The following is a 115343-nucleotide window of genomic DNA, read 5'->3' as shown; positions in this document are numbered from 1 at the left end:
GCAAACGGCTCATCAGGCGTAAGTCGTGAGAATTTTGGTTCATCGAATCAAATGATCGCTCTGCCCTCCGCGCGGAAGGCGTCTGAGGTTCGGAATCCTTAATCCTGCGGTGGTTTGTCTTCATCTTCGGGCTTGTCGGAATCGTCTTCTTCCTTGCGTGGTTCTAGCAAGGGTGGTGCGCTTTCAGGTGGAGGTGCGCTAGGGTGCGGCGATTCAAGCGACGGTGTCGTTCCTTGTTGACCATGGCCACCTTGTCGGCGTTGTTCCAATTGACGGACGGCACCTTTCAACGATTCGAGCAAGCGTGGGATTTGACCCGCGGCAACAAAGACGCGTGCACTGACAGCCGACTGTGGGAAAAAACTCGTTAAAAAATCGAGCCCAAATTCGCTCGCTCCGTGCCCGATCATGACTCCGTTGGCGTACACGCCGCTAAGCACATCGTCGGGCAACTTAAGATCGTCATAGATTTCTTGCGGCGTTGGGCGACGTTGTTCATTTCCCGGTTGCGGGACAGGCGGCGAAGGCGGATCGCCAAATCGATTTCGGTACAGTTCCAAGTTCGTTTGTAACGCGTCAATGAACTGGGGCATGACCGGATGAGGAATGACGACTCGCGATGCGACCTTGTGAGGTCTACCAATCGTTTGCAGAAAGTCGACAATGTATTCGCTTGGACCCGTCATCACGATCGCGCCCGTGCTGAAGCATCCATCGGCAACATGATCGGGAACCCGTGCCCGGAGAGCCGGATTATTTTCAGCCGGATCAGGCCGATCGGGCGAAGCATCAGAGTCAAAAGTCATCGGTTTTCGGTTTCTTTGTCAGTTGGCCGTAAATTGTGGAACCCATGCACTATAACGAATGCCAGTGAAGCCGTCATCGGCAAGCGAAACCGATAGCCGTAAACCAAAAATTCCAATCCAATATGAATTCCATTGAATTGCCCTCGATCATCCAAGGCGATGACGCGACCAAACGATGCTGGTGGTGCGGCGACGATCCCTTGTACATCGAATATCACGATACCGAATGGGGATTTCCCGTCTCGGACGACCAACGATTGTTTGAAAAGATTTGTCTCGAGGGATTTCAAGCCGGTTTAAGCTGGATCACGATTCTTAAAAAACGCGAAGCGTTTCGCGAGGCGTTTTGTGATTTTGAATTTGACCGCGTTGCCAAATTCAAACGTACAGACGTAACACGTCTGCTCGGAAACCAAGCCATCGTTCGACACCGAGGCAAAATCGAATCGGTAATCCGTAACGCTCGGATCGCCCAAGAGTTGACGGACGAATTCGGATCATTGGCGAGTTTTTTTTGGCGATATCAAACAAAGGAGAGGGTTGTCCGAAAATCTCGTAGTGAGATCGTCGCAATCTCTCCCGAATCAACCGCGATGAGCAACGATTTGAAAAAGCGAGGCTGGACCTTCGTCGGCCCCACGATCTGTTTCGCGTTCATGCAGGCCATGGGAATCGTAAACGATCACTTAAAAGATTGCCACTTGCACAAGAAAGTAGAGCAGGCTCAAAAGGAATTTCGGGTTCCCTGAAGCCTGTTTCGTTCTCTCTATCGGCTCTCTGCCCAAGGACGAGGCAAAAAAAAATCAGGCCATGAGTTGCTCCGGTGGTGACTAATTTGAAAAATTCTCGGGATTTTGCTTGCTTTTCCGAACTGTCAAGCGATATCCTACGATTCAACCCGTTTACAAGGTGACGCGGAGATCCCTTAGCGATACAGAACGATGCTTCGATTCGCCTTATAGTCATTTAGTGAGTTGCGCCATTGATTGACTACTGCCTAGGTTGAGGGTCGTGTCATGAAGCGTCAGCAAGGTTCTAGGATCGAAGAGCTCGTTTCCAGACGAGCGGATAAGAAGCGTTCCAACGATCGTGGGGGGAGGAATCGGCGGCGTCGGCTACGGGCACAATTGCTCGAACCGCGATACATGCTTGCTGGTGATGTGAGTATTTTGCCGCCTGTCGATGCAACACTGGTTGCCTCGGATACCACCGCGGTAACACTCGATTTGCCATCGGCCGACGCCGATTTTTTCCTTGCGAAACCACTTGCCAGCAACATGCTGACGGTTTTGCCGACGCAGACATCACCCATTGCTGCCGTGGAAGCAACCACCAGCGCGACGGAGTTTGCTCGAGACGGCCAATTCACCGTGACTCTTTCTGAACCGGTAACGACTCAAACGCGAATCGGTTATTCGGTAGCAGGCACGGCAATGAGCGGCACAGATTATGTCGCCCTCTCGGGGGAAGTCCTTTTTAACGCAGGTCAAAGCTCTGCGATCATTCCTGTTTCGATCATCGACGACAACGTTGTCGAAGCTGCCGAAACCGTCATTGTTACACTTGGCGGTTCGACCTCGGGTACTCCCGTTGTGGTTGACCCAGCACAAGCCAGTGCGACAGTTGTGACGATGGACAACGATTCGACCCGTATCGGCGTCGTCCCAGTGCGTTTAGCCAAGGAAGAAGGCGTTCAAAGCGGTGTGGTCGAACTACGGATGACCAACCCATCATCCGTCGATACCACCGTGGTCGTCAGTTATACAGGCACGCATAGTGAATTGGATCTCGTTTCACGACCCGCCACCGTCACGATCCCTGCTGGTCAGACGACACAGCAGGTGATGATGGCGCCCGTCGATGACACCATCGTCGAGGGTTCTGAAACGATCGGTATCGTTTTAAGGAGTATTCAATCAAGTATTGGGGATACAAAATTGATCATTCCGCTTTGGGGACGAAATGCCACAATTCCGATCCACGATAACGATTTTCATACATTGTCCGTCGCATCCGGGGCCAACGCTGCAGAAGAAGACACCGACGCCGGTTCCTTCACGTTGACTCTGTCTCAAAGTCTGCCAACCGATACCGTGGTCGCCTACACGATCAGCGGATCGGCCACTGCCGGGACCGATTTCACCGGCTCCCCCATGGGCTCGATCACGATCCCCGCCGGTCAAACCACTGCCAATATCACGATCGCGCCGATCGACGATGCTGAAGTCGAAGCCAATGAAACGATCACGCTAAACCTGACCTCGATCACCGCCGGTTCGTCGCTACTTCGGATCAACGATGCTGCAAACGCCGCGACCATTCAAATCGCCGACAATGATGCCTGGGTCGTGAGCGTTGAGGCAACCGATGCAATCGCGACCGAAATGGACCAGACGACCGGTACGTACACGTTCACTCGCTCTGGACAGAGTGACCTGTCGCACAACCTACAATTCTATGTTGCCCTGTCCGGCTCAGCGACCATTGGCAGGGACTACGCCAGCTTGACGAACAAGGTCTATGACGCTGAGAACGAACGGTACATCTATCCGATCTGGATTAGTCCCGGTCAGACTCAGACGAGTCTGACAATCACACCGGTCAACGATGCGATCCTCGAATCGGACGAGGAAGTTATCGTAGAGATCGTCCCGCTTGGGGGAACGACCTACACCATCGGTTCCCAGTCAAACGCGACGATTGAGATCATCGACAACGACGCCTGGGAGGTAAGCGTTGAGGCAACCGATGCGATCGCGACCGAAGCGGGGCCCACGACTGGAACTTTTACTTTCACCCGCTCTGGCCAAAGCGATCGGACTTATGCTCTCGACGTCTACTTTTCGATTGTTGGATCCGCAACGGAGGTTGAAGACTACGACCGCATCCCCATTCAACGTATCGGTGGCTCCACGTCAAATGAGTTCGTTCTGAGCATCCCAGCAGGTGAGTTCACTAGCGAGTTGACGCTAACTCCAGTGGATGACCGTCTGTACGAGCCTGATAAAACGATCGAAGTTGAGCTTCTGGAACAGGACACACGCTACTTAATCTCAGACGTCGATGCTCATGCCATCATCACTATCGTTGACAACGCCGCATGGCAGATTTTTCCGTCAGGACCGTTCGTAGTCGAAGCTACCGACGAGTCGATACGACTTCAGTGGCAAATCGTGGATGAACCCATTCCGTTGGTGCTGCAACGCCGTGATGCGGTTGGCCAGTGGTTGGACATCGCAACGTTCGAAGACGACACAAACACATTCACCGACACCGAGCTAGAGGAGGTACAGCCCTATTACTACCGACTGCTCGCAACGAACACCATCGGAGACCAAATTGCAAGTACATCGGTGAATCAGTGGACGCTCCCCAAGTCAGCCGATGGTTTGACCGCGACATTTGTAGGAGCGACGCAGATCGACTTGAGCTGGAATGATCGATCGACAAAAGAATCGAATTACACGGTTGAGCAGTCGTCTGACGGTGGTGAAAGCTGGACGCCGATCGCGTCGAACCTTGCTGCTGATACGGAAAGCTACTCGGCCACGGGTCCGTTCCAAGGGAACACGACTTACAGCTTCCGAGTCGGACCGTATGCGGTCGACAATTTGCCGAACTATTCTCCAGAAGTATCGGTGACAATCGCCGCTTGGCCCGAGGCTCCCAGTGAACTGAACGCCACGGCCATTTCCGATAATCAGATTGACTTGACTTGGATCGACAACGCCAACAACGAGACAGCCTTCAACATTGAGTGGAGTACGAACGGCAGCACGTGGGCACCGCTCACGACCGTCGACGCCAATGTGACGACGTATAGCGATGCAAGTCTTACGGAAGGCACCCTGCGACATTACCGTGTCCAGGCCACCAACACGTATGGCGATTCGGATCATACCAACAGCCGTTCCGCCACAACCCTGCCCATGGCCCCAACGAATTTGGCCTTGACGTCCATCAACGGCCTCGATGCCGTGCTGACTTGGCAAGACAATTCCGCCATCGAATCCAACTACTACGTCGAGACACTTGTCGACGGAAGTTGGGTGCCGCGTTCGTTTGCAGCCAACTCAACAACTTCTACGGTCCAACGCGAATTCGAGCCTTCCACCAACTACAGCTTCCGCGTTCGCGCCTATGCCGGTTGGCCGAACTATCTCTCTTCGGACTACTCGAATGTAGTCAACGTATCAACGGTCGCCTGGCCCCCGGCGCCCAGTGGCCTGACCGCCACGGCCATTTCCGATAATCAGATTGACTTGACTTGGATCGATAACTCGACCGACGAGACAACCTTCAACATTGAGTGGAGTACGAACGGCAGCACGTGGGCACCGCTCACGACCGTCGACGCCGATGTGACGACGTATAGCGATGCAAGTCTCACGGAAGGCACCCTGCGGCACTACCGTGTCCAGGCCACCAACACGTATGGCGATTCGGATTATACCAATATTAGTTCTGCCAGAACCCTGCCCATGGCCCCAACGAACTTGGCCTTGACGTCCATCAACGGCCTCGATGCCGTGCTGACTTGGCAAGACAATTCCGCCATCGAATCCAACTACTACGTCGAGACACTTGTCGACGGAAGTTGGATGCCGCGTTCGTTTGCAGCCAACTCAACAACTTCTACGGTCCAACGCGAATTCGAGCCTTCCACCAATTACAGCTTCCGCGTTCGCGTCTATGCCGGTTGGCCGAACTATCTTTACTCGAACGACTCGAATGTGGTCGATGTGACAACGGACGCTTGGCCCGAAGCGCCCAGTGGCCTGACCGCCACGGCCATTTCCGATACCCAGATTGATTTGACTTGGACCGATAACTCGACCGACGAAGCATCCTTCAACATTGAGTGGAGCGAGGACGGCAGCACGTGGGCACCGCTCACGACCGTCGACGCCGATGCGACGACGTATAGCGATGCAGGTCTCACGGAAGGCACCCGTCGCTACTACCGCGTCCAGGCCACCAATACGCTCGGCAATTCCTACTATTCGAGCGTTCGTTCTGCCAGAACCCTGCCCATGGCCCCAACGAACTTGGCCTTGACCTCCATCAACGGCCCTGAGGCCGTACTGACGTGGCAAGACAATTCCGCCATCGAATCCAACTACTACGTCGAGACACTGGTCGACGGAAGTTGGATTCCGCAGTCCTTCGCGGGTGATTCCACAACCGGTACGATCTATCGCGAATTCGAGCCGTCCACCAACTACAGCTTCCGCGTTCGCGCCTATGCCGGTTGGCCGAGCTATCTTTACTCGAACGACTCGAATGTGGTCGATGTGACAACGGACGCTTGGCCCGAAGCGCCCAGTGGACTGACCGCTACGGCCATTTCCGATACCCAGATTGACTTGACCTGGACCGATAACTCGACCGACGAAGCATCCTTCAACATCCAGTGGAGCACGGACGGCAGCACGTGGTCACCGCTCACGACCGTCGACGCCGATGTGACGACGTATAGAGATGCAAGTCTCACCGAAGGCACCCGTCGCTACTACCGCGTCCAGGCCACCAATACGTATGGCGATTCGCACTACTCGAGCGCTAGTTCCGCCAGAACCCTGCCCACGGCCCCAACGAACTTGGCCTTGACGTCCATCAACGGCCCCGAGGCCGTACTGACGTGGCAAGACAACTCCACCATCGAGTCCAACTACTACGTCGAGACACTTGTCGACGGGAGTTGGATACAGCAGTCCTTCGCGGGTGATTCCACAACCGGTACGATCGAGCGCGAGTTCGAACCGTCCACCAACTACAGCTTCCGCGTTCGCGCCTATGCCGGTTGGCCGAACTATCTCTCTTCGGACTACTCGAATGTAGTTGACGTATCAACGTCCGCTTGGCCCGAGACGCCCAGTGGATTGACCGCTACGGCCATTTCGGATACCCAGATTGACTTGACCTGGACCGATAACTCGATCGACGAAGCATCCTTCAACATCCAGTGGAGCACGGACGGCAGCACGTGGTCACCGCTCACGACCGTCGACGCCGATGTGACGACGTATAGAGATGCAAGTCTTACTGAAGGCACCCTGCGACATTACCGGGTCCAGGCCACCAATACGTATGGCGATTCGCACTACTCGAGCGCTAGTTCCGCCAGAACCCTGCCCACGGCCCCAACAAACTTGGTCTTGACGTCCATCAACGGCCCCGAGGCCGTACTGACGTGGCAAGACAACTCCACCTTCGAGTCCAACTACTACATCGAGACACTTGTCGACGGGAGTTGGATACAGCAGTCCTTCGCGGGTGATTCCACAACCGGTACGATCGAGCGCGAGTTCGAGTCGTCCACCGACTACAGCTTCCGCGTTCGCGCCTATGCCGGTTGGCCGAACTATCTCTCTTCGGACTACTCGAATGTAGTTGACGTATCAACGGCCGCTTGGCCCGAGGCGCCCAGTGGATTGACCGCGACGGCCATTTCCGATACCCAGATTGACTTGACCTGGACCGATAACTCGTCCGACGAAGCATCCTTCAACATCCAGTGGAGTACGAACGGCAGCACGTGGTCACCGCTCACGACCGTCGATGCCGATGTGACGACGTATAGCGATGCAAGTCTTACTGAAGGCACCCTGCGACATTACCGGGTCCAGGCCACCAATACGTATGGCGATTCGCACTACTCGAGCGCTAGTTCCGCCAGAACCCTGCCCACGGCCCCAACAAACTTGGTCTTGACGTCCATCAACGGCCCCGAGGCCGTACTGACGTGGCAAGACAATTCCGCCATCGAATCCAACTACTACGTCGAGACACTTGTCGACGGGAGTTGGATACAGCAGTCCTTCGCGGGTGATTCCACAACCGGTACGATCGAGCGCGAGTTCAAGCCGTCCACCGACTACAGCTTCCGCGTTCGCGCCTATGCCGGTTGGCCGAACTATCTCGGTTCGCTCTATTCGAGCGTGGTCAACGTGACGACCGCGTGGCCCGAGAAGCCCAGTGGACTGATCGCGACGGCTATTTCCGATAGGCAGGTCGACTTGTCTTGGACCGACAATGCCACCGACGAGACGGGCTTCAAGATCGAGTGGAGCCTTGATGGAAACACATGGATCGACCTAGCAACGGTCGGAGCCGACGTGGCTAGTTATCGTCACACACCGCTGATAGACAGCACGCTTCACTACTACCGCGTCCAGGCAACGAATGTCGAAGGGGATTCCAACTACACGAATGTCAGTAGCGCCAGGACACTCGTTGCGCCCCCGACCGACCTAATACTGACATCGATTACTCCCACCGAAGTCGTCCTCGAATGGCAAGCGAACTCGGTGGGCGAAGTCGAATCCCGAGTCGAACTTCTAGTCAACTCCGATTGGAAAACAATTGGCTCGGTGCCAGGAACGCTAACGACCGCCACGATTAGTCGGGCCTTTGCGGCCTCGACTCAATACAGCTTCCGCATTCGTACATACAGCCCCTCATTGGACGAGTACTCCAATCCATCCAACCAAATCGACGTGACCACTCCATCGCCGCCAAACGCCCCTGCCGAACTCATCGCCACGCCCGTTTCGGAGAGTCAGATTGAGCTGCACTGGATCGACAACGCCAACAACGAGACCGGATACATCATCCAGCGACGCGATGACACCGCGGGTTGGGCCACGGTTGCCGCACTCGACGCCGACCAGACAACCTATAGCGATAGTGGGCTGGCTGAAGCTTCGGTCTTTTATTATCGGGTGCAGGCCACGATTGATCGTTTTGTGTCGGCCCGCAGCAATCTGACCTATACGGAAACGCTGCCAGCCGCGCCCACGAGTTTCATGATTTCCTCGTTCGACGGAAACGGGGCTGATCTGAATTGGACCGACAACTCCTCCGCTGAGCTTGGCTTTTCCATTGAACAGCTGATCGATGGAAGTTGGCAGCAGATCCTGGCCACTGCCGCGGACGCGACGAGCGAGGCGATCGCCGGATTATTCGCTCCTTCGGTCGAATATCATTTTCGAACGCGCGCGTTTTCGACCGGGCACCTCCAGGGCTATCAATATTCCCTCCCTTCCAATACGGTCACGGTCTCGGCCTCCTCAGCCGATTGGCCTGAAACGCCCAGCGATCTCACGGTTACAGCGACGTCGGATACGCAGATTGACCTGACATGGATGGACAACGCAACAAATGAAACCAGTTATCGGGTGCAGTGGAGCGAGGATGGCAGCAACTGGTCGATGCTCATAGCACTTCCAGCTAACGCCACCAGCTACAGCGACACCAGCTTGGCTGAAGGCACGCTCCGGCACTACCGCGTGATGGCTGTTAACGCGGCAGGCGACTCGGGGGCCGCTGCCGGCAGTGACCAAACGTGGCCAGCCGCCCCTTCCGCACTCTCAGCAAATTCGGTAAGCGGTGACGGACTGACCCTGCAATGGCTGGACAACTCGGCGACCGAAACTGGCTATGTGATCGAGCAACTCGTCGATGCTGAGTGGTTGGAAATCGGCACGGTCGCTGCCAACACGACGAATATGGTGATCAGCGGCGCGTATGAACCTGCAGGCGTCTACTACTTCCGAGTCAAAGCCTATCATGAGACCGCTTCGTCTTTGCCGTCCAATGAATTGACGGTCGCGACCCCAGATTGGCCCGTTGGCCCCAGCGATTTTCTTGCCGTTGCCAGCTCCGAATCGCAAATCAATCTGGCGTGGACCGATAATGCAACTGACGAACTTAGCTACCAAGTCGAGCGAAGCTTAGACGGCACCAACTGGACGGTCCAGGCGACGCTCCCCGCCGATACAACGGCTTATAGCGATACGGGGTTGATGGAAAGCGTCTTCTACTTCTATCGCATCCATGCAACAAACGCTCTCGGCGACTCGGCCAAGATCCAGAGTGGTGCCGCTACGTTGCCCACGGCACCCAGCGGACTGGCTGCAACAGCCATAAGCGGTTCTCAGATCGATCTCGAGTGGCAAGACCATTCCACTGGCGAATCGGTCTACCACATCCAGCAATGGGTCAATGGATTTTGGCAGAACGTGCTGAATGTTGATGCCGACACAACAAGTCAATCGATCCACGGCACCTTCGAACCGTCCATCGGTTACTCATTCCGAGTGCGAGCCTGGAGTCCAGGAGGTTACTCGCTCGCGTCAAACGAGGTGTCGGTCACCACGCTTGGCTGGCCAGTGACTCCCACCGGCTTTACCGCCACGGTATCCTCGGCCACTCAAGTTGATCTGGCTTGGACCGCCGCCCCCACGGCCAATGACTACTTGATCGAGTGGCGGGGCGAGGGAGCCGACACCTGGGAACTCCTCGCCACCGTTCCCGCCACTCAAACAACTTACGAGGCAACGGGGCTAGCCGGTGGAGGAACGAGCTACCAGTTCCGCGTCGCTGCTGCCAACGCCGCCGGTACCTCTCCCTATTCCAGCACAACCTTTGTCCAGACGGAAAATACCGCGCCGACGATCGTCACTGCCCCATGGGCTGCGGCAAGCAACGTCACTGGCACAAGCACAACCCTGAGTGTCGTTGCTGATGACGATGGCGGCACAAGCGAACTTGTCTATTCCTGGTACGTCGTCTCGGCCCCGGCCGATGGTGGCGTCAGCTTCAGTATTAACGAATCGACCGCCGCCTCCGCCACGACCGTAACGTTCACCGGCAAAGGCGATTATTCCTTTGGCGTTCGAATCACCGATGCCAATGGTCTGAGTGTAACCAGCGAACCGAATCCATCCGCGCAGGTACTTGGCGACATGGCCGCGCCCGCGTCTGATCCCGACGGCGGCGTGCAGTTGACGGTCGCGCAAACCCTCACCGATTTTGTGATCATCCCTCGCAAGGCTGCTGTGATGATAGGCAAGACTCGCCAGTTCACCGCTACGGGGGTCGATCAGTTCAGCAACGTGTTAGACCCGCAACCCACGATCGAATGGGAGGTTTGGGGCAATACTTGCGGAGAAGTCTCATCCGATGGTTTATACTCCGCACCCAACGATGGCGGAGAAAGGACATGCAGAGTTGCCGTCACCTCTAGTGGCATCTATCGAAACGCATCGGTTGCAATTCTCAAACACAACACCGTTTATTCGGAACCGCTCTATTCCGGAACGAATACAGTTAAGGTCGATCCCGACCACAGCTGGAGGATCGAGCTTGTCGATTTGAGTCAGTATCAGAATATCTCACGACTGGAAGTCTCGACGCCGGACTCAGCAGGGCTTCATTATGACGATTTCGACTTCGACACAGCATCGGGCAACGTTGCTATCGATTTCGGGGATCTTGCCACCGGCGACGTCGTGACCAACCAGTACCCTGAGACCATCTTCAACGGAGGTAAGGTGTCAAATGACTGGAATTTCACTCATGTGTACATGCCGCCGGGCGGATGGTCGGGACTCTTTGCCGTCGATTTCGTCGAGACCGTGAACTACCTGCAGTTCACAACAGGCTGGGTCAATGAGCTTCCGCCCAACCAGTACGCCACTGCGAGGATATTTGCTGGCCCGACGCTGCTCGACTTAACAGTCTCTCGCCACGATGAGCCGCTGAGCAGCGTAACGACCGTGGATGCCGCCATTGAGGAACTTTACGCCATTGAGAATGCCGAGGGCATCGCCTATATCGACATGGAGGCCAGGTTTGACCCAATCACGTTCGGGGCCAACGGAACGGGCAAGAACTTCCGCATGAACGTCATGCGAAGCGACGGCCATCTCGTCTACGATGGCGACTGCATGAGCGACAACACGCTCTCGAAACTCGCCCTTCAAGTTCACGATAACGGTACGCCCGATGATCGAGAAGATGATTTTCGAGACTTCACCGTTACCGTATGGCACGACAAAGACGGTGATTCATATCTCGGTTCCGACGAGGACAGCAGGACAGTAAAAGTCCATTCGGTTTACATTGACTTGGATCTAATCGACCAAAGCGGTGCAGAAGTCCCTGACAAAGACGAACAAGACCCAGGCGGTATCGTCAACCTGAACCGAGACGATGATGATGCCGACGGCATTCTTGATTTCGAAGATCCAAATATCGCCGGAGGGGATGACGACTTTGTTCCACTCAAACTTCATGACTTGGTTCCATCGGGATTCGATCGATTCGCGGGCGGTATTCTATTAAGCTTCGACGCCACCAAGGTCCGAATTTGGAAGGATCGAAATAAAAACGAAGAGGTTGTCTCCAATGCGACCGAATTGGACGTAACGACGGAACATACGATCTATCTTGAAGGCATCGCTGCCAGCGATAGCTTCCTTGATGTCGAGATCAAAGCCAGTTACGTGCCACGCAATCTGCCATCCGGCATGACCCTGCAAGAATCCAAAGCCGAAGATACTGTAAGGGTCACCGTCGCTAGTGTTGACATCGAAATGGATGTCCTTGGTGAAATTTGGGAGGAAGATCCTGGTGCGATCATTTGGCGTAACAGCGATTTCTCCAAAAAAATTCCGCATCCCGATGACAACGGGGTTGAGCCCTCTGAGCCCGGATTGCGGCGTTATGCACCCGATTGGATGGCGTCGCAATTGGGACAAATCAACCTGCTCGATCCCGACTATTATGATGACCTTACGATTGGAGGTGTAAGACTTGAGCCTTGGATGATGGATCGCTACGAGGTGGAATTCGACTTCGATCCGAGTAAAATTCAGATATGGTCTGATGGTTTTTGGTCCGGCATGGAATCAGTGGGCCCCGACTCCGTTTGGAGCCGAATACTCCCTGGCGAAGAACATCGGCTAACCCCCTTTAGCGTCCAATACTCGCTGCCAATTTGGATCGAAGGAATCAACAACAGTTCCGGCTTTTCGATGGACAGCATCAAAGTGACCGCCGTACCAAGAACAGGAACTCCACCTGCAATTCTCCATGACGAAGCACACTACACCGTTGTTGAAACTGGAGCAGGCGTCGATGGCAATCGAGATGGTAAAATTGACACCGATAACAGCTACGACCGCCAGCTGACGTTCTGGTACAACAATGATCAGGAAGGTGTCTATGCTGAGCAAGATACCGACGTTGAACCCATTGCTCCTGACAATGCCGATACAATAATCAAGACAACTCGTGATCTTGAAGATTTTACGCCCTTCGACGTTTACATTTCGCCCCTTCTACGTCAACGGTCGAAGGCAGTCATGCCATCCTCGGATTTGATCGTGAAGTATGATGCATATTTATCAAATGCTGGAGTTACTTCACTAAATCTATTTCATCGAGCGAGCAATAGTCTGAATATGTTAGAGTTTCTTGAAAGCCGCCATTTTGCTGATCTGCAGGTTGAAGATTCAAACTGGAATTCGCGGGTTGCAGACATACGCTCCCTTCCCGTTTCCATACCGGTTGAAGATGATGGGACTAATCGCTTTTTGTTTGAAGCCCATGGAGTAGCTTTCGGAGATCAATCGACGACCAACACTCCCCAGCTAGTGTTTCGAACCACCGTGGTCTATCCCGATGGGCAAGAGATTACGCGTGAACAGATCATCGATTTAACACTACGCGATTTCCAAAGCTTTTACAGTACCTATTCGATTGATGCTGTCAGTGGTGCTACGGATCTACGCAAAAAAGTTGATATCCTGGAGTTCGCGGACGCGAACGCGGATTCGCTTTCGTCCGTTCGAGACCAACCGTTCCTGAATGGGAACGAATCCGTCGTGTTGGTTCACGGCTGGAATATGGATCCTGATGCGAAAATCTCCTTTGCTAACACCGCCTTTAAGCGGTTGTATTGGCAAGGATTCGATGGTCATGCGGTTTCATTTAGTTGGCCAAACTTTTATGATGGAGAGGGAAGTACTGAGGGTGTTCGAGATCTCACGTTCAACCCCAGCGAATTTCAAGCATGGCGTTCAGGCCGTGCGTTGCGAAACTTCATCGCTGACGAGTTAAGCGAGGGGGACACGCATTTGCTAGCGCATAGCCAAGGTAACGTCGTCGCTGCGGAAGCACTTCGTATACATGCCGTAGAATACGGAGGAGAACTGGTTACTAGTTACGTGGCAATGCAGGCCGCCGTTTCAGCGGGTATCTACGGTGAATCAAATACTGACGCACACTTATTAGCCTACAAAAACGACGACCTGTCGGTGGATGTAACACTGAACAACATTGCCAACCCATCCCATCAAGACTTGTATCGTTATTGGTCCGATGGTGAAGCGACTGACGACAACGCAGGTTCGTTCTACATGGCTGGTACTCACGCATCAGCCGGTAAATGGATCAATTTTTATAATCCCGATGACATAGCCACCAACCAGCTTTGGAGGCTAAACAATGTTTCAAAACAGTCGCTGGCGAAAGCAACGCCAGAGGTACCTCGTTTCGGAATTGACTCGTCTTCCTATAACGGGAAGCTCGAAGATTATGCAACAGCCATCAACTTTTTCGCAGACCCCTTCGTTGACAATACAGCGGGTTACTTATTGCCCCCTGACGATGTTTGGCGTTTTCGATACGTTGTCGAGCAGTCTCTGCTCCCAGATGGCAGCACCCGTAATCGATACTATCGCCTCATCCATACGGGCAATCCATTACTTCTTGGCGTGCCACGCGAAGAGTGGTACGAGTTGACCAACACCATGCATCCCCAAGACGATCCCACCGGAATAGGCCTGCATGCGTACGAACTAATGGCCTTCACCGCAATGGCCGATACATCAACCGTGGGGAATATATTCGTGGAATGGTTTGGTGCAGATAACGTGGACATTGTCCTCTCACGATGGGTCGATGAAGAAATCGTGACGCCAAATGACAGAACAACTCATTCCTATCAGTTTTACCATGACGTCGAAAGAACGAAAGAGTTCTATGAGGCGGTTCGGACAAAAACCGGCTTCAGTAGCACGCGAGTTGGCAATTATGAATAGATCCAACTTCATCCGGCGTCTGATTTCATTGTTTTTTGTTGCTGTGTTCATCGGAGGTTGTGGCAGTTCCACTAACGAACTAGTTAGATATGCGGACAAGAACAAGTCGCTCGAATTAGATTTGGCTAACGGAAGAATTACAGGCATTACTATTCGAAAAAATAAATCTTTGCACTATTCTTTAGACAGAATTAGTGCATTGGGCAAATGTCAGACGATCGACCTTGTAGGGCTTTCTCTCGATGCAGACGATTTCGAACCATTCAGCAAATTGCCAATATATAGTCTGCACATGACAGATTGCAGAATGACAAAAGATGCTAGGCTCCTGATCTCAAAAATGGAGAAGCTCACACGACTTGATATCCTAGTGCCGTTTGTTGGAGACCAAATATTTATAGATGCAATTAAAGAGGATCCAGATAGGATAGAAATGGAATTTAGCGACTCTGACCTCGAACAGCTTTCTCGTCTACACCGCTTGGAGCAGCTTAATTTAGGCAATCATCGCGGATTGACCGGCATTGGGTTTCGGGCATGGGACGCAAACTGCGCTTTGCGTAAAATTAATTTATATGGCTCGGGGATTACAGACGATGGAATCAAAGAAATCTCTCGCTTCTCAGAACTGCAAACGCTGACATTAAAGTACTCGCTTGTGACCTCAGATGGTCTACTAGTACTCGCAAGAATCAAGTCTCTATACGGCCCGAGTGTATGGGTTGAAGATATGGAAGACTTTGCAATTCGCTACAACGCAGCGTATAAGAAACACCATCCCGAACAATTGATCGTCCCATTTATATCGCATCTGAAGTGAGATTCTAGAAAGATGTTTCTTCAGCGATATTTAGACGTGCTTGCCGCGATTTTGCTTTTCTTGTTACTGGGAACAACTTATCGAGACATAGCTGACGGGCAGGATGATTCGCTGCTGGTTATGGCATCTCGGTTTATCGTCTTTCCCTCACTCGCCTACGGTCTGGTTCGCCGCAATGTATGGGTTGTCCGACTCGTCTACATTTTTTCAATCTTCACGATCAGTGTTTTCTTCGCCGGCAAACTGGTGCTCGGCTTTTCGATGAGCACCACGCAAGCGGCACGTACGATTGCATACCTCATGCCGTTCGCTTGCACCGTATTCATATCACGCGACAAGCTACTCCCCAAACGGCGTCCCTTCGTTGCCGTCGGCAAATCTTCAAACCCAGAAAACCCATACGTGCCTCCGTCGGGTGACTCGCGGAAAAGGTGACGGACTCGCGGAAAAGGTGACGGGGGGGAATTTGTTGGGCAGAGACGCTGATAACATGTTTCTTGTCAATTTAGTTTGATGAAAGGATTGTTCAAAATGCCACGTCAAAAACGGTCAGACGAAGCCGGCGTCATTTACCATGCACTCAATCGCGGCAACAATCGCCAACCGATCTTCAACAAACCAGCAGATTTCGAAGCATTTATTCGCATTCTTCACGAAGGTTTGCAGAAATACCCGGTAAAACTATTTGCATTTACTTTGATGACTAATCATTGGCATCTTGTCGTGCGTCCTAGTAAGGACGGTGCGATGGGGCGACTCTTGCGGTGGGTGTCAGCCACACATACGCTGCGCTACCATGGTCACTATAAGAAACATGGTTACGGGCATCTCTACCAATCTCGGTTCAAAAGCTTTCCAGTTCAAAGTGATGGACACTTTTATGCCGTATGTCGTTATGTCGAGCGGAATCCTTTGCGTGCGTCAATGGTTGCCTCCGCGGAGGATTGGCAGTTCGGCTCGCTATACCGCTGGAGGCAGTCGAGCGAACCGGAACCCTCCATTCTTTCACCTTGGCCTATTCCTCGACTTGCGAATTGGATTGATCGCGTGAATGCACCGCTGACAGGGATTGAACTTGATGTTATGCGAACGTGTGTAAATCGTGGCCGACCATTTGGAGATGAGGTATGGGTAGATGAAGTGGCCGAAAAACATGGTCTGTGGTACACGATGCGCCCCGTTGGCCGTCCACGAAAGAATGACATACCGAGGAAATAGGCTGTGCTTGGCAAAAAATCCTCCGGCAAAAAAATCCCCCCGTCACCTTTTCCCTTTCGTCACCTTTTCCCTTTCCAAACGAGGTAAGCCCGCATGGCGTGGACTGAAGAAAAACGGAGTGAGTTTCACAGTGGGGGGGTTTTTCTGCTTCCGTCCGGCTTGTCCGGGCGGAGCAACAGGTGGCAGCTACCATGAACGCAAAATTCCACGCTCGCCCCACCCCCACGAATCGCCCCGAGGCGATTCGTGGGGGTGGGGCGAATTTCTTTCGGGCATGCGGTTTGTAGCCGCCACTTGTTTGCTCCGCCGAGACAAGCTCGACGAAAGGATGTTTCACGCCCCAAAATTGCTTAAGCCCACGCCATTCGAGGTAAGCTCGGCTGACGAGCAACGTACTTAGGATAACTGGGTCAGGGCGGGAAGCATGTCTCGCTTGGTCTCGATAAAGCGGCTTGTTTTGCCGAGGTTTACTTTTGAACGTCCGATTGCCGATGCACCGAAGGCATTCCCTTTTTGCCCTGCGGTGCCTGAAAAACCTACTCTTCGGTACTTGGGATTGATGAATCAACCCATCGATTCTTCGGTGGAGCCCTTTTTTTTGCCTTTTCAAAATCGGTTCGAAGGCAACAACGCTCCTGTACCTCGTTTGACTAAAACAACCGTGAACCGGTGTCGGCGACTTCGACACCAAATTGTTTTAAATAGCGGCTGGTTTCGTTCGTGAAATTGACTTCGGCGTCGCGATTCTCAAAGCGAAACCGCTCGATCGGAGGTGGCGAGATCTCTCGTATCGCATACAGCTCGATCAGTGAAATCATTCGCTCGGTCATCTCAGGCGGTTGATCGGTTTTGGGTTCCGCGGGGTCAGCCATCGGTTGACTCCAGTATTCAAATCGTACCGGCAAGAATTTTCCAAATCCTGTTTCCTTACTACCCGTTTTAGAAATGGCAACACGAATTTTTGCTGGATAAAGAACGGGCCACTGCGTGCGTCCGCTGGTACGCATTAGTTCCTCGGTTTGCTCTTTGCTCATGGTTGCGGTGATCACCCAGACCGATTGTTCGTTCATCGTTGCACTATCGACATGCAATTGGCGGTTTTGTTCGAGGGATTCTAGCATTTCGATCCATCCACCGACGCGCAGCCGTAGCGCCAGTTCGTTTTCGCTGTCAGGCGAGTTCGACCACTCGTCAAGCCGACTTACGTCGACACGTCGCAAGCTGACTTCGCCAGCAATTTGGGTTCGTGTCCAGGCCAATCGCCCATCACTAATTTGCTCGAGTGTGTGTTTGTCATCACCATCGTGCATCGTCATTTGGAGGTGAAATTGCCCGGTCTTGTTCCCGGATTGCTCGTAGGTACCCACGCCGACGACCTCTCGACCCGTCGTCCATACACGCTCACGGACTTTTGATTCGAAGGCAGGACCAGCGGCGAGCTGAAAAACGATTCGTCGCAGTAATTTCGTCGCTGCTTGATGGGATCTCGTTGAATCTTCGGAAAAATTTTTCTGATTTTGTTTTGCACTCTGCTCCGTCGTTCCGGTGGGCGAATGCGAGCCAGGGTCGGTCGACTGGGCAAGACTAGGAACGATGGAAATGCTCAAAAACAGCGTGAAAAACGCGAAAAAAACTTTCCCAGCGGAACGCTTCCGTGTGAAACAGACTGCCGTGAAACGAGCTCGCATCATCGGAGTCGGGTGAGAAAGATTGTAGCGATCGATCTTCATAGTCGGGTTGTGCCGATTTTTCCAAAGATGTGGCGTGAATTGTGCCGATGACCCATAACGAAGAAAGGTCTGGCCGCATACCGAACGAATCGTAACGATTGTTTTGGCAGCGCGTCCACCCAGATCGATCATAGTTACTGAAACAATTTAAGAAGGTGTCGCCGCAGCTTGGCTTTCGCGTTTCGCGGGGGACAGACCACACGGTACATCACACCCAAGGAACGGGGGGAAAGATGAAACGGATCGTCACTCATTTGTCGCTATTGGCGGCCACGGCGGTGCTCGCCTCCGGGTGCGTGCCGGTTCGCCACAACTTGCCACCGGATCAGCGTTTGCTGGAACCCGGTCCAGGTGTCGGCGGTCCGGGACCAGGCGTTTTAGGACCACAACAAATGGCACCCGGCATGGGGGCCATGCCAAACATGGGCGGGGGAATGCCTATGATGGGAGCCGGTGGATTCGATAGGGGCAGTGGTCCCATGCCCGAGGGCGCGATCGGTGCTGCAGGACCCGACGTGATGCGGAGTGCTCCGCTCGGCCCCATGCCAATGGCGGCAAACGGTAACAGCAGCGACATCCAGCTAGCAAGCTGCGGTCCCGAATGTAGCGGATGCAATTCCGGTTCATGCGGCGACGGTGGTCTGCTCGGCATCGGCGGTGGCCAGTATTCGAACATTCCCGCCGGTGGCGGCGTTGCTTCGATGATGCCGATGATGCCAAGCGTCCCTTCAACGGTCCAAGTCACTCTGGGATCGCCTGATGGAATGCACGTTCGCTATGATGCGACCGGTGCAGGCATGTTCGACAGCGAACCGCTTGTCGTTCCGGCTCGCCAAAACTTCCCGCAAGGTGGTTTGTATCGCTTGAAGCTGACCAATATCCCGTCGCGTGAAGGCGTCGAACTGTACCCAACGGTAGAATTGGCGTATGCAAGTCCTCGAACCGGAGCCTACCTGGCCCACAATTCGGTTCCGCTTCAATTCACACCTGAAGATTTCGACCAAGTTTTGACTGGCAACTTTGTCACCAAAGTCATTTACCTTCCCGATCCCGATTTCCAAGGGCCTGCTTTGGCCGGTATCGACACGCTCGTTAGCACGCGTCTCGATCCAGGTATCGACCCTATCGTGGAAGCCGATCGACGTGGATCGATTCTTGCGATCATCCGCTTAGGGGACAAGGATATCGAAATGACCGGAGCCGGTGGAATTGGCGGAAACATGGGGTCGATGGGCGGCATGATGGGGGCCCCGATCGCTGGTTTGCCCGCACCGTTTGCCGCAGCAATGACCGAAGGTTGTGGTTGCCCCGATGGCAGCGGAGGCGGACAATATGCTTCGCAGCCCATGGGACTTCCTGGCATGGTCGCTGGTATGAACGCTCCTCAATACGGAATGCCGATCTCCGGCACGCCGATTGGGTTGGCGGGACCACCACACATTCCACTCGGACACCCTGCGGGTCTCAAAAAGCACGTCATTCGTAACCACACCCCGATGCACATTCCACAACCTGTGGACAAAGTCAAGATCGGCGTACGTATGCAACCTGGATACAGTTATCCGAATCCGGTTAGCCGCATCAACATCACCGAACAGAACATCAACCCTGGTGTTCCTTACGGACGCGGTATCTACCAGCACGCTTCTCAGCAGGTCGATTCGAATAGCCAACCGTAAACGTGCCAAAACGATAGATAGCGAAACGCGACGGTTGCTAATAACAAACGTCGCGTTTCTTTTGCAAATTGCTCAATTTTTGTTGACTTTTCAACCAGCGAATGCTTCCATGACACGTCGTTCAAGATCTCCGCTGCGGATTCTTGTAACCGCCATCGCTGGCGTGTTGCTGGCTATCCCTAGCTTCGCGATTTCCACCGTATCCAACGCGGCTGAACCGAGCAGCTTCTTGAGCTCGAGCGGACAGCACCGCGTCTTGACCGACGCCATGCCACCCGGCATTGTCGGACAATCACGACTATTGGGGCCGGGCGCGGTTCAGGGATACTTTCAACCCGTTGCCTTTTCTGGACCTAAGGGCGTCGGATTTTCGATGCCCGAAAGTGTCAACCTGTTTGGTCAACCTGACCCGTCATTGCAAGCAGGCTTGATGGTGGGTGGTGTTTATCGTTTCCGCATTACGGGGATCCCAGGTGCCGAGGGTGCGGAGTTGTATCCAACGATTGAATTGATCGATCGTATCTATCCACCACCCGGACTTGCGACTTCCTTTCCGATTCCAGTCAATTTGGATCAAGACGATTTCGAAGCGGCACTCGATGGGCAGCTCGTTACGCGTGTGATCTATTTGGAAGACCCCGATACTGCCGCGCCAATTGCCGAAACACCGACGACCTCACGAACCATTGATCTGGCCGAATACCAAGATGCACTGGAGGTTGGCGATCGATTTGGACGTCCGGTTGCGATCGTGCGAATCGGGTCGGTTGCCCCACCAACCGCTGACGCATTGATGCCTCAGTTCTTCTTCGGCTACCCCCTTTGGGCTCCAATCTACCATCCCGTAGCGGTGCAATGATGACGATCACTCAAATGAAGATTACTCTAGCCGCTTGTTTTTTGCTCGTGATGGCTACTGGCTGTCAAATGCCTATGCAAAAGACGCAGCCGGTGGCTAGCAATTATCGTGAGCCGACGGCGCTGGCCGCGGGTTCCGAGAATACCGATCAGCAGACAATGGCACCCGAGGCTAGCGCCTACGGCTCAGGAAGCGAAGCTGTTTCATCAAGCGATCCCATCGCTCAAGTCGGTTGCATCGAGCCAGTCGACGAAACGACGGTTGGCTACTCGGCGTCATGCGGTGACATCAGCAGTACCGGTGGTGATGTTGGCTGTGAATCCGAAACGTTTTCGGTTGGTGATGGCTGTGGTCCCCCTTGTGAGGCATGCAGCCAAACCGCTTGCCCAACCACTCCGCACGGCTATGCCGCCCCCCTTCCAGTCAACCCTAACGTTTATGGGATCGACCCCAACGAATTTATTTGCAACGGGGGCGACCAAGCTCCCCAAGTTTTTTTGAAACGCAATGAGCGTTTGGCGGGATTAAATCTGCAAGACACCGTCGTCCATTACACGACCGAAGCAGGCGATATTGACATTCAAGAAAGCAATCCAACTTGTCTTTATGCACCACGATTCGCTTCGGTTCGAAAAATCACAGGCGCACGATCGGGAGGCCGCACCATCGGTTTGGCCGGAGTCGATCGGCCCGTCGGCCCGAATCGGGTTCAGTACGAGCAACCGAATTTGACCGTCAGTGACACAACCGAATTGGCTCGTGCGGAAGTGGCTCACCGCGTCGACGCCATGCGGGATCGTAACCGTGGTGTCCGCGTCGAGAATGTACTCCAGCCGGTCGTTGCCGAGGACGTTTTGGCGGTCTTGGTTGGTCTGTCGGCGCTTGAGCTTAACCAGCTCCAAGAGAACCAATTGGCGTTGCTTCAAGAAGCGGCGTCCGCAGCGGTTTCGTGGACAATCGATGAATCGGTCGAGGTGGCGATCGAAGACCTGAAAGCTCCCACTTTGACACGTGATCAACGGGTTGAAGAGCTAACGGTTTACGATTTTCCCGACGCAGGACGTTTGCAGATCGTCAAGCTGGCCGATCGAAAACATGCACAACCGGGCGAGCGGGTCACATTTGCCATTCGAGTTGAAAATATCGGCGATTCCGCGGTCCATGACGTGACGCTTACGGATAACCTGACGACCCGACTCGAATACATCGATGGAAGTCAAACCTGCAGCGGCGGAGCCATATTCGCGTCCGAGTCGAACGATGGCGATTCGTTGACGTTGCAGTGGAAGCTTACCGACGAATTGAAAGTCGGCGAAAGTGTGACGATTCGCTTTCAGTGCAGAGTCAGATAGCGGGTACCCCCCTTTCGTACTTACGAAGACTGAATCAAACTGCTCCTTTTCGAAATCGAGTACCCTGAACTTCTTCCTAAGTCTGATTCGCTATGAAATATGTCATCGTCATCCCCGACGGTTGTGCCGACGAGCCGATTGAAGCTCTTGGTGGTCGCACGCCGCTTGAAGTCGCCAATGTTCCGGCGATGGACGAATTGGCGAAAAATGGCAAATTAGGGCTCGCAAACAACACTCCAGACCACCTTCCCGCTGGCAGCGAAGTTGCGAATCTATGCTTGCTCGGATACGACCCGGACCGCTACTTTACCGGACGAGCACCCTTGGAAGCCGCTGCACAGGGTATCACGCTCGAGCCTGGTGATTGGGCCGTTCGCTGTAACCTCGTCACGATCGAAGAGCAAACGATGGTTGACTTCACCGCCGATCATGTGACGACCGAAGAAGCAACCGAGCTACTCGAATCGCTGCAAGCAGAACTCCGCAGCGAAGATCCAATCGAATCGAGATTGAACTTTGTTCCTGGGGTCAGTTATCGAAACCTTCTTATTTTTCGCGGTAGCGAATCGATTGCAGCTCCGTTTTCCAAGGACACTCGCAGCACGGCTCCACACGACCTAACCGATCTGCCAGTCAGCAACGATTTCCCGCGAGGTCCTGGCAGTGATTGGCTGGTCCGTTTGATGAACCGTTCCGCAGACGTTTTTGCTGACCATCCGGTTAACAAACGACGTGTGGCGGCCGGCAAACGACCGGTCACGAGCGTTTGGCTATGGGGACTGGGGGATGCACCAAAACTGCCCTCCTTTGAATCGCTGCATGGCGTCAGAGGCGTCATGATTACGGCGGTCGATTTACTGCGAGGCATCGCGGCGCTCGTTGGTTGGCCACGCATCGATGTCGAAGGAGCGACCGGGTATCTCGATACCGATTACGCCGCCAAGGGGCGTGCGGCGATCAAAGCGTTGCAAACTTATGATTTGGTGTGCGTCCATGTTGAAGCCCCCGACGAAGCGTCACATGAAGGACGTCACGATGCGAAGATTGAAGCGATCGAGCAAATTGACAAACAAATTGTCGACCCGCTCATCAAAGCGTTGTCCGCAAAAGGGGACTATCGTATCTTGATCACGCCCGATCATCCAACCTATTGTCGTACCAAGAAACACACGCACGCCATGGTCCCATGGTTAATCTCAGGGACGGGAATCGATCCTGATTCAGAAACTAGCTATGATGAAAAAGCGGCGGAAAACTCCGGCCTCAACTTCGCTAACGGCTGGGATTTGATCGGTCATTTTATTGAATCAGAACATTAAATTTCAAAACCACTCAACTCTTTATCCAATCCCGTCTTTCCAATGTCTTTAATCGTACAAAAATTTGGCGGCACCAGCGTAGCGGATGTCGAGAAGATTCGTGCAGCGGCCCGCAAGGCGATTCGCGCTCAGAAGCAAGGTCACCGTGTCGTGATGGTCGTCAGTGCGATGGGCAAGAATACCGACTTGTTGTTGAAGCTAGCGGGCGACATCAGCGAGAATCCGCCGGCACGCGAAATGGATATGCTGCTTAGCACTGGCGAACAGGTCAGTGTCGCGCTTGTCGCTATGGCAATCGAAGATCTTGGCTCGAAGGCGATCAGCTTGACGGGCGGTCAAATCGGGATGAAGACCGACGACAGCTTCAGCAAGGCTCGGATTCAATCGATCTCGACCGAGCGAATTGAGCGTTTGCTCGATGAAGGCAATATCGTTGTCGCGGCTGGGTTTCAAGGCATTGACGATGATTTGAACATTACCACGCTGGGTCGCGGTGGCAGCGATACCACCGCCGTCGCACTTGCATCCGTTTTGGGTGCCGATGCGTGTGAGATCTATACCGATGTCGATGGAGTCTATACGACCGACCCTCGCCTGCTTCCCGAAGCACGACGTGTGGAGGTGATTAGCTACGACGAAATGCTCGAACTCGCTAGTCTCGGCTCGGGCGTGATGCACAACCGAAGTATCGAATTCGCGAAGAAGTTCAACGTGCCCATTCATGTCCGCAGTAGTTTCTCCGATACCGAAGGGACCATGATTGTCGCGGAGACGGAATCACAAACGGCACCCGTGTGCGGGGCAGCGATGACGCCAAGCGAATCGCGAGTCACGGTCTTGGGCGTTCCCGATGTGCCGGGGAAAAGTTTGCAAATCTTCTCAGCGATCGCCGACAAGAAGATTGCTGTCGACATGGTCGTTCAAAACGTCGGTGACCAAGGAAAAGCGGATGTCTCTTTCACCGTTCGACATGATGATTTAAAGGCGACCATCAAAGCGATCGAGAATATTTTGCCGCTCATCGGTGCCCATGCGGTCACCTTCGATGACGACGTCTCGAAGGTTTCCGTTGTCGGCGTCAATATGGCCCAGCAAACCAATGTCGCGTCAACCATGTTTCGGGCTCTCGCCGATGCAAACGTCAACATCCAAATGATCACGACTAGCGAGATCAAAATCTCCACGATCGTGCCACGATCCCAGGCATCCGATGCACTCCGAGCCGTCCATGAAGTGTTTAAGCTCCACGAAAAACCTACGGATGCGAAATCGTGGAACGAAATTCGTGAAGCGCGAACCGAGAACGCAGATATCGAAACGCTGGTTAGCCGTTTGCAGGACGATGCACTCGAGGCACTAACCTTGACGGGTATTTCGCTAACGAAAAAGCAGGCGCGGGTCACTCTTCGCGGTGTTCCCGATAAACCAGGAATCGCGGCCGATGTGTTCGAAACAATCGGCAAGGCGGAGATCTTTGTCGATATGATCGTGCAAGGCTATGACGGAGTCGATGGATCGACGAGCGTCAGTTTTACCGTGAACGAATCGGATCTGGGCAAAAGTATCGAAACGGCGACTGCCATTTGTAAAAAACATGGGATGCGAGATGTCCAGCAAGGCAAAGGGATTTCGAAAATCACAGTTAGCGGCATCGGTCTTAGAAGTCATACCCATGTGGCTACCGTTTTGTTCAAGCAATTAACCGATCTAGGGATCAATGTGGAAATGATTGGAACGAGTGAATTGCAAGTCAATGCGGTGGTCCAATCAGACAAATCCGATTCCGCACTGGACAATCTGAAAATTGCCTTCCAAAATTCCTTAGCCTAGACATTTTGTCTCGTCAAAAACGGTTTCCTTTTCGGATCAGAATACAGGTGAAGGTACCCTTCGCCGGGGGCAGCGACGGTCTTACTTTTGGTCAATACGGATTCGGAAAAAGATGTCTGAATTCCTTTGTGAAGAGCCAGCGTGATCCGGTGCAGTGATCCGGTGGCACTCCCCAAACCCGTAATAGTTTAGTCCATTTTGGATTGCTATAGGTCGAAATTGGGCGACGGGGTAGAATTTTCATCATCACGGATTGGTGCTTACGTTCTCCTTCTATCCCAAACACGAATTTGCTTGCCCAGGAGGAGGATCAAATGGGACGGGGGTAGTTCCTGAAGGAAACGACTAACTGCACCGGAGCGAAGCGACATTGAAACGGTAGCCAAAGGGCTGCCGTTTTTCGTTGGTGGGCAGGATGCCCACCACAAGCTTTCGGCCGGATGCCGTGACCATGCATCTTCGAGCCGACAAGCGAGCTTGAGCGCAAGCGAATAGCGAACAAGCGTAAGCGAAGTGAGAGTTCTTCCGTGCAGCTTAGTAAACACGATTCGCCGAAGGCACGGAGGATAGGATGTCCGCCGATGATGGAAGATGCGGCAACAGGAGCTTGCACGGCGGAGGACGATACGAAGCGAGGAACGATCGGTGTCGTCCGTAGCCCGGTCGTAGCGGCGAGCATGGAGTCCGCAGCGGAGTGCCCGAGCGGAGACCGGGCGTCCGGCAGCGGAGCCGAGAAGACGGATCGTGATAGCCACCAACCCAACGAAACTCTGTTATACTCAGCTTTTTGTTTTAGCCCCACGGTGACGGATGCCTCTAAGAATTAAGCCCACCGTTGACTTTGCCTTCAAGAAAATCTTTGGATCTCCGGAGAACGACATCGCGTTGATTGGATTGCTCAATGCGATCTTGGATTTTGAGCGACCAATTGAAGCGGTGGAGATTCTGAATCCATTCAGTTATCAAGAATTTTCCGACAGCAAGCTCGTGGTTCTCGATGTGCGGTGCCGTGACTCGGCGGGCAAATGGCTTAACGTCGAAATGCAGGTTTCCGTTTATGCGGGACTGATTGAGCGACTTGTCCATTACGCTTGTAGAATGTACGTCGATCAGTTGACGGTGGGAGGCAACTATGCTCTCTCGAATCGATCGATATCGATTTGTCTGCTAAATCGTGTTCTTTTCCGCGACATTGTGCAAGCTCACCACCGTTTTCAAATGCTTGATAAGGAAAGCGGCCGAGAGCTTGACAATGCGATCGAAGTTCACACGGTCGAGATGACCAAGTATAATTTAGACGAGAAGACGATCTCAAAAGCGAGCAAACTGGAGCAATGGGCTTTCTTGCTGTCAAAGGCTCAAGATTACGAGGCTGAAGAATTAAAACAACTTCTTGCAGGCATCGAATTTAACACGGCGATCACAACGATCGAAACCATTTCCGCCAAAACGAGGGATAAGAGTATGTACGATCAAAGAGAAAAAGCCCAGCGGGACTACGAATGGGCGATCTCAGGTGCGAGAGAAGAGGGCCGCGAAGAGGGGTTAGAGCAAGGGATTGAGCAAGGGATTGAGCAAGGAATGGAGCAGGGAATGGAGCAGGGAAAGCTTGCTGGCACGATTCAGACGCTTGAATTGCTGCTGGGGGACGCGGTCAGTACTGATGAGGAGCTAACCAAGTGTGAGACAATTGCACTTACGACGCGGATAGCCCAGTTGCAGCAACGTCTACGTGACCGTCAATCGTGAAGAGATTGCCTCTACGATGATATCGTTTACACCTACGCTTTCTCCAAAACAGTCTTGCTCCAGAGACCCCATCGGGTATGAGGGTGGCAGCAATAACATTTACGAATACGTTGGTTCGCAACCGGTGAAGTGGATTGACCCTCACGGTCTTGAGTGGAATCTAGGCAGAAATCCGCCGCCTGGTTACGGTTCGCCGCACGATGATGGCGATTTGCCATCTAACCAGGATAAGTTCGATGATTGGGTTAAGGACGAGAGCTTACGCGGTGATTGGTGGATAGGGCTTCCCAAATGCCCAAGCAAAATTTGTGTTCTAACTTTGAAGACAAATAGCCGTCTTCCACGAGAGTTCTTTGCAAATCCGGACCCAACGGATTGGCACTCCCCAGGTCCAATGGGTAGCAATGAAGGTCGCTATCACCCAAATGGTGTTTATTCGATGCGATCACGATCAAGAAATGATGCATCGAACCAATGTGTATATGATGCAAATGGTTCGTTGATTTCGGGTGCGCCAACGCATGGCACTGTCGATTCAAGTGCTCCTGGATCCTTCCCTCTCGCCCATTATTTGGACGATGTTGCAGCCGTCGAACTGGCTGCGAGTCTTGATGGCTGCTGGGACGACGGAGGGTTCTTTGGTGCTGGTCATATAATTGAAGGTTGTTCCGGTGAGAACATGCAGAAATACTTTGACCTGCGACCAACGTGGGGAGAGTCGGACCCACCGGACGAAGACCCATGCGACCCTTGTAAGTTTCCGACTTTGGTACCGGGTACTTACAGTGGTCCTTCGCCTCGGAGGTAACAATTGGACACTGTCAAGCCGACCAAGCGCAGAAGAGCAATTGTGTTATGCGCGGGATTGCTGGTTTTTTGGTTTCTGACACTCGGTCTATTTGTCGAGGGTCAAGTAAAATCCACTGGTCGTCAAAGCAATGAACAGGAAGAATCCTTTCTTGCGGATGATACACCAGTCTTCTTTCATGCATTTGTTACCGGGAATGAGCGTGTTATATACGGTGTGCCGTACGTTCTGTCGTTTAGCGAGCCATTACCGCCATTTGGACTGAACGTTGTTTTAAGTTCGCTTCCCAAGAACAGTGAGCGCGATCCAGTCGCTCACATAACTCACGTTGTAGTACGATATGAAGATGGAACTACCATCGATGTCGTGAGTGACGAAACTGAAATCAAGAAGGAATTAAGTCTTCGAAAGCTGTTCGGCCGTGAAGTGTTAGGCTGTAACCTTGTGCTGCAGGACGCTCTTCCCGAAACCGGGAATATCGTTGTAATGGTCAAGGGTGTATTCGGGGGGACGAAATTTGATGAGGCGGTGACTATTAATGTAGCTGTCGTTCGGCGGGTGTATCCTGGATGGCTGAAGGTTTTGTTTTTGGATGGTCTTTGAATGTTACCGCGTCCTGTCAAAAATCTCTGAGAGCGATCAAAGGTGTCGGACACCGAAATGGCTGAATAGGTAGTTTCCCACACCGTCCGGTCAAAAAACTCCGACGACTCGGCGGAACGGTCATTCGCGATGGAATCTTGTTCAATTCGGCCGATATCTCAGAGGAGGTATTCGAGAGGATTCGCGATGGCATCGTGAAAAGCCGCGAATAACTGGCTTTGGCGCAGCGGCAAATCAATGGCTTGATCTTTGACAAACGGGTGGTAGATATTTGCGACGAATTATTCGCTATGCGACAGTTCTGCGCCGATACGACTTGAGCAGCCCACCGAGTCGCTTCGTGACTTCAAGCTCGCCTTTAGGATCAGGTGGCTTCTCAAACGGAAGGATCAACTCGTTGTCCAAACCTTGATGGGGACGTTCCTCGTGGTAGTGCGCCAAGTATTCCTTCGTTGCATGATCGAGCATTTGCTTGCCAAAGAAGATCATTCGGTTGGCCATCTCCGATTTATAGCTCAAGATAAACCGCTCTTGAAAAGCGTTCATGTTCGGTGCTCGGACCGCAGTCAGGACCGGTTTCACGCCGTTGTCTCGGAGCTTCTCTTTAAATTTTGCCGTGAACTTTGAATCGTTGTCCATGATCAATAGTGTCGAATGACCTTCGCCGCCGAGGAGACCGTCTTTTTTCGTGGTTCGCTCAACTGCTTCGAGCATCCACTTTTCATTCGGATGTTCGGTGCTACCGACAAACTGGACGCAGCGTGATTTGAGTTCAATCACAAATAACAGGTAGATCGTTTTGAGACCACTGGGTGTCCAAACATCGACGGTCGTAAAATCAGTCGCTGCTAAGCATTCCCAGTGAGCTTGCAAAAACTCGGACCAGGTCGTGCCGTGGTTTTCACGATGGGGTGATGGATCGAGTCCGTGCTCATGCAAGATGTTTGCGACCGAAGTGTCACTGACGGTGTGTCCGAGTTTCTTCAATTCCCCTTGGATCCGATCGTAGCCCCAAGAAGGATTCTGCTTGGCGATCATCACGACCAAGCCAATGATCTCTTCACTGAGCTTAGGTCGCCCAGGAGAGCCAGTGGAATACGTGTGATGGTTTGCAATCAATTCGCGATACCAGCGAAGAATGGTGTCCGGCGTAAAAAGGCTGCAGAATTCCCCGATTTTCTTACGCCCCAGCTCCTTTCCTGCTTCTGCCAGCCGAACTCGCTGCCGGTCACTCAGGATGATTCGTTTGTCTCTGCCGATGATTTCACGCAAAACATCAATTTGAATTTGCTGAAAACGGATGATCCCCCGACTCTCTTCGCTCGCCAGTCCAGCCAAGCACCAGAGAACGATCAGCCAAGGCTTTAGGACAAACGGTCTTGATCTTGCCTCACCTATTTGGTCCGTTTTTGTCATCATCTCAAACACCGCCTTCAACGTCAGCGGTTCTGACACGCCAAGGTCGCGTCGGTATTGTTCCAGCCAACCTTCCAAGATCTGGACGGTCTGAACGAAGAGGATTTTTTTCGTTGTTGGTGTAAGTGTGAAGTGTCCACGCTACCGCAGCGACCAAGTATTCTTTGTTGGGCAATCGCCGCAACGATTCGTTGACTACCGATTTGCCGCTCCTCGAGTCTTCCGACGACCAGGCAGAGGCCGCCTGGTCGGCTGCGCACGCGAAGTGTATCGTGGGTCTTTTGTTGATGCGATAGAAGTTGGATGTCGCCCAGGGCGAGCGGGTCTTGGCTAAGACCGAAGTAGGAACGAATCATAGGATGTTTGAATGGTGTCAAATGACAAATGAAGATCGCCCCTATTGCCACCTGCTCTGCGCGCAGCCTCGATAGAAAGGAGCGGGGTAAAATCAGAGCGGGGGCGGTAACAATCAGCCACGTCCGCCAAAGTGGCTGAATTATAAACCGCCATCAACTGGAAAGTTTCGCTTCCGCGAACTCCCCCTTCAATCTCCTTGCTCCATTACTTGGGTTCCCTAATTCTTTTCTGACTTCTTGTCTGATTCACTGCAAACTACCTGCTGGTGCTTGCCCGCTTCCTGTGGTGAAGACGGCTTGTCCTTGTCCTTGTCCTTGTCCTTGTCCTTGGTATGGCTCATTCCGTTCGTCATCATCTATACCTCTTCAAAAAAGGAACGAAAAACAGAATAGTCGCACTTGGACTATTCCTAGTCCGACTATACGCTTGCCGACTTTTCACGGCAAGGAACTGATGGAAAAGTCAATTACTACAACTGAGTACCGGGCGCTCGTTTCCTACCTCCGTCAAAGACGCGAGGCGTCCGGCGTTACCCAGGTGGAACTCGCCCAAAGAATCGATGAGTCTCAATCGCTAGTCAGCAAGATGGAACGCTGCGAAATCCGGATAGACGTGATTCAGCTTCGGACCATCTGCGAAGCAATGGGAACGGATTTGATTAGTTTTTTACGAGGTTTTGAACGTCAACTCTCTCGGAAGAGTTAGTTTTTGGTAAGTTTCAACTGAGTACCTCGCGACACCTGACTTGGTATTTGTTAAAGGAATCTCTGGCTCCGAAAAGCAAGATGATCAAAACGACGCCAGCGCCTAAGAACTCACTGGCATCGACCGTTTCGTTATTCCAACGAAGCAGAAGCGCGACCGGCAACGAGACACTTAGGTTTGCATGGAATTGGTAGTAGCGATAGTGGCTGTCGATCAAGGCCCTTACTGCGTCAAAAGATTCATTAAGGCGATTGAAGACCAGTTTCTCTTGACTCACGCCCAACAGATACATGAGCGGGTCGATCAGCATCCAGCGAATGGTGCTGATAAAAACTCCGAGACCAATCGACGCGAGCGTTGCAAAGAGGAACCCGGCAACCGTTGGGCTCGTTTTTACTGAGACGCTCGTCCAAGCGGATGCTGTGATGGAAGAGTAACTGGCCCCCATCAACAAAACCCACCCTGGAATTATATAAGCGATCAAAATGCCAAAGGTCCGTTCATTGATATTCATAACCTTCCGTATCTATCAGAACATTTGCTTAGATGCAACGAAAATCAGCATCCCTCAAAACAATGAACGCGAGGTGGATCGCCTTTAAATCGGCGATCAAGCAATCTATTGACTGGATCAAGAAGCAGCACAATATGCAGGAATACCGCCGACTTGTTCGATCGTTTTGTACTCCCTATTCCGACGTCCCTTTAACGGTGAAGAGATGCAGAGCGCCGTTGCTAAACGCGATTATCTTCCCCGTGACTCGCTGCCATCGGTTCGTTTTAAGTGTCTAAGACGGAAATTAATATGGTCGAATATCTCAGAATCTGCGCAGCGTTTCCCTCCCAAATCGTGTGGCCTTTTGTCGCACCTCTCCCTTTTCCTTGCAAATTCCTCAGGGCCACCCCTTTGCCCGTTGCCCGGCAATCGTCAACGACTAGATTGAGCATTCCAGACCCCCCTCCTTCCTGCACTGTGAACGCTCCGAAATGACATCCATTCCCTCTCGATCCAATCGGTCAAGAAACAATAAACGCGGGCACAGCAGAGTTCGTAATCGCAAGCTAAATCACCGACTACGATTCGAAACCTTAGAGAAGCGTCATTTATTAGCCGGCGATTTGGTGGTTGATACAACGATCGATGAACTCGATAGCGATTTCGGGCCTGGCGACTTCAGCCTTCGCGAAGCGATCGCGCAAGCCAACGCGACCGAGGGGCACGATACGATCACGTTTGCCGAATCGATGTTCGGACGCGATTTGTACGCCAATATTCGCTTGGCCGAATCTCTCGGCCAAATGAAAATTACCGATAGTGTATCAATCTTGATTCCCAACGCTGATTGGGGCCTTGTCATCCAAGCTAACAATTTGACCGGCGTCGATGCCCGTGTTTTTGACATTGCGGAAACTGCAGATGAAGTCAACCTAACGGGATTTGAATTGCATGGCGGAACCGCACTCCAAGGTGGAGCGATACGAAGCCTGACCAATGGTGAGTTGATATTAAACGGAGTTTGGTTTAACGGAAACAACAGCCAATCGTTGGGCGGATCACTCTTTTTTCGAAATAGCACCGTTCGCATTTCCGAGGGTAGCTTCTACGCAGGAAGTGCTCTGCAGGGTGGTGCCATCTACGGCAGTGGCGGAAGCCTGTTTATCAACAATAGTGAGCTGAGCTACAACGATGCAACCGGAACGAGTGGAGGTGGCGGAGCGATCTATGGTTTGGGCACGGACATTGTCATCTCCAATTCGACGATAAGCGGCGGCGTATCCGAAACAGTCGGAGGTGGCATCGCAGCTTATGGTGGCTCGTTGACGATTAACAACAGTACGGTTGCGTTCAACTCAGCGGCACAGTCGGGTGGTGGTGTTTGGGTCGATGAATTGGCGACCCTCAATGCGACCAGCAGCCTGTTTGCAAGTAACACAGCGTCATCGGCTGCGGACGTTTTTGGCACGTTTGCTTCCGCAAGTCATACTTTGGTTCAAGATGCGAACGGGGCGGTGGGGATCGCCAATGGTGACTCAGGAAACAACCTCGTTGGTCAAGATCCACTATTGGGCGACCGCGTCGGATACAACGGTTGGCAAGAATCGTCATATCCACTGATGCCTGGCAGTCCTGCGATCAATGCGGGCTTGAATCCTGACAATCTACCGTTTGATCAGCGAGGCAGTGGTTTCGCCAGGGTATTTGGATCTGCGGCGGATATTGGTGCTTTTGAAGTCCATCCACTAACGCTCAATAGCATTACCTTCGCTGGTGAGTCCTTGCCGCAGAACCAGCGACTCGAGCCGGTCAGTCAACAACCACTCGTGTTTGTCGCCGAGTTCCAGGGGGCCCTTGAAACCGGCGGAGCGTGGAATGCAGGCGATTTTGTCAGTAACGCTGTCCAACTCATAAACCTAGCGTCGTCCGAGATTTTTCCGCTCACGTCTAAAGGGCATTCCACTCGCGATGGTGTTAGTCGAATAACTCTCTCAAGCGAGCAAACCCTAACCGACGGCGATTATCGGCTGTCCTTTATCTCATCGGCCGCTGGTACACAGACGATCGCAGGCGTACTTCTTGATGGCGAACCACTTGGCAGTGACACAGCCGGTACTCCCACCGGCGACGGTGTTCCCGGTGGTGATTACCATGTCGATTTCACGATCGACCACGCTCCGCTTCCGCTTGACGTCAAACGAATCGAACCAACGGGAAGTTTGCTGTTTCATGCTGACGCCGAAAGCTGGTTACACGGTGCCGACGATACTGATCAGTACACGTTTGGTGCCAGTGCTGGTCAATACTTAGCATTGAGTGTCGCACCACCGGCCAATGAAACGATCACAGCTAGGTTGACCGGGCCAGACGGGTTTGTTGTTAACGCAGCCGTTGGAGATAACGGTGCGGTCATGATACAGTCGAGCCGCTTACCTGCGGATGGCACTTACACGATTGAAGTGACGGGGGCCGGTCCGACATTGTACGCCATCGAACTCGCTCTTGGCGGAACCAGCGAATCGTTAATGGTTGGCGATAGCAGCGAATCCGCTCCATTTAGGATCGATCGAGAAATCGGCAGCGGCGCTTCGCATCCGTGGACCGTCTTAGGTCATAGTAACGCTGGCGTAAGTGGCATTGCCTACACCAAAACAAACGCACCGCAGCGATTCGTCGATATTTCGGATACGGGAACGCTATTGGATTTTACAAGTAGCGTCAAAACCCCTTTTACCTCCACGGTTGGCAATACGCTGTTTCCGGCTGGCGATTTATTCATCCATGAGACGGGTGGCATTTCAAAAGGTGACGAAACATTTTATCGGTTCAATTACCCACTTCCAGTCAGCGAGGATTATGAATCCGCCTTGCTGCCTTTTTGGGGTGTTACTGGTGATGAAGCTGGAAGCGTTTTCGTTCAAGAAACTTTGGTCGATGGCTTCCAGACTCTCATTGTCCAGTGGAACGAGGTCTCGTACTACAACGACAGCGGGTCGGGAAACTTCCAGTTACAGCTTTTTGCACCCGATGCACCGATACTCGCTCGCTTTGTTTACCCAGATGTCGATTTTGAGAACGAGTGGAATGATGGTGGAAAATCGGCAACGATCGGTGTCCAGGCTCGACCTGATATTTTCGCACAGGTCGGTTACGACGAAGCAACGGTCCAAAACGGCGACGTGATCGAGTTTAGCGCTGACCCACCACAAACGACGTCTGATGTGGATGCTTATACATTCGACTGGAGTGCAACCGATTCGGATCACGTGGATATTGTATTTTCAGCACTCGGTTATCTCGATCCTTCCCGAACGAAAATCGAACTGCTAAACACGGATGGACAAACGGTTCTTGCGACCGCTACGAATAAGTTCGACAATCGTCCGGTCGAGAATGCGGACCTTGGAATCTATGATTTCGCGTTGACTCAGCATGGCACTTACACCATCCGCGTGACCTCCGACACGCCTGGCAACTACAGCTTAGCCGTCTTCGATTCATCCTCCCTTGAGCTTGAGCCAAATGACGCCGCTGACGGTTTTGTGAACCAACTCAGCTCTGACTCTCCTCATCAAGGCTTCTTGAGCGGGATAGCTTTTGCGGCCGATTTCTCTGACGGCGATGAGCCATCGCTTGATGGCTTTACCATTGACTCTGAGTCGCCGGGACTGTGGCACGTCTCGAGCCGGCGCGGCAGCGATGCGGGACACTCCAGCCCGCATAGTTTGTTCTTCGGCATGGAGGAAACCGACGAAGGGGGCGGCAACGACCGCGAAGCCCGAGTCTTATCGTCGCCAATCGATCTGCGGAGTTTTGACTCCGCGTCGTTATCTTTCCGTTATTGGCATGACCTCGGATTAGGTAGCAATGTTGATCTCAATATTTCAACCGATGGTGGTCTGACTTATCAATATTTGGGATGGGTGTCCAACACCGACGGATTATTCAAAGATAAACAGATTGACCTGACTTCTTACGCTGGCTCCATCGTTCAGTTAGGCGTCACTTACGAACGCTACTCAGACACACCTGAGAGTGGTGAAGGTTTTTACATGGACGATATCGTTGTCAGCGGAAGCGATACGTCGGATCGCTATCAATTGTCATTGGAGGCTAGCGACCCAGTTACCCTGACGGTCGAGACACCGTTCAACTCGCCACTGGCTTCAATGCCGAACACGTTGGTTCCAGCCATCGAAGTATTGAAGCCAGACGGAACGGCTCTCGAAGTGGACCGCGTTGCCTTCGACGGCAAGCAATCGACCGTTTCTTTCACCGCACCTATCGGCGGCGAATACACGGTCATCGTACGAGCCGAATCAGGGGCGGGCGAGTACATCCTCGAAAATAGTGTCAGTCGCGATGCGGTCATCATCATGCCATCGGCGGGCGAATTGCGACTGGAAATGATTGACAACCAAGTCGCTGCTGCAATGGGGGAAACCATCCTTTTCCGTACCGACGGCAATTCGTTGCATCATGTCATCATTCAAGGCACCACCGGCTCCGATCGGCTTGTCGTCAACTCGGATGTCATCAATCGCTTGTTGCCCGAAGCGAAAATGATCCAGTTCATCGGCAACGGTGCAGACGACGAGTTCGAATTCACCGATACCGGTTGGTCGATGGGTGCTAACGTGATGGTGGGCGAGCGGTCGATGCGGCAAGCCGTCCATTCGTCGGGCGCGACAATCCAACTCGATACGTCACGAGCATGGCGGAACGTCGTCGAGGCACTCGATGTGAACAATCAAGGTGGCATCACCGCATCGGATGCATTAGCGGTGATCAACGAATTGACTGAGCGACTTTATTCGGCTAGCGATGGACTGCTCACCAGCGACGGATCGGCGGCCAGTCCCAGTGCCCCCGGTGCATTGGCTCGCTACTTAGATGTCAATGGTGACGGAAAGGTGAGCCCTTCCGATGCATTGCAAGTCATTAACGCTCTAGCAGAAATGCTACCTGGAAACCAAAGCGGTGAATCGGGAGAACTCGTTGCATCTGATTTACTGTTAACGCAAAATGCGGAAGTTGAGCGTCTCGTTCGTGATCAGACTTGGATTCCGGAATTCGAATCAAAGCAGGCGGTTCACGCACCGGCGATGCAGACCCCAAAAGCGGTTTTGTTACCGCAGATTGAGTCTGAAAGCGAGGAGGGAAACAGTGAGGAGAGTGATCCTCTTGACGTTGACTTAGTCGACCAACTGTTTGCCTTATTTCCGTAAGACGGCCTCGCCGCAATCCCACTTCCGCTACTGTCCCAACAAGTGATTAAAGAAGAACTGAAACGCACCGTCGTATTGTCGGTCGCTGCCGCCGCCCAATTGCGTGGCGTAACCAGCGGTAAGTTGTGTTCGTTTACCGAACTCCAAAGTCGTACCCGCCACCATGCTGGTGATGCTCGTGCTACCACCAAAGTCGCCAACTTGGAATGGTCCCGATGAGATCACGTTGCCGTCGGTCGTGGAGTTCGTTTGGTGAACTTCCAAAGTCGGAACAATCCCTGTCAATCCAGACGAACGGTCGTTGCGGTACAGCCAATAGCCGACACTCGCATCGAAGAAGATGTTATCGGCATCGCTCAACTTGCCAGCGTCTTGCAGTCCCGTACCACTGGAATTGATCGCGACCGAATTGCCCGATGCGGTGGCATCGTATTGCAGGAAGCTTTGTGCAAAAAACCGGTCGTCGGGCGTGTACAGCATTCCCAGGAAGGGTTGCAAGTGGACTGACTCGTTTTCGACTCGCAGTAGTGATGTTCCATCTGCATAATTGACGCGGGTATCACCAGCCGTCGGCAGCACGATCCCCAACCCTCCCGTGAACGCAATACGGTCCGTACGATGCAACAGAACCTTGGCATACATCGTCAAATTGCCGAAGCGAGAGTCCTTGCCGTTGGTAACAGTGTCACCGTCGAGCGTTGAGGTTGCCAACGCATCGGTGGCGAACGGAGCACGTAATTCAAACGAAGTCATACCGTCAAAGAACGTTCGTTCAAAGCCAGGGACGAACCGGTTCAAGCTGGTTCGGCGACCGCCCATCAGTGCATTGTGGATCGTGCTGTAACGAAAGAAAATCCGATCGGTTGGCAGCACCGAACCACCTTCCGCAATCTTTAGACGCCCCACCCCACCGCTACTGGCATCTGCCAACGCCATGTTAAAACGGACGACGTAGTCATAAAAGTAGTACGCATCAAGGTCTTCGCCGCCCGCAAGCGTATCGGCCCCCGCCTGAATCAACGCTCCCGATGCATTGGCATTGTACTCGGTTGATCCAGGAACCCCGTTCCTCGACTGAAACAACCCATCAATTGCTGCCGAGTAGGCACCCGGGGGCGGTTGCAGCGCGATCACATCATACGGAAGTGCTGTCGATGCTAACTGAGCTTGGATCTGTGAGATCGTTTGCGAGGTCGTCAGCGTTGCGTCTTCGTTGATCACTCCAGCCAACGTCGCAGCAGGTAACGGAGTCCCACTACGCAGTAGTGCCTGAATCTGCTCCGCCGATGTTAGTGATGAACTGTACGCACCGATGGGGCCTGATTCCGTTATTGTCAATGGCGATCCAACCGGCGGCAGTACGCCGGGCACATCCAGATCATCCGAGAGTACCATCAACCGGTCCACTACTGCATTGGCGCGAAACCCAACCGTGGAGCCACTGAAAAAGTCGCCGATCATCGCAGGAGTACGAAACGCCGAATCGGAATCGTTCCAGCACTCTCCCGCTTCACTGGCAAACAGTCTTCCGAACACAAAAGGTGCCTCATCGCAACTGTAGTCGGCACAGTCGTCGGTATTATACGCATCACAGGCTAACGCATCGCAGCTTCGATTCCCAGAATAATTCTCTGCAGCCAATGGCGATGTCACCGATAACAGGGCGGCGACCACGAGGAACCTATTTAGTTTGCTTGCCATCTTAAAACTCAACTCATTCAGTAAATCGATAGAACGACGCTATTTCAATCGTCAATAACCACCACGATGCCGAACGGATTTTAGCGATTCTGCTGAAAATACACGTGGGTCGAGTCCGGATAATCGGCAAATGTTGCCCAGGTTAAGAATATCGCGAGCACTATATTTCGAAATTTCCGCGCAGCAATACAGCCATTAATGCGTAGCAGCATTTGCCCGCTAGTGAGACCAATCGAAACCGTTGACGCTTCAGCTCATTTCTATTGCGACCCTGCAAGAAAAAGCTGATCGCCAAAGATGAAACACGGGATCAATGGGCGATATCAATTACGCCCGGGCGTTTCGCCCCACACTAGGAAAATCCGATGCAACATGATGCAACGGACGTTTGAAGTCACTCGGTTGAATCGTGGCCGTTCATGGCCCTTGACTCTCACTCTACTCAAGGCCGAACGGTAGGGGGATTTAGCCACGGATACTCACGGATCAAAACGGATGGCGAGGAATAACTGTCGATCCGTGCAAATCGGTGTCGATCCGTGGCTAATTCACAGTCTGGTCCGCCTGTCGGTAACAGGTGAGGTTTGACAGGAAAATCAGGGGCAGAAATATTTAGAAATCTGAACCCACGCCATCGAGCTTCCTGCTCGAAATCGTCCTGCCATCTTTCGACTCACCGCCGAAAAGCAGGCTAGGATGTCGAATGAATCCGCCCAACTAAGATTGCGAAGACCGCATCCCGGACTGCTTGTTCACACGCAGCACTGAACGTTTTAAACGGACAACAAAGCTCGTCGCCATCCGCCATGTAATCATTCACATAGACGTTCCCTGCCTTCAGTATTCCTCCTGTCGTCGAAGCACGATACTCTCCAAGTACGGTTCCGAAACGAAGCACGATTTGGTACCCAGCCGTGGGTACGGGGTCGCCGCCATCACGCAAATTGAACTTGCTGTTCGTCCAAATCACGGGTATCGATGACTCAATCACAATTTCACTTGCGTCGGGCATCGCTGTGAATCCGTCTGAGAACCTTCGCACCGCCTCGCTGACCGCCTCGTCCATCGCTTCTGACAACGGGGCGTCGACCGGCGGCTGAGTCACTTGCGGCGTCTGCTGCAACTCGTTGATCACCATCAACGCATCGCCAGCCGTCACTTTGTTGTCATGGTTCACATCAAGTAATGCGTCATAGGCCACCTGTTTTGTGCCTAGCCTGTTGATAATCAATAATGCGTCGGCCGCTGTCACATTGCCGTCGTGGTTACAATCGAAAACGTCAAACGTATCGGGACGGCTATTATCCCAGTCATCGTCTAGAACATCCAATTTAATATTCTCGGAATCTACAACAACACGCCCTAGATCGGTTTGTCGCTGGCCCGCTGCATCGCTTGCCACGATGGTGTAGGTTCCTTTGGGGATGCGTAGTGCGTAGCCACCCGCGTCCCCGGTCGAAGTCCAGTAAGTCTTTCCGACGTCATCGGTCGCTTCGATCCGAATTTGCGACTGCCCTTCGCCGATCGAATAGAAGTCGTCATCGATGACCGAATCACTGTAGACCACTCCCGTGATCGCAGGCGTCGGTCCAGTCGAACCAAACATTTGGGTTGACAATACAGACGCAAAGCCAGGAAAACCAGGATCCTCATTCGGGTTTTGTTCGATTCCAATGCCCACTTCCGCCGCTCGGTCGAGCATCAAATTGACGCGATGCCCGGCGCTACGAAATAGAATGTCGTGCGCTTCTTGAACAACAAGTCCAAAGTCGCCGCCCGTGGTCCAGTTGAATGCGATGTTCTCACCCGTGGGCCGCGTGTAACCTTGATTCGCAGCGCGAGTCCAAGGCGAAACACCCTCTGGTGTGTCATGGGCAAAATAGTCACGCAAGATCATGTCGAGCGAATGCAGTTCCGCAGCACGCGAGAGCGAGGCGTCCGGCGCAAGCGGCTGTTTAGGAGTCGTCGAAATCTTTCCTGCGTCGAGATCATCATTCAACCCAATCCCCAACCGACTTGCTTCACCGCTCGGATTGGCCCGCGCCCAATTGATGCGTTCAACCATCAATTGTTCAGCCGATGAAACATCGATCATTGGCTGTTCGAACCCATACTCCGCCGCCAACATGCAACGCTGCTCCAGCGATTCGACACGCAATGTTCGCCGTCTTTGGCCAAACCAAGACTTGGAAACCGTGATTGTGAACATTGGCTCGCTCGCGACGAAAGAAACTTGATGAATTGTCTTATCCGTAATATTTTAACCAGTGCAGGTGCCAGCCGTCACTCGTCTATCCACACAACAACAGGTCATGCGACAAATTGTCAACCAAAGCGGCGACGACTCCACTGCAGCTTCTCTCGCTCTTTTTTCGAGAAGGCCAAGCGAACATGCCCGATCCAGTTTGATCCCCGCAAAGCGACCCCCAAAAATGAAGCATATAAAATAATGTTTGGCTGGGGGAATAGCCGTCCACCGGGGCTTGCAGCGACGCGCAAGCTTTCGACAGGAAAATTGAACGACAGGAAGATAATGGTGTGAGGCAAACCGCGTGCAGATTTTTCTTTCGTCCAATCTTCCTGTCTACACTTGGTCCTGGATCGGTTCTGCCTCAACCGGTTTTGATTGGTGTCAATTAGCGATCGATTAGTGTTCCCGAAGCTTTTCAAATTCCATTCAAACGAAGACAACGCAGCGAAGCATGCCCGAATAGAGGTTTTATCGCAGAGACACAGAGTTTTTTCTGAACGGCTTTCTCTCTGCGTCCTCTGCGACTCTGCGTTTCAAAAACCATACGATCCCAATCCTCTGCTGCCACGAAAACCGAAGATCAAGGCTGACACCCGTGAAGCGATCATCAAAGGTCACGTTGTTTGCTGCCACGAAAACCGGTGTCCAGGACTGCACTCCTACAAAGCGATTCCAACTCCGTAGATTACGTGAAGGTCCACTTCATAAAACCTCATGCGGAAAAAGCTCAAATAGTTGCTCTGCTTGGCGGATTTTCAATCGTCGTTCATGGTTCAGGTTAAGCCTGCCGAGCGTTGCCCGGCCAATGTCCGACCTAGCAACAAGAACGAAGTCCTCCCATTGGAAATGGTCGGACCAGCGATCTCGACGTGGATTGTAAAGTGTAATTTGGCCAATCATCCCCACCAATTCAACGGCAATACAACCCGCTTTGTGAAGGTTGCAACTCGGACAAGCCCATGCGAGGTTTCCAATGTCGTCAGAGCCACCAGCCGAGCGGGGCACGATATGCTCAACATGAAAAGTGGCACCCTGCATACTCTGATGCATCTGACAGTACTCACAACGGTTGCCGGCGCGCAGCATGACTTGCTGTTGAATGTCGTTTGAAACCAAGAGATCTTCCTATGGCTTACGACCAAGCAGGTGCAGAGCTTCGGCGCGTACAAGCGAGAGCTGTTCGCTCAATTCCGCGAGTGCCGCGAGATCTTCACGCTCTCGGTCAGTCAGTGTCCCTTCGTTGTTCCGATCCATTAGGCATTGAAGTCGCAAGTCAGCCTGCTCAGGCAGCCGAAGCATCGTAATACTCTCGACCCACTCAAGAGGCGCATCAATCGTAGTATTCAAATCGTTTCTCCTTAACCGGAAATCTAATGGCTCCATTGTAACCTACTCGTCCTCAGCAATCGTACTCGCTGTTGAAAAATCTCTCTAAAGACGAACAATGTCCCCGTTTTGGACTTCCGGCCCGCTAAACTTTGCCGGCTTTTCAAACTACATCGGAACCAAACCAGTCAGCCAATCATGAAATCTGAAAAAAGCGAATTTGCCCGCGAATCACGCTAATCGACGCGAATACATCATCACTTCAGTATGTGCATCGCGTAGTTCAGATTTGTATCGACTAGATGTAATTCAAGCGTGCGATCCGTTGCATTTCCGGTCATCCAACCAGCTTGGCCATCCAATACGAAAGCGTCATCCCCGCGATGTAAGTGGTGGTCTTGCGAAATCAGTGTCGCTGATTCTATGATCTCTCCTTTGTCATCAATGACCATGCCGTAGACACCGCGAAATGTTTCACTCGAATCAGCAACTTCCCACTCTTCCCATAAGACGATATTCCGATCGTCACCCACACGCACCATTTTCGGCCGCTCTGCATGTAAACCAGAATCAGTAGCATAGGTGGTGAGCCAGCGAAGCCGATTCTCGTAAATTTTGCCGCTCGAAGTTACCGTCAATTGATCGGGAAGGCTTGGGTCAATACCCCCATCGTCTCCATTGAATCGGACGATGGCCAAGTTTCGCGACCCGCTAATCAGTCCCCCTTGGCCCGACAGTGCATCGGTTCGGCTGGTACTCTCGGTCGAAAACAGCACCATGTGACTGTAGTTAGAATCCGCAATCGGTACGATGTCCCCAAGCCTTGTCCGCGTGTTGTTTTCTCCCAGGCTCCCTTTGATTTGAAAGAGTGGAAACGATTCGCTTTGGATTCCTGCCCACTCCGATTCGTAATCGTGGGAGATGACGATTGAGCGAGGAAACGCGTCGCCAAGATGCATCTCAATCATTTCCTCGCTATCATGAATTAAACGTTGATCCAAGGAGTGACTGACCCAAATCGTACCGGTGCGCGTCACATCACCACTGTCCGCATCAAGCCGTGTGGACCTAGCCATCTGATGACGAACGCCAGAAATGTTCGGATCGGGATCACCGTTGGTGCTATGCAGCAGAGCGACTTCTCCGCCACCGACGGCGAGTCGTGAACTCGCGAAAGTCATCGGGTTGACGATCATCAGAGCATTCTCATCGGCCTGATGGCGAGCGGTGTCCAAATCAATGTTGAACAGAATCTTGCCGTTGCCGTCCAACTTGACGACTCGCACGATGTCATTTCGGAACGTATCCAACGGCGGATAATCCGGATCGACCAACTCGCCTTCGTCGACGCCAGTGGCATAGTAGCGATTCCCGGCCTCGTCGGTTGCCAACCCCATGATCCGGTCGAGCATCGGCAGATCAGCGTGGATTTGACTCACCGCATAGCCGGTCGAAGTGGGCGTGACGCGGAACAGAACCGCTTTCCAAGGTGTTTCAGGATCGTAGTCCTGGGCCAGTACATCCAGAACGTTGCCGTTGGACGAAACGACGATCTCGGGGGTCTTGCCGTATTGGCTTGCCCAACTGGTCGGGCCATTAAGGTCTTGTTCGTTTGCATCGAACGGAGTGAGTACATCCGAAACCAAAAGTTTCTGATCGTAGAGGTAATTGATCACACTCAGAGCGTCTGAGGCAGAAACAACCTCATCGCCGTTGACGTCGTAATACGGCGGAGGAATGTTCGAGATGTTTTGCACTGGACCTGACCCGACGTCAGACAGGTAGTTGATGACTTCCAGAGCATCGGATGCAGAGACAAGGCCATCGTTATTGACGTCTGCCGCAGTGACAGGGTTTTGCCAAGACAACATTCGGCGATCTTCCAAGGCTTCGACGCCAGTCAAACGGCGACGGTATCTCGCGACAGCAGATCGTTGCTTTCGTTTACGCCAATTTTGCATCACCATTATCCCTTTCCTTTCTTCGCCGTTCAACGTAGCCGAAAATCGAGGATCAACGTGACCTCCGCAAAGCGATTCTCTAGTAGTTTCGCCGTAAAATTGCCAAGAAAGTACGAGCACCATTAATAAAGCCGCCGCCAGAAGTTGGAGCCTGTTCTTTAAAGCGACTAGGTCCACCAATCGCACCATATGCATCCTTTGCCGCCCCGTAAGTCTCGGCTAACGCAGAAATCGTAGCGTTCCCCTCCAACTTTAGGTATTTCAACGCAAGTCCTGCGCCACCTGGATTAATTCCGTCAATGTATGCTCCCGTCTTTCCGAGCGGTCCGGTCGGGATATTCAAAAGGCTTCCTGCTGTGTCGATCGTACTTAGCGCCCAGTGGAAAGTAAGCAGAACGGAAAGCTCGTTCATCAAACGATCTGCCGCCTCCGACATGCTGTTGGTTGCTAAGAAATTTCCAACAAAGGAGAACGTCGAGTAGTTGAATCCAGCAATAAAACCAAGCCCGGCCATCGTTCCGTCGTTCATGCTCACATTGGTCAATATCGCGTAGGATGACATCGCAAAGTTGCCAGTTGGATCAACGAATTGATTTGGTGAGTTGAACACGTAGCGATATAGGTTGGAGTCGGATGAATTGAATCCGATCCCGTCCATCGACGTGAACACACCCGACGAAGGATCGTAGTTCCTCGATCGGTTGTAATACTGATCAAGTTCAAAATCATATTCACGACCTGCAAACCCATAGCGGTTCCACGAAGCACCAATTTGGTCAGAACCGATCGTGCCGAAAACTCCATAGATAATCGGTGGGCTGATCTCACCACTGCTTTGCATTAGATCTCGCACCGTCCCTATTTTGTCCGAGTAGTACCAGGTAAGACCTTCACTTGGTCGACTCGCAGCTACAATCTGATCCACGACGTCGGTAAACAAATAGCGGGTCTCAGCATCTCCGTTGGCGTCATAGTCACCCCAGGTTTGAGCACCATCATGAACAATTCGTAGAACGGCGATGCCGTCAACAAGTTTTGTAACTCGTTGGTCGAACGAATCGTATTCAAATTCAATCGACCTAAGATCAACACCCTCGGAAGTCCGCTCTTCAACCTTCACCAACCGGTTGCGATGATCCCAGAAATATTCAGTCACTTGGCCATCGCTAAGCCTAGTTTTCAACTTCTGATTTCCTTCGCCGTCATATTCGTATTCGAAAACACCATCAGAACTCAATTCATTTGCGGTCACACTACTTGACAGTGTCTCACTTTCACCAGTGACTGCGCGAAGTCGGTTTCCGTTTAAATCGTAGTCAAACTGCTCGTCATGTTGACCACTGAAAACGGCATCGACTAGTTGCCCGCTAAGGTCATATTCGTAGTTAATCGCCTGATCACTCTGGTCAAGTTGATGACTCCGAGTTTCAGTACTCAATAGTCCAGCAAAGTCATATTCGTAGTCATAGTTGGAAATGAGTTTGTCTAAAGCGTCTTTGTGACCGAGAGTTGTCGTTCGACCTACCGAGTCATAGAAATAGTCGGTAACACCGACTTTCGTGATCGCCGACAAATCAGAGTACCTAACCATCTGCTTTTCCCGCCCCGTGGCGGTGTAAAGAAGATCGATTCTCGCGTTCTCGGTGTCGGCGGCCTCTCCGTTTGAAATGTCGGCATCATACCATTGCCGCGACTTCAGCAAATTTCGGTCATTGTAAGTCGACTCAACAGTAACACCGTCGCTATCATGAGTCTTGATGATATTGCCTTCCGAATCGTACTCGTAGTACAGGACAACGTGAGGCGTGTTAGGATTGTTATCTTCGTTGTCATCGGATGTTACTTGATTAAGCGTGTCGTAGGTATAAACATGTTTTGTTGTACCATTTGAGGTTGATATTAAATTGCCGATGGTATCGTAGGCAAACGCAATCGTCTCGACCAATGGGCCGTCATTTTCAGCATACCAGCGTTCTTCAAGTAGTCGGCCTGAGCGGTCGTAGTCGAATTCTCGCCGCCGGTTATTTCGATCGATCACTTCAGTCTGATTGCCTTCTGGATCATACCCGAAAGCACGAACGTGAGCGGCACCTTGGTTTGTCGCAAGCGATGCACCACTAGGCTTTTGGTTGGCAACGAGAATTTGATCCAAATACGTAGCTCCAGTCTTTCCGTCGAACTCTCCTGCATTTGCAGCAACGTATTCAACCCAATAGAATGGATCTCGCTCTTCCGTGACACGATTCAACGCATCGTAGGTCCAAGTTGTGATGTTTCCGACAGGATCTTGTAACAGGACTCGATTTCCTTCCGCGTCATAGCGAAAATTGATCGCACCTCCCATCGCATCAATGCGGCGAATCAGGCGACCTCCCGAGTCATATACATAGTCGGTGATCAAACTCTTTCGGTCGTCAATCGGCGTCGACGGATCTTCGAGAAGGTTACCTGATGCATCCAATGACTCTGGGCTGACAACGATTTCCCAATCGAGCAAGTTTCCCTCATAGAACATTCGCACTTCGGTGGCAGGGCTCTGCGGATCGTTTTCGTCGCCGATCAGATCTCGAATCGCACGCCCTGACTTGTCGTAGAACGTTTGTGACTTCGCAACTAATGTTCCATCTGCTTCGAAGGTTTGAGTCGTCGTTGGAAGTCCAAATTGGTTGTACTCAAAGGTTTGGTAAGTGCCGTCGGCGTTGATCACCTTCGAGGGCGAAATCGACGACTGGTACTCGAACTGCGTCGTGTTCCCGTTGAAGTCAGTGTAAGCAACTTGTCGTCCTTGGTCGTCAAAAGTAAAGCCCGAAAAATCACCGATCGCGTTTATGATCTTTGTGACATTACCCGTATCACTTACTTCAAATGACGTGGTAACCCCCGCTGCATTCGTAATACTGGTTACTTCGCCACGCGAGTTGTACGTTATCTTAGTAACAACCGGCTCTGCGAGTGGATTGTCCTTGTTGCCTCGCTCGATGATTTCGGTGACGTTGCCTTGGGCGTCGTAGACTCGGTCGGTGACCATGCCTCGGCGGTCGATGATTCGGGTTTCTAAATCGGGGTTTTGGGGGTCGTTGTACTCGCGGTACGTGGTATTGCCCAGCGGGTCGGTCTCTTCCAAAACGTTGCCGCGAGGGTCGTACTTTAACGTCGTCGCGTTGCCGTTGGCGTCGCGGATGATCCCCTGGTTGTTCGTCGTGTCAATCTGTTGCTTGCCGATCTCGTTGCCCAAAGCATCAAACACGCCGACGTACTTGTTGTTCTCGTAACGAACCTCGATCGTTTTGCGGTCCAACGAATCGTAGACCTTGTCTAAGAAATGGCTCAGGCTGAGCAGGTATTCGTAACGGGTCGCTAAATCGCTCTGGTTGACGAAACGCCGCAAGTCGCCCGCTGTGTCGTACTCGTAACGAAGTTCTAATGCTTCCTGGGTGCCCGTTGCCGGGACGACAATTTCCGTGATCCGGTTGCGATTGTCGCGGACGAAGTCGATCTTTGCGCCCGACGAATGCTCGATGCCGGTGTCGCTGAACGTGACGGTGTTGCCGTTTAGGTCAGTGATCTTTTCCAGTCCAGTGAATTGATCGTAGCGGTACTGAGTACCGTCTTTCGTCGTCAGCGTGTATTGGTCGGGGTTGATGCCCGTGGAAAACGCGCCGAGGATGCCGCCCCGTGAGACGCTGGTCTCGTCAATCGTCAGCGTGTCGTAGACGCCGGGATCGGGAATGAACGAAGGTGTGTTGATCATGCCAAAGGCACATCCGATGAACGGCGAACAACCACCCTGATATTCCTCGTGATACGTGAACCCGACTCGTTTGCCGTCGGGGTTGGTCAGGTAAACCTTGGTCTTGTCAGGAACAAATTGACCATTGCCGCCGTCGTTGATTCCGCCCGTACCGATCGCTCCAATCTCGACGATTCGTGCGTCTTGAACGCCCAGACTCCATCCGTAGCCGAAATCGCCTTCGTCCTTGGCACTGAGCGTGTCGTAGACGCGGCTGATCGTGATCGGGATACCGGCCAGCGGCAGCGTCAAGTCGGTGAACTCCAGATGAAAGTTGCCGAGTTGCAATCCGCCTTCGACTCCTACCGACGTCGCGTCAATGTAGCCTTGCCCGTTGTTGTCAAAGCCGACCAGGGCGATGATGTAGCCGTCGCGGGCCAGTGACGTGGGATCGAATTTGCCTAACTCGCCATCGACCACTTCACTGGTCGATTGTGTGATGATCTGCCAATCGGGATCGGACAAGTCGAACGTGCTGGTGGAAACCAAATCGGCGCGAGCATACTGCAGTCGCCAATACCACAAACGATCCTCAGGATCATCGACGGTGCCTGTGACCGCGATCACGTTCGTCACGCTACTGCCAATCTCAGGTGTCAAGATTTTTACCAGCGGCGGATTCACGTCTGTCGGATTGGTTCCACCCGTGCGTGGCGGTAGCGTCGTATCGGCGGGATTGTAATTGTTCGACGCGGGATCGACGACGCTAACGGTTGCATTGGCCGAACCCATGTTGTTGGCGGCGTCCGTGGCGGTGGCGACCAATTCGACGCTGCCCAGTTCCGCGGCACTCAATTCGACTCGCCCCGATGCACTAAGCGGTTTGTCCTGTCCGTCCACTTTCAACGAAAGTTTCTCGACGCCGACGTTATCGGTCGCGGTGACTTGAACCACGTAGCTACTATTCAAATCGACCGTCGGTCCACTCAGCAGCCGGATCGAAACCTTCGGTGCTTCGCTATCGGCGACCACGTTGACGGTGACCTCTTGAGTCGCACTTTGCCCAAAGTCGTCGGTGACTCGAACGGTAAACGTCTTGGTCCCCAATTCCGACGCACTGGTTTGCCAGCGGATCAGTCCGACGCGATCGATCGTCATTCCGGCGGGCGCGTTTTCGAGCGAGTAGACCAGCGGATCGTTCTCGGCGTCGACCGCTTTCACGGCATAGCGATAGACAGCACCGCCCGCGACCGACGCAGGTGGCGTCGACGTGATTTGCGGCGGCGTGTTGACCGCGACCGCCAACACGTAGGTCTGTGTCGAAATCGCACCGACGGCATCGGTCGCCACGACGGTGATCGGGAAAGTGCCCGTCGTCGTGCCACTCGGCGTCCAGCGGATCACGCCCGACGCATCCATCGTCATGCCCGCTGGCGGGCCGGTCAGACTCAATGTCACCGCATCGCCATCCAAATCGGTGGCGGTGACAGGGTACTGGTAAAGAGCACCGGCGACGGCGGTGAAATCGGGTGTCGACGTGATCAACGGTGGACGATTGCCGAGTTTCGGACCATCGGGCTTGGTCGGATCAACCGGTTCTTCAGCCGAAGCGACGACGACCGTGTAAGTCTGCTTGCCGATCGCACCGAGCGGGTCAACGGCCTCGACCGTCACGGCATGTTCGCCAATTTGAGCCACGGCCGGTTGCCAGCGGATCACGCCCGTCGTCGGGTTGATCGTCATCCCGTCGGGCTGCGCCACTAGCCGGAACGTCAACGTATCGCGTTCGTGATCGTCGGCACGCACCGGGTACAAATAAGTCCGCTCGGTGAGTGCTCGCGTCGGCGGCACACTCACAATGGCCGGAGCAAGATTGCCACAGCGAACATCGACGGAATAGTTTTGCACGGTCGAGCCGCCCAGAGAATCGGTGACGCGAACGACCACCCGATTCTCACCGAACTGCTGGGCATCGGGTTGCCAGCGAATCATGCCGGCTGCCGGATCGATCGACATGCCTCGCGGGGCAACGTCAAGCGAATAGCGAAGCAAATCATGATCCGCATCCGTCGCCACGACATCGTAGCGGTATCCCGAATCACGCGACGCCGCGATCGGCGGATTGGACGTGATCATGGGCAGCGAGTTTTCAAGCTGCGTACCAATGGATAGCGTGAATTGCTGAGTCGCCGTACCACCGTGGCTGTCGCTTGCAACCAGCGTCACTGGATGCTCGCCAACTTGATTCCCAGCGGGCGTCCAAGCGATCACGCCTGTTGCCGGATCGATCGTCATGCCAGTCGGCTTGGTCGTCAAGGACCAAGTCAACGCATCCCCATCGGCATCGTTTGCGACAGGCAGATAGCCAAACGCCCCGCCAACGATGCTGCTGGTGCGAGGCAACGAATCGATTGTGGGAGCACGATTGGCGACCGATGCGGCAACGGTCAACTCAAAGACTTGCGTCTCTTCCCCGCCACGTCCATCTCGCACCACGATTTCGACGTTGTGACTACCAACCTGGTCCGCCGTCGGCGTCCACGTTAGCGAGTGCTTGTACCCCGTCACCACCCCGCTCGGGTTCGTGATATCCGATTGCACAACCGTCATTCCATCCGGCCCTTCGACCAGCGAGAACGTCAAGCGATCGCCATCCGCATCTTGAGCCGTCAAAGCGGCCTGATACCCACGCCCCACCACGGCATTGACCACGCCAGAGGACGTAATGGTCGGCGGATGATTCATCGCTCCAACGGTCACCTCAAACGCTTGGGAAGCCACATTCCCATTCGCATCCATCGCCTGGACGACAACGGAATGCGTCCCAACCTGTTCGTGACCTGGAGTCCAAGCAACAACGCCCAAGCGAGGATGCACCGTCATCCCGTCGGGACCTAAAGGCAGAGAATAAGTAATCGGATCACTTTCAGGGTCCGTCGCCACGACCGAATACAAATAAGTATCCTGAGCCGTCGCCGTCTTGACTGACTGCGAAGTAATCACCGGCGATTGATTGCCAGAGGCCGCGTCAACTTGCACGTTTCCGAAGTTACGGTCGGAAACAATGGTCGCTTCATTCAAATTGACAACATAGTATCCAAGAAGTCCTATTTCTCGGACCGAGATGGAATCAATTGCTGGGCCGTGAGCACCATCGTCAAACGACTCAAATTCGATCGTGGAAACATCTGACGTTGCCGTAAACGTTAGCTCGTGCTGTTCATATTTCAGGTTTTCGCTCGTATAACGCGAGACGTCGAACTCAAACTTTTCAACAACGTCTCCCACTTTGACTTGCATGTGTTTGATCACAGGAGCACCGTTTGTATTCCCTGCCAAACCAAAAGCAACTGAATACTTGGAACCTGGGACCGTTGGGAATGACTGGGCAATCAGTCCCGCGCCCTCTCCCGTTAGGTCAATTGAATAAATTCCCGTGGACGAATTGAAGTGACTCTCATTCACTACATCGACGGACTCCTTGACGACCTCCCATCCAGGTAACTGTTGTGAACCCATGACAAGCGTTTCCCACACTGTCGTCGTGCTTCCTTGTTCGAAATCACCGTTGACGATGAGGTTCTCACCGCTGGCGGACTCGATCGGATACGTTTGAGCCCACCCCGCCTGCATCTCCTCGCGAACGTAATAGGTATCCGCAGCTAATCCAGTAAAGGCATAATCACCATTTACATCGGTCACCGTAAACCGCTCGCCAAGATCGCGAACACCGTTTTGGTTCTGGTCGAGATAGACAACCCAGTTGGCCAAACCCGGCTCTACTTCGCCGTCGACTGAAAACTCAATGTCGTCGAGCACGAAGTCGTTTCCACCGGCGGCTGCTCCATAGTTCTTAATCGCTAGGTCTACAGTCGTAGCTTCCTCGGAGAACCATTCGGCAGAAAGGTACTGCCACTCAGCAAGCGTAGACGAGAGTGGTAGATCTTCGCCGATCATCTCGCCATTGACAAAGAACTGTATTCGACTTGGTGACTCTTCAAATGTCGTTGCGGCCCAGGCCCCAAAGTTATATTTCGTATTGGCGTTGACTTTGATTTTTTGCCCCCACACCGTGTGGACCCCATTCGTAGCCCCATTGACGATCATCATCAGCCCGTCGCCAGAAGTGTGGTCACCAAAACTCGGCCAGGAATTGTGATGATCGAATGGGTCTTTCCCAATAAGGTACCGTCCTTCTCTTACTAGGCTCTCATTCGTCGCCTTTCTCAGGTCCGTGTCAAAACGAATGTCGCCAGACTCAAAATCCTGGTTTCCGGCAAGGTTGCGTCCTTCCTGAACACCGTTGCCATTTGCATCTAAGAATTTGGTTCCATGGATTTCCCCCGTTCCTTCGGCACTCGATACATGAATCGTAAACGTCTGCGTATCGACTCCCCCGCGTCCGTCATCAACCTGCACAACAACGTCGTGTTCGCCAATATCGTTACTGTCTGGAAGCCACGACACGATCCCGCTCGTCGGGTCCACGCTGAGATCTGGTGGGCCGTCAACTAGTGAATAGCGGAGTTTGTCATTGTCCGGATCGATGGCGATGGCTTTGTAGCGGTATTCTCCCTTGGCTTGTATCGAACCGATCGCACCGATCGCATCAATGTCGGCTTCACCGAACGGTGATCCACTCTCGTCGGGTAGCACGTCAGTCAAACGAACGAATCGGAATTCGTCGCCGGGTTCGATAAAGGGACCGATATCAATCCCTGTTGGCTGTCCTTTGAATGCGCCAAGATCGATCCAAGTTGCACCGTCCTGGCTGATCTCGACCTGAAAGCTCTCGACTTCGGCTCCTCTTTCAAAAATCCAAAGATCCAGGCCATCTTCGACTTCGTCCTGATCGACCAGTCGATTGTCAACGAACTCAACGACGAGGACCCCCTCTTCCCCAAGCGATGTCCAACTGTCAGCGGGGGTTCCAATTGACCGCAAAGGATCGTTGTATGGATCGCCAACATCCGTACCCGGGACGTAGGAGACCACTCGATCCGCGAAGGAAATGTCCCCGCGGGGAAACTCGACACCAAGATGGGTAGTGGGATCGGTTACCGTGCTCTCATCCGTGATCGTCACGCTAACGTTTGGTTCACTGATAAATGCTGGCGGATGATTCGTAGGATCGGGTAGGACACAGATGATAAATTCCTGCTCCGCGATCCCGCCACGACCATCGTCGACTTGGACCGTAACCGGATGCTTTCCGACTTGGTCAGCTCTAGGTTGCCAAGTGACTATTCCTGACTTTGAATCAATCCGCATCCCCTCTGGTGGTTCCGGAATAGAATAGATTAGGGAATCATTGTCGGCGTCAACAGCCTGGACCTGATATCTATATGGCTTTCCCTGAGTAGTGACGGAACCATCTGGAACAATGCCCGTAACGTCTATTTCAGCGACACGAAATCCTGCAATCGATCCATAATCCTGGACAACGAAGTCAATCGTATTTATTCCAGGAACGAACCCATCCGTAATTGTAAAGTCGTGCAAGCCGGTAAAATTGTCCGTGGTATAGACTGGGAGTGTGACGCTGGTTGGCTGGCCATTGAGAAGAATTTCCCCGATATTGTCGACTGCCCATTTACCTTGAACTGCAATGGTTTCAAACGAAAAACCTATAAGATCCAGAGTCGTTCGGAATGTTCTCGTAACCCCCGTTGGTTCTCCGTTTTCTTGTTGCCAAATCCATGCCGAGTCAGAATCATTCGGCACCCAGGTTGGATTGGCTGTTACGACCAAAGACGGCGATTCCACCTCAAGTAGTTCGTAGTTCACATCGACGCTTCCAGGAACACCAATTTCTCCCGTTGAGCTGTGCCCTGTTGGATATAACATCCGGGTTTCGCTTGAAACGCCCAAATAAGCCATTGTCACTGGCGTACTTGTAATCACCGGTGGGCGATTCGGTGGGGCGGGTTGGACTGCGATGACGTAGTCTTGTACGGCGATTCCGCCTCGTCCGTCGCTGACTACTACCGAGACAGGGACCGTGCCCAAGTTCGCTTCGGTCGGCTGCCAGGTGATGACGCCGGTGGTGCCGTCGATTGTCATGCCGCTGGGCGAAGTGCGTAGCGAGTACGTTAAAATATCCTGGTCAGGGTCGGTGGCGTTGACGTCGTAGGTATAGGCTTTGCCGGGATAGGCTTCAATCTTCGGCAGCGTTTGGATCGCCGGTGGCTGATTGGTTTGACTCAAGAAGATCAAGTCATAATCGAACTGGATTCGAGTCGGGTTGAGGAACGAAATCGATGGTGACTCACTTGACTGGTTCGGTTTCAAGCGGCCATCAGGAACTCGGTCGGTATAGTCAAAGTATGGTGTACCATCGGGCAAGAATCCATCGTAACCGACGACCGATATCGTCGGGTCGCTGATGTTCTTGACACCCACCAACAACGGCGTTTGTGCTTCAAAGACGCCGTCGTTGCGAGTGGCTAAGTCGACGAACAGTAACCGATCGTCATCGGCAAACGACGTTCGTCCGTAGACACCCGAGAACGCTTCGGTAGTGTCGGTGAAGGTGTCAAAGTCGATCCCGTTCGCAGGTGGTTCAACGCCCCATAGGGTCAGTGTGACTGGCGTGGTTTGGCCAACGGCATCGGTAGCGATGATCTCAAAATCGTTTCTTCCCGACTGGATCGCCACCAAAGATAGGAATGCACCGCCAGCGTCAAATTGGTCCACTGGATGGCCATCGACCGAGACCCAATCGATCGTATTGGCCGTTCCATCAGCACGCTTACCTTGGGCAACAGCATTGCCAGAAATCAAAACGGTTTCGCCCGAAGTGAAACGAGAGTTGGCTGCTGAGGCGGTGATCAGAGGCTTGCCGAACAGCGTTCCCGTAGGCTGCTCATTACGGCGATAGTTGTTGTAGATCTCCCAACTGTTCGCTTCATTTGTGGGGATGGAGCCATCGTCGTTGATGTTCGTGATGTGATAAGAGTGTTGGTTCCAGATCGGACGGGTTGGAACCCAGTTCTCGCTTCCCAAAACAAAAATCCCATTCTCAGAACTATATCCGCAGGAAGTGTTTGCAGCGGCAACGATTTCGGTCTTTCCATCGCCATCCACATCAACCACAACAGGATACTCAAATGTTGTGCAAGAACTCTTAGGAAGTGAGTAAACGACCTCACCGTCTGTCCCTTGATAGATCCGAAGATGCGTCTGGTCGCCATAAACGGCTTCCGCGATTCCATCACCATCGAAATCAAATACGGACGAACCCGTTGAACGTGAACTATCATCTTCAATTGGCTGCTGCCATCGAACTTGTCCGTCTGTTTCAAAAACAGTGTATCGTGACGCTCCAGCCACCCCGATCTCCGGTTCACCGTCATTATCGAAATCGGCAACCGTAGGAGCACCTCCTTCGCCACCACCTGGAATTGCGACCGGTCCCCAAATGATTCCTCCTAAGTGGTCCAGCAAGTACACGTTCCCGAGAGAGACAGCAACAATTTCAGGAAAAGCGTCTTCATTGAAGTTTCCGATCGCATTAAAGGAATCGGAAATGGATGAATTCCAAAGAAGATCACCATTCGATTTATACGCAGTGCGGCCCGCCAATACTTCTGGGACGCCGTCGCCAGTCAAATCAACGACTAGTGACAGAGAACCAAATGTATTATTCCCTGTACCTGTGGCGTCGAGATTGTGATTCCATCGCACCATTCCGTCGTGAGCAATTACAGCAGCTCCCATGATGACTTCCGCAAAGCCATCGCCATCTAAGTCAGCGATTGACGGACCACCCCATTGTTGATTCGCCTCTGTTAACGACAAGATAGGTTCAGTCGTCATCCACTTCAGGCTGCCATCGGAATTAAAGCACATTAGACGAAGCGATTCGTGTACAGCGATAATGTCAATGGATTGATCGTTGTCGATGTCACCGACCGCAATGGATGTAGCACCGACGACTGCAAGTTCTGGATCGGTGACGGACCATAACTCCGTTCCTTCAGTGCCGCTGATGGCACGCAATACCCCGTTTTGCATCCAAGTTACTCCTCCTGCAGGATAAGTACTGAAAACTATCTCGGGAGCATTGTCTCCATTTAGATCGATCACAGCAGGTGTCATCATGACCTGCGCTGATTCCGGTCGAGTGGTGAACGTACTCTTTATCCATTCCACGGACGCAGTAAACGGCTGAGCTTCTCCGCCATCGCTTGGGACAAAGATCTCGCCTGCTTTCACTGAAACAGGTCCCGTTGGCGTGAGATCCTGGATCGTGTTGACGAAGTTGCCGGTGTTGGCCGTCGATCGAAGCATTTGGGCATTGCTGACCACGCCGTGGGGAGCACCCGCTGCCAGCGTGCTGCTGACCATACTGAAGCTGGTTAGCTTGACGGTTGTTTTGGTGTCGTCGTCGTTGTTGACGAGTCTGACAATCAACTTGCCTTGAGTTCCAACGGGCAAGCCGTTCAAGCCGATGGTGATCGTGTTGCCGTCGACGACGATGCCGGCGCGATGCGCGGGGGCAACGCCTTCGGTGACGTTGAACAGTGCGTCTCGGCCAGCAATGTAGTTTTGGACCAGCGGGTTGCCGTCCTGGTCAACATAGGCGATCTCAAAAGCGTCGCGGACGAATCCGCTGCTGTCGGTGTCGAAGCTTAACGCTTCATATTGCAGTTGGATTGCGGAGGGTGTTTCGGGGACGACGACCGATCGTTCTAAGCCGACGACAAACGAATCACCTTCGCTAATGATTGCGGCACAGGCTCCGGGAACGACGTTCCCTTTGCCTGTTTCGCTGCCGCCACTTTCAAAAACCGTCCAGTCGTTTAATGAAGCATCCAGTCCAGAGTCACACCCCGTGATGCTGACGTTGAATGTCTTGGAGTCCGATAATGCCGGCGTGCCGCTATCGGTCACCGTCAGAGTGATCGGTACGGTGGAAGTAACGAACAAAGCTTCTGGGGTCCAGCGGAATTGGCCGGTCGCCGGATCGATCGTTGCTCCAGTCGGGGCGTCAGTACCGAGCGTGTAGGTTAACGTGTTCGCGGGGAGGTCCACATCGGTCGCCGTTGCCTGGAAACTGATTTCAGTACCGCGTCCGCTGACGATATCGTCTGGCTTCGCTAACACAGGTGCTGTATTGACTTCGGCCACCGTGATGACGAACGACTCGGTGTCGGATCCGCCGCTACCGTCGGACACTTTTACAGTGACGTTCGCTGTGCCAGGGCCGTCCGCTTCGGTCGGTGTCCAAGTAAAACGTCCAGTGGTGGCATCGATCTTCGCACCGGTAGGGGCGACGTCGAGCGAATAGGTCAGCGTGTTGGCTGGGACGTCAAGATCGGTTGCGGTGGCTTGGACAACCAGTTCGGTTTGCTCGTTGATAGTTTGAGCTGGGATAGCAGCTAGGACCGGCGGGCGGTTGACTTCGGCGACGGTGATCGTGAACGTTTCGCTGTCGGCCCCGCCTTTACCATCGCTGACTCGTAGCGTGACGTTGGTCGTGCCAGGACCGTCGGCTTCGGTCGGCGTCCAGCGGAATCGGCCTGTCGCGGCGTCGATCGTCGCTCCGCTGGGGCCGTTGGCGATGGCGTACGTCAGCGTGTTGACCGGGATGTCGGGGTCCGTCGCAATCGCTTGAACGATTAGCTCCGATAATTCATTGACGCTTTGCGTAGCAATCGCGGCCAAGTCGGGTGGCTGGTTGGTCTCATTGACGACGACCGTGAACCGCTCGGTATCAAATTCTCCTTCGCGATCGGTCGCACGCAGAACCACTTCAAAGCTGCCAGGACCTTGTGCTTCGGTCGGCGTCCAAGTGAAGACGCCCGTTTCGGAGTTGATGGTCGCTCCGCTGGGCGCGGTGTCCAGCGAATAGGTCAACTTGTCATCGGGCAAGTCGATGTCGGTGGCGATGGTTTGAATGCTGAGCTTGGTTAACTCGGCAATCGATTGATTGGGGATGTTGGTGATGACCGGTGCAGCGTTGGCGTCGATGGGATCGCCAATGGTGATGTCGATCATCGCATCGTCGTAGCCTCGATCGCCGACCGTCACGGCGGGCCATGACGACGAACCGAATTCTTCCCAACCAATCCGCATGCTTGAGTCACCGGTGCTGCGGACTCGCAGGTGCGATGACGCATCGCCGTTGGGATTCATTCCTTGCAGCACATACACGCCCACCATCTGGCCACCTGGGTAGACTGGCGTTTCCATCGTCTTTGCAGTGTTCAAGTGCGAGTAGACGACTCGCCGGTCCAGAGAACGAAAGACGGCGTCGGGGTAGGCGGGATCGGTTGGCAACATCCCATCAACGTGGCCTTGTTCATCATCGACGGCAAAGAAGCCCATTTCGTGCAGGCCGAAGTCGGCATTGTGGGTACTGGGGGTGAGTGAAACGATTTGCCGATCGTTGCCGGGTAATTTGCCGAACATGATACTGACGAAACCAGCCGGAGCGGACTCCGTTTCCCCTTCACCAAACTGCATCGCATAGACATCTTCGCCGTTTGCCGTGCTGGTCATCGCATTGATGACGCTCAACGCATCGGATGCCGACATCTTTCCGTCGCCGTTCACGTCATAGAACGCGCCCAAGCGGTTACTACGAAATTCGAGTGATTGGTCACCCGTTTGATTCAATTCATTGATCACCAGCAGCGCGTCCATGGGCGTCACTTTGGCGTCATTGTTGACATCCAAAGGCCGCGATGGATTGGTCCAATCGGACGCCAGCAACATGCGTGGTTCAAGCTGTTGGAACAGACTCAGACGTCGTTTTTCACGTTTGCGCTTCGTAGCCGTCTTGCCGTACAAACTCGTCGATAACCTGCCCATAACCGTCAGCTTTCTTCAAATGACAAACTGTTAAACTTGATGTTAGAATCCGCATAGATGTTAAAATAGGTTAGACGAAGCATTGTCGTATCGCAAGCGTTTGGAACATTCGGATCGTTCGATTTCAGATTGACAAACAATGTGTGGCAAACTGTCGCATGTGATCGAGTCCGAATAGCGCAGCGTGAGAAGAACGAATGAAGAAATGCGCCACTTTCTTTCTGCTTTCTGCGCAGCGACCAACGAAGCGGTTCATACGATGCTGAAAGGCACGATAGATTTTCGGTACTCGACAAAGGAGGATGTTTTTTCCTCGAGTCGCGATTGGCCCTATTTCGCTAGCGCATCTAGGCGACCGATTGATGACCTTTTCAATCCATGTCGAGCCGACAGTGCCTCGTCCGCAAGCGTTCCGTCTACGACAGAATTAAGTAGTCGATCTCTAACCAGTGCTTCCGCAATCTCCCGGGCTGATTGATCGTGGTCGATGCTACTGATCGGCACACTCGCCAAGTCTCCAGCGTGATAGGTTTTTTGCTTTGCAAGCAGCGTAGGCTTCTGGTTCGCTAGAATTGGGTCCGTTTCGGTGCGGCCTATTCGCGATTCAATTTCAATGGTGGGAAATGGGATCCAATCGCTCAGCAAGCTATCGATGAGCGTCTCACCCTCAGCCACCTCGGCGTCCGCTTTTTGGCGCTCGCTCAATTTATTGATTACGTAGAGTGCGTCAGCCGCCGAGACTACACCATCGCCGTTGGCGTCTAGGAAATCAGGGCCACGATCCTCTGCGGTCACCGGCATACTCGATTGGCCATTCGGAAACTCGGTCAGTTGATTGATGATCGCCAGAGCATCGGAGGCCAGAATGGAACCGTCACGGTTAACATCCCACGGCATCAGCGGATTCTGCAATTCGCTATTGGCAACCCGCACTGCGATCGAACGTGGATCGCTTTCGCTGCCCTGATCATTACGCATTTTCAGAACAACCGTGTACTCACCACCAGCTCCATAAACATGCTCAATGAAAAACGGTTCGGTATCGACAAGCCGAATCGTCTCTGCTTCGTCACCATCACCCCAATCGATAACACACCAGTGCGAGTCGGACTCATCCACGCTAGTGAAATTTACCTGCATCATTGAGCCTCGGCCATTGCCGCTGGCCACCGGCTGGATCTTTGAGACCGTTGGCGGATCGTTTGCGGATGGCAATTTGACCTGGAACGTTTTGGATACTGCAAGTCGGTTCGAATTGCGACCGGTATCGAAAATTTGCCCAGGCATCAGGGTGACGGTGTAGGTTCCATTATCGGAAGAATCCCAGTAACCGCCGACTGGGGTAAAGACGTAGGTAGCTGTGCGAGCGAGTCCATTGGTGCTGTTGTCGACCCCGACGAAGTCCAGGAATCTGCTGAAGCCTTTATCGTTGGTTGCCCACATGTCGCCATAGCCAATACTGGAGACATCCACATCCGTCTCATCGCTATAGGTCACACTGATTTCGTATTGTGTTCCTCCGAACGCAGCCACATCAGCTACTGTGAACGTGCCAACCGGATCACTGCTTGCAGCAACGTTGACGGTTGCTGAAACCGACACACTATCAAGCTTAGCCGCTACAGTGGACGAACCTGTACTCATGGCGAGAACTTCGCCGCTGGCTGAAACGCTGACGACGTTTGGATTGCTGCTCGTCCAGTGAACCAAGTTGGTCATCTCTCTTTCGACGCCGTTGATATCCGGCGATGTGACTAGCAATTGCTGTTTGCCACCAATTGGCAGATCAACGTCCGGAGTCCCAAGGGTGAGCGTCCGAGTGTCAAGACCTGCTTGATAGCTGGCTTGAATTTCGCTGGCGGATCTAGCACGGGTCGAGATGCGGTATTCATCGAAGGTTGCGTGAGCGTTGTTTCCACCGTAGACGCTTCCCATTAGCGAGATCGTATCGCCGGTTAGGTTGTTGATGCGGACGGTATTTACCGGACTGTAGCTCCATCCGACTGGCTTGCCATCCAGGTACAACTGGAACTCACTGGTGTCGCTGTCCCATGTCGCGGCGACATGATGCCACTGACCAGCAACCCAATCGGTGACTGAGTGATGGGTTCCGTAGACGATGTTGTTTTCGATTGCGGGCGTTTGAGTATTATCACCCGCGTAATAGAAGATCAGGTTATTCGCACCATCCACTGCGAAACGAATTTGATTGTTGAAGAATTCCCCTGAATCGAATAGTTTGTGGGTGCCTTGGTTGGTACTGCCGTTCCAATCGGGCTTGATCCACATCTCAATCGTTCCGCGGAGCGGATCGATATTGCCGGCTTCTTCAAAGCGAACGAGTCCGCCTGCGGCATTGACGCGTCCCTGTCCGTTCACGCCAGTTCCGAACGCATTTCCTTCTGTTTCGGTCGGCGTTTCGCCATCGGCACCGTTCAAGTTGCCATCGAAGTGAAGCAGCAGTGACGTGTCGGGATCTTTGACAAGCTCAACCGGGCTGGCGGCACGAACAGCAAAGCTCCCCACGATGCTCTGCGGCAGTGCTTCATCCATCGTGTTAAGCACTTGACCATCTTGTAGTTGGATCGTGTACTGACCACGATCATCGATACTCCAAGTACCGCTAGGAGCATTAATGCGATAGGTGGCGACGACGTGCGTATCATTAAAACTGTCGCTAAGTGCGACAAGCTGCGCGAGTTGGCTGAAACCACCAGGGCCATTCACGCGAATATCGCTTCCATCCAATGTCTCGATATTGACAGGAATTGCACCGGAGTACGTTACCGAAAACGTGTAAGCTGTGTCACCGACGTTGTATACGTCATTGGCAGTAGCCGAAGCTGAAAGTGGTTTGGGCTGACCATCCCGTGTGTAGTTGTTGAAGTCGTAGATATACTTCCACCAATTGTTCACCTTGCCATCGGGGTTAGTGCCGTCGGCACGCGGGATGTGAGCGAAGTACCAGTTTTGATAGCTGAGTTCGTATTCGTGGATCGGTCCCTTGGACCAAGTGTAACGATTGACCGGCATCGTGGCTCCAGTCAAATTTGGATAGTCGAGAAAATCGTCTGCCCAACTTTGCACCACACGCTCATTAAACGTGTCATAATCCGATTCTGCATTCGCGGGATAGTGCGTATTGCCGACGCCAGCAACGCCATTGGATTGCTGGTAGTTTGCGCTGAAGAGATCCCAGTTACTTGTTGGGTCCGCTAAGTTCCAACCACCATAAACTCGGTTTAAGTGATTCTCGGTGCGATGGCCCGTGTTGTGCCACATCATGTCGACGCCCCTTTCGTAACTGAAGCCCATGCACGCAAAGGCTCGACTCGTTGGTATTTCCGAATAGATTGGGCCGTTAATAAAGAATGCGTCTGGACCAGCCATCCATGATTCAGCAAGGTAAGGGAGCCCCATCATCCATACTTCGTCAACTTCACCACTGTCGATAAGCGACACGAGCGACTGTTCGGTTGCAATGCGAGGGAAATCCACTTGTCCCTCGTGCCAACCACTGTTTGTACGCCAATGCGATACATAGTCATCTCGATCGTATCGAAAACCATCCTCGAAGGCTGGCAACTCATCCAAGTCCCGCCACTGGACGATGTCAAACTCAATAGCTCCACCGGAAGCTCGTTCGACTTGCTTTTCGTACTCCTGAGCAAGTTCTCGAGGATCGTTCCACCAAGGAAACACCTCCCATAGTTTCTTATTGCCTTCCGATGGAATAGTCGCTTCGAAATTTAGAACAAGTATCTTCACATGCTTGGTCTGATTGTCCGCTGTGACGGGCATCGGGTTCAGATAGTCGATGCCGGTGACCAGGTCGAGTGAATCGGTGTAGGCACTGTTGACACCTAACCCGCCATCGATCGTGTCCAGTGTAGCGTCGCGAACTTTGAAAATGTCGTCGCCGGAACCGCCGTTGATCGTATCACTGCCAGGTCCACCATCAAGCACTGTCGGCAAGTAAACCTCCGGTGCAACGGTGATCGTGTCGTTGCCTTCGAGCGTTTCGACGGTGATCGTGCTTAGCGGTCGGCAGGAAGCGGTCTCCACTCCGTTGACCGTGATCTTCACATTGGTCTTCGAGTCCGCCACCGCCTCGACCAAGATCGTATCGTCCCCGTTCGTGCCAAGAATCGTAAACGGCTCGGCGGGACAAGCCAGCACCAAACGCGTTTCAAGCCGCTCACATCTTAAGCACCGGAAACGACTCGGCAGCGACTTCATTTGTCTTGCACGATTTGATGGTCGCATTTGCGATAAGAATTGTTTTAGGCGCATCTTGAGGTTCCCGAATTTTTTTCTAGACCGACACAGTTGCGACCCCAAATTCGCTGTCGCTTTGCCAATATTACACTGGAAAACCTAACGAGTATACCTCGAACAGTTCACTGAATCCCGAATCAATTTGGCAGTTGCCGGCGCGAACATTGAACATTGGGCCGTAGTGACAATGCCGACGGTGCCATTATGCTGCGCATAGAATCAATAAATTGGCAAAGTCTTCGGGGCTTTGTGTTACCAGTCGCTCTGTTGCATTGGCTTGGGTGCCAAATTGTCGCACGAGCTGGATTCTCGGTGATTGCCAGTGACCGTTAAGACGTCGTTTCTTGAGCTGATTCGGCGTCAAACGGTGCGGTTGTCTGAGGCAGTGGTCGGCAAAGAGGATGCCCGGCAGAGGTCGCGGCAAGGGTATCGACGGCGGACTGATGCTCTCTCAAGCGTTCGATTCGGCATCCTGTGGCGTCAATCGCGGCGACAACCGTTCCCGCACAGCCAATGCACACACGTCGGTTCTTCACTGCGTTGTCCGCTGATCGACCAAATGGCAACAGCGGTCTCAAAACGCTTGGATGCAGCATGGACGGTGTGTCGTGGCACTTACTGGTTAGTTGAGTACACAAGAGCGTCGCACCGCTGGTTAGAAGTCTGGCAACTACTTCTTCACGCGGATGCTTTGGATTCTTTCGCGTCCCCACCGACAAAACTGCAAACTCCGCTGACAATGCTTTGTCATATAACCAATCCAAATCCACTCCGCCTGCGTTTACCAAACCGCCGTGATGCGGCACTGCCAAGACATCGCACGTAAGTTTCTTGTATTGACGGCGATTGTAGATTTCTCGCCACTGCGGAATCTCGGAATCGGCGGCGAAAACGATTCGATGACCTAAATGATCGAGAACCAAAACGCAACTGGTTCCGTTCCCGATGGCTCGTAAATCGATCGATAGGTTTCTAAATGCCGCAGCGTTTCATCAAGCAAGTTGGCGAAGCCGGGATAATCCTTGCCGCCTTCCAGCAGATTGAATGCCATTCGGTCGTCACCAAGTTGAAGGACGTGTTTATTGTTCTCCGACCGCATCCGAACAAGATCGAGTTTTGTTTGGTGATTCTTAACCTCTGGCACCGAGCCATCACGACGTTCCTCCACTTCCATCTCGCTAGTAAACAGGAATTGAGCTTGAGGAAACTCTTCCATTGAAGCCTTGCGAAAACGATGCGCGTCAACTTCCCAAGAAACCTTGTCGGGTTTGGGGTTGAAGTCGAAAGCGATCCAAGCTTCGACGATTGGCGGATTTCGGAATCGGGACACGATAAAGCGGTTCTGGGAAATGCAGTGAAAGTGAAAGTAGGTCGGTTGCGCAGAAGCACCGGAAACCGACGTTTCCTCTTCCAGAGTACATTCGCGACATTGCTTCGTGCAACTACGGTTGGGGTGACTTGTCTTGTTTGGCAGTGATTGTCAGCAAAAAAAGAGCATTTTTTCTTTTCCTTCGGCTTTTCTCATTTTGCCACGGCGTCAAGGTCCGCTTGATGCCTGCGGCATCACTCTTCAATCGGCGTCCGCCGCTTTCCGAGCCGCTGCTGCTTTTTGCTGATGCAAAAAGGCTCCACCTTGACCTGCCGTGGCCCAGGTATGTGAAAGCCGACGGCACGGCTAACGAATACAAACGTAAACGAAAGCTCGATGGATGCCGGACATCGGATGCACTTCCAAGGAGGCCTATGGCTAGAACAAAACGAGAATTACAACAACCACCAGAAATCGAAGATCACTTCATTCGTGAAGTCAACGTCAATTACCGGACGACCGCAGAAACCCGCATCAAGATTACCAAGGCGGCTGACATTGCCGAATTTGTTCGTTCGGTGATGACCGATAACAGCCGCGAGCACTGTGTTGCACTTTACCTTGACGGTTCACACCACGTCGCCAGCTATTCGATCATCTCGATTGGCAGTGCCAATTCCGCACCGGTAGCACCAAGAGAAGTTTTTCAACGTGCGGTGCTAATCGGCGCGGTTAGCTTGATTCTAGCTCACAATCATCCAAGCGGCAGCCTCGACCCAAGTCCTCAAGACCACGACATCACTAAAAGACTCAAAGATGCCGGCGAGATTCTCGGGATCAGCCTGTTGGACCACGTAATCGTCACGGATCACGGCTATGTCTCTCTTAGAGAAGACTCGCTGCGTTGGTAGCGAATCAAAACAGTCCATCGAGCACTTGCGTAGTTATGGAACTGCTAAGACGAAACTTCTCTCTCGACATTCGTTATTCCTATCACGCAGTTCAAGGAACTTTTTGCAACCCGAAAGCCGAATTATTTAGACGCAGTTGATCGACAGGCCAAAACACGCGCTATTGAAATACTGGAGCTTTCTAAAATAGAAAAGACACGACGTGAACTTCAAAAGCAAATGAAAGAGCTGGAGCAACAATTGGCTAAACTAAATATCGATGCCGCTTCGATTGTCACTGTGTTTTGGTGCCTCAGCAAAACAGGGAGGGGATTTCAATTCAGATGAAGTAGCCTATTCGACGGCAAGCTTACTTGTGGCTAGCAGTGAATCGATGGTTTGATCCGTGATGCCTTTCGCCTGCAAGTGAACTTCGGTTGACAGCATGTCCGCTGGCGTAATCACCTCATCGGGCTGCCGGCCAAACGCAAGAACGGTATCTGTATGCGTGTGCAAAAAGACTCTTTGTTGACGAGGAGTCTTGACGCGAGGTTTCACCTGAAAACCAAGGGACACCAATAGCACAAACAAGTCTTGGTAAGTTGGTGTTGATGGATTCATTCAGCCTCCTCAAACTGCATTCGCAGTCAGTTTGTGTTGTCCAATGATAACTGACGAAAACGGTCGACAGATCGTAAATCCAGGCGATTCTTACTTGGGATTCGCATTACGATCGAATGTGCATCCGACTCCATCATCTTTGCTGACCGATCAATAGCTTCTTGGATGTGAAGCCAAAATGCACGATTTTTTTTCGCGTCGAATATGATAAGGATTACGGGAAAGAGTTCGAAGTACCAATAACGTAGATCTCACATCTCGACTCGTTGTGAGATCCACTTCTTATCCTTTGAGATGTGAATCTGATTGGATGCCTTGAGCTGAAAGCGAACTTCGCCATTTTCAATTTCACCACGTTCATTATGGTGAAACATAGTTGCATCAATCCCGTAATCGTTTTGTGGTGCGTCGAGCCAGTGCCCTCGTTGCAAAACCTTATGCTCCAGGAAATTATAACTAAGGTCGGCAATAATATGCTCGGTCGTGCGTACTTTTCGCTCTGGGTCGTAGGGTACTTGTTGGCCACGGTTACGCATAATGATTGCAAGGCTACAAAAAGTCGGAAGTCTGAACAATGCCAATAACTTTCTCGCTCTAACGCGGTTAGCTAGCATCGGCAGTGGTTCGCTTCGCGCCAGGTCGAATCGCTTGGACTGATTGCTCGCTAAACTGGAAAGCTGTGTGGCTTAAAATTGGACAAATTGACTCCCCACAATTTACTCCGTTGAAGTGACACCAGGAAGTAGCAACTGCTCGTATCGGGCATTGGTTCGCAATAATGGCAGCCAGTGACAGCCCCTTGCAGGACAATGCGGGGAACTTTTTTCCTTTTCCTTCGGCTTTTCTCATTTTGCCACGGCGTCAAGGTCCGCTTGATGCCTGCGGCATCACTCTTCATTCGGCGTCCGCCTCTTTCCGAGCCGCTGCTGCTTTTTGCTAAAGCGCAAAAAGGCTCCACCTTGACCTGCCGTGGCCCAGGTATGGGAAAGCCGACGGCACGGCTAACGACAATTGATAACAGACTCTCACAAGAATGCCGGCTTGGAGAAAATGAAGGAATCATAAAATGAACAAACAAGATGCAATGAACACAGTAACAAACTCACTTGACGATCTATACCAAGCACTTCGAGCGGGACGATACGAGGTGATGGATAAACAGTTGGAAGTCACGGCGAGATTCCACCGCTATTCATTTAATAACGTGATGCTGATTTACAAGCAGTGCCCTGAAGCGACATTGGTTGCGGGTTTTCACACATGGAAGAAGCAAGGGCGATGGGTTCGCTCCGGTGAATCAGGAATCGCCATACTCGCTCCGCTTACGAAACGCAAAGAGGACGACAATGAACGTGAGGAGGATTCACTGGTGATGGGGTTCCGAATCGTTTACGTCTTTGACGTTTCGCAAACGGACGGTGATGCACTGATGGAGGAAGCACCGATTCTGGGTGATCCGGGCCGCAACTTATCTGCACTGCTAAATGTTTATCGTGACCTGGAGATCAAGGTTCATTTGACCAAACTGCCGGGGACGGTTCAGGGCTACTCACTTGGTGGCGAGGTTCGCGTCAGCGATGATCTCGATGACATCAGCTTGTTCCGAGTGCTGAGTCACGAGTTGGCTCATGAATTGATGCACAAAACGATTCGCTGCACTTCGGAAAACAAACCACTGCTGGAAACAGAGGCGGAGGCAGTTGCGTTTGTTGTCGCGTCAGCTTGCGGGGTTAGGTGTCTCGATCGAAGTGCCGACTATATCGCACTTCACGAAGGCAGCCAGATTCTGCTTGAGAATTCACTGGAAGCGATTCACAAGACATCATCCAGTATCCTTGGCATGATTGAAAAACAGGTCGTGAACTTTGACAACGGCATCGCACAAGCGGCTTAGACACGCAGGATAGGTTTCTGGTCTCGTCGATCGCATAGATCGACAGGCTGGAAGCCTATCCCACATTTTGATTTGACTTTCCTTTGATAGTGTGGCATCCATCAAATTCCTTTCTGCTCTTTTCATTCCTAACTCGGTCATTCCCCTTTTCTCTCGAAACCCGTCACCGGAACGCTGATCCGATTCAGCAGTCCTCTGGCTGGTTGCGCTAACCAGGTTCTTGCTTTTCCCAGCAAGGTTCTTTTCCCAAACGAGAAAGATGGACTGATGACGAAATCCCGAAATAAACAGCTTCAACAGCACGAATTGACGGCCCAATGCGACGACGTTTGTTGCCACACATTGCATCATTGTGATCCTGATGGACGACTGTTGGGCACTTGGGCCGAAACTGCGGGTGTCTACGGGCTTCACGTTTATTGCAAGGTCTGCGGCAAACTTTATGGCTACCGACCTCGCGACGAACGCCGAACGGATGAGCAGTGGCACAAGGCCTACTTAAAACAAAAAGCGTGTAACAGTGCCGATTGCACTCTGGAGAGCCAGCATTCCTAAATTCACTCGCTGTGCCGGTTTCGCATAAAAGGTTTTGAATCCAATTCGCAACCGGCTATTTTTCTAATCGCCCCTGCTGGAACCATTCGGCCCAGCAAATGTCCTCATCCTTGGAACTGGATCGCTCATCGAAGCTTAGCCCGGACGCAAGAGCTTCCTTATAGGCACGCTCGATGGCCAACTTAGCGAGTTCGGGGATGTTATCCTCAATCTGCTCAATCTCGTCGGAACCGACCGTCTCAATGCGAACCCTTAGCTTTTGGCCAAGTTCAAGCTTCAAAGGTTGATCGGGAACGATCGCCTTGCCGTCAAAATAGCCAGTAATGTCATCGGTCATCGGGAGATTCCTCGTCATTGGTCGTTTCACTGACAGCTATTCTAGCCCAACTTGTCCACGCTGTCCTCTTTTTTATACTTGCCGTCACTTGCAGCACGCTCTCGACCTTCACGTCGGATACGTTCTCCCTCTTCGTCAATCTCCCTCATTGCCGGGCGATCATTGAACATGCCAACCGATTTTCGCCAATCTTTGGCATTCGATGGATCGGCCGCACTGGTGGCTTGCATTCTCTCCATCAAGACAGAAACCTGTTGTTCCAAATCGTCCAAACGATCTTCGACTCTTCTTTCAGACATTTTCGAATTCCAGTAGCAGAAATCAGGCACTGTCGTAATTATACGGTGTTATCGTCGTCGATGGAAACTGCGATCGGTTGAGGATCTATTCGTGAAAATATGATCGCTGAATGCTTTGCTTGGTCGGGCTTCGCTTTGAAGCTCGGACGATCTTTAAAACACGAACCACATCACCATCAATGGTGAATAAAATCCGAAGTACATCCGGTTTGCGTCCGAAAAGAAGTTGCCGGAGTTCGAAGAACACCCGTTTCGATTCACGAGCGATCGGGCAGCGATCAGGCATTCGCTCAAGCGTTTTTGTTTTTTGCAACAGTCGCTTGGCCCACTCAGTGGTTTGGTTTGGCGCGTACTTATAAACGAATCCATACAACTGCTGTAAGTCGTCGATCGCTTCACTATGCAGCACAACCTTGTGTGTAGGTGGCTTCACCTGTTGGGCTCACCTTCAACCCTGGATCGCACGAGTTCAAAGGCTTCGTCCACTGGGATGCCTTCGTCACCGCCCTGCCATTTTTTGATTGCTGATTGAACTGCCTCAACGTCCTCCTCAAAATCGTCGATACTCGACAACGCCTCACGGAGAAGCTCTGCTTCGTTTTTGTATTGCCCGGAGGCCATTTTGGCGTCGATCAACGCCTGGACATCGGGGGGAATGTGTCGAATCATCGGGAAACTCGGGAGGTGTATAGGTGAACTTTACATGCCCACGAATTATACCGTAATGGAATAGGGAAGCAAACTCCGTGGGTGGAGTCGACCGGGACGGGGCACAATTAAATAGGCGATATAGGAGATCTACTTTTTCAATTTTTCCCCACAGCTAGCTTCGCCCGTGGTTTCTGCTAAAGCCATTCACCTCGCCGGTGGAACCCTCGTCCGCTTGGACAACCGGTTCCTCGTACACCGAAACCGGAACTCGACGTAGATTCAAGACCGAATACGGCAGCGTTTCGTAGCCATGGGGCTTGCGCCGCCCGTTGACCAATCGTAGTAAATTCAATAGTTGCCTTCGGATCGGTGCATACCGTGCAAACGGCAAGCGTGTGAACTCAGCCGCCAAAGTGTCGGCGGTTCGATGAGTGGCTAAGCCTTCAAAGTGCGCCTTTAGTTGGGCGTAGGTCGGTGCGTCGATGCGGACATGAGCGTGCCACTTGGGCGGCCCACCGCCCGTTTCTGCGACTCCGCTTTTACGATACGAGATCGAATAGCCCGCGAATCGAATTGGAACGCGACGGCAATCCATGACCCGTTCCCCTTCCCCACCTTTACTTGACGGCTGCCGCAAAGCATGATGGCCCGCCGTCAGCATCAAGATGAACCAGCGACCGTGACGCAGGTATTGAGCATTGGCGACACCTTGCTTCCTTCGTTGGCTTCTCTGCCAAGTGCTGATGTCGATCCCGTACTTGTCGATTAGTTTCACGTCAATCGACTCGGGATTCTTACGCTCGGGAATCTGGCCGGTGACGTACCAGTAATAGCCATGACGCAGATAGCTGGCGGCAATCAGTTGCACCACTGCTTCGGTGGACTGGGCAACACAACGGTATTTCGATTTCGTCGGCATGGGTCTCCTTTCGCTTGGCTCCGCGTTTCGGAGCAGTAAATAAATGGGACGTTGAAAAGTAAGGCTCAACGTCCAAAGCCCAAAACCTTGATGGCAGCGACAGATTGCTAAGGCGACAAAAACAGCAGGAAACCGTACAAATGGTCTCGACTGATATTTTTTATTGCACTGCATTCCTATGTGCATTCGCGCAATCCATAGCACCTTCGCTCAAAACCTTTCGACGAACCCCACCTCAAACGCAAGACGCAAGGAGGGTGTTCGTCGTCACAACTGCTGTATCAAGTGATCGCTCCTCCCGGAACGGTCACCTAAGACCACAACTGCTGCCAACCAAGGATCAACTGCCAACGGCCTGATTACACCACAAAGATCGCAACCAAGGCCACCAGCAGCCGCACATCAAACGATTGGAGCTTTCTTTCGAAAAAAATGCTCCTCAGTCCTTTCGTCTTCACTCGCCAAGGCATCACCCTCGGGTCACCATGAACAGGTCACGACTGCCAGCCGTGCAGTGAAACATCACTGTCATACCCTTCGGCATGACCACTGCTTCCCTTCCGGGAAATTCTACTTAGACCACACTCCCTCTCTACGGCATTTGAATCACCAAGCTGACAAGGCTTGGCACCGAATCGCTACTTCCGGCAACCGCAGAGACTCCGGCGTTATCCGATAAACTTCGTCACATGGTTCACGTCGCTAGAAGGTTTTATCCCTCGAGCCTCTCTGGTATGTGCGGCCTTCCGGCACGCCATAGTTTCCGATCGAAAATCACTTCGATCGATTTCCCCCTACGAACGCAGAAGATTGGGGTACCCTTCGAGTCAGCATCCTGCTGACGCTTCCAAAGAAGCGGTGTCACAGTTCGGCACCGTCTCCCATGCAACTCACTAGCAAGCCTTTCACCACCTATTCGGTTAGGCCTTTCATGGTTGAGCTATTCACGGCCGGGTTTTTAGCCCAGTCCCCGAGAAAGTCTTACTCGGTGTGACCCATCACTAGGTTCACAGCTCCCCACGCCAGCACGGTTGAAGGAACTCGACGAAACGTCAAGCCCACATTCGGGCTTTTGGATTGCCAGTTAGCCGCAGCCGACCGCTGGGGCCACAGTCGCTTGCAACTCGCATTGCGATGCTCGACTACATCGTAACAACGAAGCCACGCCTTCGGCTTTTGGTGGATAAAGAAATCAACACACTGATTGCTGGTGCGACCACACAACACCGTGCGATGCCTCACTTAGTCGAACTTGGGAACCCCGACTGTCCTATTCGCTTGGTCCGAATTGACTTAGGCGGTGCACCAAGTCACGTCGCCAAAAAGCTAGGTGACGATGTTCGAAAACGCCAATCGCATTCTGCTTATTCCAAGCTGATTGCTAAATCGAATTTGATGTTGGTTGTCGTGACCGCAACGCCAACCAAGAAGAAGTTGATCGAGGCCGAAATTGTCAAACGGACTTGGCCCAAGGGCATTCGTTTCAGCGTCACCGTTGTTTCTTCCCTTTCCGCGTACCTTGGAGCTTTGTAACGCCATGTCTGTTGATCCCATCAAACTTGATAATCCGATTGACCACAATTCAGTGCCGAGTGAGCCAATGTCGATCGCATTTCCCGCGAATCCGGTCCCAAATCCGCCGATCGAGCAAATAGTGTTGCTCGGTATGTATATCGCCGCCGTCTCAGGTTTGGCGATGTTGGTTGTATTACTTGCCCATCACAATTCCGAGTTGGCCTTACAAATTGGAAAGTACCAACGTTTATCCGTGATCCTGTTTTTCGCGTTCCTTGTATTCAGAGGGCTGCTACGAGAAACTCCGCTGTACTCGTTTGTTCTTGGCAGTGCCATCTTTTGCGGTTCTTTGTGTGCGACCACTTTGACCATCGCTGCACCCCACGCGGAAAAGGCATTTGCAGCATTCCTGATGGGGCTGTTCGTTTGGAACGTTATCGAAATAGCGATCCACTACACGACGCTCGATGAAAAGGTCGTTCACCAAGACGCAGAACGATCTGCCAAGCAACGCGACACCGAACTGAGCAACCTATTCCTTCTTGTCACGATCAGTTCGATTGGATTTTGTTTGATGCTTTTGACCGAAGCACGATTGCCAGCGACATTTGTCCTGTCATTCCTTATCTTGGGTATCGCGTACTCGAAGGCCGCTATCCGCTCCAACCGGCCGCTCAGTTTCATCGCTGCCACGGTCAATGGATACTTCGCGTATCCCAATGCCGACGAAACCGCGCCGGGACTGATCAAAACTACGGCCCCCAATCAGTTGCTTCGCCCTATCAGTGTGGCGTTGCTGATTGTTGCTATGGCGTCCGTATCTGTCTGTCTTGGGGATCATTCAATAGAGCTGATTCGCATTCTCGCCACCGCCGCTGCATCCATATTGCTCGCAGTTGCAAGCCTAGCGGTCGCGGTCGCATTCACCGCCCGAGCGGTACACTTCCCAACTGGAAAAATACCGTATCAAGCTACCGTCGATAAGCTTCGCAGATCTGGCAATGCCAACGAAAAGGAATCCTATTTTTGGGGCGCAGTCGAAGTCGATTCTTCGCCGATCTTGATCCATCGATCGCTATTTTCGGAACACGCTCATATTCTCGGCAGTACCGGCAGTGGAAAGACGGCCCTGCGCCTCGCTCCCATTATCGAGCAAACGATCGGGTTTGGTGACATGAGCCTGTTCATCATCGACTTGAAGGCGGACAAGCTCGAACAGTTGGCCTCGTGCTATGCGACTCGAGACCGGATGAAAAGCGAAACGGGCATCGATGTGCCGATCAAGGTATTCACCACCGAACAGGGCGATCTATCTCATGTCTTCAACCCGTTGATCACTGATGGATGGAAGCGGTTTTCCATAGCAGATCGTACATCGGTGGTCTGCGAAACGCTCGGCCTGTACTACGGGGCTGATTTCGGACGCGGTCACTTTTCGGCTATTAACGCCGACGTTATCCAAGCTTGCTTTAACGCCAACCCCTCAGCTGAATCGTTCGCGGAGTTATACGAGACCCTCTGTGATCTCGCGGGAACCTCATCCAGTGCCATCGGCCAGATGCGGCGAACGGAATACACTCATGTCGCCCAACTGCTGCAAAAGCTTGCGTCTTGCAATGTCTTGAACGCAACCGCTGCCCGTGTCGCTAATAAGGCCGCGATCGAAAATCGAATCAACCTTGCCGAAGCGTTTCAAACGCCGGGCATCTACTATTTCCACTTACCGTCAACGACGTCGCCTGTACTAGCGCCAGCAATCGCACGGTTGGTGACAAAGTTCTTGCTCATCGCAGCGAAGTCCGCCAAACGGGACAAAAAGGTTCAAGTCATCATCGATGAGTTTCAGCGGATGATGTCCGAAAGTCTCGATAACACATTCCAGTTGGCTCGTAGCCACGACATTAACCTAATTATTGCCAATCAGAGCATCGGTGACCTTCGAGCCAAAGGCGATCGGCTGATTAACGCCATCGAAACGAACTGTGCCATACGCCAATGGCTCTCGGTTACTTCAGTCAACGACCTCGAAATGGTTGGTAAGCTCTTCGGGACGCATAAAGAAGTGCATAAATCGGAAACTCAATCACGCAACGGTACATCGGTTCAACGCTCGTTACGCGATGCTCCGCGGATCACCATCACCGACTTGCAGCAAATTTCGGACGATCCGTTTTTAAGCGTTACCAAAATCACCGGTGTTCGTGATGGATATTCCAAATATCGCGGCGTGCCGTTCGTGGTTCGTAACCAGTTCCATATCTCGGGAAAAGAATACGAGCGTCGCCGTGACTTTGTTTGGCCCACCGATTTACCGGGCATGATGATGGTCGAAGAACTCTCGTTACCTACGATTGCCATTAAAGCGAAGAAAGCGAAACCAGATCGCCCCATCGATAACGACACCGATGATCTGGCCGATTTATTCGTTTAATCAACCGGTTTTGAGGTATCCACCAATGACTTATTCAAATCCGCTTCAAACGACTTCCGTCAGCATCATCGCACGCCAAGTTCCAGTGCTGGCGACTGCCGACCTAGAGCGAATCCTGCGTCAAGTCGGCTACGAGTCCACTGCGATTCGGGCTGAACTCAAGCGACTTCGCCGCAACAAGCTGATGCATGTTGGCTACGCCAATCTCCCGCCACTACACGGGCGAACGATCATGATTAAATCGACTAAGCCGATCGACGAAATGGTTCAATCCATTTCATCGATTATTCGGGATAGTGGAAAACTAGCGACCCGCCCCACCGAGTATGTTTTCGCATCGCGGACCTTGTCAGGGCTAGCAGGTAAACCGTCCATCGCTTCACTTAGTGGCGAGATGCTTTATCGACAGCTTCGATTGAGTAAGGCGTTTACGAACTTTACGATCAGCCACGATCCGATGGACTGGCAAACGGCTTGGCCGACGCGGAAGCAAAAGTCGGCAGTGGCAAAGGTCGCGGGCTTCCCGGACAGTCCACGATTCTACGTCGCACCCGCCGCGATGACGACCAGCCGAGTCCTTGATTGGCTTCAGCAGATCAACCAAAAGGAGGGCAGGTACATTGTCTGCTAATTCCAAACCAATGGCCTCCCTTGGCACGATGACCGCCACTGAAAAATGGTTGCTCGATTCGATCATGGATCACGGAATCATCACCAAGGAAACTTGGGTGACACCACCACTACGGCGTAAATGGACGGCTAATGAAATGTCATCAGCGATGTGGTCATTGACTCGCCGTAAAATCGTGGTGGCCCGACCACTGCACCACGGCAAGACCTACTTTGCGTTGTCGGCCTCCACCGTTCACAAGTTGGGACTCCCCGAGAACAAGGGCAAAGAACTAGCAGAATCTGCGAAGCTTCGCGTCTATGCCCAGTTGTTGTTCTTCACGGCATACGACAAAACCGCTAAACGACTAAGGCGAGATGAACTTGCAGTTCGGATCGCGGAACCGACGCATGGTTTGCCGCAAGGCTTTTATGCGCGGGCACGGAAGAAGAACTTCCTTGGGTTCACCCGCGTTGATACTCACCTTTCCACATTGCCCATGCGTTCGGCACAGACGCTCAGGCACGATGTGTTCCGCTTCGTCTCGTTGCCGAGCGTCCGCGAACGGATCAAGAACAAAACATTTGAGTTCACTTGGATTACCGCGACCCATACCAGGGCGGATGCCGTGATGCGAATCTTTCGCGGCTACGACCGGATTGGCAAGGCTCCGATTCGAGTGATTGTCATGAATGAACTCGTTCCGCTTGTTTGCTCTGTGCAATTCGCGGACTCACTACCCTTTAACCCCGTAGAGACATAGCACTCTACAAACCTCAACCGCTCTGTGCCCAAGAGCTGAAATAAACAACCGGCAAGCGTTACGTTTTATCAACCCGCGAATAGAATTTTCCGTTCGTGTTTGGAAGGAGAGCCAAATAGTAAATCGGTAAGGAGCAAAAAAGAGAGCGAAGATTGGAAACTAGCGATTGCTGATTCCCATTGTTCGGACTCGAAGACAAATCGTTTCGATTCGTCGCTTAAACCGATTGGTTAATCGAGGTTGAATAATGTTTTACTTTGAAAATGGGTGGCTTGAAAAAATGAGTTTTCACGCTGCCACAACAATACAGCAAAAGGAGAATGATGGAAAAAAAAGACAACAAACCCGTCAAGGAATTTAGGCTGGGTGCGGTTCGCGCTTCAGTTTGGATTAATCGCAAAGAAAGCGGAGAAAATTGGTTTACCGTGAGTACTTCCCGTGGGTACAAGGATCGAGATGGAGATTGGAGCGATAGCAAGTCGTTTCGCCCTCACGACATTCCTGTGCTCGGGAACGTGCTGGAGCTTGCGCAGACTTGGATTCGGGAGCATCGAGATGCTCTTGAAAATGAAGCGGCTCCGGTGCATGCGATGGACGAAGGTAAAAGGCCAAAGAGTGGCCGGAAAAAAAGGAGGGCCAAATGAAATTAGCATTTGACCCTCAAAGAAAAGTTCCTGTCGGAATTGTCTATGCCACCGCAACGGTGGCAAGGCAATTGGACAGAATCGACGTTTTGAAAGCTTTGGATAGACATCAAGACGGCGATTGGGGACTGGTCAGTGAAAGTGACGCCACTGAAAACGAGTTTGTCTTAATCAACGGACTCAGACTGTTGTCAGTCTTTGAAGACCGTAAAGGCGTTCGCTTCTGGATCATCACTGAAGCCGACCGATCCTATACGACTGTGCTGTTCCCGAGCGACTACTAAAGTCGCTCCCGAAATCGCCAGTCGAGATACCCAAAGGTTGTCTCGCTAAGAAGTAGGTTTTTCCTAAGGTTGGCCATGTAAGGTAGGCCCCGAAGGTTTTTCTCTTAGCGAAAGGTTTTCTGGGAGGTTCTTTCACTTGTTGCATGAGGAAGGGTGACCACCATGCAGCTTGTGGAGGAGTCTACCACGGGTTTCGGGATCAGCGCAACGCTGATCTTTTTTGGGGGGACTAACCATCGAACATCATTGTTCTTGGTTGGTCTCCCCGTTTTTGACTTTTTTGGTGGGAATATTGTTGGTTCCTACCTACTGCTTTCAGAACTGCTTCATTTCGAAAAGGGATCACCCATGAGCAAAGCTCCAGTCAAAGTTATCCGAATGGGATACATCAAAGCTTCCGTATGGCGAAACTCAACCAAAGCCGGCATCCGCCATGCGGTCACTATTTGCCGTATTTTCAAGAATGGCGACTCGTGGCAGGAGTCGACCCGATTTGGTCGCGATGACTTGTTGTTAGTCGCCAAAGCCGTCGAACTTTCGCATCACTGGATTTACTTCCACAGCAAGGAAGAAGGCGAAGGTGGTAACGATGAATCGTAGTCACGTCGCTGTTTCGAATGTCGCGGGACAAGCTGAGGAAGCAAACGGTTTCGCTGCTGCTGAATTAGTCAACGCCCGCGAGTTGGCCCGGCTACTTGCCGTCTCGGAGCGAACACTCTACCGATTGAAAAGCACCGGCGAGTTACCGCAGCCCGTCATTCTTGGCGGCAGCGTCCGTTGGCGGCTGTCGGAGATCCGAAATTGGATCGCCAAAGGTTGCCCGCACCCCACCAAACCGAAATGATTGAACTACCAACCATCTTAAAACTGGAGACTTAACGAAATGGCGAGTGTTTATAAACGAACGAGCGACAAGGGAAAGCGTGGTGCCGCCTGGCATTTCAGCTACCTTGATGAAACAGGGAAGCGGCGCCAACGGAAGGGGTTCACCGACAAGGCCGCTACCGAAAAGCTGGCGTTGCAATTGGAGGAAGAATCCAAAATGGTGCGGGAGGGGTTGAAGGATTCAAAACCCGATTCAGATCAATTGGCCATTGCGATTCAGATAAAGAAGTACTTGAAACATCTTCGCCAGCGGGACGTTTCCGAAAACCAGATCGAGAATCTTCGGGGCCGCATTGAGCGAACGACTCAAGGCTGTGACTTTGTCAGTATCACGGATATCGCAGCTCAGCAGGTCGAGGACTACCTTGCTGAACGCCGTGAGAAGGGCCTCTCGAAGCAAACCAGCAATCACTACCGTCAGGCAATGCACCAGTTCTGTCGGTGGCTTCGAAAGCGAGCATTAATACCAGTCAACCCGATCGCCGACATACCTAAGTTGAACGTCGACACGGATCGCCGCCACGACCGCCGAGCTATTTCGGTTGACGAATTCCAGCGACTGATTGTTGCCGCTGAAGGCGGCAGCCGAGTTGAATCGATACCAGGGATCGATAGAGCGGTGATGTACATTCTATCGGCATGGACGGGGTACCGGCGTGGCGAAATATCCAGTTTGACGCTTGCTTCTTTCGATCTTGATGGTGCTCCACCGCGGGTCACTGTAGACGCGAGATACAGCAAAAGACGCAAAACGGATGTACAAGTTTTGCATCCCGAAGTCGTAAATAAGCTGAGGGAATGGTTGTCTGTTCGCGTACCAATCCACGACCTATTTCTATTCCCATTGACAAAAGGAACGTGTGGCACCGACCGCAAGACATCCAAAATGATGAAGCGAGACCTCGCGGTGGCCAGGAATTCGTGGATCGATGAAGCTGGCGACGATGACGAGGAACGCGAGCGACGGGAAGCGACCGACTACCTGAAGTACGAGAGCTCGTCCGGTCTCTTCGCAGACTTCCATGCAAACCGCCACACGTTCATCACGAATCTCGCCCGTGCCGGAGTCGCTCCCAAGCTCACTCAAACTCTGGCCCGGCATTCCGATATCCGGCTCACCATGAATGTCTACACACACACCGATTTGGCTGAGAAGGTTGACGCCGTTGGCAAGCTACCTAGCTTCACGGCCGCACCCATGATTATTATTGCGGAAGAGAAAGCACCCCCAGTAGAGAGCGAAGCCAAAGATACAGTGCAGCGCCACAGCAGCAACTCCGTGTCTCAAGATGGCAAAGCAGGGCAGTCTATGGCAGAAGATGAAAACGAAGCCGCTGAGGATGGTCAAAGTGGCGGCTGCCGTAAAGCCTTAAAGAGTCAAGACTTAGCAGAGCATGACAGCACGTGTCATGATAAAGAAGAAGTACACCCCAGAGGATTCGAACCTCTAACCTTCGGTTCCGTAGGCGGATATTTCACTCAAGCTTGCTGCGACTTGAAACCCAGTACTGGTAGTAGGTTACGCGTTTTTTTTCCGCTTTGCAACTCCTATTAAACCATATCATTTTTCTCGTCTTTTCACAGTAATTTTGGTGTTTCTCCGTAAATTCCGTAGGCACAAGCCCGATCTTGCGGCCGGCTTTGCGAGAGGTTGTTTTCCCAAATACTAGGCATTACAAGATCAGCATCGCGCGATACTACGGTTCTTCTACGTGGAGCGATTGGGAACGGGTCTGTCGCGTCTGGAGTTGCCTCACAGAAGAATCGCTATAGAACACAACAATATCAAATGGCACACAGGAAATGATTATTTCCTAAGATTCGCCATGCCATCACGTGCACGCCACTCAAACATCACGACACGTTGAAGACCATTCAATGGGCACTCATCGAAGGAAAACAGGTATCCGTCAAATACTACAGTCCCACAAGAAGCAATCGTTCGACTTCACGTTCCATCCCTATCGGCTTTGCCTCAGTGGTCAGGCCTGGTATTTGATCGCGGCCACAGACGGAAAGCCAGAGCCGAAACCTAAAACGTATCGAGTCATGCGGATCCAGTCAGTCCACATGTTGGACGAACCCGCAGTCGTACCCGATGACTTCGATTTGAGCAGCTACTTCGGAAACGCTTGGAACGTTTTCCGTGGCGACACAACCTACGACGTCGAAATCGAGTTCCTGCCAGAGGTAGCCGAACTTGTCACCGAGACGGTCTGGCACCAAACCCAGAAAGTTAAGCGACACCAAGACGGACGAGTCACGCTAACATTCACGATCGACGGCCTGGATGAGATTGTGTGGTGGGTACTCAGTTGGTCAGGCCGAGCCAAGGTAATCAGTCCACCAGAGTTGAGGGCCATGGTCATCGAGCAGCTAGAGCGGGCACTTGCCTTAAACAAGACTGAATGAAAGACAATCGTCGCCAGTTCTCTTTTCGTTTCGCTAGGCAGCCAATTCTAAAACAAATTTTAGACATGGATTTCTCTCTCGCCCGATTCCTGGCCGACGAATTCACAGCGATACAACTCAAATCATCAGAGCCAGGACAAATATTTTCCGATCGACAAACGGAGTGTGATAGACGACGAAGGTTCTTGTAGAACCTTCGAGATCATAATCCAGGACGTTCTATACATACCCGCGAAAAAACTACATGACAAGGCAAAGACTCTAAACGATTCCAAGTGCCTGCGGATTTACTTCATCGAATTGGGCCAATCGAGATGCGGTGGGATGCTACAATTACAAACGTCTACAAACGACCGAATTCATTGAAACTAACAGATCTGTTTCCCGGTTTCCTGTGAATATAGCCAACGACGGCTATCAAAGCAGAAGTTGCCGCCGTTGCGGATCTTGAAAACGCCACGGCCTTCGGAAATATCCATGAGCATCTCATCCTGGTCGTCAAAATAGACGCTGATGTTTCGGTTGACGACCTCGACGGCCTTTTGCTCAAAGCTGCTGACCAACACGATTTCGGTGTATCGGATTCCGAAGCTCTCAACATCCTGCTTGGCTTTCTCGGCGTCATTGCGGTAGGTAATCACGAATACGTCACCCGGCCAATGTTGTGTAAGCAGACGAAAAACTCAGGGGCTTCATCAATGCAACCATCAAGGTCGATGCCGATTGCTGGCGAGTCACTATTCATAGGGGACTCATTCTCAAATTGCTTTCACCTTTGGTGATCGTTTCCTGCTTTGCAATCATTGATTGGCGTCAGAAATCAGTTTGCAAAAACGCTGATCGCCGAAAACCCGACCGTAGACTGTTGATATTCGATCATGACCTGGGGCATTGAGCAAGGAGTTGGTGCTAGGATCGTCATTCTGCTCCCGAACCAAGTGAATTAGATAACCACGGTTGATGTCGGCTCGATTTAGGCTGTTTGAAAGCTTTGCGGCGTCCGCTTGGAGATGTGAGCAGTCGTAGTCAAGCCCTACTTCGATGCATATCGTCGGCACTATTCGCCCTTCTTTAAATTGACCCAAGCTTGCGTTCGCCACCCGTGCGGGCGACAAAATCGCTAGGTCGAAGTTCCCTCTACGGTTCGCTTTCTCTGGTCTTGGAATCGTCTCGGGCCACTCTTTGTGAATGAGCTGCGTGTGATTCCCTTCATGTAACTGGTATTCACCTTGGAAATGCCGATGGTTCGCTAACGCCGTGAAAAGCAAGCAATGTATTGAGTGCTCAACACGGTGTAGGTAAGGTGCTTCGAGAAAATCCTCCACGACTTCATTGATCGTCGCGTCACAAATCGCAACGGCCCGTTGTATCCAGGATGTCTCATCTTGTTGCGGTGGTGGAGGCTCAGGTGGTACTGGGGGTGGTATGAAAACACCGCGCGGCGGGCGAACGTCTTCCAGATCAAGCAATACAAATCCGTCCGGTTGTTTGGCAATTCGTCCCTGTTTGTAGTGAACAAGCCAGCTAACAAGATTAACGATAGTGTGGCGATTCCCACATTCAACGTCGGTCACATGGAAACCGTGCTGTAAATAGATGATAAAGTCACATTGTCCTTGTCCCTCACTAGGTCTTGCACCGGCATTGCAGATATTCACAGATTGCTGACCTGCTGTTCTCAAGTAACCGTTCCGTCCTTCCAAGACAAACACCATTGGATTTTTCTTTTTTTGTGGGGGCGTGCATTCGTTTTCTGATCAATCTAAGTGTGAGATTCCATCAGCAGGACCGCTGCTGAGCTTCTAATGCATCTATCTTTTGTAGCATGCTTGGCAACCAGTCATCGCCGTTGGGCCCTTTTCCTGACAACCAATCGGGGTAGTCATATTGTTTTCGCAACTTATCATACGATTTAATCCATTTGAGACAGTCTTCGACTTTCTTTGTCTGTCTATTACGAATCGCATCTAGGCGTGCCTGCCTCCAGTAAATCCATTTGAACCACACGATAAGGCCAAGTAGATCTGTAGCGCATTTTACAAGATGTTCTGTCATCATCTTAGACATCGTTTTTTGAGTATTTATCGAAATACTAGTTAGACTGGATCTCGTGTTGGGAGGGCAAGATGAGAGTGACTTCCAAATCATTCTCCACAGTTCTTGTTCAACCCCCAGTACGCGTTGTTCAGAGAGAACGTCGAATAAATTTGCGGTGTGCCTGCATCTTAAATTAGTCAATTCTTCGACTAGTAGCTTCGTTGACTCTTGCCATTCTGAACTGCGGTGCGGCACTTGGTTCTTCTCCAAAACAACTGCCATCCAATGGCGCCATTGATCCAGATCTGGGTCGTACGGAGAAGCAACTTTACAGTTGCGGTCAAACTCGTATTCCGCACAGAAACCTCGCAGTTGATACTTAACAACTAGCAGTCGCTCTGCAAACGCCTGCAATCCCTCTTTGTTCCGTCTAAGGTTATCGACATAATCAGAATCAACAATTTTTCTTAGATACCATTCGCGATTTTCAACTTCCAAATATACTTCTTCAAAGTTCCTTTCAATCAAAAAGCCTAACAGCCTCGCAACTTTTGAAAGTGCCTCCGAGTTACCTTCCAGCGATACTGCATAATCCCAAAGTGACGTCTTCATCGAGCTTTCCAATTTGCGGTTGTTGGGACAGTGGTACAAAGGGGGCAAGGAGAAAACCAAAGTATAAGGACGCTCTGACAGCCCTTGGGTCAGTGATCCAAAAAAATGAACGCCAAACCAAGAGCGTCCCCAGAAAGCCTCGCCAAAGGTAGGCAAGTCAGCACCTCAGCCGACGCTCCCTTGCGGGAGCGCGGCGATCAGCAATGAACCTGTCTTTCACGAGCCGTGAGGCTCAACTATGGCGATATTTTCCGGACAGCAGCCGACGCACACGCGTCGTTGGGTCTAGTAGCTGCGATTGCTCGGCTCCATGCAAAATCTTGCGTTGGAGTTTGATGGGACCGACGAAATCAAATTTACCAGATCTCAAGAGGGAGGGGCAACTTTCTGCCTGCCACAAGTGTCGATAGCGACGATCTGTCACGGAGGTTTTTCTTGCGAATTATTGGGTTTCTTGTATGCGCGAGGCGAACTGAGAAACGTACTCCACACAACTGGCTATACCGATGAATCGTACCAGCAGTCCTTCGGGCGACCGGAAAGTCCTCGCTCGTTAGCCTCCTTCACTAGACTATCAATAACAAACCGAGGTATCACTTTCGGGAAATCGTTCCATTGCCGTTTTGCTCGCAGATTTTCGGAATTGGGCTTCAGGACGAGATCCATCCTCCAATCGGTGACGCGAAAACCGGGCGTTACCGAATGAAGTTTTGGTCCGATGAGCCAGAGGATGACGAGCCGATCGGTGTCAAAACAAAAATCCGCCCGGCCACGACGGCGGGACGGATTCGTTGAAATTGTTCGCCCACGATGACGTGGTGCTTCAAGCGGGTGAAACGGTCCATTGCTTCCGGTGTTCTCAGCTCGTGACTATTTGAATGTGTGGGCATGGCTTATTGTGAGTGATCCCATTCTTTGTTTGCACGAAACTCAAACGCGTTCGCTAGTTTTGCCGTCTTGTTGTGCATGTACTCGATAAATCGTGACTGACGCTCCGACGGATGGTCTTGCATAGCACGGGCAACACCTTCCCAGTTTGCTCGTCGGAACATATCGGGCGAGGCCGCAGTTACCAGCTTAGAGAACTCGTAGTCGCTGCGTGATTCATGACTTTCGCGAACTAAGTTGACATGATAAGCCATGGTGTCTGGACTTTCCAGCTCCGCCATCCATTCTGAAAACACCATATTTCGCCATAGCTGATAATAGATGCGATTTGCTTCGCGAGCCTTCGCACGATCCAGACTCCTCAATGACGCGTCCCAGTAGATGTCTAGTAACTCATCGAACGTCAACGACTGAGCGTCCTTGCGGGGACCGCGTTCGTAGTACGGATTTGGGCTGGTGAATTTTGCTTCGATCAGCACCAGGTACTTGCCTGGCAGATGCAGCGCGATGTCCGGTTCTGTGAGTGGTCGCTCGACCGGCAGGTTGCTCTCGAATCGTTCCCGTGCCGCAATCAAGAGATCCCATGGCTCGAATGAATCGTCGCTGACACGAATACCCCACAGGTACAGATCAGGCTCCTGAGGGTGATCTTCGCCAATCATCAGTTTGGCGACATGGGCAAGCAGTCCGGCTTCTTGAAGAGACCGGAAGACGTTCCAGCTCAACGCATCCTCAGAGTTCTCCGCGCCCAGTCGGTGACTCTCGTACTTGAAGGGATGCCCGACGATCTTCTCGGCGAACAAATCAGGCGAAGCAATAATGTTTCGTCGGACGTCCGCATACGAATACGTCGAGCCGTAGCGAGAATGGTGGCAGCGGATACCGTGGTCCGGGCATATATCGCCACGCTGGTAACGTGTTGGCCGTCTGACAAAGTGCTGGCAGCCTCGCACGTAACAACGAATGAGGTCGCGATCGTCTGGGTGGACAACAACTTTGGGATCAAGGTCGTCGGTGCCGTACGGAAGCTGAGTTTGCAGGGAAGCTGATGACATGGGATTGCTTAGGCGTGAGAGGGGATTTCGGGAAAGGAAGACATCAGTGGACCATATGAATGGCCCGTACGATGTAACCGCGGTACGAGGCTTCTGCTATCCGGCGAGCTGCCAAATCGGAGTAGGCCTGGATCTGGACCGTGATCGGGGTTCCGCCACCGTGTGGCACGAGAGTGAGTTGGAAAGTGTGCATGTTGATTTCTCCATTCCGTAAGTTTCGTTTGAGGGTAAAATTGACGGTCCGGTCCCGAGAACGCTGATCTTTTCGGGCGATAACAACACCTCGTATTCGTTGGCCACGACGAAAGGCATCTGCGGCAGCGGATGTTTACTGCGGGCCCGAGGCCCGAGTGGGCCATGCTTAAGTGCAGAACCGGACGCGTGCGGGCGGCGGATCAGCCGCTTTCTCTTTAGCGGGGCCTGCGTTTCTCCGTGAACCGGACCGTCGATTCCAATAGTACGAACCTGTTTTGACAGCAGTGGGTCAACCAAGCGAAAAACCGTCCAGTTCGGTGCGGGACTCTCCATCTCACGCATTTGTCATGAGTTGTCCGTAGGCTTTTGCCTGGGGACCTCAGCGATGCGCTTTCACAAGACGCGTTCCAATGTGTATGCTGTTGCATCTGGTCATAGAAAGGGTTTTGCCCGGCCATTCAAACGTGTAGAGCCGCGTCCGTTCATTGCCTTTCATCCACGCAGTTACCGATGAGTCTATCCGGCACAATCGAGACGCTGATCGAAACTCTGCAGCAAACTAAAATGAGAAATCATGAAAAGAACCAACATGACACTTGGACTTGACCTTGACGGCTGCATCACCGAGGCACCGGAGTTTTTTTCTACATGGACACATTCCTGGCCAGGGCGAGTCATCGTGATCACTTACCGTCGGGGTCGACAGAAGGCGATAGATGACTTGGCCGAACGGAACATTCGCTACGACGAAGTTGTGTTAGTCGACCGGTTCGATGGCAAGGCAGAAGTCATCAAAGATATGGGAGTCTCGTTGTACGTTGATGACCAGCCAGAGATGCTTAAACATATTCCTGCTGGCGTGAGCATCATGCTGTTTCGCAACGAAGGAAACTACGATTTCGCTGATCGTAAATGGATGCTCAGCCAGGAAACCGGAAAGTTGGTGTAGTGAGAAGTCGCTACCCACCCGCAAACTGTCACGAAGAAATCATACGGAAACTGTTCGACAGAATTGAGGCAACTGATCCAGAAGTTGCCCCCGCAATGCCAAGAATCCTTTGACCCACTGTTGTCAAATCGGATCGTAGAATTGCTTCAGTTTCACTCACCGAGGCACAAATTGATGCAAAATCCTTCAAACGATCCAAAGGAATTTCTCCGCAGCCTGGAACAGTTGGAGAACCAATCCGTTTTCACTCCTCGCCGTTCGTATTCTCGCGATCAACTTAACGAGTGGATTCGTGCCGAGCGTTTACGCCAACGTGAGCGGGGCGAGGAATGGACGGCTTGGCGCAAATTTTACTGCGTCGAGGAAGCCACGATACCGAACCGCTGCCATTTCTGGCAACCAGACTACCGAGATCCATGCTGCACGGTATTCGCGATATGGGTTGCGTATCATACAAGGAGGCAAGAGCGTCTCTACCTCTGCAACGGGCATATGGAGCAGCGGATTCGCGACAGTAAAGAGACCGCCAGGTGACGGTTTTGCTCTCCCCGCTAGGAAATACGAGGTGCTACGATAGCACCAACCGGGCGACACGCCCCAGGATTATTTACGTTTGGTATAGTTCGTTATGGTCAAGAAAAAGACGGCTCGCACGAAAACTCCTATGAAGAATCAACGCCCCGACTCCGAGCGTCGTTTGCGTCAGGCCGCGCGGCTTGCAGATCATCTGAGGCTGCTGCAACTGCTACTGGGGCGTGGACGGTGGGACTACGACTCCTTGGCGGTACAGCTAGAATGCAGCACGAGGACGATCCGTCGTCGGTTAGATGCGTTGGAGTTGGCAGGTGTCCCTTGGTTTTACGATAGCGATGCTCGCTGTATCCGTGTGCTGCCTGGCGTCAAATTCCCGGTGCTGCAGCTCACTCGTGACGAATTGCTGGACGAGGCAACTGCGGCGACGGTCGGAAGAGCAAAGGGGCTAGATGTCGGCGCGGGCGCCGTCGCGACGGAGAAACTTGCCGCAGCGTCGAAGGACGAAGTGGCCGAAATGCTTGCCGACGCCCAGCGGATCATGGAGGCACTCGACCTAAAACTTGCCGACCACAGCAAGCACCACGAGGTACTGAGAACGATTCAGTGGGCGTTGATCGAAGGCAGGCAAATCACTGGACAATACAAAAGCCCCTATCAAGAGAAAACCATCGAGCTGCGACTTCATCCGCTGAGGATCTGCTTGACTGGGCAAGCCTGGTATTTGATCGCGAGAAAAACAGCGAGCGAGCGGCCGAAGACATACCGAGTGACGAGATTCCAGACGGTGCGGTCGCTGGATGCCAAAGCCGACGTTCCCGAGGAGTTCGATCTGGATGAATACTTCGGCAAAGCGTGGAGTGTCTTCCGCGGCGGCGAAACCTACGACATCGAACTGCTTTTCAAGGCTGACGCGGCCGAACTTGTGACGGAGACGATGTGGCATAAAACGCAGCAGGTTGCCCGGCATCCAAATGGGACCGCTACGTTGAGATTTACAGTCGACGGTCTCGACGAGATCGTTTGGTGGGTATTGGGCTGGTCGGGAAGGGTTACTGTTGTCGAGCCTGCGGAATTACGCGATTTGGTCCTCCAGAAGTTGAATGAAGCGATTGATCTGCATATCCGTCGTTAAACTGGGTCAGTTAAGCTGTAAGGAACGTTTTTTCGCAGGTTCTTTGATTGCTATCGCCTTCTACTCGTGTTGAGATCACATAATGGAGTTCCAGGTTCATGGTCGCGCTACAATAGAACGCGGCATTGTCGTTCGGTCGGCGTACGTCCTTATTTCCATCCGTGACCCCGAATCACCTGTCGTGGGATTTACGCGTCCGACCGCGTCGCGTGACGTGCTTTCGCTCGCCTTTCACGACGAGATCATCTGGTGGGTGCTTGGCTGGTGGGGTGGATAAGAGTGGAGCAACCCCGCGAAATTCGCGACCTCGTACTATTACAACCTGAGCGAGTACTGTAAATGAATACACGCGTTTCTCGTATATAATGAATTGAGTATTTCTCATTAGAAAGAACCCAAGGTTTGGAATCGGGATCGACCTCACTTCTTTAGATGATTCAACGGTTCGCTGGCTATCTTCGACACTGCGACCTTGTCCACACCGCTTGTCCATAGATTAAATTTCCCAGATGCTGCACTCACATTCCCCGTTTCGATTACTGCCATCGGATAAATCGATCCTCCGGAAAGAAGTCCGGACTCCGATCCTAACTTGTCCTAAATGACGCTTAATGTACCTTCCGATCTGATTCGTCGCTTCCCTGACTGGATCGGCGTGTTTCCGTCCGTCACCGGTCCGACGATAGTCGTAGATGATTTCGTTTAGGATTGTGTTGTAGTGCATATTTAAGAAGTTGATGATCACATGGCTATCGTAGTTCTTTTGTTTCTTGTTGTGCTCATCATTTCTCGCTGCTTTCACTGCAGTCGCAATAGCTTCTGTCCAATCTGCGTGTTCTCGAATTGGCATTGGGGTTATTCCTATTCTTGTTCTAACTCGCGTTCGATAAACCTTCCGATCTGATTCGTCGCTTCCCTGACTGGATCGGCGTGTTTCCGTCCGTCACCGGTCTGACGATAGATGTCGATTATATCATTTAGGACCGCATCTTGGTGCTTGTGAATGTCTTGGGGTTAAAAAAAACGCATCCCGCCATCCAACACCACGATTTCTGTCGTTTTGTTGGCGGCCAATGCTTGATTCTAACTCAAACTTGCGAGCAGACCGATGCAATGCGGCGAGAGTTTGGCTCGAATTCATGTCACCACGCACCAGGCTGTCGCATCACTTCATTAGTGACGACGAGAAAACACCGGATCTGTCGACGCCGTACGAGCTAAGACATTGGATCGTCCTTGCATAGAGCACTACCGAAGGAAAGCTACGACGTCGTGCTCGCCGCTACGGTGCTGCACCACATGCGTGACGACGAGGATTGGCGAGCCGCGTTTGAAAAGGTCATCTCGGTGTTGCGTCCCGGCGGATCGTTCTGGATCACCGATCTGGTCGTTCAAGAAACCGTGCCCGTCCACGAATTGATGTGGTCGCGCTACGGCGATTATCTTGAGGGACTCGGCGGCGTCGAGTACCGCCAAAAAGTCTTTGAATATATCGACCGCGAGGATTCGCCGCGACCAGTGACGTACCAGCTCGACCTGCTTCGCCGCGTTGGATTCGCCCACGTCGAACTGCTGCACAAAAACAGTCGCTTCGCTGCCTTCGGGGCTTGGAAGGAGTAGGACCATGGCGAACCGAACGTCGCTTTACTCATCCGAACCTGCCTGGGGCGAGTCACACTTGCTTTACGTCGCATGCACCCAACCAGCTTGCCTTGCTATTGGTTATCCATATCCAACAGCAAATCTTCTTTGACTGCGACAAGCGAGTCATCTTCCGGTGCGAGCCGAATTGCTTGATCAATATCATCTAGTGCCCCTTTTTTGTCGTTCAGCCCTCGTTTCGCTGCGCTTCGCACTCGCCAAGCCAGCGGGTTTTCTTGATCCATTTCAAGTGAACGGTCGCAAGCTCGAACGGCTTCCTCATAACGATTGTTCATAACGAATGAGTATGCATGCATCGCGTGTACAATAGCCATCTCTGGTGCAATGTCCAGAAGGTTTTCTGCAACTTCTAGCAGTTCGGCTTTTCTCCCGAGGGCATCGTAAATATAAAAGAGTCGGTCCCATCCTTCGATGCTCTGGGAATCGAGCCGGACCACTTCGCGAAACAATTCTTCGGCCCCCTCGTAGTTCTCCTCTTGGATAAGCAGCTCGCCACGAACGATGAATGCGTCTGGTTCTTCTGGTGCCAAATCTTCCAACCGCGACGCTGCGATCACGACGGCGTCGCGATGATTACCCGTTGCCTGATATTCATGAAACAGGTCGATGTAGCAGAGAACCGGATCGGGTTCGCCGTCCATCGCCACAGCGATTTCACTTGCTACGGGGTCCGAATCAATATCCACCTCGTACGACTCGGCTTCAAGAATCTGCCGTTGAAACGACTCAGGCATCTTAAACAGATTTAGTTTGCCCTTTAGCGGCAGTGGCTCCTTCAACAAGCGACCATTGGCCATGCGCCAACAATAGGGACCGAAGGCGAACGGATCGTCTTCGTGCTCGGGGCCATAGGATGCGATGTCTACAATGTCAGCAAGTCCGATGATGGCACCGTATGGAAACCAGTTGCGATCCACCAATTCGAGTTCGCACTCCCGAATCATCTCATTAACGTTTTGAGGACTTGTTGATGCATGAATAGCAATCGTCCCGCGGCGGTCCGTTGTCCAAGTGCGATTCTCAATCGTCTTGAGATTTGCGCAAATTGCCCAAGCATAAGGTTGCCGGATGGATAGTCCGCGTAGTTCAAACATGGATATTCTCTCTTTTCAAAAAATGTCACTTCGGAAATCACCATGGCGATGCAAATTCTCTCAGATACCTCTCGGATTTAAAGACCGTGACGAACTCACCGATGATCCGAACGTCATTGGCATTTCTTCGGTGATTTGGATTGGCTGGTAATCGCTGTTGAGTGGTTGTAGCTCGATCGTGTTGTGTTGCCAGCCGTCATCGTTCATCTATTGGTGGAGTGATAACGTTTGACGGTGTAGCATCCGCCGTCTTCGGGATCGGTGTTCGTATTGGCTTGACTAGCAGTCAACCAGAAAGTGTTAGTTTTTTAAATGGCCGCAAGCCGGATCGAGTACTGATTGTCGACGTCGAATTGACGTGTGGGGGGGGAACAAAAACGAAACTACCATCCTCGGCAACTGGAGCGTTCCAATTGCCAAACGCTTGATCGATTCCAATTCTTACGAGTATCGCTCTGATAACATGGTTCCTTACTTGAGCTGACTCCATTAATCCTATGATGTTATACTCGATTTCGCCTTGCCTAACCCAACCAGGACAAAACGAAGGCCGCTTGATCAGCATTTTCGGGTGCTTTCCAACTCGCTCGTTCCACGTCGGCTTGCCGCAGTTGGGTTAATCGCTCGAAAACGTTTTCAGTAGAGATTAGCCGATGACGTAGCAGCCAACAACAGACCGCCGTACCGGTGCGTCCCATTCCTCCGAAGCAGTGGATATAGACGGGGCGATCGGCAGCGAGAGATAGGTCGATTGCGTCGAGGATGCACCGCATACGGTCGATGGACGTTGTTCCGCCATCCGGGATCGGAAAACGCAGGTGAGCAATTTGCTCGCTACGATCGCTTGCAAGCCTTCGCAGTTCATTGTCGTAGCGAACGAACGGTTTTCCGGAATTGTTGGTTTCGTTTTCTTCTTGCAAGTTGATGAACGTCCGCATGCCGGCGTTGAAGAGCGACGCGATCCGCTGCCTATGGTCAGCTGGATCTGGCCGACCGGGATACGCCCCAGCGAGTAAAACATCGTCAATAACCCAATAGGTGCGATTGCATGGCGTCGGTTTCTCTGGATGAACAAATTTGGTTGGGATGTGCAAGCGAGGTCTCCATGGAAAACGGATATGATACCAACGTTTAGTCAACCTGGCATTGTAGGAAATGAAAGTGAGTCGGTTCGAAAAGCTTACTGAAATCGACAAAGAGTCGCCTTAGCGGGTTAGCATAGAACGAAACACTGGCTTTCAAGCCTTCTCCAAGGTAGCTGGTTGCAATCGGATCTTTAAGCAACTCGCCACACCAACTAGCTATCAACTTGTCGCAGCGGCATTTTGTCACAGCGACTTTGATTGTTCTGCCTTACGTCTCCCTCTATATTTGGCAGTTTTCACTACCCAAATAGAAAAGATGATCGATGAGCGAGTTCTTTATCAAAAGCGCATTGCCTCAGCGGATCGGATACCGAAAGATAATGGTTGCCTCAATTGAAAGATACCAGAATCGTAGGTGCCGCCATGGAAATGCATGCAAAAGCAGGGCTGATTGACTTAATTCGAACGCGATACTACGGCGCCCGAAAAAAGGACAAGTCTCGAATACTTGATGAGTTGGTCGCGATTACCGGGCACCAACGCAAGTACGCATTACGGCTGTTCGCTCACCGAGAAGCTTCGTCTCTGTCGATTGCGAAGTAGTGGGCCGAAAAATATACGACTGCGCGGTTAAAGAAGTGCTTGTTACGCTTTGGGAATCCTCGGATCGATTATGCGGAAAGCGTCTCAAAGCGATTCTGCCAGAGTTAATCAAACCAGTGGAATCACATGGCCACATGGATCTTGACGAATCCCTTAGAACACGGGTGCTGTCGGCAAGTTCCGCGACCATCGACCGACTCCTCCGACCGATACGTGAGAAGGCGACTGGAAAAAAAAATCATATTCGACCCAAGAAAAAGATCCGTGCGGCAATCGCGGTTAAGACTTTTTCTGAATGGGATGACGTCGCTCCAGGGAACCTACAGGTTGATTATGTTGCACACTGCGGAGGTAAACCGTCACAAGGAACTCAAATGTGAATTGTGTTGTGATCGCCTCAGTGACCATCGTTACAAGGCCAATCTGTTCCGCGTGATGATGCACAGCGTTGCGGCGAACTTGCTGGTGCGAATTCGGCAGATTGTCGAGATAGTGCCTGAGATTGATCAGTTCGCCAATGCTGAGATTCCTATGGAAGCTCAGTCGCCTGGGGTCAAGCGTCGTCATCACACTCGCCGCCGTCGCCGCGACCCTGTGGGAGAGGGTCACGCTTGCACGTGGCGGACTCACGTGATCAAGGTCGCGTACCGAGTGATCGTCCGCACGCGGCGAATCCGTGTGCAATTCTCGTCGAGTTGGCCGTGGGCCAATCATCTCAAGCGTGTTGCGGATCTGCTATCGGGCTACGCTCGGCCCGACCTCAACAGTGCCTAAATCTGCCAGAGGCGAGACGAAATTCTGAATGGGGGAAAGGGGGCGTTCCGCGCTGATCGAGCACCAAAGCACCTACCCCTGCGAATCTCACCCAAATTTTTTCCAGACGATCCCAAATCTAAATGCTTGTGAATAATCCGGGCTAAGGGACATCGTTATTAGAGCCCTTAGGCAGGATAGCCATGGTAACCCAGTGTCATGTATGTTCGTGGTTCCAAAAACCCTCAACTCAGAGACTTATTCGATGTGCACACAAGATTTTCGCGGTGAGATGCTTCCGCAATGGGAGACGTTACTTCGCAAACTTTTTCCAATCGCTTTACCAAATAGCGTCAGCTGGAATCGTCTGGACGATATATTTGCCATTCTGCGAGGATTGGTATCTACCGCAGACTTATGTCATATGCTTCTTCCATCGAGTGGCGGCATTGATATTCATAGAGTGGCCCGTTCCCCCGATTCTAGATGTATTGACATTATCGACCACGGCCATATCCACACAATGGTGCCCAAGTTGTTGACGTGCGAAATTTTTAAAGACAGCCTGGAACATTCCTATTTCCGCCTCGAGTGCAGCAGCCTCGCACCGGAGGGAGACACCGAATCACCGAACATTAAAGATGAAGAGCTGGTGCGGCTGCGCGACGGCACATACACTAGTCGAATTGGTTGGGACGATGGAGTGATGTACGATGAACGCGGATACGAGATTGAGTTGCCGAAAGGTGCGAAACTCGCGACGAGGTACATGGGCGGGATCTTCGTCTTCGTTTGTAAGGCATCGGAGTTTGGACAATCTGATGAAGCGTACAACGGACTTCAAAACACTATGTCAGCGGCCGAGTTCCGAGACCACATTCGGCTGCGCTGGATCCGACGGTGATGACCGCTGGCCCTGAATTTGAGTATCGCCGTAGCGAGGTGAGCGTTGTACAGCCGCGAGAATATTCCCTGACTGTTAAAAGAAGCCGAGAGTCGCTTATTGAATGGGACGCGGGGCGTGCCGAACAACTTTCGCAAGCCGGACTGACTCGGATGATTCCGTTGGCCACTGTAACTAACGTGGAACTACGCTGCATTGAACAGCTGTGTTTCGGGGACGATACCCGACCGACTGATTCACCTGTTTTGTTCAGCGTCTTACTTATTTGCTCTTTTCGGCTCGAGGGGGCCTGCGAATGTGTCGTTGGCTGAGGCGAGAAGCTCTAATTCGCTTAGTGGAGGGTTGCATTTGGTTGTTGTTTACCGGATAGGTTCGCGGCGGTGAACAATCCAATTTCTTAAAGCTGTTGATGCGTTAGAGCATGCGACACAACCTGCACGAGCGCATAAACAACTCACCAGAGACTGCCCCGGTATCTATGAACACACGTGCCTGGCCCTTTCTTAAACCAGTGTGGAGCGACACCACGAATCGATTGCGGGCATGGCGGTTTATCGACCCCAACCGAACGGCGAGATTAAATAGTTAGCGAGTCGCTACTGTGCCGATTTTGCTGTCTCGATCATCGCTCGCACTTGGTCCACAGATCGGTTTGCCCCGCCAAGGTGAATAACGGCGTGGCAGTTTGGACAGACAGGGACAAGGTCTTTGATGGGGTTGACCTCGTAAGCCGTTTTTAGCTTTGCCAACGGTTTGCGGTGATGCACATGGATGTAACCCTCTGCGTCGGTGCCGTAGGCTTCAGCAAAGGACAAATCACAAATTGCGCATCGCAGTCCATAGTGTTGAAGACAAGCGGATCGGGCCGCCGCGTTACGTTCATAGGCATTGACGACGACGGTTTTCGTTGCGCCTTCTGGGTAGGCTTGTCCAGCGATATCCACTTCATCCGGGTTCAGTTTTACCTTCAGTTTCTTACTTGGTGGGTAATAGCGTGGTGCTAACGTTGCTCTCAGAACGGAAGACCGTTTGAAGTGACCTAGTGAATTAAAGAAGATCGCGTATCGCTTTGATTTCGCTGCCTTCGGTTTTGACATCGATTCGCTGAAGAATCGTTGGCCCAGAAAGACCCTATCCAGCACACCCGATTCACTTGGTATTAACCGCTCTTCCTCAAGCGAGTACCACGAAAAGGCGATCGATCCCATTTTGCTCAATGAGGCCACAACGCATTCCTGTCCAACGGCAAGGCCAGCAGCCATTTTCTCTTGATGTCCGCTCGCACTGAAATCAAAAAAGGCTCGCTCATTTTCGTAAACTTTCGCGTGATTACGTCCCAAGCAATTGTTCAAATAAATAAGTTCAGTAGCAGTCATCGATCGCCCTCGAAGTATTTGTGCGATTGCCTTAACCGGCGGACATCACAAATCATACCGGAACGAGCGGTGCTTTGTCGCATGGGTGCGGAACAATCCTAGGTTTCGAGTGCCAGCACTCATGTGATCGAAGCGACGTGCTTATCGATTTATGATGACCGCCGGGTGTAGGCGAGGTGTCGCGAACTTGCCGTGTTCTTTGGTGCCTATTGCTGGTACTTTGGCAGGGATTTTGAAAGCTGATGACAAAACTTGAGCCATTCACCAAAGACTCGGTCGTTAGTGGTATTTTGCCTAATGGCCCAGTGACCATTATCGATGCGAATTGGCATGGCACCGAGGTTACTGGAGGTGGCTATTGAGGAGTTGTTGTCAATAGTTGTGTTCTGAGAAAATGAATGAGGCGGCAATTTCATCCTGCATAATTCCGTCTTTGAAGGACCGTCCTTCGATGACGAGTGTGATCTTTTCGTGACAGTTCAGTCGCCTCCACTTCTTCGAAGCCGACTGGGCCAACTTAAACACCATCGCCAAACTTGCACGCCGAGTGCCGCTGCAAGCTTTGAAATGGCTAGACGAAAGAACACGCTGTAATGAACCGAGAAACGGTATCACTATGGCTTGATCGATTTGAGGCAATCGAGCGCCAAGCAATCGCCAAGCACGATAAACGGCTAGTGCGGCTATACGAGTCGCTGGAAGTGTATTTAACGGCCGCAAAGCTAACCGAATGGTATCAACGCTACATCGGCGGTGACGAGTCTACTGAGGCCGTTGGCGTTGCTTTACTGGTCGATGCGTATTGGTGCCGCGATGAGGCTGAAAGCGACCACCGGCTTTTGTTCGCCAAAAGGGTTTGGAATCAAAAGCGAACACGTAAACGAATCGTCGATGCGGTGTAGCTGCTGCTTGCGTCGGAGCCTGCGAAGGGACCAACAAGCGGATACGTAACTCTACAACAGGCCGCACCGATGGCAGGGCGAACCAAGAAGACCTTGGAAAATTGGAAGCGAGAAGACCCCGATTTTCCAGCGTCCGACGTGAAGGCGAAAAAGCCGGGGCAAGCGAATGAATGGTTGTGGACCAAACACTCGATAAAACGACCCTTGCTACGATTCAATCGCCTGTCGGATCGCTTTCTCAAGCATTGATGTTGCTTTTTGCGATTTCTTCAGTCCGTCAATTTCACTGCGTGCGTCTTTGTCGGGCACAAACGCCTTGTGGTCAAACCGGATACAAACGTTATTTGGATCAGCACGACCACGGTTTTTTAGCACTTTCGCTGCGCTCACACCCGCACCGGTTAGTAAACATAATAGTTCCGTCGTCGGCCCAAGGCTTATGGTCGTCGAACCGGATTCCGTATACGATTCATAACCGCCGGCACCAAAATAGCCACCAATCGCACCGAGCGTTCCGCCGATCAACACACCGGTACCAAATGAAGCACCACCGACAAAAAGATCAATCGTCCCGCCCGCGACCGCACCGCCAGTAGCCGCTGCTGCGGTGGCCTGCCAACGCAGGCGTGAAGGCTCAAAGAAATCGATCTTCATTACCGATTCAGTCCCCTCGACATCGTTTAGCTCGTTGTTGATGTCGTCCATGCTAAAATGAAAATTCTCGACGATATGGGTTATGCAACAAGCCCGGTCATGCAGTCGTTTCGGCTTTGGTTTGCGATAACGCTTGCTGCATCGTCGAAGTTGACTCTTGCAGAGTCTCAATCGCTTGCCGGAATCGTTTCGATCTTGCCTCCAACTCTCCTCGCCGCGAACCGTACTCGATTTCGACCTCCCCTTGGACCGATTTTTCAAGCAAAGTACGGTATTCTCGAGAAAGCTCGCCTAACAGCTTTTTCTCCAAATCGTGCATCTCATTTATGACGATTGGCCAAACCGAATTGCGGACGTCTTCGCCAAACGTCTCAACATGTTGCATATAATGAGTGCTGAGCGTTTCCCGAATTTTTTTCGTCTTCTCCTCCATGTGCTCGGGTTTGATTTCTTGTCGCACGTCCTTTAGTTCGGTTGCAAACATACGTGCGGCCCCTTCGAGGCCGTCGATTATTTCGTTACCACCACCAAAGAAGGCAAAGAAACCCTTCGATTTGTAAACGAGGAGGCTATCAAGTTGGCCAGCCTTTTGTTCCACGATTCCATCAACCTTGTTCAAAACCATATCACGGCTTCCCGCGAGCACTTGCCCAAGCCCCTGAGTGACGGCAGCATCGAAGTTGACGTCGGACTTAAGTTTCTCCAGTTCATCTCGAATAACGTTCGTCAGATTCTCTAATGCGTCGCTGACATGTTGGCGTACCAATTTTTGAAATTCGGACTTCAAAACGGAATTAAGACCGTCCACTACCTTCATCTCTATTTCGAAGTAGTAAGGAAATGTTCGAAGCCGGTTGTCGGCAATGATTGACTTGTAAACCTCATACGCATCGGTCGAGTTGCCACTATCGATCTCTGCACGAAGTTGGATTGAAATGTGATCTTCGCCATCAGCGAATTGTTCGCCCCGTGACACCGCGATACCATCCCGTAGCGATTTGAAGCACTTCATCAATTCCGACTTCCGTGACTCGTATCGCATTTCGGTTCGGGTGCGAGTGTCAGCTGCCTGCTCGTTTTCGAGGGCACCATGGACCAACTGCTCGTCATGACGTTTCTTTTGTGACAGGTGATGTAAAAGCGGTTGGACCAAATTTTGCTGGGAATTGTCGACGGCTGATCGCAATGTCGTACTGCGAATACGGTTGTTTAAGTAGTCAAGAACCTCGCGTTGGAGGTCATCAATTTCACTTTCCTTAAACGCCGTTCGGTGGTCTCCACCGTACCGATGCGGCAATTCTTTTTCATATTCCTGTTGATGAGTCTTGAGCTTCGCGTCGTTGGGTTGCACCCCTCGAATAGCAAGCTGGCTTAGAAGACCATGCAACGCGTTGGTTTTTACCATTACATAGCTATCCGGGATGCTATATTCTTTCATCCGTTCTTGGAATCCGATCAGCGTTTCCGCTTGCTGCTGTTCGGATAAGGCATCCCACCGGTTGAGAACCCAAAAGGTCTTATCGGAGATCGACGATTCGCCGCTGCGTATTCGCTCGAGAATGTCCAGCTCGTCCTGGTTGAACAATTGCGTCGAACGAAGAACAAAAATGAGCGCATGGGCATCTTGTGTGACAAACCGATAAGTCAATCTTTCGTGACGGGGATTGGGAACGCTAATCCCCGGCAAATCGACGAGTTGCACATCCGATGGAATATCAGGAGCGTTAACAAAGACCTCAACGCGATCCAAAAACATGGCTTCCTTTTCGTCTCGAACGTGAATAGCCATTTCTTCGAGCGAGCAGTCCTTCGTTAAGCCACGATCAGGCAAATCGCGACGTTTCTTTTCCTCAAGAAATACCTCAAAGTACTGCAGAAGATTCTTGCCTTTGCCTTCACTTGTTTGCGGCCTGACTTGCTCCAAAAGTTCCTGCGTGGGCATGTTTGCAAGCTCAGGTTGCTTGAACTTATTTGCAAAGGACTCTCGGTAGAGCTCCTCTAGCGTTTCAACTTCGGCTTTACTGAGATAGCTTAGTCTTGCAAACTCCTTTTCACCGGTTGAACGAATGAAGGTTGGGACCGCAGTCGTGACTTCGGTAGATTCAGGTAGAAGGTAACGCCCCAAAAAGGCATTGACTAACGAAGATTTACCAGCACTAAAACCGCCAACGAATGCGACAGTCAAGTTCGGTTGGCGCAAACGGGTAATTTCACGTTCGATATGAACGAAACGACGTTGAGCTTCGGATGGAATTTCGCTAAAAAATGCCCCGTCTTTGATACGAAGATTTTGAACGACTTCGTTGGCCGACTCAATTGACTGAAGAATGGTTTCTCTTGCTGCTTTGTAACTTGTCGGATTCAATTGGAGGGTTCCTGGTTCAAATGAGTTAGACGCTAGTAACTGACTATATTTTGTACGGGTCCAGACCGGTAGTGATCGATGGCTCAATCCTTTTTTCGCCGCTTCCACTTGTCATCGTTTCGATCCTGCGGCATCGACCTTGCGCAGTTGTGCCAGGATCCACTCTAGCACTTCGTCGTTGTCTTGGTTCACTTTCAACAAACCGGTGTGGGAACGACTAAAAACTCGCTGACTATAATGATGATCGATTGCTGTCGCACTCCGCACTGTAACCGCACCGTCGCCTACGCCTTCAACAACCTCCGATGCAGACGCCAAAACACGCAGATGCGCCGCAAACTGCTCGCTGGGGTTCAGTCTTTCGATCACTCGCTCAATTAATCCTGAAAACTTCACTATTTCATCTTTTTTGATCGGTCCACCGCTGCCAGCAACCAAGTGTAATCGCACGACGGGCGGGAGCGAGCGTTTGAGCAGATCTCGTCGCTGTTGACTATCTGGCTTCAAAAGCTCGATCGCTTCACCCGAACCGTCAGCTAATGTATCGATTGCCCCCAAATCAAACGCCATCAATCGAACGGCGACATCGGCTAATTCTAAATCGGATTGAAAACGAGCCATGGAGGAACCGGCAAAGGGAGTACCGAGGGTGACGAGATCCGTCACAGGAGTAGACTTTGCACTCGCCAAAGCTTCCCAGGCAACAAGCCCGCCGAGACTATGAGCGACGATGGCCCAGCGGGTTTGCGGATAGCGGCGATGTAGTCGCTCAAGTTCCCCCTGCAAGAATTTTGCGGGCTCCTTAATACCCCCGTCGTTGGGATAGACCATCTGTAGAGGAAACCAGCCATGGGCTTCAAATGCAGGGGCAAGCTCGCGATACGTCAGCTTTCCGCCTTCGAGGCCATGGACTAGCACCACCACGCGATCTTGTCCCGTAAAATCGTCGATATTCAAGAAACTTGGCGGAAACAGAATCGGCACGATTTCGTTCACCTTGTCTTCAGCGAATTCAATCCGCAGCCGAGTGGATGAGATGTCATACTCGGTGACGACAGCCTGCGTTTTAAGCAGCATCAACGCAAACCGCGTCTTGGTCGTCAACGGATACCACACAGCCTCGCTCTCGCTCGCCCTCTCGTTTTTCGATAGCCCAGTAAACCTGCTCGCATCATAACGATCGCCTTGAATTGGCAATTCAATGACGACGGTCGCTTGCGGAACCGGCTCGTCGGCTCGCAATAGCAGCAGCGGACTCAACGCAAATAAGATGCAAACAAAAAGCGGCTTCATGATTCCGCCTTGGGCTTACTGGAAATTGCCTGCACCCACACACGCAATCGACGCACAATCACGCGAGGTGCAAAACCGCCGCTGAGAATCACGACGACGAAATGGCACAACATCGCAATCAACACCAGTCGAATCATCGCATCGCGACGCAAAACGGCATATCCGTATTTCTGCTGGTGTTCTTCGTCCTCAAGGCATTTAACGATAGGACGCAGCGAGATGTCAGCATAACGTGTCAATGTGCCGTAGGATGCTATCGTGGCGAAACGAAGCGGTGTTTTCGTGTTTTCTTCGAGTCGATAATCGATGTCTTTTTCAGACAATGGCTTTCGATTGCCTCCCGGTGCCGCACTACTACATTCTTCGCAGATCAACCCCGTCTTGGGCTCGAACCTGACTAGCGTCGATGGGCAGCCCTCAATGCCTTCACAGCGATTCTGCCACCAGAATCCCGCATAGGTTTTCTCGACATTCTGGTCACTCACTTCGGCTTGAATCACAAACGCAGAAAAGAGGATTTGAACCATCATCACCAACGGTAAAATTGAAGCAGCAACTAGCGTCCGCCATTTCGCTATGGCCGATATCATCAGCCCAAGTTGGGACGCAGCCAATCCGACAGCGATCAAAGTCGCGAACACTTGCCAATTGCCTACATCCAAATTTTTAAACGGTGTGTCGCCCAAAGAGACGGTTCCGACTCCAGGAGTGTCGTCACTGCTGCCATAAAACATTGGCTGCTGAAGCCAGCCATGACGAATGAACCAGAACACGCCAAAAAATAGACTCGTCTGAATCACCGTCACGAGAAACAGGAAAGTGGACTTGGCGGCGAGAAACGGATAGGCACGCAGCCCCTGCTGGCGTTCGTACTCGATTCGGTGCCAATTGGTCGTCAAGGCCAAGTGACTGTGACTAGCGGCCATCCAAATCACCGACAACACGCAAAGAAACCCAGCCAAATGTGGATGAAGCTTTTCCTGAGGCGTTTCCGTCGGCAAAGCCAAACCGATCGAGATGGCGAACAAAATCGGAATCACCAAACCGACAAGAATCCACTGTGGAACCGCAATACGAAGTTGCCGAATCGACTGCGGTAACCAATTCACCAATCGATCACCAAAGGGATGAAGCTCGCCAGTGAAAAACTTTCGCTGTGCGAACTGAGTCCACTCGCGACGGAAAATCTGTGCGAATTGCCTCAACCGCGAAGCCCGCTGTTGTTTTCCACTGGATGTTGTATCCGGCAGCGGGCCATCTGGTAGCGAGTCAGCAATGATTCGTCCGCGGTCGAGCGTCAGGACTCGATCAAAGTGGTCCATCCCGTGTCGATGGTGAGTAACCGTGATCACGGTTGCTCCCAACAGACTGAATGTGCGCAGCAATCGCCGGATATCGAGGGCCGTTTTGGGATCGAGGCCACTATCCGGCTCGTCGAGCAGCAACACGCCTGGGCTACGTGCAAACGCCGCCGCCAACCGTGTACGCCGCAATTGACCACCAGAAAGCTGCGATGGGTAGCGACCAGATAGATTTCGCAGCCCAACGACTCGCAAAGACTCATCGATCCGGTCGCTGCGGATTTCAGGGTTCACCAATCGCACGTAGTCAATTGTCTGTTGGCCAACCGTCAAATCCTCATGTACCACGTCTTTCTGCGGCACATAAGCGATCTTGCTCATTGCGGGATCGTCACCGTCATCGCGACTTTGTCCGTCGATCAGCACGATGCCACGGCCAACGCGAGTTTCAGCAATTTCACGGATCAAAGTCGATTTTCCCGACCCGCTCGAACCGATAATCCCCACAAATTGGCCTGAGGTGAACCGCAACGCCGGAACATTCAACCGCTGGCCCAGGGTCACCTCACGTAGTTCCACCGAAGAGCCGACAAGTGGATTACCGGCTTCTAACCCGAAACCATTGCCATACGAATAGGCATGAAAAACCCAGGGGTAGGAACCGATCGTTAAGAGGTCACCGGGCGAGAGCTTTCCAGCATGGGTTACTTCGCCACGGATCGTTATCCAGTCGTCTTCGCTATGCTCGGGTGCCAACATGCGAACATACAACGCTTGTTGATCTGGCGGACACCACAGAAACAAGCACGTATCGTCGTCCAGCACTCCGTTGTAGTTGATCTCTTTTGCACAAACCTTTTTCGACTCACCCTCACGTATGTGCAACTGCCAAGGTTGCCCAGGATGCGTGTTGAGGTAACTGGCGTGCCATGCGGAGCCAGCGCCGATGCTGCGACCCGACTCAGTGGGCCACGGCGGTAACCCAGCATCTTCGGCTTGCACTTGAGGGTACGAACATTGCAAACAATGCCCGTCCTGTACGATGCCACCACGACACATCCGGCATCGTTCGTGCGGCTTCACTGAATTCATCGTAGACAATGCTCAATCCATTCGCTTTGCTTCGTATCGCCACTCAGCGCGAACGTTTTTTGACAACTCCGCTTTGAACAGGAAATGGTCTGTGGAAAGCCGGTTGTAGCTAATGTCGCCGGTCCCATTCGCCATTAACAGCATCGCATCGCCATTGTCAACCTTCATGCCGCCTTCCATTGAATTGATTTGGTAGCGAGTCTCTTGGCCGTCGCTTTCCGTGAACACCGTCACATCGCCACTGACGATCGATAGATTGCGAACGTCCGAAGTGTCATAGCTTCCATTGCTCCCATATCGCAAGTTGATTTTGCCCATCGAGACTGCATCCCCTTGGCCTGAAAAAATCGATGCTGCTCGTGATGCATCCAACTGCCACTTGTCACCGATGCGTTTGGCGAGCGATGGGAAGACGTAAAGTTCCGCTAACGGATCGGCTCCCGCAGCCCAAGCACGTATGTCTTCGACTTTGATTTTGGGTGCATTGCCGATTGAGCTTTTCACCTGAGTTGCTTTTGTGACACCGAAACCATTTACCCACTCCAGTTCAAAAGCGCAACCCACATAGACCCTTGGGTTTTCAACCCATTCGGTCTCCTTAATATTGATCAACTGGTCAACGGAGATGCCAATCCCTCTCGCGACTGCTGTCAGCGTCCGTTCATATTGCGGATCAATCTGTTCCCCTTTCTTAAGCAGTATCGTAGCCATGCGATAAGCAGGCGATCCAATCATTGCGGCTTGATCGGCCTTATTCAACGCATACTTCAAGACAGGATCGCCGACATCGAAACCGGTTATTCGCATCCTTTGTTTAGACACGACCTTTGACGTCCCTGCATCGATCACATCGACACGCATTTTGATCGTCGCGGTTTGACCGAATTGCACGTTGTCCAAAATCTTCACCTGCGTCAGATAGCGATTGGCTTGGACGAAATAAGCTTCGCCTTCAATCCCCCAATTGCTCGAACGTCCCGTTCCGTTGACCCGCAGCACCGACAACGCCTGCCAAGTTTTTCCTTTCGGATAACGCATGAGTAACTCGGTCGAGTCAACAGGTGTAAATCGTTTTTGTTGCTCTTTCGGTATTTCGACCGTTTGAGCCGACAGGGGTGCCGCGATGGCACCTAACAGTACGAGGAAGTAAATGGTTTTCATTGAATTCTCTAGACAAAGGGGGGGCTTAATTTAACTCGTCTTCTAGGTGTATTGGTACTCCACCGTCCTTGTCCGGCTCTGGGTGAAGTATCCGTGGTTTGCCAGGTGCAAACCCTAAGGACTCGATGGGAGGACCAGGCAAGGGAGTGACATCGAATTTCAACATGAAATCACCGTTTCTAAACTCACCGATTGCGAATAGGGGCAATGCCAATGCACCCGTTGCTTTCTTGGTAATCTGATTGTTCCCAATCATATTCATGTATGACCCGCTTTCTAGCCAAATTGGAATGGGTTGACCGGCCTTCCAGGTAATGAATGCACGGGCAGGACTTTTCTTGTCGAAATCGAGTTTTTGAGATGAGTTGGCTTTTGCTTTGATGACAGAATCTTTGTCATTCTGGGTGTCTCGGATCGTCAGCCAGAAGTCATAGCCCACATATCCATTCGGAACGTGGGTGTCTCTAAGGACGAGCGTTCGTCTTTCATTTTCGGCGGCTTGTCCGTACCAAACCTTCAATGCCTTTTTAACGTCATCGTTGCTCTGGCCTTCGATTCTTAGGGTCACCTCATCCTTGGTGGCTTTATCTAAGACGATATCCCACCAAACCTCCGATGCTTCGACCAAGTCTGTCAGAACGCTGTCGGCGTAATCGACTTCTTCATTGGTCAATTGCTCTTTTACCCTGATTGCCTGAAATTTTTTATCGCCACGTAAGTTCGCATCTTCAGCAAATAATTTGTAACGTTTGTCTTGCAAAAGATCGTCGATCGGGAATTTTTTTGGATCGGGAGGCTGGGGTGAATTCTGTGTGTTGGGCCTATTCTTCAACCGTTGATTCTCAGCAACAAGTTGCTCATTATCATCTTTTAATGACTGTTTATCAAAAGATGCCGTGTCAAGCTTGTCGGACAGGGATCGAGATTTTGTTTCCTCCCCGCTCCAAAGCCACAACAGCGATATCAGCAAAAGAAATGCGACTCCGAGTCCCGCCATTGTCGACTTTGAGAAACTTCGAGCCACATCAATCCAACCGGCGGGTTTCAATTCCGAGCGATCGGTTAGCCGAACTAATCCAACATGATCGCCTAGGAAGTCCGCTGTGGTCTGTTCAGCGTCAGCGCCGCAAAGTAACAGCGATTTGACCAGCTTGCGGCAAACCCGATTCGAGCGTCTTCGCAGGATTGAAGTCGAAATGCAACCTGCCAGTTCCTTTCGATACGCTTGGCCTGCGTCTTTGACTTCGGGACGTTTGTTTGGCGGTACAAGAAACTCCGCTGCAACGACTCCCAACGCAACAAGGTCGTCAACCTGTCGTGGCGGTTGTCCAACATTCAAATAAAGCCTCGAATCGGCGTCGTTGCGAGCCGTGTTTTCGCAAGTCGTCGGACGCGAAAGATCGCAAACCAGAATTAAGTGGCCGTCATCGGTTCGCCTAAGCGAGTCCTCGCGTATATTGCCACAGCCACTACCCGCCTTGTCATGTGCCAATTGGCGATGCAACACCGCCAACCCATACAGGATACGAGTCAAGTCGCGATCATCGCCCCGCCCCAACTGTTTCGCCGGCGCAAGCGAATTTGCATTTTCGTCCCCCAGCACCAATCCGCTGGCAGCGTTTAACAATTCAGCTTGCATAACCCACTCGCATTCTGCTCTTCCCACTTTTCCGAAAACCAAATTCGACAACGCCCGAGGTTAGTTCATGTCTTCCGAGTATACAACGACATGCGCCGGGCGTGGGGGACAAGTGAGGGTATAAAAAAGATGCCTCCGGCAATTCAGTTACCTCAATCAGCATGATTAGTTAGTCACTCGCCTGCGACAGTTTGCCTATGTTCGGTAAGTGTTGAACGAACGGCTCGCCATCTACATTGCTGTACGGGTTAAGCATTAAATGAACCGAATTGGCTGAATGATGCGGGCATATCGGGTAAATCAACTTTTCGTTTAAGCACGATGGCACTTGCGAGGCGAGTCTCGAGTCATCAATTCGAAGTAGGTATTCAGGGAATGCCTAATTGTGCTGGCGAGACTTGGGGCGTAAAAGTCGGACGGCTAGCTGTTTAGCACAAGCGTGTCGGACGTGTTAGATTACTGGGTAGTGTTGAAGATGCTCACACTTGATTTGATGAGGAGCCAGTGCTATTCATAGGCTTCGGCGAACTCGTATTCCGAAACAAAACGAAGTTAATTCGGCAGTATTAAAGGTGAATAGGTATGATTCGGGTATTTGCTTTGGTTTGGGCGGTCTTGTTGTGCCTGCTGAGTGGCCTGGGTCGCACCGCTGATGGTGCTGAACCTTCGCCGCCGGTACGTTCCTATTTTGAAGCGATTTCCGGCTACATGGATGCGGAAAGTTCGTGGCAAACCTATATCGACGCTACCAACACAATGCAGCAGGAAGTCGAGTACACGAAGCGTGATTTCTACGCAATGGGGATCAAAACGTGTGATGCGACCGCGCGTAAAGCAGACTCGCTTAGACGGGCTTATGAGTTGTACAGTGGAAACCTAAGAGTGCTCAAGCTTGAGCCGAAGTCAGTACAACAGTTTGCATCGCTGGCAATCAGCGAGCAGAATGCCCTCTTGGAGTCCTCTTCAGATGCTGCGGCTCGTTGGGGCGAATACAGCCGGAATATGTCTCAGATGGGGCTTGTGTTTCACAAGGCTGATGCGTACATGAAACTGACTGCTGATAAGCGACGAAAACTGCACGAACAGGCAGTCGGCACACAGCAGTCTGTCTATCAATACACGAGCGGTTGCTACGACGGAAAACAAGGCTGGGAAACCTATTCATCGTGTCGCAGTGAGATGGGATTAGGAACCGACTATTCCCAATTCGAGTTCATCAATTTAAGCATCGATGACATCGACCGACTCGCCCGATCAGCAAAGTATGAGCGTGATGGATACTCAGCATACAGAAAAGCGTTGCGCAGATTGGATATCGCGGTCATCGAGCAAAAGGAATTCGCCTCACTAACCGATGCAGCACAAGAACAACTTGTCGCTGCCTCGCTCGATTCGGCCGCAAAGTGGCCTGACTACAACAGCAATATGAAACGCATGGGCAAGTCGTCGCTACGCTCGAAAGAGTTTTTTCAGTTGGCCGCCGTTGAGCGTGAACAACTCTGGAGTCGATCAGTTGGTACGACTCGCACGTCTTGGCAAGTTACTCGCGGGTATTACGCTTCCGATGATGGATGGAAAGCCTACCAAACATCGCTCAACGAGCTTGGAATCGCATTGGCTCATGACGAATTCGAGTTCATCAACTTGGACATCGAATCCATTGATCGGCTTGCTCGCCATGCGGTTGAAAGCCTACATCTCTTTCGAGAGCTTAACACGATCCACGAATTGGCCAGGATGCCAATCCCGTACACGAAAACCGAAATCTACGAAACCGCCGATCTTGGCCATTGGCAAAAATTGATCGATGCCCGGCTTCAAGAATGGACACCACGAATCGTTTACGATCAAAGCTGCAAGAATCTTGGTCGAACTCCTGACTGGGCGTTGTTCAATCGATCATCGTTCAATGCACAGCAGCAAATGGCCGCCAAATCCCAAAAAGAAATCTCGGACCGCTGGTGGCGTGAGAAGAAACAGGGGCTCACCGACGCGAAGGATAATGTAGCTGGTTTTGGTAAAAACACGGCTGACTTCTTGGACGAAAACAAAGAGGCCGTCGGAAAACTATTGTTTGCAGCAGCAGCTTCTTGCGTGAAGGGACTAGTCAATCCATTACCAGCACCGGTGGAAGTCGACGGCTATACACGAACGGATGGGACAGAGGTCAGGCCTCACACGCGTAGAGCCCCAAACTCAGAATGAGACGATAGGATGACGTCAAAATGTTATCGCAGGAAACGCGAGAAAAATGCTTCGGGGTTCATACCTAGGTTCTTTTCGATTCGTTTCATTCTCGCTTTCAAAACAGTGCTTGTTTCCAAGTTCTTCGATTTGGACATTCTCCATCATCTCCAAAGAAACCAGGATGGCGTCGCTCCTCTGTTTCCAATCCTCCGAGGCAATCGTCTCCGCCAATCCGACCTGTTCTTGCACGAGCTTGATTTGCCCGTTCGTGGCTTGGACCGTTCCACTGACGGCGGCGAAACCCGTGTCGATTTCGTCCTTGTTTGGCAATTGCCCTACGAGAATAAGGATGGCCATGGCCAGCATAAACTCAATCACCACCAAAATTGCAAGTCGCATGAGAAACCTCAGGTGTGAAAAGGTGTCGGATAATGTCTCCCCCGCTGGCCGACCGTTCGCGAATTAAAAGGGCAGAGCATCGAAAAAGGAAACCAGGTATTAGAACGCTAAATTGAACATTCGATCCGCTATTGTCCGGCGTAAAGCGTAACGATCGCGTTCATTGTTGGACGTCCGCATTGCTGCAATGTCATCTCCAGATAGTAAAGGCAAATATGGCAATGAAAAAGGCCTCCTCAGCAGAATCTGTGGGTAAATTCTGGCTCGGGAAGATCGCCTAGGTTACGGTATACGGTATAGCGCGATTTCGTAGGCGTTTTGAGTCCGAAAACCATAAGATTTTCTGGTGATCCGTTTTAGTTTGTTGTTAAATTCCTCACCGATTCCTGATAATAACGCCCCATCGGCCCGGAACCAATGCAGAAGTAGGTCGCGTTTCTTACGAAGTGTCTTCGCGAAATCTTTCAACGGCTTAATTTTTTTTCTCATCGCTCGAGTACACCAAGCACCAAGAAACTTTCCTGCCGATGCCGCATAGTTGTATTCGCAGAACTGTTGAAAGTCTTCTTTCATCAAGCGGCTGCGCACGCTTTGCAGGTTGTACTGTAGCAACTCATCGAGCTTGATCGCTTCGGCACGGATGTATTGCTGGCTATACGGGCACGGCCGGAACAGGCTCGGGCGTTCCAGGCAGTGGGCCGGTTCGTGGAACGTCGTACCCAGCATCTTGTTGTACGTTCGCTCGGGAAAGTCCCGTTCGATGTTAAGGTTGCCCAGCACAATCACTGGCCCGCGACGGCCATCCTGCCCACCAATGAAAAACGGCAGCCTTTCAGCTACCGTTTCTATGTCGCTTCGCTCCGGTGCAAACGGTAGGTCCTAAAGACAGTGATCGGCTACCGTCCATCAATTTCGTCCTTTGGCCTCATCTGAATCCCGAATCCCGAGGCTGACCCCAATTCTTCAACAACACCGACTTCGTACACGGTGGCGATGTTGCGATGATCCAAGCGGGCAGCCGATTCGGCTTCGGCATGAAAGCGAGCAATCTCTTCACCACCAGAGAGCTGGCCCAGTGAGATCACTTTCAGTGCAACCAGACGGTCAAGCGTTCGTTGCTTGGCCAGGTAGACGATCCCCATTCCACCACGACCAAGTTCGCGAACGATTTTGTAGTCGCCAATCTGCTCAACGCCGAAATCAGCAACAGACCCGGAGTCCTCTGATGAGGCGCTAATTTGAGCACGCTGGGTGTGCAGGCTGCTGAACGGATCGTCAATCGGATTTTCTTCAGGAGCGGAAACGCCAGGTTGTTGGTCAGACATGGTGGCAGGCACGACGAGTTCTACGTCGTTTTATGAAAATTGCGATTGGCAAGACCGTTGAAAGAAGCAGCAATGCACTTGGTTCAGGAACACCAGAAACGGGGTTGTTTGCCATCGTAGTGTCAATCCATTCATTGTCCAGCTTTGAAAAAGCTGTTATCGTAGAAGCCGCATTTGAAGTTATTCCCCAAAGATCTTCTCCAACAATCCACCCTCCACCAGAGTCGCCCTTAGTGCCTTTCATTTGAAGCAGATTGTAACTTGGACCACCAAATCTACCATCAACCCGTATCATGAATTGCTCAGGTGAAACCGGGAAAGCACCTACGGTTTCTATCAAATCCGTCCCTGCTCGACGATCACCTGTTAGAGCTTGATCCGTGCTTCCTTGCGTTTCTAACCGCCCAAATCCAACAATATCTCCTTGGGCTCCAGCAACGACGTTGCCCCTGAAGCGGTTGATTGGAGTTACTGTTTCGAACGGACTGTCAAAACGAAGCAAAGCTAAGTCATACCCTGTTCCCACATCTCGATAACTCGGGTGCAAGAATAATTCTGATGCCAACATGTTTTCGCCTCGATTCGTATTGAAATTTGGGCCGAATCCAAAACGAAAAGAATCATAGGTCGATGACAAATCGTTATCAACACTCAACGCTCCGTGTGCACTCATTAAGACCCAGTGTGGATCTATCAGAACTCCACTTGCACCAAACGTCGTTCCATTCACTCCATCGTCTACCTCGTACCATCCCACATAAGGATGCTCATCCGCCAAAGCCAAATGCTCCGAATCTAGCCCAGTAATCAAGCCAGCGTCGGCTGGGATGGCGAAGCATGTGATCGCAATGATCGAGAAGCGGAGAGCGGTGAGTTTGGAGATGTTCATGGCTGGGTTGTTCGCAGAAGGGAGGACGGAGATTGCGTCAGGGAGCGTGGTTCAGTGAAGCCGCTTTCCGTTTGCGAACAAACGCAACAATCGGAACCGCTGCCAATAGCAAAAGAACCGAATTCGGTTCGGGGACGGCCGAGGGGTGAAGTGCCATGGTAGCGTTGACCCAGTCGATGTCGATTAAGGCATAACCCGTTGTCGTCCCAATGTTATTCGTTAAGCTTGACCACTTCGATATAGCAGCAAGCTCTCCACCGATGACTAGAGCACCACCGGAATCTCCGGGAGTTCCAGCCATCCCTAATTCTCTATATTTAGAGTGTCCCTCTGGCAAAAGCCTAGTATAAACACCATTTGCATAAAGAAAATCATTTCCAATCACAACATTATTTCCAGCCCTACGATCGCCAGTCAAGATTTGATCTGTAGTATCAACCTGCTGATAGTAGCCGTATCCAACAATATCCGATTCCATACCCGCAGCTACACTGCCAGCATAGATGTCGATGGGAGCAGTCGAAGTAAACGGGTTCTCGAAGTACATCAATGCTAGGTCATATCCGGTGTTTCCACCGGTGTAGCTTCCGTGGAGGTGCAATTCCGAGGCAAGCATATTCTCACCTCGGTTCGATATAAAATTCGATCCTAAACCAAATCGAAACGAATCGAGATTGTATGCAGAGCCGAGGTCTCCACTGACGCTAAAAACCTGATGGGCGCTCATGAGCACCCAATGCGGATCGATAAGTACTCCGCTGCCACCAAATCGTGTTCCGCCTTCAATTTTCTCAGTTTCCAACCATCCAACATACGGATGCTGGTTTGCTCGTTCCAAATACAAAGCGTCCGCCGTAATCACCAAGCCAGCGTTGGCCGGGATGGCGAAGTATGTGAATGCGATGATCGATGTGCAGAGAGCGGTGAGTTTGGTGACGTTCATTATGGGTTGTTCGCAGAAGGGAGGACGGAGATTGCGTCAGGCAGCGTGGTTCAGTGAAGCCGCTTTGCGTTTGCGAACAAACGCAACCATGGGTGCCGCTGCCAATAACAAAAGAACCGAACTCGGTTCGGGGACCGCCGAGGGGTGAAGTGCCATTGTCTCGTTGACCCAGTCAATGTCGATCAGAGAGTAATAAGTGTTTCTACCGTAAGAATTATTGGTGCTCGTAAAGCTAGAGATACCAGCAAGCTCACCACCGATGATGAGGCCACCTCCCGAGTCACCGGGAAGCCCGCCCATCCCAAGAGGTTGGTATTCCGGCCACCCAGCCCCATCGAATCGAGTCCCAACATAATTCGGACGGAATCCGACGTTCGTTATCGTATTTGTCCCCGCCATCCTGTCTCCTGTATAGCTGTCCGGAGTCGGAGTCGCTTCCCCTTCTACAAGGTTGTAGCCAAACCCAACAATGTCCGATTCCATGCCGACAGCCACCGTGTCGCCATAAAGGTGAACTGGAGCGACGGAGGTGAAGGGATTCTCGAAATAGAGCAATGCAAGATCGTAGCCTTGACCAACGTCTGTATAGCTTGGGTGCAAGAACACCTCTGAAGCGTATAGAGTTTCGCCGAAATCGGTGAAGTAGTTTGATCCAAAGCCCATCCGAATATTTGAGTGGATCGCGTTTAGATTATTGTCTCCCTCAACGACTCCATGAATTGAGGTGATTACCCAGCGAGGGTTAATCAAAACCCCACTCTGCCGAAATCGAGTCTCGCCGATAGAGTCATCGGTTGAGCTCTGCCATCCCACATACGGATGCGACGCGGCTCGATCGAGATAGCCTTGTCCGTTGGAGTCGACGTAATCGGGGTCAAGGCTATGGACCAAGCCAGCGTTGGCTGAGATGGCGAAGCATGTGAATGCGATGACTGAGGTGCAGAGGGCGGTGAGCTTGGAGATGTTCATGGGTGCGTTGTTTGCAGAAGAGAGGACGGACATTGCGTTAGGCAGCTTGGTTCAGTGAAACTGCTTTGCGTTTGCGAACAAACGCGATCGTCGGTGCCGCTGCCAATAGGAAGAGAAGCGAACTCGGTTCGGGGACGGCCGATGGATGGCTTGCCATGGTGGTACTGACCCAGTCGAGATCGATTAATGAGTAGTAAGTACTTCTGCCATAGGTGTCACGAGTACTGGTAAAACTCGAAATTCCGGCGAGCTCATCTCCAACAATGAGCGAGCCACCAGAATCTCCTGGTAGTCCTCCCATTCCAAGCTCTCGATACTGGCTGTGCCCCGGACGATCAAACGTGGTCTGAGCATATCCAGGAAAGACGTCCAATGACCGTATCAGGTTGTTACCCGCCATTTTGTTGCCAGTTTGCAGTCGCTCAGTGCTTTCAACTTCCATTGCTAATCCGTATCCAACAATGTCCGATTCCATGCCTACCGCCACCGTTCCGGTGAATAGACTGACTGGCGTTATCGAAGCAAAAGGGCTGTCAAAGCGAATCAAGGCCAAGTCGTACCCATTTCCCACCGCGTTGTAGCTCGGGTGAATGAAGAACTCAGCAGCTGCTCTAATTTCACTACCGCGATTAGTCAAATAGTTAGAGCCAAGCCCAAAGTCATAAGAGTCAAAGAGATAATTGCGACTATTGTCAACTATTTGATGAGCCGACATCAATCCCCAATGTGCGTCAATCCAATTCCAGCTAGCGTGCCCATCAACGGTGCCGCTGTTGAGACCTTCCATAAACCCAACGTATGGATGAAGTGCCGCACGATCGAGATAACCTTGTCCATTGGAGTCGACGTAATCGGGATCAAGGCTATGGACCAAGCCTGCGTTGACCGGCAAGGCGAAGCATGTGATCGCAACGAGCGAGGTGCATAGGGCAGTAAGTTTAGAGACGTTCATGGGTGAGTTGTTCGGAGAATTGATGTCGGACATTGTGTCACGCAGCGTGGTTCAGTGAAGACGCTTTCCGTTTGCGAGCAAACGCAACAATCGGTGTCGTTGCGAATAGGCGATTAAATCGCTTTCCGGCGTAAAAAGACCGCGTGATAGGGTCGCGTCCCAAAAAAAAGCGTGTCGGTTTTTAATTCACACTAGGCCAAACCAAACACGCTCATAAAGCCAGAAGATTCCTTTGGCGAGATTTAATGCCTCGCCGCCGGTGGACACGCCTTGAAATGCAGATCGCGCCGATACTAGCCAAAAGAAAGCTAGACGAAGGCTCCGGAACCGCGACGACAGAATCAATCCAATCGTTAAACTGACTGACACTGACAGCTCCGGTGAAGGATGGATACTCAAAGGGCGTTCCTCCGACAACCGTGATCCCGGAGAGTTGGTACTCACCATCAACCAATTGAAACCAGCCGCCTCCAGAATCTCCTGGCGCTCCCTTCCATTCCATATCAAGGATGGACGTTACAGTCGTTTCATTACTATAAACAATGAGATTGAAATCATCAAAAATGTACCGGAGCATGTTTCGTCCCGCACGCATAAACGAATCCTCGTCTAGCTGAATATTGGCAACTCCATGGTCCCCGAATCCTGCCATCAAGTACTCCGTCTGGTGATAGTTGTTCGCGTATCGTGGCGGGATATCCTCCCCGCGATATCTCGTGGCAGTCGCAACATCCGTAATGGGAGTTGCCAATCTCATCAATGCCAGGTCTGGCACGCCCGATATATTATTGGCTCCTATAGGCCATCCAGGATGGATGACGACTTCCGCAATCGACCGCGTATGAGTCGGATTCAGACTATCACGCCCAAGTCGGAACTCAGTGATGTTGAAGTTGTCCCCAACATGCCCGGCAGTCAACACCCAGTCCTCTGAAATTAGAACGCCACTTCCCCAGGGAGACGTCGTCGGTGTTGCGAAAGAACCTACTGGATCAAACACGCTTTGCTGCGCGAATTCAGTAGATCGTTCAAGCTCTTCGAGCGAAAGGTAGACGGCACCATGGGCAGTTACGTTCAGGATTGAACACAAAAGCAAACTTGCAAAGACAGTATTTTGTTTCATAACAGCATCAGCTCATGTATCGATAATCTTTGGAGGCCATAACAATGGATGTTCAGGGTCGGGTGCTCGACGTGTCCGATTGTAATTCCCTAGCTGGGGGCGTACCAGCCAGCCACTCGCAATTCTGGCACGACCCAATGACCACTTGCCCGTGGCAAAGTGACGCACACTTCTTGCGTCAACGTATTTTAAAAGCGAATTCGAAAATTTGTTACGAAAGGTAGAAGGCAGCTCGACTGGCTTGGGGAGCTACCAATATGGCAAGGCTAGTGTCCGAAAGCCAAGTCGCTTACCGCTTAAGTAAAGATGCCGAGATCTGGAATGTCTACTCCACGAGCGTGAAAGTGTTTGCGAATGGGTGAGATGTCGCGACCAGCACGCGTTTGTATCGAGCTCGTTACTTTGCATCCAAAACGCAATCTTGTCGCTAAGGATCTTGTTGACGAGGGATTTGCTTCGTAACAGAACCGTTCAGTAGGACCGTTCATCCCAAGAATCTAAAAGATCATTAGCGCATTGTTTTTTCATATACTGGATTGCCTCGCCGTAGTCGCTGTCACAGCTTGCATCGGCGGTTGTGTGAACAGTGTCTTCGAGCTGTCCCATCTTGCCGCTACCTCAGTAATGAATCGACGTCCAACCATCACCAGCACCTGTGGAAGTCGACGGCTACGTGCGAACGGATGGGACAGAGGTCCGGCGTCAAACGCGTAGAGCCCCAAATTCAGAATGAGACTATAGGATGACGTCAAAATGTTAGCGTAGGAAACACGAAGAAAATGCTTCGGGGGCGTTTCAGCCTTCTTTCGAATCGGTTGACGATTTCGAATCACGGATTCGCCGTCCACCTCCCTCTCCCTCTCTAACGGCTAAAAAAAAGCCGCAGCCCGCTTACGGGGTGTAAGGCGGGTCGCGGCGGGTGAATCACTCAAGCCGCACTGGCTCGGGTGATTCGGGTGGACTTGGCTGCGGTAGCAGCCGGGGTTGATCGCTGGTGGCGTCGATTAGGATCGTGTCGACGATTTCGGCATCGGCTGTTTCCGTCGCTCGCGGCCAGAGCAGGATCACGACTGCGACGATCGGGAGTAGACAAGCAAAGAGAATCCCGCTCGTTTGGATTACTGCTGCAATGATTGGGGCTCGGCGTTCACGCTGGTCCCATTGCCGCCGGTCTTCCTCGAGCTGGTCTCGCCCGCGATTGAGTTCACCTTGCAGATCGCCCACCGATTGTTGCAGGCGTACGAGTTCCTCGAAAGTCTCGGGTGTGACTCGTGTCGTCGTTCGCGTCGACATGCCGGGGAGAATCGTCAGCGAAAGAC

82 protein-coding genes and 3 pseudogenes (1 of these 85 running past the window's edge) are annotated in these 115343 nt (G+C 52.0%); 37 read left to right on the top strand and 48 right to left on the bottom strand.

Annotated elements, in window-relative coordinates; genetic code table 11:
* Positions 1-13, bottom strand: partial view of a Maf family protein gene (locus Q31b_RS20515; protein WP_146601866.1) — the start only. The gene continues 611 nt to the left of window position 1, outside the view; only the first 13 of its 624 coding nucleotides appear in the window; its start codon is at positions 11-13; its stop codon lies beyond the left edge, outside the window.
* Between the two features lie 85 nt (positions 14-98).
* Complete coding sequence (locus tag Q31b_RS20510; RefSeq protein ID WP_146601539.1) at positions 99-806, bottom strand: DUF3467 domain-containing protein; 708 nt, start codon at positions 804-806, stop codon at positions 99-101.
* Between the two features lie 122 nt (positions 807-928).
* Between Q31b_RS20510 and Q31b_RS20505 the strand changes: the two genes are divergently transcribed.
* From Q31b_RS20505 to Q31b_RS20485, 5 genes are all read left to right on the top strand, one after another.
* The gene (locus Q31b_RS20505) at positions 929-1555 is read left to right on the top strand and encodes a DNA-3-methyladenine glycosylase I (RefSeq protein WP_146601538.1); all 627 of its coding nucleotides are present in this window, start codon (positions 929-931) and stop codon (positions 1553-1555) included.
* 267 nt (positions 1556-1822) lie between these two features.
* Complete coding sequence (locus Q31b_RS20500; RefSeq protein WP_146601537.1) at positions 1823-14698, top strand: fibronectin type III domain-containing protein; 12876 nt, start codon at positions 1823-1825, stop codon at positions 14696-14698.
* A complete protein-coding gene (locus Q31b_RS20495; protein WP_197171948.1) occupies positions 14691-15518 on the top strand; it encodes a hypothetical protein in 828 nt (275 codons plus the stop codon). The genes Q31b_RS20500 and Q31b_RS20495 overlap by 8 nt, the downstream gene beginning before the upstream one ends.
* 12 nt (positions 15519-15530) lie before the next feature.
* A complete protein-coding gene (locus Q31b_RS20490) occupies positions 15531-15953 on the top strand; it encodes a hypothetical protein (RefSeq protein ID WP_146601535.1) in 423 nt (140 codons plus the stop codon).
* A gap of 96 nt (positions 15954-16049) precedes the next feature.
* Positions 16050-16736, top strand: coding sequence for a transposase (locus Q31b_RS20485; RefSeq protein WP_146601534.1), 687 nt, complete (start codon positions 16050-16052; stop codon positions 16734-16736).
* Between the two features lie 650 nt (positions 16737-17386).
* On the opposite strand, the gene Q31b_RS20480 is transcribed toward Q31b_RS20485, so the two are convergent.
* On the bottom strand, positions 17387-18466 hold the full coding sequence (locus Q31b_RS20480) for a hypothetical protein (RefSeq protein WP_146601533.1): 1080 nt from the start codon (positions 18464-18466) through the stop codon (positions 17387-17389).
* Positions 18467-18699: 233 nt separating this feature from the next.
* Between Q31b_RS20480 and Q31b_RS20475 the strand changes: the two genes are divergently transcribed.
* From Q31b_RS20475 to Q31b_RS20440, 8 genes are all read left to right on the top strand, one after another.
* A complete protein-coding gene (locus Q31b_RS20475) occupies positions 18700-20145 on the top strand; it encodes a hypothetical protein (RefSeq protein ID WP_146601532.1) in 1446 nt (481 codons plus the stop codon).
* 109 nt (positions 20146-20254) lie between these two features.
* Positions 20255-21004 carry a hypothetical protein gene (locus Q31b_RS20470; RefSeq protein WP_146601531.1) on the top strand — a complete coding sequence of 250 codons (750 nt, stop codon included), beginning with the start codon at positions 20255-20257 and terminating at the stop codon, positions 21002-21004.
* Positions 21005-21018: 14 nt separating this feature from the next.
* Complete coding sequence (locus tag Q31b_RS20465) at positions 21019-22356, top strand: DUF11 domain-containing protein (RefSeq protein WP_197171945.1); 1338 nt, start codon at positions 21019-21021, stop codon at positions 22354-22356.
* 92 nt (positions 22357-22448) lie between these two features.
* Positions 22449-23675, top strand: coding sequence for a cofactor-independent phosphoglycerate mutase (locus tag Q31b_RS20460; protein WP_146601529.1), 1227 nt, complete (start codon positions 22449-22451; stop codon positions 23673-23675).
* A 42-nt stretch (positions 23676-23717) separates the two neighbouring features.
* On the top strand, positions 23718-25505 hold the full coding sequence (locus tag Q31b_RS20455) for an aspartate kinase (RefSeq protein ID WP_146601528.1): 1788 nt from the start codon (positions 23718-23720) through the stop codon (positions 25503-25505).
* 581 nt (positions 25506-26086) lie between these two features.
* Positions 26087-26332 carry a hypothetical protein gene (locus Q31b_RS20450; RefSeq protein WP_146601527.1) on the top strand — a complete coding sequence of 82 codons (246 nt, stop codon included), beginning with the start codon at positions 26087-26089 and terminating at the stop codon, positions 26330-26332.
* Positions 26316-27254: an Rpn family recombination-promoting nuclease/putative transposase gene (locus tag Q31b_RS20445; protein ID WP_146601526.1), complete on the top strand. Its 939-nt coding sequence runs from the start codon at positions 26316-26318 to the stop codon at positions 27252-27254. The genes Q31b_RS20450 and Q31b_RS20445 overlap by 17 nt, the downstream gene beginning before the upstream one ends.
* An 811-nt stretch (positions 27255-28065) precedes the next feature.
* The gene (locus Q31b_RS20440; RefSeq protein ID WP_146601525.1) at positions 28066-28665 is read left to right on the top strand and encodes a hypothetical protein; all 600 of its coding nucleotides are present in this window, start codon (positions 28066-28068) and stop codon (positions 28663-28665) included.
* A 288-nt stretch (positions 28666-28953) separates the two neighbouring features.
* Here Q31b_RS20440 and Q31b_RS20435 read toward each other — a convergent pair whose 3' ends face one another.
* The 3 genes from Q31b_RS20435 to Q31b_RS28515 form a co-directional block, all read right to left on the bottom strand.
* The gene (locus Q31b_RS20435) at positions 28954-30084 is read right to left on the bottom strand and encodes an integrase core domain-containing protein (RefSeq protein WP_146601524.1); all 1131 of its coding nucleotides are present in this window, start codon (positions 30082-30084) and stop codon (positions 28954-28956) included.
* A gap of 20 nt (positions 30085-30104) precedes the next feature.
* Entirely contained in the window at positions 30105-30437 is a 333-nt protein-coding gene (locus tag Q31b_RS29130; protein ID WP_146601523.1) for a hypothetical protein, read from the bottom strand.
* Between the two features lie 218 nt (positions 30438-30655).
* The gene (locus Q31b_RS28515) at positions 30656-30793 is read right to left on the bottom strand and encodes a hypothetical protein (protein WP_197171941.1); all 138 of its coding nucleotides are present in this window, start codon (positions 30791-30793) and stop codon (positions 30656-30658) included.
* A gap of 98 nt (positions 30794-30891) precedes the next feature.
* Here Q31b_RS28515 and Q31b_RS29710 point away from each other — a divergent pair, with 98 nt between their 5' ends.
* Complete coding sequence (locus Q31b_RS29710; RefSeq protein WP_146601522.1) at positions 30892-31143, top strand: helix-turn-helix domain-containing protein; 252 nt, start codon at positions 30892-30894, stop codon at positions 31141-31143.
* A gap of 13 nt (positions 31144-31156) precedes the next feature.
* On the opposite strand, the gene Q31b_RS20420 is transcribed toward Q31b_RS29710, so the two are convergent.
* Entirely contained in the window at positions 31157-31657 is a 501-nt protein-coding gene (locus tag Q31b_RS20420) for a hypothetical protein (RefSeq protein WP_146601521.1), read from the bottom strand.
* Positions 31658-32265: 608 nt separating this feature from the next.
* On the opposite strand from Q31b_RS20420, the gene Q31b_RS20415 reads away from it, so the two are divergent.
* Complete coding sequence (locus Q31b_RS20415; RefSeq protein WP_197171939.1) at positions 32266-36867, top strand: choice-of-anchor Q domain-containing protein; 4602 nt, start codon at positions 32266-32268, stop codon at positions 36865-36867.
* Positions 36868-36894: 27 nt separating this feature from the next.
* Here Q31b_RS20415 and Q31b_RS20410 read toward each other — a convergent pair whose 3' ends face one another.
* The 9 genes from Q31b_RS20410 to Q31b_RS20370 all read right to left on the bottom strand — a co-directional run bounded on the left by Q31b_RS20410 (position 36895) and on the right by Q31b_RS20370 (position 64262).
* Entirely contained in the window at positions 36895-38568 is a 1674-nt protein-coding gene (locus Q31b_RS20410; RefSeq protein WP_146601519.1) for a hypothetical protein, read from the bottom strand.
* 691 nt (positions 38569-39259) lie between these two features.
* Positions 39260-40777: a dockerin type I domain-containing protein gene (locus tag Q31b_RS20405; protein ID WP_146601518.1), complete on the bottom strand. Its 1518-nt coding sequence runs from the start codon at positions 40775-40777 to the stop codon at positions 39260-39262.
* A gap of 744 nt (positions 40778-41521) precedes the next feature.
* Entirely contained in the window at positions 41522-41935 is a 414-nt protein-coding gene (locus Q31b_RS20400; RefSeq protein ID WP_146601517.1) for an HNH endonuclease, read from the bottom strand.
* A gap of 9 nt (positions 41936-41944) precedes the next feature.
* Positions 41945-42166 carry a hypothetical protein gene (locus tag Q31b_RS20395; protein ID WP_146601516.1) on the bottom strand — a complete coding sequence of 74 codons (222 nt, stop codon included), beginning with the start codon at positions 42164-42166 and terminating at the stop codon, positions 41945-41947.
* Between the two features lie 236 nt (positions 42167-42402).
* Positions 42403-44106, bottom strand: a complete 1704-nt coding sequence (locus Q31b_RS20390) for a dockerin type I domain-containing protein (RefSeq protein WP_231617726.1) — start codon at positions 44104-44106, stop codon at positions 42403-42405.
* A gap of 79 nt (positions 44107-44185) precedes the next feature.
* Complete coding sequence (locus Q31b_RS20385; protein ID WP_146601514.1) at positions 44186-58654, bottom strand: choice-of-anchor C family protein; 14469 nt, start codon at positions 58652-58654, stop codon at positions 44186-44188.
* Positions 58655-58984: 330 nt separating this feature from the next.
* Positions 58985-62920 carry a LamG-like jellyroll fold domain-containing protein gene (locus Q31b_RS20380; protein WP_197171937.1) on the bottom strand — a complete coding sequence of 1312 codons (3936 nt, stop codon included), beginning with the start codon at positions 62918-62920 and terminating at the stop codon, positions 58985-58987.
* 341 nt (positions 62921-63261) lie between these two features.
* Complete coding sequence (locus Q31b_RS20375; RefSeq protein ID WP_146601512.1) at positions 63262-63855, bottom strand: hypothetical protein; 594 nt, start codon at positions 63853-63855, stop codon at positions 63262-63264.
* The gene (locus Q31b_RS20370; protein ID WP_197171935.1) at positions 63837-64262 is read right to left on the bottom strand and encodes a TIGR04255 family protein; all 426 of its coding nucleotides are present in this window, start codon (positions 64260-64262) and stop codon (positions 63837-63839) included. The genes Q31b_RS20375 and Q31b_RS20370 overlap by 19 nt, the downstream gene beginning before the upstream one ends.
* A 413-nt stretch (positions 64263-64675) precedes the next feature.
* Between Q31b_RS20370 and Q31b_RS20365 the strand changes: the two genes are divergently transcribed.
* Positions 64676-65152, top strand: a complete 477-nt coding sequence (locus tag Q31b_RS20365; RefSeq protein ID WP_197171933.1) for a JAB domain-containing protein — start codon at positions 64676-64678, stop codon at positions 65150-65152.
* A 333-nt stretch (positions 65153-65485) separates the two neighbouring features.
* Here the strand turns inward: Q31b_RS20365 and Q31b_RS20360 are convergent, their stop codons facing one another.
* Together Q31b_RS20360 and Q31b_RS29125 are read right to left on the bottom strand one after the other, a co-directional pair.
* A complete protein-coding gene (locus Q31b_RS20360; RefSeq protein WP_146601509.1) occupies positions 65486-65752 on the bottom strand; it encodes a hypothetical protein in 267 nt (88 codons plus the stop codon).
* Between the two features lie 26 nt (positions 65753-65778).
* Positions 65779-66288: pseudogene (locus tag Q31b_RS29125) on the bottom strand (DUF4365 domain-containing protein).
* Positions 66289-66818: 530 nt separating this feature from the next.
* On the opposite strand from Q31b_RS29125, the gene Q31b_RS20345 reads away from it, so the two are divergent.
* Positions 66819-67646, top strand: a complete 828-nt coding sequence (locus tag Q31b_RS20345) for an ArdC family protein (protein WP_146601507.1) — start codon at positions 66819-66821, stop codon at positions 67644-67646.
* Positions 67647-67913: 267 nt separating this feature from the next.
* Complete coding sequence (locus Q31b_RS20340) at positions 67914-68201, top strand: hypothetical protein (RefSeq protein WP_146601506.1); 288 nt, start codon at positions 67914-67916, stop codon at positions 68199-68201.
* 55 nt (positions 68202-68256) lie between these two features.
* Here Q31b_RS20340 and Q31b_RS20335 read toward each other — a convergent pair whose 3' ends face one another.
* The 5 genes from Q31b_RS20335 to Q31b_RS20315 all read right to left on the bottom strand — a co-directional run bounded on the left by Q31b_RS20335 (position 68257) and on the right by Q31b_RS20315 (position 70407).
* On the bottom strand, positions 68257-68538 hold the full coding sequence (locus Q31b_RS20335) for a hypothetical protein (protein ID WP_146601505.1): 282 nt from the start codon (positions 68536-68538) through the stop codon (positions 68257-68259).
* Between the two features lie 41 nt (positions 68539-68579).
* Entirely contained in the window at positions 68580-68837 is a 258-nt protein-coding gene (locus tag Q31b_RS20330) for a hypothetical protein (protein WP_146601504.1), read from the bottom strand.
* Between the two features lie 85 nt (positions 68838-68922).
* Positions 68923-69270, bottom strand: coding sequence for a type II toxin-antitoxin system RelE/ParE family toxin (locus tag Q31b_RS20325; RefSeq protein WP_146601503.1), 348 nt, complete (start codon positions 69268-69270; stop codon positions 68923-68925).
* A complete protein-coding gene (locus Q31b_RS20320) occupies positions 69267-69506 on the bottom strand; it encodes a ribbon-helix-helix domain-containing protein (RefSeq protein WP_146601502.1) in 240 nt (79 codons plus the stop codon). Before Q31b_RS20320 ends, Q31b_RS20325 begins: the two co-directional genes overlap by 4 nt.
* Before the next feature lie 154 nt (positions 69507-69660).
* Positions 69661-70407 (bottom strand): hypothetical protein, encoded by a 747-nt coding sequence (locus Q31b_RS20315; RefSeq protein WP_146601501.1) that lies wholly within the window; start codon positions 70405-70407, stop codon positions 69661-69663.
* A gap of 1077 nt (positions 70408-71484) precedes the next feature.
* Here Q31b_RS20315 and Q31b_RS20310 point away from each other — a divergent pair.
* From Q31b_RS20310 to Q31b_RS20265, 10 genes are all read left to right on the top strand, one after another.
* A complete protein-coding gene (locus Q31b_RS20310) occupies positions 71485-71940 on the top strand; it encodes a hypothetical protein (RefSeq protein WP_146601500.1) in 456 nt (151 codons plus the stop codon).
* Between the two features lie 4 nt (positions 71941-71944).
* Positions 71945-74353, top strand: a complete 2409-nt coding sequence (locus Q31b_RS20305) for a type IV secretory system conjugative DNA transfer family protein (protein WP_146601499.1) — start codon at positions 71945-71947, stop codon at positions 74351-74353.
* A gap of 25 nt (positions 74354-74378) precedes the next feature.
* A complete protein-coding gene (locus Q31b_RS20300) occupies positions 74379-74984 on the top strand; it encodes a hypothetical protein (protein ID WP_146601498.1) in 606 nt (201 codons plus the stop codon).
* Between the two features lie 28 nt (positions 74985-75012).
* Positions 75013-75726 carry a hypothetical protein gene (locus tag Q31b_RS20295; RefSeq protein WP_146601497.1) on the top strand — a complete coding sequence of 238 codons (714 nt, stop codon included), beginning with the start codon at positions 75013-75015 and terminating at the stop codon, positions 75724-75726.
* A gap of 320 nt (positions 75727-76046) precedes the next feature.
* Positions 76047-76370: a hypothetical protein gene (locus Q31b_RS20290; protein WP_146601496.1), complete on the top strand. Its 324-nt coding sequence runs from the start codon at positions 76047-76049 to the stop codon at positions 76368-76370.
* Complete coding sequence (locus Q31b_RS20285; protein WP_146601495.1) at positions 76367-76654, top strand: hypothetical protein; 288 nt, start codon at positions 76367-76369, stop codon at positions 76652-76654. Before Q31b_RS20290 ends, Q31b_RS20285 begins: the two co-directional genes overlap by 4 nt.
* A 348-nt stretch (positions 76655-77002) precedes the next feature.
* Positions 77003-77254 (top strand): hypothetical protein, encoded by a 252-nt coding sequence (locus Q31b_RS20280; protein ID WP_146601494.1) that lies wholly within the window; start codon positions 77003-77005, stop codon positions 77252-77254.
* Positions 77244-77498 (top strand): helix-turn-helix transcriptional regulator, encoded by a 255-nt coding sequence (locus Q31b_RS20275; protein ID WP_146601493.1) that lies wholly within the window; start codon positions 77244-77246, stop codon positions 77496-77498. Before Q31b_RS20280 ends, Q31b_RS20275 begins: the two co-directional genes overlap by 11 nt.
* A gap of 39 nt (positions 77499-77537) precedes the next feature.
* Positions 77538-79094 carry a tyrosine-type recombinase/integrase gene (locus tag Q31b_RS20270; RefSeq protein ID WP_146601492.1) on the top strand — a complete coding sequence of 519 codons (1557 nt, stop codon included), beginning with the start codon at positions 77538-77540 and terminating at the stop codon, positions 79092-79094.
* Positions 79095-79417: 323 nt separating this feature from the next.
* The gene (locus Q31b_RS20265; RefSeq protein ID WP_146601491.1) at positions 79418-79951 is read left to right on the top strand and encodes a WYL domain-containing protein; all 534 of its coding nucleotides are present in this window, start codon (positions 79418-79420) and stop codon (positions 79949-79951) included.
* Between the two features lie 368 nt (positions 79952-80319).
* Here the strand turns inward: Q31b_RS20265 and Q31b_RS20255 are convergent, their stop codons facing one another.
* From Q31b_RS20255 to Q31b_RS28505, 5 genes are all read right to left on the bottom strand, one after another.
* The gene (locus tag Q31b_RS20255; protein ID WP_146601490.1) at positions 80320-80592 is read right to left on the bottom strand and encodes a hypothetical protein; all 273 of its coding nucleotides are present in this window, start codon (positions 80590-80592) and stop codon (positions 80320-80322) included.
* Between the two features lie 159 nt (positions 80593-80751).
* The gene (locus Q31b_RS20250) at positions 80752-81666 is read right to left on the bottom strand and encodes a hypothetical protein (RefSeq protein ID WP_146601489.1); all 915 of its coding nucleotides are present in this window, start codon (positions 81664-81666) and stop codon (positions 80752-80754) included.
* A gap of 64 nt (positions 81667-81730) precedes the next feature.
* On the bottom strand, positions 81731-82600 hold the full coding sequence (locus Q31b_RS20245; RefSeq protein WP_146601488.1) for a hypothetical protein: 870 nt from the start codon (positions 82598-82600) through the stop codon (positions 81731-81733).
* Between the two features lie 893 nt (positions 82601-83493).
* Positions 83494-84543, bottom strand: a complete 1050-nt coding sequence (locus Q31b_RS20240; RefSeq protein WP_146601487.1) for a PGN_0703 family putative restriction endonuclease — start codon at positions 84541-84543, stop codon at positions 83494-83496.
* Positions 84544-84586: 43 nt separating this feature from the next.
* A complete protein-coding gene (locus Q31b_RS28505) occupies positions 84587-84736 on the bottom strand; it encodes a hypothetical protein (protein WP_197171927.1) in 150 nt (49 codons plus the stop codon).
* A gap of 576 nt (positions 84737-85312) precedes the next feature.
* Here Q31b_RS28505 and Q31b_RS20235 point away from each other — a divergent pair.
* From Q31b_RS20235 to Q31b_RS20225, 3 genes are all read left to right on the top strand, one after another.
* Positions 85313-85687, top strand: coding sequence for a hypothetical protein (locus Q31b_RS20235; protein ID WP_146601486.1), 375 nt, complete (start codon positions 85313-85315; stop codon positions 85685-85687).
* A 174-nt stretch (positions 85688-85861) separates the two neighbouring features.
* Complete coding sequence (locus Q31b_RS20230; protein ID WP_146601485.1) at positions 85862-86221, top strand: hypothetical protein; 360 nt, start codon at positions 85862-85864, stop codon at positions 86219-86221.
* A 130-nt stretch (positions 86222-86351) separates the two neighbouring features.
* Entirely contained in the window at positions 86352-87353 is a 1002-nt protein-coding gene (locus tag Q31b_RS20225; RefSeq protein WP_197171924.1) for a helix-turn-helix transcriptional regulator, read from the top strand.
* A 496-nt stretch (positions 87354-87849) separates the two neighbouring features.
* On the opposite strand, the gene Q31b_RS20220 is transcribed toward Q31b_RS20225, so the two are convergent.
* Entirely contained in the window at positions 87850-88203 is a 354-nt protein-coding gene (locus tag Q31b_RS20220; protein ID WP_146601483.1) for a hypothetical protein, read from the bottom strand.
* A 386-nt stretch (positions 88204-88589) separates the two neighbouring features.
* Between Q31b_RS20220 and Q31b_RS20215 the strand changes: the two genes are divergently transcribed.
* Positions 88590-88973 (top strand): class I SAM-dependent methyltransferase, encoded by a 384-nt coding sequence (locus tag Q31b_RS20215; RefSeq protein WP_231617725.1) that lies wholly within the window; start codon positions 88590-88592, stop codon positions 88971-88973.
* 95 nt (positions 88974-89068) lie between these two features.
* On the opposite strand, the gene Q31b_RS20210 is transcribed toward Q31b_RS20215, so the two are convergent.
* Together Q31b_RS20210 and Q31b_RS20205 are read right to left on the bottom strand one after the other, a co-directional pair.
* Positions 89069-90109, bottom strand: coding sequence for a tetratricopeptide repeat protein (locus Q31b_RS20210; protein WP_146601481.1), 1041 nt, complete (start codon positions 90107-90109; stop codon positions 89069-89071).
* Between the two features lie 524 nt (positions 90110-90633).
* On the bottom strand, positions 90634-91203 hold the full coding sequence (locus Q31b_RS20205; protein ID WP_231617724.1) for a protein-tyrosine phosphatase family protein: 570 nt from the start codon (positions 91201-91203) through the stop codon (positions 90634-90636).
* 384 nt (positions 91204-91587) lie between these two features.
* Between Q31b_RS20205 and Q31b_RS20200 the strand changes: the two genes are divergently transcribed.
* The 3 genes from Q31b_RS20200 to Q31b_RS20190 all read left to right on the top strand — a co-directional run bounded on the left by Q31b_RS20200 (position 91588) and on the right by Q31b_RS20190 (position 93454).
* Positions 91588-91797, top strand: a complete 210-nt coding sequence (locus Q31b_RS20200) for a hypothetical protein (RefSeq protein WP_146601480.1) — start codon at positions 91588-91590, stop codon at positions 91795-91797.
* A 327-nt stretch (positions 91798-92124) separates the two neighbouring features.
* Positions 92125-92571: a hypothetical protein gene (locus tag Q31b_RS20195; protein WP_146601479.1), complete on the top strand. Its 447-nt coding sequence runs from the start codon at positions 92125-92127 to the stop codon at positions 92569-92571.
* 193 nt (positions 92572-92764) lie between these two features.
* Positions 92765-93454, top strand: coding sequence for a hypothetical protein (locus tag Q31b_RS20190; protein ID WP_231617723.1), 690 nt, complete (start codon positions 92765-92767; stop codon positions 93452-93454).
* A 596-nt stretch (positions 93455-94050) separates the two neighbouring features.
* Here Q31b_RS20190 and Q31b_RS20185 read toward each other — a convergent pair.
* Together Q31b_RS20185 and Q31b_RS29815 are read right to left on the bottom strand one after the other, a co-directional pair.
* Positions 94051-94830: an HNH endonuclease gene (locus Q31b_RS20185; protein ID WP_146601477.1), complete on the bottom strand. Its 780-nt coding sequence runs from the start codon at positions 94828-94830 to the stop codon at positions 94051-94053.
* Positions 94831-95202: 372 nt separating this feature from the next.
* Positions 95203-95385 (bottom strand): annotated as a pseudogene (locus Q31b_RS29815) (hypothetical protein); the annotation flags it as partial.
* A gap of 38 nt (positions 95386-95423) precedes the next feature.
* On the opposite strand from Q31b_RS29815, the gene Q31b_RS20175 reads away from it, so the two are divergent.
* Entirely contained in the window at positions 95424-95732 is a 309-nt protein-coding gene (locus Q31b_RS20175) for a hypothetical protein (protein ID WP_146601476.1), read from the top strand.
* Between the two features lie 207 nt (positions 95733-95939).
* Here the strand turns inward: Q31b_RS20175 and Q31b_RS20170 are convergent, their stop codons facing one another.
* The 6 genes from Q31b_RS20170 to Q31b_RS20145 form a co-directional block, all read right to left on the bottom strand.
* Entirely contained in the window at positions 95940-96557 is a 618-nt protein-coding gene (locus Q31b_RS20170) for a DUF3482 domain-containing protein (protein WP_261343873.1), read from the bottom strand.
* Entirely contained in the window at positions 96484-98751 is a 2268-nt protein-coding gene (locus Q31b_RS20165) for a dynamin family protein (protein ID WP_197171922.1), read from the bottom strand. The genes Q31b_RS20170 and Q31b_RS20165 overlap by 74 nt, the downstream gene beginning before the upstream one ends.
* Before the next feature lie 111 nt (positions 98752-98862).
* Positions 98863-100044, bottom strand: a complete 1182-nt coding sequence (locus tag Q31b_RS20160) for an alpha/beta hydrolase (RefSeq protein ID WP_146601473.1) — start codon at positions 100042-100044, stop codon at positions 98863-98865.
* Positions 100041-102437: an ATP-binding cassette domain-containing protein gene (locus Q31b_RS20155; protein ID WP_146601472.1), complete on the bottom strand. Its 2397-nt coding sequence runs from the start codon at positions 102435-102437 to the stop codon at positions 100041-100043. Before Q31b_RS20155 ends, Q31b_RS20160 begins: the two co-directional genes overlap by 4 nt.
* A 12-nt stretch (positions 102438-102449) precedes the next feature.
* On the bottom strand, positions 102450-103598 hold the full coding sequence (locus Q31b_RS20150; protein ID WP_146601471.1) for a hypothetical protein: 1149 nt from the start codon (positions 103596-103598) through the stop codon (positions 102450-102452).
* 25 nt (positions 103599-103623) lie between these two features.
* Positions 103624-105237 carry a hypothetical protein gene (locus tag Q31b_RS20145; protein WP_146601470.1) on the bottom strand — a complete coding sequence of 538 codons (1614 nt, stop codon included), beginning with the start codon at positions 105235-105237 and terminating at the stop codon, positions 103624-103626.
* A 582-nt stretch (positions 105238-105819) separates the two neighbouring features.
* On the opposite strand from Q31b_RS20145, the gene Q31b_RS20140 reads away from it, so the two are divergent.
* Entirely contained in the window at positions 105820-107442 is a 1623-nt protein-coding gene (locus tag Q31b_RS20140; RefSeq protein WP_146601469.1) for a hypothetical protein, read from the top strand.
* Positions 107443-107457: 15 nt separating this feature from the next.
* Here Q31b_RS20140 and Q31b_RS20135 read toward each other — a convergent pair whose 3' ends face one another.
* The 9 genes and pseudogenes from Q31b_RS20135 to Q31b_RS20095 form a co-directional block, all read right to left on the bottom strand.
* Positions 107458-107823 (bottom strand): hypothetical protein, encoded by a 366-nt coding sequence (locus Q31b_RS20135; protein ID WP_146601468.1) that lies wholly within the window; start codon positions 107821-107823, stop codon positions 107458-107460.
* A gap of 282 nt (positions 107824-108105) precedes the next feature.
* Positions 108106-108549, bottom strand: a complete 444-nt coding sequence (locus Q31b_RS20130) for a transposase (protein WP_146601467.1) — start codon at positions 108547-108549, stop codon at positions 108106-108108.
* A gap of 170 nt (positions 108550-108719) precedes the next feature.
* The gene (locus Q31b_RS20125) at positions 108720-109148 is read right to left on the bottom strand and encodes a protein kinase domain-containing protein (RefSeq protein ID WP_146601466.1); all 429 of its coding nucleotides are present in this window, start codon (positions 109146-109148) and stop codon (positions 108720-108722) included.
* A complete protein-coding gene (locus Q31b_RS20120; protein WP_146601465.1) occupies positions 109141-110037 on the bottom strand; it encodes a trypsin-like serine protease in 897 nt (298 codons plus the stop codon). Before Q31b_RS20120 ends, Q31b_RS20125 begins: the two co-directional genes overlap by 8 nt.
* A 37-nt stretch (positions 110038-110074) precedes the next feature.
* Complete coding sequence (locus tag Q31b_RS20115; RefSeq protein ID WP_146601464.1) at positions 110075-110980, bottom strand: trypsin-like serine protease; 906 nt, start codon at positions 110978-110980, stop codon at positions 110075-110077.
* Between the two features lie 36 nt (positions 110981-111016).
* A complete protein-coding gene (locus tag Q31b_RS20110; protein ID WP_197171920.1) occupies positions 111017-111949 on the bottom strand; it encodes a trypsin-like serine protease in 933 nt (310 codons plus the stop codon).
* 37 nt (positions 111950-111986) lie between these two features.
* Positions 111987-112901, bottom strand: a complete 915-nt coding sequence (locus tag Q31b_RS20105) for a trypsin-like serine protease (RefSeq protein WP_197171918.1) — start codon at positions 112899-112901, stop codon at positions 111987-111989.
* 211 nt (positions 112902-113112) lie between these two features.
* Positions 113113-114024 carry a trypsin-like serine protease gene (locus Q31b_RS20100; RefSeq protein ID WP_146601461.1) on the bottom strand — a complete coding sequence of 304 codons (912 nt, stop codon included), beginning with the start codon at positions 114022-114024 and terminating at the stop codon, positions 113113-113115.
* Positions 114025-114948: 924 nt separating this feature from the next.
* Positions 114949-115343 (bottom strand): annotated as a pseudogene (locus Q31b_RS20095) (hypothetical protein); the annotation flags it as partial.

This window comes from Novipirellula aureliae (assembly GCF_007860185.1).
In the GTDB taxonomy this organism is placed as follows: Bacteria; Planctomycetota; Planctomycetia; order Pirellulales; family Pirellulaceae; genus Novipirellula_A; species Novipirellula_A aureliae.
This window is presented reverse-complemented; position numbering and strand designations above follow the sequence as displayed.

What these genes read in the sequence shown, in the direction of transcription:
- Q31b_RS20320 (WP_146601502.1), bottom strand. Translation starts at nt 69,506, where the DNA reads ATGATTCGACACATTCCCCCCGATGTCCAGGCGTTGATCGACGCCAAA.
- Q31b_RS20300 (WP_146601498.1), top strand. Translation starts at nt 74,379, where the DNA reads ATGACTTATTCAAATCCGCTTCAAACGACTTCCGTCAGCATCATCGCA.
- Q31b_RS20490 (WP_146601535.1), top strand. Translation starts at nt 15,531, where the DNA reads ATGTTTCTTCAGCGATATTTAGACGTGCTTGCCGCGATTTTGCTTTTC.
- Q31b_RS20475 (WP_146601532.1), top strand. Translation starts at nt 18,700, where the DNA reads ATGAAACGGATCGTCACTCATTTGTCGCTATTGGCGGCCACGGCGGTG.
- Q31b_RS20385 (WP_146601514.1), bottom strand. Translation starts at nt 58,654, where the DNA reads ATGGGCAGGTTATCGACGAGTTTGTACGGCAAGACGGCTACGAAGCGC.
- Q31b_RS28505 (WP_197171927.1), bottom strand. Translation starts at nt 84,736, where the DNA reads ATGCACACTTTCCAACTCACTCTCGTGCCACACGGTGGCGGAACCCCG.
- Q31b_RS20135 (WP_146601468.1), bottom strand. Translation starts at nt 107,823, where the DNA reads ATGCGACTTGCAATTTTGGTGGTGATTGAGTTTATGCTGGCCATGGCC.
- Q31b_RS20330 (WP_146601504.1), bottom strand. Translation starts at nt 68,837, where the DNA reads ATGTCTGAAAGAAGAGTCGAAGATCGTTTGGACGATTTGGAACAACAG.
- Q31b_RS20295 (WP_146601497.1), top strand. Translation starts at nt 75,013, where the DNA reads ATGACCGCCACTGAAAAATGGTTGCTCGATTCGATCATGGATCACGGA.
- Q31b_RS29130 (WP_146601523.1), bottom strand. Translation starts at nt 30,437, where the DNA reads ATGATTCGTTCCTACTTCGGTCTTAGCCAAGACCCGCTCGCCCTGGGC.
- Q31b_RS28515 (WP_197171941.1), bottom strand. Translation starts at nt 30,793, where the DNA reads ATGATGACGAACGGAATGAGCCATACCAAGGACAAGGACAAGGACAAG.
- Q31b_RS20250 (WP_146601489.1), bottom strand. Translation starts at nt 81,666, where the DNA reads ATGGTGTTTGTCTTGGAAGGACGGAACGGTTACTTGAGAACAGCAGGT.
- Q31b_RS20185 (WP_146601477.1), bottom strand. Translation starts at nt 94,830, where the DNA reads ATGACTGCTACTGAACTTATTTATTTGAACAATTGCTTGGGACGTAAT.
- Q31b_RS20290 (WP_146601496.1), top strand. Translation starts at nt 76,047, where the DNA reads ATGATGGAAAAAAAAGACAACAAACCCGTCAAGGAATTTAGGCTGGGT.
- Q31b_RS20450 (WP_146601527.1), top strand. Translation starts at nt 26,087, where the DNA reads ATGATGGAAGATGCGGCAACAGGAGCTTGCACGGCGGAGGACGATACG.
- Q31b_RS20480 (WP_146601533.1), bottom strand. Translation starts at nt 18,466, where the DNA reads ATGAAGATCGATCGCTACAATCTTTCTCACCCGACTCCGATGATGCGA.
- Q31b_RS20335 (WP_146601505.1), bottom strand. Translation starts at nt 68,538, where the DNA reads ATGACCGATGACATTACTGGCTATTTTGACGGCAAGGCGATCGTTCCC.
- Q31b_RS20315 (WP_146601501.1), bottom strand. Translation starts at nt 70,407, where the DNA reads ATGCCGACGAAATCGAAATACCGTTGTGTTGCCCAGTCCACCGAAGCA.
- Q31b_RS20380 (WP_197171937.1), bottom strand. Translation starts at nt 62,920, where the DNA reads ATGCGACCATCAAATCGTGCAAGACAAATGAAGTCGCTGCCGAGTCGT.
- Q31b_RS20485 (WP_146601534.1), top strand. Translation starts at nt 16,050, where the DNA reads ATGCCACGTCAAAAACGGTCAGACGAAGCCGGCGTCATTTACCATGCA.
- Q31b_RS20275 (WP_146601493.1), top strand. Translation starts at nt 77,244, where the DNA reads ATGAATCGTAGTCACGTCGCTGTTTCGAATGTCGCGGGACAAGCTGAG.
- Q31b_RS20340 (WP_146601506.1), top strand. Translation starts at nt 67,914, where the DNA reads ATGACGAAATCCCGAAATAAACAGCTTCAACAGCACGAATTGACGGCC.
- Q31b_RS20115 (WP_146601464.1), bottom strand. Translation starts at nt 110,980, where the DNA reads ATGAACGTCACCAAACTCACCGCTCTCTGCACATCGATCATCGCATTC.
- Q31b_RS20435 (WP_146601524.1), bottom strand. Translation starts at nt 30,084, where the DNA reads ATGATGACAAAAACGGACCAAATAGGTGAGGCAAGATCAAGACCGTTT.
- Q31b_RS20150 (WP_146601471.1), bottom strand. Translation starts at nt 103,598, where the DNA reads ATGAAAACCATTTACTTCCTCGTACTGTTAGGTGCCATCGCGGCACCC.
- Q31b_RS20305 (WP_146601499.1), top strand. Translation starts at nt 71,945, where the DNA reads ATGTCTGTTGATCCCATCAAACTTGATAATCCGATTGACCACAATTCA.
- Q31b_RS20110 (WP_197171920.1), bottom strand. Translation starts at nt 111,949, where the DNA reads ATGAACATCTCCAAGCTCACCGCCCTCTGCACCTCAGTCATCGCATTC.
- Q31b_RS20500 (WP_146601537.1), top strand. Translation starts at nt 1,823, where the DNA reads ATGAAGCGTCAGCAAGGTTCTAGGATCGAAGAGCTCGTTTCCAGACGA.
- Q31b_RS20100 (WP_146601461.1), bottom strand. Translation starts at nt 114,024, where the DNA reads ATGAAACAAAATACTGTCTTTGCAAGTTTGCTTTTGTGTTCAATCCTG.
- Q31b_RS20505 (WP_146601538.1), top strand. Translation starts at nt 929, where the DNA reads ATGAATTCCATTGAATTGCCCTCGATCATCCAAGGCGATGACGCGACC.
- Q31b_RS20125 (WP_146601466.1), bottom strand. Translation starts at nt 109,148, where the DNA reads ATGTCTGACCAACAACCTGGCGTTTCCGCTCCTGAAGAAAATCCGATT.
- Q31b_RS20455 (WP_146601528.1), top strand. Translation starts at nt 23,718, where the DNA reads ATGTCTTTAATCGTACAAAAATTTGGCGGCACCAGCGTAGCGGATGTC.
- Q31b_RS20460 (WP_146601529.1), top strand. Translation starts at nt 22,449, where the DNA reads ATGAAATATGTCATCGTCATCCCCGACGGTTGTGCCGACGAGCCGATT.
- Q31b_RS20265 (WP_146601491.1), top strand. Translation starts at nt 79,418, where the DNA reads ATGGGCACTCATCGAAGGAAAACAGGTATCCGTCAAATACTACAGTCC.
- Q31b_RS20210 (WP_146601481.1), bottom strand. Translation starts at nt 90,109, where the DNA reads ATGTTTGAACTACGCGGACTATCCATCCGGCAACCTTATGCTTGGGCA.
- Q31b_RS20120 (WP_146601465.1), bottom strand. Translation starts at nt 110,037, where the DNA reads ATGAACATCTCCAAACTCACCGCTCTCCGCTTCTCGATCATTGCGATC.
- Q31b_RS20360 (WP_146601509.1), bottom strand. Translation starts at nt 65,752, where the DNA reads ATGAATCCATCAACACCAACTTACCAAGACTTGTTTGTGCTATTGGTG.
- Q31b_RS20510 (WP_146601539.1), bottom strand. Translation starts at nt 806, where the DNA reads ATGACTTTTGACTCTGATGCTTCGCCCGATCGGCCTGATCCGGCTGAA.
- Q31b_RS20280 (WP_146601494.1), top strand. Translation starts at nt 77,003, where the DNA reads ATGAGCAAAGCTCCAGTCAAAGTTATCCGAATGGGATACATCAAAGCT.
- Q31b_RS20245 (WP_146601488.1), bottom strand. Translation starts at nt 82,600, where the DNA reads ATGAAGACGTCACTTTGGGATTATGCAGTATCGCTGGAAGGTAACTCG.
- Q31b_RS20445 (WP_146601526.1), top strand. Translation starts at nt 26,316, where the DNA reads ATGCCTCTAAGAATTAAGCCCACCGTTGACTTTGCCTTCAAGAAAATC.
- Q31b_RS20410 (WP_146601519.1), bottom strand. Translation starts at nt 38,568, where the DNA reads ATGGCAAGCAAACTAAATAGGTTCCTCGTGGTCGCCGCCCTGTTATCG.
- Q31b_RS20130 (WP_146601467.1), bottom strand. Translation starts at nt 108,549, where the DNA reads ATGCTGGGTACGACGTTCCACGAACCGGCCCACTGCCTGGAACGCCCG.
- Q31b_RS20270 (WP_146601492.1), top strand. Translation starts at nt 77,538, where the DNA reads ATGGCGAGTGTTTATAAACGAACGAGCGACAAGGGAAAGCGTGGTGCC.
- Q31b_RS20470 (WP_146601531.1), top strand. Translation starts at nt 20,255, where the DNA reads ATGACACGTCGTTCAAGATCTCCGCTGCGGATTCTTGTAACCGCCATC.
- Q31b_RS20495 (WP_197171948.1), top strand. Translation starts at nt 14,691, where the DNA reads ATGAATAGATCCAACTTCATCCGGCGTCTGATTTCATTGTTTTTTGTT.
- Q31b_RS20155 (WP_146601472.1), bottom strand. Translation starts at nt 102,437, where the DNA reads ATGAATTCAGTGAAGCCGCACGAACGATGCCGGATGTGTCGTGGTGGC.
- Q31b_RS20230 (WP_146601485.1), top strand. Translation starts at nt 85,862, where the DNA reads ATGCAAAATCCTTCAAACGATCCAAAGGAATTTCTCCGCAGCCTGGAA.
- Q31b_RS20235 (WP_146601486.1), top strand. Translation starts at nt 85,313, where the DNA reads ATGAAAAGAACCAACATGACACTTGGACTTGACCTTGACGGCTGCATC.
- Q31b_RS20220 (WP_146601483.1), bottom strand. Translation starts at nt 88,203, where the DNA reads ATGCCAATTCGAGAACACGCAGATTGGACAGAAGCTATTGCGACTGCA.
- Q31b_RS20105 (WP_197171918.1), bottom strand. Translation starts at nt 112,901, where the DNA reads ATGAACGTCTCTAAACTTACTGCCCTATGCACCTCGCTCGTTGCGATC.
- Q31b_RS29710 (WP_146601522.1), top strand. Translation starts at nt 30,892, where the DNA reads ATGGAAAAGTCAATTACTACAACTGAGTACCGGGCGCTCGTTTCCTAC.
- Q31b_RS20465 (WP_197171945.1), top strand. Translation starts at nt 21,019, where the DNA reads ATGAAGATTACTCTAGCCGCTTGTTTTTTGCTCGTGATGGCTACTGGC.
- Q31b_RS20405 (WP_146601518.1), bottom strand. Translation starts at nt 40,777, where the DNA reads ATGTTCACAATCACGGTTTCCAAGTCTTGGTTTGGCCAAAGACGGCGA.
- Q31b_RS20225 (WP_197171924.1), top strand. Translation starts at nt 86,352, where the DNA reads ATGAAGAATCAACGCCCCGACTCCGAGCGTCGTTTGCGTCAGGCCGCG.
- Q31b_RS20145 (WP_146601470.1), bottom strand. Translation starts at nt 105,237, where the DNA reads ATGCAAGCTGAATTGTTAAACGCTGCCAGCGGATTGGTGCTGGGGGAC.
- Q31b_RS20160 (WP_146601473.1), bottom strand. Translation starts at nt 100,044, where the DNA reads ATGAAGCCGCTTTTTGTTTGCATCTTATTTGCGTTGAGTCCGCTGCTG.
- Q31b_RS20285 (WP_146601495.1), top strand. Translation starts at nt 76,367, where the DNA reads ATGAAATTAGCATTTGACCCTCAAAGAAAAGTTCCTGTCGGAATTGTC.
- Q31b_RS20345 (WP_146601507.1), top strand. Translation starts at nt 66,819, where the DNA reads ATGAACAAACAAGATGCAATGAACACAGTAACAAACTCACTTGACGAT.
- Q31b_RS20140 (WP_146601469.1), top strand. Translation starts at nt 105,820, where the DNA reads ATGATTCGGGTATTTGCTTTGGTTTGGGCGGTCTTGTTGTGCCTGCTG.
- Q31b_RS20175 (WP_146601476.1), top strand. Translation starts at nt 95,424, where the DNA reads ATGAACCGAGAAACGGTATCACTATGGCTTGATCGATTTGAGGCAATC.
- Q31b_RS20240 (WP_146601487.1), bottom strand. Translation starts at nt 84,543, where the DNA reads ATGTCATCAGCTTCCCTGCAAACTCAGCTTCCGTACGGCACCGACGAC.
- Q31b_RS20390 (WP_231617726.1), bottom strand. Translation starts at nt 44,106, where the DNA reads ATGCAAAATTGGCGTAAACGAAAGCAACGATCTGCTGTCGCGAGATAC.
- Q31b_RS20365 (WP_197171933.1), top strand. Translation starts at nt 64,676, where the DNA reads ATGGCTAGAACAAAACGAGAATTACAACAACCACCAGAAATCGAAGAT.
- Q31b_RS20420 (WP_146601521.1), bottom strand. Translation starts at nt 31,657, where the DNA reads ATGAATATCAATGAACGGACCTTTGGCATTTTGATCGCTTATATAATT.